The sequence below is a fragment of the Zoogloea sp. genome (assembly GCF_041904905.1).
GTDB lineage: Bacteria > Pseudomonadota > Gammaproteobacteria > Burkholderiales > Rhodocyclaceae > Zoogloea.
In genome coordinates this window covers 1-111,690 of sequence record NZ_JAYRMI010000003.1, presented here as the reverse complement: position 1 = coordinate 111,690, position 111,690 = coordinate 1, and the positions used below count along the sequence as shown (strand labels likewise).

General features: G+C 66.7%; 102 protein-coding genes and 2 tRNA genes (1 of these 104 only partly in view). 68 read left to right on the top strand and 36 right to left on the bottom strand.

Going from position 1 to position 111,690, the window contains the following annotated elements; all coding sequences use genetic code 11:
* Positions 1-708: the 5' portion of an HPP family protein gene (locus tag ACE3N6_RS01905; RefSeq protein ID WP_374243470.1), read on the bottom strand. The gene continues 495 nt to the left of window position 1, outside the view; 708 of the gene's 1,203 nt are visible here — the first part of the coding sequence; its start codon is at positions 706-708; the stop codon falls past the left edge of the window.
* Positions 709-859: 151 nt separating this feature from the next.
* Between ACE3N6_RS01905 and ACE3N6_RS01900 the strand changes: the two genes are divergently transcribed.
* Positions 860-1,978: a hypothetical protein gene (locus ACE3N6_RS01900; protein WP_374243469.1), complete on the top strand. Its 1,119-nt coding sequence runs from the start codon at positions 860-862 to the stop codon at positions 1,976-1,978.
* An 85-nt stretch (positions 1,979-2,063) separates the two neighbouring features.
* The gene (gene thrC / locus ACE3N6_RS01895) at positions 2,064-3,503 is read left to right on the top strand and encodes a threonine synthase (RefSeq protein ID WP_374243468.1); all 1,440 of its coding nucleotides are present in this window, start codon (positions 2,064-2,066) and stop codon (positions 3,501-3,503) included.
* 85 nt (positions 3,504-3,588) lie between these two features.
* Here thrC and ACE3N6_RS01890 read toward each other — a convergent pair whose 3' ends face one another.
* Positions 3,589-3,981 (bottom strand): YkgJ family cysteine cluster protein, encoded by a 393-nt coding sequence (locus ACE3N6_RS01890; RefSeq protein ID WP_374243467.1) that lies wholly within the window; start codon positions 3,979-3,981, stop codon positions 3,589-3,591.
* A gap of 77 nt (positions 3,982-4,058) precedes the next feature.
* Complete coding sequence (locus ACE3N6_RS01885) at positions 4,059-4,754, bottom strand: helix-turn-helix transcriptional regulator (protein ID WP_374243466.1); 696 nt, start codon at positions 4,752-4,754, stop codon at positions 4,059-4,061.
* A gap of 132 nt (positions 4,755-4,886) precedes the next feature.
* Here ACE3N6_RS01885 and ACE3N6_RS01880 point away from each other — a divergent pair, with 132 nt between their 5' ends.
* A complete protein-coding gene (locus ACE3N6_RS01880) occupies positions 4,887-5,270 on the top strand; it encodes a VOC family protein (RefSeq protein ID WP_374243465.1) in 384 nt (127 codons plus the stop codon).
* On the opposite strand, the gene ACE3N6_RS01875 is transcribed toward ACE3N6_RS01880, so the two are convergent.
* Genes ACE3N6_RS01875 through ACE3N6_RS01860 form a run of 4 tightly spaced genes read right to left on the bottom strand, consistent with a single transcriptional unit; the run spans position 5,261 to position 11,079 of the window.
* A complete protein-coding gene (locus ACE3N6_RS01875) occupies positions 5,261-6,532 on the bottom strand; it encodes a TolC family protein (protein ID WP_374243464.1) in 1,272 nt (423 codons plus the stop codon). The genes ACE3N6_RS01880 and ACE3N6_RS01875 overlap by 10 nt on opposite strands.
* On the bottom strand, positions 6,529-6,846 hold the full coding sequence (locus ACE3N6_RS01870; protein WP_374243463.1) for a DUF3240 family protein: 318 nt from the start codon (positions 6,844-6,846) through the stop codon (positions 6,529-6,531). Before ACE3N6_RS01870 ends, ACE3N6_RS01875 begins: the two co-directional genes overlap by 4 nt.
* Positions 6,843-9,920 (bottom strand): efflux RND transporter permease subunit, encoded by a 3,078-nt coding sequence (locus ACE3N6_RS01865; RefSeq protein WP_374243462.1) that lies wholly within the window; start codon positions 9,918-9,920, stop codon positions 6,843-6,845. Before ACE3N6_RS01865 ends, ACE3N6_RS01870 begins: the two co-directional genes overlap by 4 nt.
* A gap of 52 nt (positions 9,921-9,972) precedes the next feature.
* On the bottom strand, positions 9,973-11,079 hold the full coding sequence (locus ACE3N6_RS01860; protein WP_374243461.1) for an efflux RND transporter periplasmic adaptor subunit: 1,107 nt from the start codon (positions 11,077-11,079) through the stop codon (positions 9,973-9,975).
* Between the two features lie 246 nt (positions 11,080-11,325).
* Between ACE3N6_RS01860 and ACE3N6_RS01855 the strand changes: the two genes are divergently transcribed.
* Complete coding sequence (locus ACE3N6_RS01855) at positions 11,326-11,913, top strand: hypothetical protein (protein ID WP_374243460.1); 588 nt, start codon at positions 11,326-11,328, stop codon at positions 11,911-11,913.
* 70 nt (positions 11,914-11,983) lie between these two features.
* On the opposite strand, the gene ACE3N6_RS01850 is transcribed toward ACE3N6_RS01855, so the two are convergent.
* The 3 genes from ACE3N6_RS01850 to ACE3N6_RS01840 form a co-directional block, all read right to left on the bottom strand.
* The gene (locus tag ACE3N6_RS01850) at positions 11,984-12,454 is read right to left on the bottom strand and encodes a cytochrome c (protein WP_374243459.1); all 471 of its coding nucleotides are present in this window, start codon (positions 12,452-12,454) and stop codon (positions 11,984-11,986) included.
* Between the two features lie 5 nt (positions 12,455-12,459).
* Complete coding sequence (locus ACE3N6_RS01845) at positions 12,460-13,035, bottom strand: pentapeptide repeat-containing protein (protein WP_374243457.1); 576 nt, start codon at positions 13,033-13,035, stop codon at positions 12,460-12,462.
* A gap of 89 nt (positions 13,036-13,124) precedes the next feature.
* A complete protein-coding gene (locus ACE3N6_RS01840) occupies positions 13,125-14,996 on the bottom strand; it encodes a methanol/ethanol family PQQ-dependent dehydrogenase (protein ID WP_374243456.1) in 1,872 nt (623 codons plus the stop codon).
* Positions 14,997-15,202: 206 nt separating this feature from the next.
* Here ACE3N6_RS01840 and ACE3N6_RS01835 point away from each other — a divergent pair, with 206 nt between their 5' ends.
* From ACE3N6_RS01835 to ACE3N6_RS01825, 3 genes are read left to right on the top strand one after another with little or no spacing between them, the layout of a single operon-like run.
* Positions 15,203-16,486 (top strand): sensor histidine kinase, encoded by a 1,284-nt coding sequence (locus tag ACE3N6_RS01835; protein WP_374243455.1) that lies wholly within the window; start codon positions 15,203-15,205, stop codon positions 16,484-16,486.
* A gap of 13 nt (positions 16,487-16,499) precedes the next feature.
* Entirely contained in the window at positions 16,500-17,144 is a 645-nt protein-coding gene (locus ACE3N6_RS01830) for a response regulator (protein WP_374243454.1), read from the top strand.
* A gap of 39 nt (positions 17,145-17,183) precedes the next feature.
* Positions 17,184-17,564 (top strand): c-type cytochrome, encoded by a 381-nt coding sequence (locus ACE3N6_RS01825; RefSeq protein WP_374243453.1) that lies wholly within the window; start codon positions 17,184-17,186, stop codon positions 17,562-17,564.
* A gap of 78 nt (positions 17,565-17,642) precedes the next feature.
* Here ACE3N6_RS01825 and ACE3N6_RS01820 read toward each other — a convergent pair whose 3' ends face one another.
* The 4 genes from ACE3N6_RS01820 to ACE3N6_RS01805 form a co-directional block, all read right to left on the bottom strand.
* A complete protein-coding gene (locus ACE3N6_RS01820; RefSeq protein ID WP_374243451.1) occupies positions 17,643-18,581 on the bottom strand; it encodes a DMT family transporter in 939 nt (312 codons plus the stop codon).
* 151 nt (positions 18,582-18,732) lie between these two features.
* Entirely contained in the window at positions 18,733-19,233 is a 501-nt protein-coding gene (locus tag ACE3N6_RS01815; RefSeq protein WP_374243450.1) for a hypothetical protein, read from the bottom strand.
* A gap of 27 nt (positions 19,234-19,260) precedes the next feature.
* Positions 19,261-19,650, bottom strand: a complete 390-nt coding sequence (locus ACE3N6_RS01810; protein ID WP_374243449.1) for a hypothetical protein — start codon at positions 19,648-19,650, stop codon at positions 19,261-19,263.
* A 72-nt stretch (positions 19,651-19,722) separates the two neighbouring features.
* On the bottom strand, positions 19,723-21,555 hold the full coding sequence (locus ACE3N6_RS01805) for a sigma-54-dependent Fis family transcriptional regulator (RefSeq protein WP_374243447.1): 1,833 nt from the start codon (positions 21,553-21,555) through the stop codon (positions 19,723-19,725).
* 297 nt (positions 21,556-21,852) lie between these two features.
* On the opposite strand from ACE3N6_RS01805, the gene ACE3N6_RS01800 reads away from it, so the two are divergent.
* Positions 21,853-22,167, top strand: coding sequence for a c-type cytochrome (locus tag ACE3N6_RS01800; RefSeq protein WP_374243445.1), 315 nt, complete (start codon positions 21,853-21,855; stop codon positions 22,165-22,167).
* A gap of 87 nt (positions 22,168-22,254) precedes the next feature.
* Here the strand turns inward: ACE3N6_RS01800 and ACE3N6_RS01795 are convergent, their stop codons facing one another.
* From ACE3N6_RS01795 to pedF, 3 genes are read right to left on the bottom strand one after another with little or no spacing between them, the layout of a single operon-like run.
* A complete protein-coding gene (locus tag ACE3N6_RS01795) occupies positions 22,255-23,211 on the bottom strand; it encodes a beta-propeller fold lactonase family protein (RefSeq protein WP_374243444.1) in 957 nt (318 codons plus the stop codon).
* On the bottom strand, positions 23,192-24,037 hold the full coding sequence (locus ACE3N6_RS01790) for a substrate-binding periplasmic protein (protein WP_374243443.1): 846 nt from the start codon (positions 24,035-24,037) through the stop codon (positions 23,192-23,194). The genes ACE3N6_RS01795 and ACE3N6_RS01790 overlap by 20 nt, the downstream gene beginning before the upstream one ends.
* The gene (gene pedF / locus ACE3N6_RS01785) at positions 24,027-24,461 is read right to left on the bottom strand and encodes a cytochrome c-550 PedF (protein WP_374243442.1); all 435 of its coding nucleotides are present in this window, start codon (positions 24,459-24,461) and stop codon (positions 24,027-24,029) included. Before pedF ends, ACE3N6_RS01790 begins: the two co-directional genes overlap by 11 nt.
* Before the next feature lie 318 nt (positions 24,462-24,779).
* On the opposite strand from pedF, the gene ACE3N6_RS01780 reads away from it, so the two are divergent.
* Positions 24,780-26,813, top strand: coding sequence for a sigma-54-dependent Fis family transcriptional regulator (locus ACE3N6_RS01780; RefSeq protein ID WP_374243441.1), 2,034 nt, complete (start codon positions 24,780-24,782; stop codon positions 26,811-26,813).
* A gap of 65 nt (positions 26,814-26,878) precedes the next feature.
* Here ACE3N6_RS01780 and ACE3N6_RS01775 read toward each other — a convergent pair whose 3' ends face one another.
* Both ACE3N6_RS01775 and ACE3N6_RS01770 read right to left on the bottom strand, forming a co-directional pair.
* A complete protein-coding gene (locus ACE3N6_RS01775) occupies positions 26,879-28,060 on the bottom strand; it encodes a sorbosone dehydrogenase family protein (protein ID WP_374243440.1) in 1,182 nt (393 codons plus the stop codon).
* Between the two features lie 7 nt (positions 28,061-28,067).
* Positions 28,068-29,570, bottom strand: a complete 1,503-nt coding sequence (locus ACE3N6_RS01770; protein WP_374243439.1) for an aminoacyl-histidine dipeptidase — start codon at positions 29,568-29,570, stop codon at positions 28,068-28,070.
* 105 nt (positions 29,571-29,675) lie between these two features.
* Between ACE3N6_RS01770 and ACE3N6_RS01765 the strand changes: the two genes are divergently transcribed.
* From ACE3N6_RS01765 to ACE3N6_RS01755, 3 genes are all read left to right on the top strand, one after another.
* Positions 29,676-30,254: a transglutaminase family protein gene (locus tag ACE3N6_RS01765; protein WP_374243438.1), complete on the top strand. Its 579-nt coding sequence runs from the start codon at positions 29,676-29,678 to the stop codon at positions 30,252-30,254.
* Positions 30,255-30,327: 73 nt separating this feature from the next.
* Entirely contained in the window at positions 30,328-32,289 is a 1,962-nt protein-coding gene (locus ACE3N6_RS01760; RefSeq protein WP_374243437.1) for a helicase-related protein, read from the top strand.
* A gap of 14 nt (positions 32,290-32,303) precedes the next feature.
* A complete protein-coding gene (locus ACE3N6_RS01755; protein ID WP_374243436.1) occupies positions 32,304-32,516 on the top strand; it encodes a DUF3820 family protein in 213 nt (70 codons plus the stop codon).
* A gap of 15 nt (positions 32,517-32,531) precedes the next feature.
* On the opposite strand, the gene ACE3N6_RS01750 is transcribed toward ACE3N6_RS01755, so the two are convergent.
* Positions 32,532-32,846, bottom strand: a complete 315-nt coding sequence (locus tag ACE3N6_RS01750) for a hypothetical protein (RefSeq protein ID WP_374243435.1) — start codon at positions 32,844-32,846, stop codon at positions 32,532-32,534.
* Between the two features lie 217 nt (positions 32,847-33,063).
* On the opposite strand from ACE3N6_RS01750, the gene ACE3N6_RS01745 reads away from it, so the two are divergent.
* The 13 genes from ACE3N6_RS01745 to ACE3N6_RS01685 all read left to right on the top strand — a co-directional run bounded on the left by ACE3N6_RS01745 (position 33,064) and on the right by ACE3N6_RS01685 (position 53,069).
* Positions 33,064-33,732, top strand: coding sequence for a TetR/AcrR family transcriptional regulator (locus tag ACE3N6_RS01745; RefSeq protein WP_374243434.1), 669 nt, complete (start codon positions 33,064-33,066; stop codon positions 33,730-33,732).
* Positions 33,733-33,783: 51 nt separating this feature from the next.
* The gene (locus tag ACE3N6_RS01740) at positions 33,784-36,261 is read left to right on the top strand and encodes an acyl-CoA dehydrogenase (protein ID WP_374243433.1); all 2,478 of its coding nucleotides are present in this window, start codon (positions 33,784-33,786) and stop codon (positions 36,259-36,261) included.
* Between the two features lie 8 nt (positions 36,262-36,269).
* The gene (locus tag ACE3N6_RS01735) at positions 36,270-37,553 is read left to right on the top strand and encodes an acetyl-CoA C-acetyltransferase (protein WP_374243432.1); all 1,284 of its coding nucleotides are present in this window, start codon (positions 36,270-36,272) and stop codon (positions 37,551-37,553) included.
* Positions 37,550-39,481, top strand: a complete 1,932-nt coding sequence (locus tag ACE3N6_RS01730; RefSeq protein ID WP_374243431.1) for a 3-hydroxyacyl-CoA dehydrogenase NAD-binding domain-containing protein — start codon at positions 37,550-37,552, stop codon at positions 39,479-39,481. Before ACE3N6_RS01735 ends, ACE3N6_RS01730 begins: the two co-directional genes overlap by 4 nt.
* Before the next feature lie 21 nt (positions 39,482-39,502).
* The gene (locus tag ACE3N6_RS01725; RefSeq protein ID WP_374243430.1) at positions 39,503-39,910 is read left to right on the top strand and encodes an acyl-CoA thioesterase; all 408 of its coding nucleotides are present in this window, start codon (positions 39,503-39,505) and stop codon (positions 39,908-39,910) included.
* Positions 39,911-40,026: 116 nt separating this feature from the next.
* Positions 40,027-41,319, top strand: coding sequence for an OmpP1/FadL family transporter (locus tag ACE3N6_RS01720; RefSeq protein ID WP_374243429.1), 1,293 nt, complete (start codon positions 40,027-40,029; stop codon positions 41,317-41,319).
* 55 nt (positions 41,320-41,374) lie between these two features.
* Positions 41,375-42,049 (top strand): TetR family transcriptional regulator, encoded by a 675-nt coding sequence (locus ACE3N6_RS01715; RefSeq protein ID WP_374243428.1) that lies wholly within the window; start codon positions 41,375-41,377, stop codon positions 42,047-42,049.
* 125 nt (positions 42,050-42,174) lie between these two features.
* Positions 42,175-44,556 (top strand): 3-hydroxyacyl-CoA dehydrogenase/enoyl-CoA hydratase family protein, encoded by a 2,382-nt coding sequence (locus ACE3N6_RS01710; protein ID WP_374243427.1) that lies wholly within the window; start codon positions 42,175-42,177, stop codon positions 44,554-44,556.
* A gap of 144 nt (positions 44,557-44,700) precedes the next feature.
* Complete coding sequence (locus ACE3N6_RS01705; RefSeq protein WP_374243426.1) at positions 44,701-45,894, top strand: acetyl-CoA C-acyltransferase; 1,194 nt, start codon at positions 44,701-44,703, stop codon at positions 45,892-45,894.
* A gap of 51 nt (positions 45,895-45,945) precedes the next feature.
* Positions 45,946-48,588 carry a LuxR C-terminal-related transcriptional regulator gene (locus ACE3N6_RS01700; protein ID WP_374243425.1) on the top strand — a complete coding sequence of 881 codons (2,643 nt, stop codon included), beginning with the start codon at positions 45,946-45,948 and terminating at the stop codon, positions 48,586-48,588.
* Between the two features lie 86 nt (positions 48,589-48,674).
* Positions 48,675-50,339: a fatty acid--CoA ligase gene (locus ACE3N6_RS01695; RefSeq protein ID WP_374243424.1), complete on the top strand. Its 1,665-nt coding sequence runs from the start codon at positions 48,675-48,677 to the stop codon at positions 50,337-50,339.
* A gap of 73 nt (positions 50,340-50,412) precedes the next feature.
* A complete protein-coding gene (locus ACE3N6_RS01690; RefSeq protein WP_374243423.1) occupies positions 50,413-52,176 on the top strand; it encodes a DUF1302 domain-containing protein in 1,764 nt (587 codons plus the stop codon).
* Between the two features lie 95 nt (positions 52,177-52,271).
* Positions 52,272-53,069 carry an enoyl-CoA hydratase/isomerase family protein gene (locus ACE3N6_RS01685; protein ID WP_374243422.1) on the top strand — a complete coding sequence of 266 codons (798 nt, stop codon included), beginning with the start codon at positions 52,272-52,274 and terminating at the stop codon, positions 53,067-53,069.
* A gap of 18 nt (positions 53,070-53,087) precedes the next feature.
* On the opposite strand, the gene ACE3N6_RS01680 is transcribed toward ACE3N6_RS01685, so the two are convergent.
* Complete coding sequence (locus tag ACE3N6_RS01680) at positions 53,088-53,291, bottom strand: hypothetical protein (protein WP_374243421.1); 204 nt, start codon at positions 53,289-53,291, stop codon at positions 53,088-53,090.
* Positions 53,292-53,310: 19 nt separating this feature from the next.
* Positions 53,311-54,057 carry a YdcF family protein gene (locus tag ACE3N6_RS01675; RefSeq protein WP_374243420.1) on the bottom strand — a complete coding sequence of 249 codons (747 nt, stop codon included), beginning with the start codon at positions 54,055-54,057 and terminating at the stop codon, positions 53,311-53,313.
* Between the two features lie 167 nt (positions 54,058-54,224).
* Here ACE3N6_RS01675 and ACE3N6_RS01670 point away from each other — a divergent pair, with 167 nt between their 5' ends.
* Both ACE3N6_RS01670 and ACE3N6_RS01665 read left to right on the top strand, forming a co-directional pair.
* Positions 54,225-54,746, top strand: coding sequence for a DUF2802 domain-containing protein (locus ACE3N6_RS01670; RefSeq protein ID WP_374243419.1), 522 nt, complete (start codon positions 54,225-54,227; stop codon positions 54,744-54,746).
* Positions 54,743-55,579 carry an SPOR domain-containing protein gene (locus ACE3N6_RS01665; protein WP_374243418.1) on the top strand — a complete coding sequence of 279 codons (837 nt, stop codon included), beginning with the start codon at positions 54,743-54,745 and terminating at the stop codon, positions 55,577-55,579. The genes ACE3N6_RS01670 and ACE3N6_RS01665 overlap by 4 nt, the downstream gene beginning before the upstream one ends.
* A 51-nt stretch (positions 55,580-55,630) precedes the next feature.
* On the opposite strand, the gene ACE3N6_RS01660 is transcribed toward ACE3N6_RS01665, so the two are convergent.
* From ACE3N6_RS01660 to ACE3N6_RS01640, 5 genes are all read right to left on the bottom strand, one after another.
* Positions 55,631-55,855 carry a hypothetical protein gene (locus ACE3N6_RS01660; RefSeq protein WP_374243417.1) on the bottom strand — a complete coding sequence of 75 codons (225 nt, stop codon included), beginning with the start codon at positions 55,853-55,855 and terminating at the stop codon, positions 55,631-55,633.
* A gap of 82 nt (positions 55,856-55,937) precedes the next feature.
* A complete protein-coding gene (locus tag ACE3N6_RS01655; RefSeq protein WP_374243416.1) occupies positions 55,938-58,151 on the bottom strand; it encodes a putative bifunctional diguanylate cyclase/phosphodiesterase in 2,214 nt (737 codons plus the stop codon).
* A gap of 51 nt (positions 58,152-58,202) precedes the next feature.
* Entirely contained in the window at positions 58,203-60,149 is a 1,947-nt protein-coding gene (locus ACE3N6_RS01650; RefSeq protein WP_374243415.1) for an ATP-binding protein, read from the bottom strand.
* A gap of 328 nt (positions 60,150-60,477) precedes the next feature.
* Positions 60,478-61,617 carry an EAL and HDOD domain-containing protein gene (locus ACE3N6_RS01645; protein ID WP_374243414.1) on the bottom strand — a complete coding sequence of 380 codons (1,140 nt, stop codon included), beginning with the start codon at positions 61,615-61,617 and terminating at the stop codon, positions 60,478-60,480.
* Positions 61,618-61,638: 21 nt separating this feature from the next.
* Positions 61,639-62,667 carry a CDP-6-deoxy-delta-3,4-glucoseen reductase gene (locus tag ACE3N6_RS01640; protein WP_374243413.1) on the bottom strand — a complete coding sequence of 343 codons (1,029 nt, stop codon included), beginning with the start codon at positions 62,665-62,667 and terminating at the stop codon, positions 61,639-61,641.
* A gap of 42 nt (positions 62,668-62,709) precedes the next feature.
* Between ACE3N6_RS01640 and ACE3N6_RS01635 the strand changes: the two genes are divergently transcribed.
* The 3 genes from ACE3N6_RS01635 to ACE3N6_RS01625 are packed head-to-tail and all read left to right on the top strand — an operon-like array spanning position 62,710 to position 65,224.
* Positions 62,710-63,591 (top strand): NAD(P)H-binding protein, encoded by an 882-nt coding sequence (locus tag ACE3N6_RS01635; protein ID WP_374243412.1) that lies wholly within the window; start codon positions 62,710-62,712, stop codon positions 63,589-63,591.
* A 23-nt stretch (positions 63,592-63,614) separates the two neighbouring features.
* On the top strand, positions 63,615-64,031 hold the full coding sequence (locus ACE3N6_RS01630; RefSeq protein ID WP_374243411.1) for a CopD family protein: 417 nt from the start codon (positions 63,615-63,617) through the stop codon (positions 64,029-64,031).
* A gap of 26 nt (positions 64,032-64,057) precedes the next feature.
* On the top strand, positions 64,058-65,224 hold the full coding sequence (locus tag ACE3N6_RS01625) for a class I SAM-dependent RNA methyltransferase (RefSeq protein ID WP_374243487.1): 1,167 nt from the start codon (positions 64,058-64,060) through the stop codon (positions 65,222-65,224).
* Between the two features lie 92 nt (positions 65,225-65,316).
* Here ACE3N6_RS01625 and ACE3N6_RS01620 read toward each other — a convergent pair whose 3' ends face one another.
* Complete coding sequence (locus ACE3N6_RS01620) at positions 65,317-66,450, bottom strand: PilT/PilU family type 4a pilus ATPase (protein WP_374243410.1); 1,134 nt, start codon at positions 66,448-66,450, stop codon at positions 65,317-65,319.
* 57 nt (positions 66,451-66,507) lie between these two features.
* On the bottom strand, positions 66,508-67,551 hold the full coding sequence (locus tag ACE3N6_RS01615) for a type IV pilus twitching motility protein PilT (protein ID WP_374243409.1): 1,044 nt from the start codon (positions 67,549-67,551) through the stop codon (positions 66,508-66,510).
* Positions 67,552-67,683: 132 nt separating this feature from the next.
* Between ACE3N6_RS01615 and ACE3N6_RS01610 the strand changes: the two genes are divergently transcribed.
* The 4 genes from ACE3N6_RS01610 (at position 67,684) to ACE3N6_RS01595 (ending at position 70,133) form a co-directional block, all read left to right on the top strand.
* On the top strand, positions 67,684-68,376 hold the full coding sequence (locus tag ACE3N6_RS01610) for a YggS family pyridoxal phosphate-dependent enzyme (RefSeq protein ID WP_374243408.1): 693 nt from the start codon (positions 67,684-67,686) through the stop codon (positions 68,374-68,376).
* A 64-nt stretch (positions 68,377-68,440) separates the two neighbouring features.
* Positions 68,441-69,253 (top strand): pyrroline-5-carboxylate reductase, encoded by an 813-nt coding sequence (proC, locus tag ACE3N6_RS01605; protein WP_374243407.1) that lies wholly within the window; start codon positions 68,441-68,443, stop codon positions 69,251-69,253.
* Positions 69,254-69,266: 13 nt separating this feature from the next.
* Positions 69,267-69,839, top strand: a complete 573-nt coding sequence (locus tag ACE3N6_RS01600) for a YggT family protein (protein WP_374243406.1) — start codon at positions 69,267-69,269, stop codon at positions 69,837-69,839.
* A gap of 3 nt (positions 69,840-69,842) precedes the next feature.
* Positions 69,843-70,133, top strand: coding sequence for a DUF167 domain-containing protein (locus ACE3N6_RS01595; RefSeq protein ID WP_374243405.1), 291 nt, complete (start codon positions 69,843-69,845; stop codon positions 70,131-70,133).
* Positions 70,134-70,240: 107 nt separating this feature from the next.
* On the opposite strand, the gene ACE3N6_RS01590 is transcribed toward ACE3N6_RS01595, so the two are convergent.
* From ACE3N6_RS01590 to ACE3N6_RS01580, 3 genes are all read right to left on the bottom strand, one after another.
* The gene (locus tag ACE3N6_RS01590; RefSeq protein ID WP_374243404.1) at positions 70,241-71,149 is read right to left on the bottom strand and encodes a PEP-CTERM sorting domain-containing protein; all 909 of its coding nucleotides are present in this window, start codon (positions 71,147-71,149) and stop codon (positions 70,241-70,243) included.
* A 307-nt stretch (positions 71,150-71,456) separates the two neighbouring features.
* Positions 71,457-73,055 carry a malate synthase A gene (gene aceB / locus ACE3N6_RS01585; RefSeq protein WP_374243403.1) on the bottom strand — a complete coding sequence of 533 codons (1,599 nt, stop codon included), beginning with the start codon at positions 73,053-73,055 and terminating at the stop codon, positions 71,457-71,459.
* A gap of 75 nt (positions 73,056-73,130) precedes the next feature.
* Positions 73,131-73,838: a haloacid dehalogenase type II gene (locus ACE3N6_RS01580; protein ID WP_374243402.1), complete on the bottom strand. Its 708-nt coding sequence runs from the start codon at positions 73,836-73,838 to the stop codon at positions 73,131-73,133.
* Between the two features lie 110 nt (positions 73,839-73,948).
* Here ACE3N6_RS01580 and ACE3N6_RS01575 point away from each other — a divergent pair, with 110 nt between their 5' ends.
* Positions 73,949-74,854: a LysR family transcriptional regulator gene (locus ACE3N6_RS01575; RefSeq protein ID WP_374243401.1), complete on the top strand. Its 906-nt coding sequence runs from the start codon at positions 73,949-73,951 to the stop codon at positions 74,852-74,854.
* Here the strand turns inward: ACE3N6_RS01575 and ACE3N6_RS01570 are convergent.
* Positions 74,836-75,474: a hypothetical protein gene (locus ACE3N6_RS01570; protein WP_374243400.1), complete on the bottom strand. Its 639-nt coding sequence runs from the start codon at positions 75,472-75,474 to the stop codon at positions 74,836-74,838. The genes ACE3N6_RS01575 and ACE3N6_RS01570 overlap by 19 nt on opposite strands.
* 169 nt (positions 75,475-75,643) lie before the next feature.
* Between ACE3N6_RS01570 and ACE3N6_RS01565 the strand changes: the two genes are divergently transcribed.
* From ACE3N6_RS01565 to ACE3N6_RS01410, 32 genes are all read left to right on the top strand, one after another.
* A complete protein-coding gene (locus ACE3N6_RS01565; protein WP_374243399.1) occupies positions 75,644-76,072 on the top strand; it encodes a type IV pilin protein in 429 nt (142 codons plus the stop codon).
* Positions 76,063-76,680 carry a Tfp pilus assembly protein FimT/FimU gene (locus ACE3N6_RS01560; protein WP_374243398.1) on the top strand — a complete coding sequence of 206 codons (618 nt, stop codon included), beginning with the start codon at positions 76,063-76,065 and terminating at the stop codon, positions 76,678-76,680. The genes ACE3N6_RS01565 and ACE3N6_RS01560 overlap by 10 nt, the downstream gene beginning before the upstream one ends.
* 14 nt (positions 76,681-76,694) lie before the next feature.
* Positions 76,695-77,129: a prepilin-type N-terminal cleavage/methylation domain-containing protein gene (locus ACE3N6_RS01555; RefSeq protein ID WP_374243397.1), complete on the top strand. Its 435-nt coding sequence runs from the start codon at positions 76,695-76,697 to the stop codon at positions 77,127-77,129.
* Positions 77,130-77,137: 8 nt separating this feature from the next.
* Positions 77,138-78,373, top strand: coding sequence for a PilW family protein (locus ACE3N6_RS01550; RefSeq protein WP_374243396.1), 1,236 nt, complete (start codon positions 77,138-77,140; stop codon positions 78,371-78,373).
* A gap of 65 nt (positions 78,374-78,438) precedes the next feature.
* Entirely contained in the window at positions 78,439-79,038 is a 600-nt protein-coding gene (locus ACE3N6_RS01545) for a hypothetical protein (protein WP_374243395.1), read from the top strand.
* A gap of 28 nt (positions 79,039-79,066) precedes the next feature.
* A complete protein-coding gene (locus ACE3N6_RS01540) occupies positions 79,067-82,879 on the top strand; it encodes a pilus assembly protein (protein ID WP_374243394.1) in 3,813 nt (1,270 codons plus the stop codon).
* Between the two features lie 55 nt (positions 82,880-82,934).
* Positions 82,935-83,010, top strand: a tRNA-Thr gene (locus ACE3N6_RS01535).
* A gap of 188 nt (positions 83,011-83,198) precedes the next feature.
* On the top strand, positions 83,199-83,969 hold the full coding sequence (folP, locus tag ACE3N6_RS01530) for a dihydropteroate synthase (protein WP_374243486.1): 771 nt from the start codon (positions 83,199-83,201) through the stop codon (positions 83,967-83,969).
* Between the two features lie 58 nt (positions 83,970-84,027).
* Positions 84,028-85,380: a phosphoglucosamine mutase gene (glmM, locus tag ACE3N6_RS01525; protein WP_374243393.1), complete on the top strand. Its 1,353-nt coding sequence runs from the start codon at positions 84,028-84,030 to the stop codon at positions 85,378-85,380.
* 138 nt (positions 85,381-85,518) lie between these two features.
* On the top strand, positions 85,519-86,568 hold the full coding sequence (pstS, locus tag ACE3N6_RS01520; protein ID WP_374243485.1) for a phosphate ABC transporter substrate-binding protein PstS: 1,050 nt from the start codon (positions 85,519-85,521) through the stop codon (positions 86,566-86,568).
* Between the two features lie 206 nt (positions 86,569-86,774).
* A complete protein-coding gene (gene pstC / locus ACE3N6_RS01515; RefSeq protein ID WP_374243392.1) occupies positions 86,775-87,710 on the top strand; it encodes a phosphate ABC transporter permease subunit PstC in 936 nt (311 codons plus the stop codon).
* The gene (pstA, locus tag ACE3N6_RS01510) at positions 87,710-88,555 is read left to right on the top strand and encodes a phosphate ABC transporter permease PstA (protein WP_374243391.1); all 846 of its coding nucleotides are present in this window, start codon (positions 87,710-87,712) and stop codon (positions 88,553-88,555) included. The genes pstC and pstA overlap by 1 nt, the downstream gene beginning before the upstream one ends.
* Before the next feature lie 40 nt (positions 88,556-88,595).
* The gene (gene pstB / locus ACE3N6_RS01505; protein ID WP_374243484.1) at positions 88,596-89,402 is read left to right on the top strand and encodes a phosphate ABC transporter ATP-binding protein PstB; all 807 of its coding nucleotides are present in this window, start codon (positions 88,596-88,598) and stop codon (positions 89,400-89,402) included.
* Positions 89,403-89,515: 113 nt separating this feature from the next.
* On the top strand, positions 89,516-90,268 hold the full coding sequence (gene tpiA / locus ACE3N6_RS01500; protein ID WP_374243483.1) for a triose-phosphate isomerase: 753 nt from the start codon (positions 89,516-89,518) through the stop codon (positions 90,266-90,268).
* Positions 90,269-90,287: 19 nt separating this feature from the next.
* Positions 90,288-90,650, top strand: coding sequence for a preprotein translocase subunit SecG (secG, locus tag ACE3N6_RS01495; RefSeq protein WP_374243390.1), 363 nt, complete (start codon positions 90,288-90,290; stop codon positions 90,648-90,650).
* 62 nt (positions 90,651-90,712) lie between these two features.
* Positions 90,713-90,797: transfer RNA gene (locus ACE3N6_RS01490), tRNA-Leu, on the top strand.
* A gap of 82 nt (positions 90,798-90,879) precedes the next feature.
* Positions 90,880-91,254: an NADH-quinone oxidoreductase subunit A gene (locus ACE3N6_RS01485; protein WP_374243389.1), complete on the top strand. Its 375-nt coding sequence runs from the start codon at positions 90,880-90,882 to the stop codon at positions 91,252-91,254.
* Between the two features lie 50 nt (positions 91,255-91,304).
* Positions 91,305-91,781 (top strand): NADH-quinone oxidoreductase subunit B family protein, encoded by a 477-nt coding sequence (locus tag ACE3N6_RS01480; protein WP_153160325.1) that lies wholly within the window; start codon positions 91,305-91,307, stop codon positions 91,779-91,781.
* Between the two features lie 12 nt (positions 91,782-91,793).
* Entirely contained in the window at positions 91,794-92,396 is a 603-nt protein-coding gene (locus ACE3N6_RS01475; protein WP_374243388.1) for an NADH-quinone oxidoreductase subunit C, read from the top strand.
* Complete coding sequence (locus ACE3N6_RS01470; RefSeq protein WP_374243387.1) at positions 92,389-93,642, top strand: NADH-quinone oxidoreductase subunit D; 1,254 nt, start codon at positions 92,389-92,391, stop codon at positions 93,640-93,642. The genes ACE3N6_RS01475 and ACE3N6_RS01470 overlap by 8 nt, the downstream gene beginning before the upstream one ends.
* A gap of 56 nt (positions 93,643-93,698) precedes the next feature.
* The gene (gene nuoE / locus ACE3N6_RS01465) at positions 93,699-94,175 is read left to right on the top strand and encodes an NADH-quinone oxidoreductase subunit NuoE (protein ID WP_374243386.1); all 477 of its coding nucleotides are present in this window, start codon (positions 93,699-93,701) and stop codon (positions 94,173-94,175) included.
* Positions 94,172-95,482: an NADH-quinone oxidoreductase subunit NuoF gene (nuoF, locus tag ACE3N6_RS01460; RefSeq protein WP_374243385.1), complete on the top strand. Its 1,311-nt coding sequence runs from the start codon at positions 94,172-94,174 to the stop codon at positions 95,480-95,482. Before nuoE ends, nuoF begins: the two co-directional genes overlap by 4 nt.
* 7 nt (positions 95,483-95,489) lie before the next feature.
* Positions 95,490-97,844 carry an NADH-quinone oxidoreductase subunit NuoG gene (gene nuoG / locus ACE3N6_RS01455; RefSeq protein WP_374243384.1) on the top strand — a complete coding sequence of 785 codons (2,355 nt, stop codon included), beginning with the start codon at positions 95,490-95,492 and terminating at the stop codon, positions 97,842-97,844.
* Entirely contained in the window at positions 97,844-98,893 is a 1,050-nt protein-coding gene (gene nuoH, locus ACE3N6_RS01450; protein ID WP_374243383.1) for an NADH-quinone oxidoreductase subunit NuoH, read from the top strand. The genes nuoG and nuoH overlap by 1 nt, the downstream gene beginning before the upstream one ends.
* Before the next feature lie 8 nt (positions 98,894-98,901).
* On the top strand, positions 98,902-99,390 hold the full coding sequence (gene nuoI / locus ACE3N6_RS01445) for an NADH-quinone oxidoreductase subunit NuoI (protein WP_374243382.1): 489 nt from the start codon (positions 98,902-98,904) through the stop codon (positions 99,388-99,390).
* A 39-nt stretch (positions 99,391-99,429) separates the two neighbouring features.
* On the top strand, positions 99,430-100,032 hold the full coding sequence (locus ACE3N6_RS01440) for an NADH-quinone oxidoreductase subunit J (RefSeq protein ID WP_374243381.1): 603 nt from the start codon (positions 99,430-99,432) through the stop codon (positions 100,030-100,032).
* A 33-nt stretch (positions 100,033-100,065) separates the two neighbouring features.
* Complete coding sequence (gene nuoK / locus ACE3N6_RS01435) at positions 100,066-100,371, top strand: NADH-quinone oxidoreductase subunit NuoK (protein WP_141349329.1); 306 nt, start codon at positions 100,066-100,068, stop codon at positions 100,369-100,371.
* Between the two features lie 12 nt (positions 100,372-100,383).
* A complete protein-coding gene (gene nuoL / locus ACE3N6_RS01430; protein WP_374243380.1) occupies positions 100,384-102,435 on the top strand; it encodes an NADH-quinone oxidoreductase subunit L in 2,052 nt (683 codons plus the stop codon).
* A gap of 80 nt (positions 102,436-102,515) precedes the next feature.
* Entirely contained in the window at positions 102,516-104,003 is a 1,488-nt protein-coding gene (locus ACE3N6_RS01425; RefSeq protein WP_374243379.1) for an NADH-quinone oxidoreductase subunit M, read from the top strand.
* A 39-nt stretch (positions 104,004-104,042) separates the two neighbouring features.
* The gene (gene nuoN, locus ACE3N6_RS01420; RefSeq protein ID WP_374243377.1) at positions 104,043-105,509 is read left to right on the top strand and encodes an NADH-quinone oxidoreductase subunit NuoN; all 1,467 of its coding nucleotides are present in this window, start codon (positions 104,043-104,045) and stop codon (positions 105,507-105,509) included.
* Positions 105,510-105,578: 69 nt separating this feature from the next.
* On the top strand, positions 105,579-105,824 hold the full coding sequence (locus ACE3N6_RS01415) for a DUF2818 family protein (RefSeq protein ID WP_374243482.1): 246 nt from the start codon (positions 105,579-105,581) through the stop codon (positions 105,822-105,824).
* Between the two features lie 223 nt (positions 105,825-106,047).
* Positions 106,048-106,341 (top strand): DUF3579 domain-containing protein, encoded by a 294-nt coding sequence (locus ACE3N6_RS01410; RefSeq protein WP_374243376.1) that lies wholly within the window; start codon positions 106,048-106,050, stop codon positions 106,339-106,341.
* Positions 106,342-106,412: 71 nt separating this feature from the next.
* Here ACE3N6_RS01410 and ACE3N6_RS01405 read toward each other — a convergent pair whose 3' ends face one another.
* Both ACE3N6_RS01405 and ACE3N6_RS01400 read right to left on the bottom strand, forming a co-directional pair.
* On the bottom strand, positions 106,413-107,657 hold the full coding sequence (locus tag ACE3N6_RS01405) for a pyridoxal-dependent decarboxylase, exosortase A system-associated (RefSeq protein ID WP_374243375.1): 1,245 nt from the start codon (positions 107,655-107,657) through the stop codon (positions 106,413-106,415).
* Entirely contained in the window at positions 107,654-109,252 is a 1,599-nt protein-coding gene (locus ACE3N6_RS01400) for an acyl-CoA ligase (AMP-forming), exosortase A system-associated (protein ID WP_374243374.1), read from the bottom strand. Before ACE3N6_RS01400 ends, ACE3N6_RS01405 begins: the two co-directional genes overlap by 4 nt.
* A gap of 215 nt (positions 109,253-109,467) precedes the next feature.
* Between ACE3N6_RS01400 and ACE3N6_RS01395 the strand changes: the two genes are divergently transcribed.
* A complete protein-coding gene (locus ACE3N6_RS01395; RefSeq protein ID WP_374243373.1) occupies positions 109,468-109,725 on the top strand; it encodes an acyl carrier protein in 258 nt (85 codons plus the stop codon).
* 177 nt (positions 109,726-109,902) lie between these two features.
* Here the strand turns inward: ACE3N6_RS01395 and ACE3N6_RS01390 are convergent.
* Positions 109,903-111,690 (bottom strand): molybdopterin-dependent oxidoreductase (locus ACE3N6_RS01390; RefSeq protein ID WP_374243372.1); only part of this gene is annotated, 1,788 nt, incomplete at its 5' end.

Here is a 111,690-nt window from a genome sequence, read left to right as displayed (position 1 = left end):
CAGCACATGGCGGTGGAAGGCGTGGCGCGCGGCGCGCTGGAAGACCTGGGTCAGGTCGTCCTCGCTCACGTCCAGGTAGGCGTCGATCTCCTCCAGCGCGGCGGCGATGTCGGGCTGGCGGATGCCGGCCGGGCTGGAGCGGGCCGGTCGGGGTGCGGCGGCGGGCGGCGAGCACAGGGGGTAGCGGCGGCCGGGGATCAGGTTGTTCACCGCGGTGGCGGCCATTAGCATGGCGGCCACGTTGCAGGCCGCGGCGCCCAGGCTGGTGGTGGCGTCGAGCCCCTGGGCGGCGGCGCCGGCCATCACCACGGCCATCGCGCCGCCGGGCGGGTGGATGCAGCGCAGGCGGGCCATCAGCCACACCGAGACGGCCACCGCCACGCCCACCGCCAGCCAGGCGTCGGGCAGCCAGCGGCCGCAGGCAAACCCCACCAGCGCCGGCAACAGCAGCCCGCCCGCCACCGACCAGGGCTGGGCGAGGGGGCTGTGAGGCAGCACGAAGAGGATCACCGAGGTGGCGCCCAGGGGCGCCAGCAGCCGCCGTGCCTCCGGGGCTACCGGCAGTACGAACAGCACGCCCTCGAAGATCGTCACCCCCAGCAGTGCGGCCAGGGTGCTGCGGCGGCGTTCGGGGGCCGAGAGGGGGGCGGCGTCGGCGAACAGGTAGCGCCGGGCAAAGTCGTAAAGGGCTTGGCGGATGGGCGGCATGGCATGCTCGGGGCCGGCGAAGCCGGTAGTCTGCCGGCAGCGGCGTCGGGGGGCCTTGATGTGGGTTTGGTCGGATCGGCCGTTTGGGGCGGACAATCCGGGTTGGCGCCGTCGCCCCAGGCGGCGCAGGGACGAAGGACAGGAGCAGGCAGTGCTGATTTATCTCGGCTGTAGCGCGGTGGCGGCCTTCGCGCTGGCGGTGGGCTTGACGGTGGCCGACGCGCCGGCGGCGGCGGTGGCCCACGCGGCCTTCGCGCTGGGGGCGATGCCGCTGATCTTTGCGGCGATGGGGCACTTCGTGCCGGTGCTCACCCGCAGCCCGGGCGTGGAGCCGGCGATCCACCGGCTGCCGCTGGCGCTGCAGGCGGCGGGCGCGCTGGCGGTGGCGGTGCTGGCCGGGGCAATCCCGGGCTGGGGGCTGCATCCGGCCATCCTCGTCGGGCTGGCGGCGACCGGCCCGATGCTGGGCTGGACCTTCCGGCGCGGGCGGGCCTGCCTGGGCAAGCCTCACCCGGGCCTCGCCTGGTACAAGGCCTCGCTGGCCTGTCTGCTCACGGCGCTGGCGGCGATCCTCGTCGGGCTGCTGTGGCCGGCGGCCTATGCCCCACTACGGCTGGCGCATCTGCACCTCAACACCCTCGGCTTCATCGGGCTGGCGGCGGTGGGCACGCTCCATGTGCTGATGCCCACCGCCCTCGGCCTGCCCGACCCCCAGGCCGGGCTGCGGCTGCGCCGGCAGTTGCCGTGGGCGCTGGGGGGTGTGGCGCTGAGCGCGCTGGCGGGGTTCGCCCCGGGGCTGGCGTCGCTGGGGGCGCTGGTGCTGGCCGGCGTGGTCGTCCACACCCTGGCGGGCTGGCTGAAGACCCTCGGCGCCCGGCGCATCCTGGGCGACGGCGCGGCGGTGGCGCTGTTCGGCGCGGGCCTGGGCCTGCTGGCGGTGATCGCGGCGGGCTTGGCCCACGGGCTGGGCTGGCTGCCGGGGCGGCCGGCGGTGACGGGTTTCTTCGCGCTCTTCCTGCTGCCGCTGGTGACGGGTGCGCTGTCGCAGCTGCTGCCGGTGTGGCGCTTTCCCGGGCCGGCAACGCCGCCGCGGGCCCGGCTTCGGGCGGCGCTGGTGCGCTTCGGCGCGCTTCGGACGGCGCTGTTCCTGGCGGGCGGCGGCCTGCTGACGGCGGGCGTGGCGGCCGGTGCGCTGCTGCTGGCGGCAGGTGTGCTGCTGTTTGCCGGCGTGATGGCGACGGGGCTGGCGGGGGCACGGTCCACCGCCTGAACCGCGGGCCGCAGCGCCCGGCACGGTCAAGGCTCGCCGGCTGTGCTATCTTCCAAGGCTTTCGTTTTTCATTTCGGCGAGAACCATGCGCTACATCTCCACCCGCGGCCAGTCTGCCCCTCAATCCTTCTGTGACATCCTGCTTGGCGGCCTGGCGCCGGATGGCGGCCTCTACCTGCCGGAGACCTACCCGCAGGTCACCCGCGCCGATCTGGACGCGTGGCGCTCGCTCTCCTACGCCGAACTGGCCTACGCGATCCTGTCGCGCTTCATCGACGACATCCCCGCCGCCGACCTCAAGGCCATCTGCGACAAGACCTACACCGCCGCGGTGTACGGCTACGTGCGTGACGACGCCAAGGCCGTGGAGATCACCCCGGTGCACTGGCTGGAGCCGGGCCGACTTGGCCTGCTGGAGCTGTCCAACGGCCCGACGCTCGCCTTCAAGGACATGGCCATGCAGCTGCTGGGCAACCTGTTCGAGTACGTGCTGGACAAGCGCGGCGAGCAGATCAACATCCTCGGCGCCACCTCCGGCGACACCGGATCGGCCGCCGAATACGCCATGCGCGGCAAGCACGGCGTGCGGGTGTTCATGCTGTCGCCCCACGGCCGGATGAGCGCCTTCCAGCGCGCCCAGATGTACTCGCTGCAGGATGAAAACATCTTCAACATCGCCGTGCGCGGCATGTTCGACGACGCCCAGGACGTGGTGAAGGCGGTCTCCAACGACCACGCCTACAAGGCCAAGTACAAGATCGGCGCGGTCAACTCGATCAACTGGGCCCGCGTCGCCGCGCAGATCGTCTATTACTTCAAGGGCTACTTTGCGGCCACCGCGAGCAACGACCAGCAGGTTTCGTTCGTGGTGCCGTCGGGCAACTTCGGCAACATCTGCGCCGGCCACATCGCCCGCATGATGGGCCTGCCGGTGGCCAAGCTGATCCTCGCCACCAACGAGAACGACGTGCTCGACGAGTTCTTCCGCACTGGCATCTACCGCCCGCGCGGCACCGCCGAGACCCACGCCACCTCCAGCCCGTCGATGGACATCTCCAAGGCCTCCAACTTCGAGCGTTTCGTGTTCGACCTGATGGGCCGCGATGGCGCCAAGGTGCGTGAGCTGTGGAGCAAGGTGGATGCCGGCGGCGCCTTCGATCTGTCGGCCACGCCGGAATTTGCCAGGATCGCCGACTACGGCTTCATGTCCGGCAGCAGCAACCACGCCGACCGTCTGGCGACGATCCGCCTGGCCGACGAGCAGTACGCCACCGTGATCGACACCCACACCGCCGACGGCCTCAAGGTGGCGCTGGCGCTGCGCGACCCGGCCATGCCCACGCTGGTGCTCGAGACCGCCCAGCCGGCCAAGTTCGAGGACACCATCGTCGAGGCGCTGGGCCGCAAGCCGGCGCGCCCGGCGGGCCTCGAGAACATCGAGGCGCTGCCCCAGCGTGTGGAGGTGATGGACGTGGACGCCGACGCCATCAAGGCGCTGATCGCCCGCACCGTCGACGCGGGCTGAACGCCCCGTTCGGGCGTCGCCCATGGCCCCCGTGCTGCCGCTAGCTATCGGCAGGCGGGGGCTTTTTCATGGGCGCGCGGGGGCGTCAGTCGGCGGGCGGGCCGGGCGTATCGGCGTGGAGCGGATCGGTGAGGCCGGTCGGGATGGGCGACTGCCAGCACCAGGTTTCGATGGTGCCCAGGCCATAGCCGGCGCGGGCCTTGTTGCATTGGTCGTCGCCGGGTTGAACCTCGCGGCAGGGGGCGGGGCGGTGGGCGTAGATGATGCAGCCGACCCGCTGGCCTACCTCGCCAGCCAGGGCGTGGCAGCGGGGCGCCCGCTGGTTGGTGCCGGCCATGCAGCTGAAGCGGGCGTTGATCGGCTCCGTGAGTTCGGCGGGAATGCCCCGGGTTTCCGCTTCGGCCCAGTAAAAGGACACGCGGAAGAAGGCGCAGCAGGCGCCGCAGTCGAGGCAGTGATTGGCGTCGGAGGTGCTCATCGGACGTCGTTCGGATGGAAACAAACCGGGAGCGGATTCTGGCACGCCTTACGACGTTTGGGTAGTGTCGGATCGTGTCAGGGCGGGTCTGCGGTGTCGCTCTGACACTGCGCGGCCTGCAGGTAGCGGGCGAGGAGGCCGTTGCCGTCGAAGTGTGCGTCGAGGGGGGCGAGGGCGGCGATGCGGTCGAGGCGGAAGCTGCGGAAGTCGCCGCGCAGCTCGCACCACGCGCCGAGGGTCCAGGTTTCGCCCCAGAACACCAGCCCCACGGGGTGGACGATGCGCTCGCTGGCGGCGCCGTCGGCGCGGGTGTAGGCCAGGCGCAGCTTGCGGTGGGCGGCGATGGCCTCGCGCAGTTCGGTCATCGGGGTGCGCATGGCGGCGGGCACGTGAAAGCCGGGCACCAGCAGGGCATCCCGGGCGGGGTCGTGGCGCAGGGCCTTGGGCAGCACCGACTCGATGCGCAGCAGGGCGCGCTCGGCGGCGCGGCCGAGGGTCGGGTCGGCCCAGCTTTGCACCATGCGGCTGCCCAGGGCGAGGGCGGCGAGTTCGTCGGGGTCGAACATCAGCGGCGGCAGGCGGTAGCCGGGGCGCATCAGGTAGCCCACGCCGGCTTCGCCGCTGATGGGCACGCCGGAGCGGGAGAGGTCGGCGATGTCGCGGTAGACGGTACGCTCGGAGACCTGCAGGGCGTCGGCCAGCTCGCGGGCGGTGACGGCCCGGCCCCGGTCGAGGAGCAGGACGATCTGGAACAGGCGGTCGGCACGGCGCATGGGGGGCTCCTGACAGGGGGCTGTCAGGATAACGCGGCCATCGGCGGCGGACGTTGGCGCTGCTGACGCCATGCTGTCAGGAGGGGGTGGCCAGAATGACGGCTCCAACAACGCAGCATTCAGGAGCCCATCGTGAAACGACTCATCAACTGGTTCGAGATCCCCGTCGCCGATCTGGAGCGCGCCCGCCGCTTCTACGAGACGACCTTTGCCGTCACCCTGACCGTGGAGGAGACGTGCGGCCTGCGCATGGCGGTCTTTCCGTACGCCGAGCCGGCCACGGGCGGCGCGCTGCTGGCCTGCCCGGACGGCAAGCCGGGCGACCATGGGGTGGTGATCTACCTGGACGGGGGCGACGATCTGGCCGTGCCGCTGGCGCGGGCTGTGGCAGCCGGCGGCACGGTGCTGATGCCCAAGACCGAGCTGAGCCCGGAGATCGGCTTCATCGCGATGTTTGCCGACAGCGAGGGCAACCGGATCGGGCTGCACTCGCCGGGGGCGGGCTGTCAGGGGTGATCGTGGTCGTCGTCGTGGGCGTCCATGTCCAGCGGCCATAGCCGGTGGGCGTCGAGGAGCAGGCGATAGCGGGCTTCGCCGGCGTCGAGCCCGGCCAGCCGGGCGGCGAGGCGGGCCTCGTGGGCCAGGCGGCGGGCGTTGAGGGTGTCGGTGAGGCTGCCTTCGCCCAGCTGCCAGGCCCGTTCGGTGAGGTCGGCGCTCTTGCCCAGGGCGTCGGCGGCGGCTTGCTGACGCTGCCAGCCGGCCCAGGCGGCGCGGGCGCGGCGATGCAGGGCGGCGGCTTCGGCTTCGACCCGGCGCAGCACGCCGGCCTCGCGCCAGGCGGCGGCTTCGGCGTGGGCGGCGGCGGCATCGGCGTCGGCCCGGCGGCCGGCACCGGAGAGCGGGATGCTGAGGCTGAGGCCGACCACCTGCTCTTCGCTGCCCTTGTCGCGGGCGACGTGCACGCCTACCGCGGGGTCGGGCCGGCGTTCGGCGTCGGCGCGGCTGGCGCCGAGGCGAGCGCGGGCGCTCTCGGAGCGGGCCACGCCCAGCTCGTGGTTGTGTTCGAGGATGGCAGCGATCCAGCCGGCGGCGTCGTCGTCCACGGCGGGCGGGGCGGTTTCGGGCATGCCGGACGGCAGGCTGAGGGCGGGGTAGAGGCGGCGCAGGGATTCGGCGGCCACCTGGGCGCGGCCGCCGGCCTGGGCCAGCTGGGCTTCGGCCTGGGCGAGGGCGGCATCGGCCTGCAGGCGTTCCAGGCGCGGGGCGTCGCCCAGCTCGACCCGGCGCTGCACGGCCTGGGCCTGGCGGGCGAGGATGTCGCGCTGGCGGCGCCATTGGTCGGCGGCGGCGTCCTCGCGCAGCCAGTCGAACCAGGCGGCCAGCAGCATGCGGCTGGTTTCGTGGAGGGCGTCGCCCCGGGCGATGCGGGCGCTGGCGATGCCGGCGGTGCCGAGCTGGCGGTCGAGTTCGCCCTTGCCGGGCAGGCGGATGGCGCGCTCGACGCCCACTTCCCACTCGTTGTAGCGGCCGGCCGGCGTGGGGCGCACCCGGCGCTGCTGGTCCATCAGGCGCAGGTTCCATTCGTGGGGGCCGGCTTCGAGGCGCCGGCTGCGGGCTTCCTCCACCGCGATCTGCGATCCGGCCGCCCGCACCTGGGGGCTGGCCAGGACGGCTTCCTGCACCTGGGCGCGGGGCGGCAGATCGGGGGCGTCGGCGGGGTTGCCGGCGTGGGCGCAGAGGGGTAGGGCGAGGAGCAGGGCGAGCAGGCGGCGGGTCATTCGAGTCTCCCGAAGGCCAGCACGGGGGTGATCCAGAAATATACCCGGCTGCCGGTGAAGCGCTCGCGCAGGATGGCGAGGAGGGTGTCGGCGGCGGCCCGGGTGGTGACGTGCTGGACCCGGCAGTAGGCGGCGCGGCCGCGCACTTCCTCGGCGGTGCCCGCGAGGCGGATGCGCTCGCCGTGGCCCTCGACCGCGTCGGTGGTGAAGCCGGGGGCGAGGTCGGGGTGTTCCAGCAGGGTGTCGATGAGGGCGTCCTCGACCTCGGCGGGCATCACCAAGGTCAGGACGACGGGGCTTGAGTCTTGGCTCATGGGGCGATGGGGGTGACGGGGGCGATGCCGAAGCGGCGGTAAAGCAGCGGCAAGAGGAGCAGGGTGAGGGCGGTGGCGCTGACCAGCCCGCCGATCACCACGATGGCGAGGGGGCGCTGGACCTCGGAGCCGGGGCCGCTGGCAAAGAGCAGCGGCACCAGGCCCAGGGCGGCGATGCTGGCGGTCATCAGCACCGGGCGCAGGCGGCGCCGGGCGCCTTCGACCACCACCTCGCCGATGGGCATGCCGCGGGCGTGGAGCTGGTTGAAGTAGCTCACCATCACCACCCCGTTGAGCACCGCGATGCCCAGGAGCGCGATGAAGCCCACCGAGGCCGGCACCGAGAGGTATTCGCCCGACAGCGCCAGGGCGAAGATGCCGCCGACCATGGCGAAGGGCACCATCGCCAGCACCAGCAGGGCCTGACGGGTGGAGCGGAAGGTGGACAACAGGAGCACGAAGATCAGCCCCAGGGCCACCGGCACCACCACGCCCAGCCGGGCGGCGGCGCGCTGCTGGTTCTCGAACTGGCCGCCCCAGGCGAGGCGGTAGCCGGCGGGCAGGGTCACCTGGGCGGCGACGGCGGCTTTGGCCTCGTCCACGAAGCCGACCAGATCGCGGTCGCGCACGTTGGACTGGACCACCGCGTAGCGCTGGGCGTTCTCGCGGTCTACCTTCACCGGGCCGTCGACGCGTTCGATGCGGGCCACGCTGGCCAGCGGCAGGCTGTGGCCGTCGGGCGCGGTGAGGCGGATCGCGGCGAAGGCTTCCGGGTCGTTCTGCAGGCTGCCGGGGCCGCGGACGAGCAGCGGTACGCGGCGGCCGGCCTCGATCACGGTGCCGGCGATGCGCCCTTCGAGCAGGCTGCGCAGGCTGTTCTGGACGTCCTCCACGTTGAGCCCGAAACGGCCGGCGGCCAGCCGGTCCACCTGCACCTTGAGGTACTGCACGCCCTCGTTGCGGATGGTGATGGTGTCCTCGGCGCCGGGCACGGCCTTCACCACCGCCTCGATCTGGGTGGCGAGGCGGTTGAGGGTGGGCAGGTCGGGCCCGTAGAGCTTGATCGCCAGATCGCCGCGCACGCCGGTGAGCATCTCGGAGACGCGCATGTCGATGGGCTGGGTGAAGGTGAGGGCGATGCCCGGGAAGTTCTCCATCGCCGCCCGGAGCTGGTCGGTGAGCCAGTCCTTGTCGGGCTGGCGCCACTCGTCGCGGGGCTTGAGGACAAGGAAGGTGTCGGTCTGATTGAGCCCCATCGGGTCGAGGCCCAGCTCGTCGGAGCCGGAGCGCGCGACGATGGCCTTCACCTCCGGCACCGCCGCCAGCACCGCCCGCTGCACTCGCAGGTCGGTGGCGACGGTCTGGTCGAGGCTGATCGAGGGCAGCTTTTCGAGCTGCATGATGATGTCGCCTTCGTCCATCGTTGGCATGAAGGTCTTGCCGAGCGCGAGATAGGCGAGGCCGGCGGCCACCAGCGAGGCCCCGGCAAATCCGGCCACCAGCCGCCCGCGGGCGAGGGCGAAGCGCAGTAGCGGCGCGTAGCCGGCCTGCAGCTTGCGCACCAGCCAGGGCTCGTGGGCGTCGCCGCGCTTGAGCAGGAAGGAGGCCAGCACCGGCACCACGGTGAGGGACAGCACCAGCGAGGCCGACAGGGCGAACACGATGGTCAGCGCCACCGGGCTGAACAGTTTGCCCTCCAGGCCCTCCAGGGTGAGCAGCGGCAGGAACACGATGACGATGATGAGGATGCCGGAGGCCACCGGGGCGGCCACCTCGCGGGTGGCGCGGAAGACCAGATGGAGCAGGGGCAGCCGGCCGGCGGGGCCGCCTTCGCCGAGCTGGGTTTCGACGTTCTCGACCACCACCACCGCAGCGTCCACCAGCATGCCGATGGCGATGGCGAGCCCGCCCAGGCTCATCAGGTTGGCCGACAGCCCCACCGTGCGCATGGCGATGAAGGTGGCCAGCGCGGCCAGGGGCAGCATGAGCGCCACCACCAGCGCCGCCCGCAGGTTGCCCAGGAAGGCCAGCAGCAGCACCAGCACCAGCACGATGGCCTCGACCAGCGCCTTGGCGACGGTGTGCACCGCCCGGCCGACCAGCTCGCTGCGGTCGTAGAAGGGCACCACGCTGACGCCCGGCGGCAGCTGCGGGGCGATCTCGGCGAGGCGGGCCTTCACCGAATCGACCACCTTGCCGGCGTTGGCGCCGCGCAGGCCGAGCACCAGCCCCTCCACCGCCTCGCTCTCGCCGCTGCGGGTGACCGCCCCGTAGCGGGTGAGGGCGCCGATGCGCACGGCGGCCACGTCGCCCACCTGCACCACGCCGCCGTCGCTGCGCAGCACGATGGCGCGCACGTCGTCCAGGTTGCGGATGGCGCCTTCGGCCCGTACCAGCAGGGTCTCCTCGCCTTCGGAGAGGCGCCCGGCGCCGTCGTTGCGGTTGTTGGCCTCCAGCGCTGCGGTGAGCTGTGCGAGGGTGAGGCCACGGGCGGCGAGGGCCGCCGGGTCGGGCGTCACCTCGAAGCTGCGCACCTGGCCGCCCAGGCTGTTCACGTCGGCCACGCCGGGCACGGTGCGCAGGGCGGGGCGGATCGTCCAGTCGAGGAGGGTGCGCTTCTGCTCCAGCGAGATCGGGCCCTCGATGGTGAACATGAACATCTCGCCCAGCGGCGTGGTGATCGGCGCGAGGCCGCCGGTGGCCCCCGGCGGCAGGTTGCCCGCGGCGCCGGCGAAGCGTTCGCCCACCTGCTGGCGGGCCCAGTAGATGTCGGTGCCGTCTTCGAAATCGAGGGTGATGTCGGCCAGGGCGTACTTGGAGGTGGAGCGCAGGATGCGCTGGTGGGGGATGCCCAGCATCTCCTGCTCGATGGGCACGGTGATGCGCGACTCGACCTCCTCCGGGGTCATCCCGGGCGCCTTGACGATGAGCTTGACCTGGGTGGTGGAGACATCCGGGAAGGCGTCGATGGGCAGGCCGTTCCAGGCCACGGTGCCGGCGCCGATCAGCAGCAGCGTGGCCACCAGCACCAGCAGGCGTTGGGTGAGGGAGAACTCGATGAGGCGGGAGAGCATGGGGGTCGCGGGCGCAGAAGAAGGGGCGGGGGCGTGGCTGGCGGGGTGGCCGTCACTCCTTGCCGATGCCGAGCCAGGTGGCCTTGAGGGCGGCCACGCCGCCGGTGACCACGGTGGCGTCTGGCGCGAGGCCGGTGACCAGGCTGGTGTCGCCGCGGCGGCCGGTCACCTGGATCGGCACGGCCCGGTAGCCCGGGCTCCCGGCGTCGCGGGTGGCCACGAAGACCCACTGGCGGTTGTCGTGGCGGAGCACGGCGGCCGATGGCACCTGCAGCGGCCCGCTGCCGGTGCTGCCCGCCACGCCCAGTTCGAGGTCGACCGCGGTGGCCTGGCCCGGTCGCAGGCTGTCGGCGCCGTGGGTGACCAGTCCGCGCAGCAGCACGCTCTGGGTGGCCGGGTCCACCGCGCGGCCGATGGCGACCAGCTCGCCCCGCGCGCCGGTGGCGGGGATGCGCAGGGGGGTGCCGACCTTCGCCTGACCGGCCACCGCCAGCGGTGCCTGGATCTCGACCGACAGGGGGTCGAGGCGGGCGATGCGGTAGAGCGGCGCGGACTGCTCGACCCGCTGCCCGACGCTTGCGTGCTGCTCCAGCACGCTGCCCGCGATGGGCGCGACGAGGGACAGGGTCTGGCCGCCGCTGTGCTGGGCCAGCGCCAGCTCCTGACGGCGTTCGGCGGCCTGGGCGGCGCTCTGGGCGGCGTTGGCCCGGCTGGCCTGGAGGCGTCCTTCGGCGATCAGCCCCTCGCGGAAGAGCTGCTCGTCCCGGGTCAGGGTCTGGCGGGCGAGGGTGGCCTGGGCGTCGGCCTGGAGCCGGTCGCGCTGCAGCTCTAGCGCCTGGGGGCTGGAGATGCGCACCAGCAGCTGGCCCTTCTTCACGTTCATCCCCGGCGCGGTTTCGAGGCGCTCGACGATGCCGGGCAGCGGGGCGGCGATCACCCGCACCTGGCTGTTGGGCACGCTCACCGTGGCCGGCAGGCCCGCCGCCGCGCCCCCCACGCCGGTCACCACCCGCTGGGTGACCAGCCCGAGGGCCTGGCCCTGGGAGGGGGCGATGGCGACGAAGGCGGGGTCGGCGGCGCCGGCCGTGGCCGCGAGGCCGGCAAGGGCGCAGGCGGCCAGCGTGCGCCTGTAGCGCGGGTGGAGGGGAAACGACGACATGGCAACTCCGGCACGGGGATCGGCGCGGATTATGGGCGCGCTGTCTTAAGCCTCCCTTAAGGATGGCGCCCGTGTTTGGTGCCATCAAAACCCATAATGGGTTGCTAGCGGAGGCGGAGCGTGAAATCTCGTGGCACGGTGCCGATCTTCGCCGCGAAACCGCTGCCAGCCGGAACAATCACGCACTGCCTGCCGCTTGACGAGCGGCGCCCCTGCCCTTTCCTTCGACCACTGGAGAAATCCGCCATGAAGCTTCGATTCATCCCCGCACTTGCCCTTCCGCTGCTGCTCGCCCTCGCCTCGACGGGGGCCGGTGCCGCCTGCGTGCCGGTCGTCGGTGCCGTCAAGCTGCTGCCCGACACCGCCTGCACCATCCGCACCGTTGCCCAGCCGGGTACGCCGGCGACCCTGTTCCCCGGCGACTGCTTCAGCGTCCAGCTGAACCTGGCCGGCTTCCCGACGGCGACGGGCTACGCTGGCAGCACCGTCGAGCCCCTGGTCAGCATGGTGCCGGGGGCGCCGGCCACGATGGCGCCGGTGGCGGTGCCGGCGGCGGGTGCCGCGCTGCCGCGCCAGATCGTCCAGACGGCCCGGACGACGATGTACATCGGTCAGGGCGCCCGTCGCACCACCCTGTACACCACCGACGTGGTGGTGATCCAGCCGCAGCTGTCGGCCACCGGCCAGCTTGCGCCCAAGCTGACCACCGAGCAGATCCTGATCTCCGGCACCGACGGCAAGGGCGCCTACGCCAACGTGAGCGGCCACCTCACGGTGATGGGTTCCACCATCGGCAAGCCGGCCCCGGTGGCTGGCCAGCTCTGCCTGCCTTGATCGCCCGCGTCGCTGCAACGCAAACGCCGCGCCCCGGTTTCGGGACGCGGCGTTTTTTCTTGGGCGGCGCTCAGGGGCGCCGGCTTTCGAGGAAGCTGCGGATCGCCCAGATCAGCGGTGGTGGGAGGTGGCGCTTCCAGGCCGGCATGTGGGTGACGCCGACCCGGACCTTGCCCTCCTGCACCGACTTGAGGAAGAACTGGTCGTTGTCGGCCACGCAGAGCTGGCGGGTGGCGGGGTCGGCGATGCGGCCGCAGGCCCGGTCCATCTTGAGCAGGTCGGGCCCCACCTGGCCTTTGTTCATCGCGTCTGCGCCGTGGCATTGGGCGCACACCCGGTTGAAGACCTCGCGGCCGAGTTCGATGGCGCGGGGGTGCCCGCGGAAAGGGTTGGTGGCCGCCGGTGGGGCGGGCAGCGGGGGGAGCCCGTCGGTGTCGAAGGCGGGCGGCGGGCCGTCCGGTTCGGCGGCGGTGGCGGCAAGGCCGGGCTGGGCGAGCAGCAACAGGCCGGCGGCGAGCAGGGCAGGCAGAAGAGGGCGCATGGTCGTCACCAGTCGGTGGGGCAGCCGGTGCAGCCCTCGAAGGCGGAGTCGGGGAAGATGGTGTAGCGCAGGAAGGCCCCTTCCAGGTTGGCGCCCCGCAGGTTGGTGGCGTTGAACTTGGTCTCCTGGAGGTTGGCGTCGGTGAGGCGGGCACCCTGGAACCAGGCAAAGGGCGCCTTGGCGGCTTCGAGGTTGGCGGCGGTGAGATCGGCGCCGCTGAAGTCGGCGCGCATCAGGCGGGCGAACTCCAGGTCGGCGCCCACCAGCCGGGCGTTGCGGAAGGAGGCGCCGGGGGCGTTGGCCTTGCTGAGCCGGGCGCCGGTGAGATCGGCGCCGTCGAAGATGGCGCCGGCCAGATTGGCGGCCCGCAGGTCGGCCCGGGCGAGCCGGGCGCCGGTGAAGTCGGCCCCGGCCAGATCGAGGCCGGAGAGATCCTTGTGGCGCAGGTCGGCGCCCTGGCAGCGGGCGTGCGGCCACATGCCGCAGGTGCCGAAGACGAGGGGGTCGGCCGGGTTGCCGGCGCCCAGGGCCGGCGTGGCGAGCAAGGCGGCAGCGAGCAGGGTGCCGCGGGTGAGGGGCATGGCGGTCTCCCGGGGGGCCGGGGCGGTGCCCGGCCGGGTTGGACGATGGCCGGGCGTCGGTACGGTGTGCGACGCCCGGGGAAGCTGGGTCAGCGGGCCGGCTTGGGCAGCTTGAAGGCCCAGAACGAGGAGCCCTGGGTGACTTGCTTGGTCAGGTCGGCCATGTCGCCGCCCCACAGGGGCACGGCGCCGCCGTAGCCGGAGGCGAGCCCCACGTACTGCTCGCCGTCCATCTCCCAGGTGATGGGCACCGAGACGACCCCCGAGCCGGTCTGGAATTTCCACAGTTCCTTGCCGGTCCTGGCGTCGAAAGCTTTCACGTAGCCGTCGGAGGTGCCGGTGAACAGCAGCCCGCCGGCGGTGGTGAGGGTGCCCGCCCACAGGGGGAACTTCTCCTTGTGCTCCCAGGCGATCTTGCCGGTCTTGGGGTCGATGGCGCGCAGGGTGCCCACGTGGTCGTCGAACAGGCGCTTGATGCGGAAACCCTGGCCCAGGTAGGCGGAGCCCGGTTTGTAGGTGAGGTGCTCGGTCCAATAGTCCATCGCCCAGTGGTTGGCGGGGATATAGAACAGGCCGGTGTCCGGGCTGTACGACATGGGCATCCAGTTGGTGCCGCCCAGGAAGGGGGGCGAGACGAACACGCTGTCGCCCTTCTCGGCGCCGGCCTTGGGTTCAGGCGGGCGGTTGCCCGTCTCGATGGGCTTGCCGGTGGCGACGTCCCAGCCCTTGGCCCAGGTGATCCCGTCCACGAACGGCCAGGCACCGATGAGCGAGGTGGGCTTGTTGGGGTAGCCGGCGCCGGTGGCGAGCTTCTCCCGGTCGGTGACGAAGAAGAAGCCGTTGCGGTCGGCGTGGGCGGAGGCCTTCACCAGCTTGCCGGTCTTCGGGTCCTTGTACTCGAAGAGCACCACCGAGTTGTTGCCGGAGAAGTCCCAGGCGTCGTTGGGGGTGTGCTGGAAGAAGCCCTTCAGCTCGCCGGTGCTGGCATCCACATAGGCCTGACCGGAGGTGAACAGGCTGGGCCAGTTGCGCGGGTCGTCGCCTTCCTGAGTACGCTTCCAGGTGTTCCACGGGGCCGGGTTGCCGGTGCCGATCACGACCATGTTCTTCTCGATGTCGAAGCTGGCGGTCTGCCAGGGGGCGCCGCCGCCGTGGTGCCAGGCTTCGGTGGGTTTGCCGTCCTTGTCCTTGGGCCAGGTGGGGGCGCTCGGGTCGCCGGTGGGGGTGCTGTCCTTGCCGTTGAGACGGCCCATGTGGCCTTCCACCATCGGGCGGGCCCAGACCTCCTCGCCGGTCTCCGTATCGCGGGCGAACAGCCAGCCCACCACGCCGAACTCGTCGCCGGAGGATCCGTGCACCAGCAGCACCTTGCCGGATTGCTGATCCTGGATCACGAAGGGCGCGCCGGTCATGGTGTAGCCCACCTTGTGGTCGCCCCACTTCTTCTTCCAGACCACCTTGCCGGTGTCCTTGTTGAGGGCCACGATGCCGGCGTCGAGGGTGCCGAAGAACACCTTGTCGCCGTAGATGGCGGCGCCGCGGTTGATGACGTCGCAGCAGGGGCGGATGTCTTCGGGCAGCCGGGCTTCGTATTCCCACAGGCGCTTGCCGGTGCGGGCGTCGATGGCGTAGATGCGCGAGTACGAGGCGGTGACGTAGATCACCCCGTCGTGGACCAGGGCCTGGGCTTCCTGGCCGCGCTGCTTCTCGCCGCCGAAGGAGAAGCTCCAGGCAGGCACCAGGCCGCCGACGTTCTTCGGGGTGAGGGTCTTGAGGGGGCTGTGGCGCTGGGCCTTGAGGCCAAGGCCGTAGGTGAGCACGTCGCCGGGGGTCTTGTCATCGTTGCGGATGTCGTCCCAGGTGACCCGGGTGCCGGCCGCGTGGGCGCCGCCGCCAAAGAGGGCCGACAGGGCGAGGGCCAGGAGGGCGGGTTTGAGGTGGACGTGCCTGGTGAGCTTCATGGTGACTCCTTGTCTCCGAGATCGTTGTCATGGGCCGCGGGCCTGCCGATCGAAGGGCCCGCTGCGCCAGCAGTATCGGAGCGCGGCGGGGAGGCTGTCGTGGGAACGCCTCCCCGGCGCTCGGGGAACTCTTCCCGGTCGGCGGGGCAGGTTGGCACATGCCTTGCTCTGGTTACTCCCAAAGGAATATATGACGGGGGACACCGATGGACTTGCGCTGGCGACTGTTCGGCTATGTGCTCGGGTTTGCGCTTGCGCTGCTGCTGGCGGCGGCGGCGTGGGTCGGGCTGGCGCTGCGTGAGGATGTGGCCGAGGAGATGGCGGCCTCGACACGTCTGGTGAACACCATGCTGGCGGTGAGCGCCGCGCCGGAATCCCGGGTCGGCGAGCTGGAGGCGCTGCTCGCGGGTGGTCAGTTACGGCACGTGTCGCTCCATGTGGAGCGCTCAAATTTGGAGCAGGCGCCGGCGCCGGCCCGCCGCGGCGTGCTGGACGCGCTGGTGGATCATCTGCTGGACGGGCGCGAAATCCATGAGCGGCGCATTCCGCTGGGCGACGGTACGCTGGTGATCCGGGCCGATGCGCGGGCCGAGATCCACGAGGTGCTGCGCGACGGTGCCCGCATCATGGCGACGCTGGTGGTGTTCTCGCTGGCGATGGCGGCGGTGGCCTGGCTGGCCGCCCACCGGGCGCTCAAGCCGGTGCGCGAGCTGGAGGAGGGTCTGGCGAAGGTCGGGCGGGAAGAGGGGCGGGTGAGCCTGCCGGCCTTCCGCCTGAAGGAGTTTGCCAGCATCGCCAGCGCCATCGAGCGCATGTCCGAGGAGCTTGCCGAGACTCGTCAGGCCCGTCGGCAGCTTGCTCGCCGGCTCCTCGACCTGCAGGAGAGCGAGCGTCGCGAGCTGGCCCGGGAGCTTCACGACGAGTTCGGTCAGGCCCTCACCGCGGTGAGCGTCTCCGCCGCCTACATCGAACGTCACGCCGGGCGGGCCTCGCCCGACGATCTGGCCCAGAGCGCCCGCGACATCCGCAGCGAATCCACCCGCATGATCGGTCAGGTGCGCAACCTGCTCTCCCAGCTGCGCCCCCACGGCCTGGAGGGGCTGCAGATGATGGACGCCCTGAACGATCTGGTCTCGGGCTGGCGGGGCCGGGCGCCCCAGATCGGGATCGAGGCGGCGTTTCCCAAGTCGCTGCCGGCCCTGCCGCCGGCGGCCGGGCTGGCCCTCTACCGCACGGTGCAGGAGGCGCTGACCAACGTGCTGCGCCACAGCGTGGCCAGCCGGGTGCGGCTGACCCTGCGGCAGGTGGGCAAGGCGGTGGAGCTGACGGTGTGCGACAACGGCGTGGGCCAGGCCCAGGACATCGTCCGGCGATCCCGCGGCGGGCTGCTGGGCATGCGCGAGCGGGCCGAGATGGCGGGCGGCTCGTGCTGCTTCGACGAAGCCCCCGGCGGCGGCCTGCAGGTGCGCCTGTGCCTGCCCCTGGCCTGAGACGGAGGCCGCCATGATCCGCATCCTGCTGGTGGACGATCACGCGGTGGTCCGCAACGGCTACCGGCGCCTGCTCGACGCCGAGGAGGGCATGCAGGTGGTGGCCGAGGCCGCCTCCGCCGACGAGGCCTATGCCCGGCTGTGCGGCGGCGGCATCGATCTGGCGATGGTGGATATCAGCCTGCGCGGCAGTAGCGGCATCGAGGCGATCCGGCGCATGCTTGCGCGGGAGCCGGCCTTGCGGGTGCTGGTGGTGTCGATGCACGACAACCCGAGTTTCGTCGTCCAGGCGATGCGGGTGGGGGCGCTGGGTTACCTCACCAAGAACAGCGAGCCGGTGGAGGTGCTGGACGCGATCCGCAAGGTGGCCGTGGGGCGGCGGGTGCTGTCGGCCGACGTGGCCCAGGCGCTGGCCGGGTCGGTGCTGGACGGCGACGCCCCGCTGGCGTGCCTCACCCCGCGGGAGTTCGACGTGTTGCGGATGGCGGCCAGCGGCGAGTCGCCCGGCGCCATCGCCAGCCGGATGCACCTGAGCCAGAAGACGATTCACAACCACATGTCCTCGATCCGGCAGAAGCTGGGCGTGGACAACGATTTCAAGCTGATGCACCTGGCGGTGCGCCACGGGCTGACCGACTGGTCGGTCCAGCCCACCTGAGCCAGGCCGTTATCCAATTTTTAGCCAAGGAGAAGAAACATGTTTGCCTTACCCAAGAAGGTCGTTCCGGCGCTGCTGGCGCTGGTCGCCACCGCCGCCGTTGCCGGCCCCGACGATGACATGAAGGCCCTCGCCGTGAAGAGCGGCTGCCTGACCTGCCACTCCATCGAGGCGGGCGCCCCCGGCCCCAACGGCATGGCCCCCATCGGCCCGGCCTGGCAGGACGTGGCCAAGATGTACAAGGGCAAGCCGGGTGCCGACGAGTTCCTGACCCGCGTGGTGCTGGAAGGCTCCAACCCCTACGGCAGCCACTGGAAGGACAAGACCAGCGGCCTCGCGATGCCCCCCAACAAGGTGGCCATCAAGGAGACCGACGCCAAGAAGCTGGTGAAGTGGATCCTGACCCTGGCGCCCAAGTAAGCCGCCGGCAGGCCATCGCAACGGAAAGACCCCGGACGTCCCCCCGCCGGGGTCTTTTCGTTTCCGGGGGGCGGTGGCCTACTTGCCGGCCCGCGCCGCCGTGGACCGGGACGATACCGCGATGCCCGCCACGATCAGCCCGAAGGCGACGCCGTGGAAGGGCTGCGGGCCTTCGCCGATCACCGCGGCCGACAGCAGCGCCGCAAAGAGCGGCGTGAGGTTGTAGAAGATCGACGCCATGGCCGGCCCGGCCTCGGCCACCGCCAGGCCCCACAGGCGGTAGGCGATGATCGACGGGCCGATGGCCACGAACAGGATGATCGCCACCAGCTGCCACGACCACTGAGTGGGTGCCGCGGGGGCGATCATGCCGCCCACCACCGCCGTGGCCACCGCGCCGCTCACCCCGAAGATCGCCTGGGCCACCAGAAACTGTGCCCAGTTCCAGTCGGGCCGCGCCGCGCCCTGCATGTGGGCGGGCGGCCGGGCGAGCATCCAGCTGTAGAGCGACCAGCCGACGATCGCCACCACCATCAGCAGGTCGCCCTGCACGAAGTGGATGTCGGCCAGCGCCGCCGGGTTGCCCCGGGACATGACCAGCGCCACCCCGGCCAGGGACAGCAGGGCCCCGACAAGCTGCAGCCGGGTGGGGCGCACCTTGTAGCCCACCGCGCCCACCACCATCGCCCACACCGGCGAGCTGGAGGCGATCAGGGTGACGTTGAGGGGCGTGCTGGTGCGCAGGGCCACGTATTGCAGGGCGTTGTAGGCGCCCACCCCGATCACCCCCAGCACCAGCAGGTAGCGCCAGCGTTCGACGATCTGCGCCCGCGCCGCGGGGGTGCCGATGGCGGCCCAACCCAGGGGCAGCAGCAGCGCGAACGCCACCACCCAGCGCAGGGCGTTGAGCCACAGGGGGTCGATGCTGCCGATGGCCAGGCGGCCGACCACCGCGTTGATGGCCCACATGGCGGGCGGGGTGGCGAGCATCAGGACGAGGCGTGGCGTGAGTTGCATGGGGCTCCCTGGGGTGGACGACGGGTGGCCCGGCGGAGGCCGGGCACGTGGGGGCAGAGTGTAAGAAGCCCGCGGCAAGGGGGGAAGACGCCGCGGCGGTTTTCAGTGTTCAGCCGGTTGAACAATCGGGCCGGCCTGGGGGGCTGGGGGCTCAGGGTGGCGAGCCGAGCCCCAGCGCCTGACGCAGCCGCTCCGGGCTGGTGGCGTGGTCGACCCCGGCGATGCGTCCGGCGTCGATCCGCAGGAGGGTGGCCGCGCCCTTCCGGCGGGGCAGGTCGGCCAGCTGGGCGGCGTCCCGCCCGAGCCCCACGGCGAAGGGCATGGCGCGCAGGGTGGGCAGGGCGAACATCCGGGTGACCAGGGCCGGCATGCCGCTGATGTCGGCCAGGTAGACCGCGCCCAGGCGCGTGAGCACGCCGTCGGGCTGGGCGGCCAGCACTTCGTTGATGAGGTCGCTGGCGGCCTTGTCGGCGGCGAAGATCACCAGCCGTGTGCCGGCGCCAAGGGTGACCGCCTTGCCGTGCTGGTCTTCGAGGGCGAGGGGCGGCAGCGGGGCGCCGGCCTCCAGCGTTGCGGCCGTGGCGGCCAGGGGGGCAATCAGGGCCAGCAGCGCCGCTGCGAGCCGGGGGCGGAGGGTGCCTCGGGGTGTCATCGTGGGGCCTTTGCGGACGGGGGCGGCTTATAGCCAGCCGAAGGGGACGCGGATCTCTTCGAAGTCGCCGTCCGCCAGCTTGTCGTCGGCGTCGAAGACGAGCTGGAGGATCACGTCGGTGTGGCCGCCGAGCCAGTTCGTCGAGACGGGGATCTTGCCGAACACGCAGGGGCCGCCGGCGGGGCGCAGGCGCGAGTGCATGGTGTTGGCGCGGGAGAGGGTCTCGCATTCGCTGCGGCTGTGCACCGAGAAGCGGGTGTTGCGGGCTTTCAGATCCCGGAGGGCGTCGGCGAGGGGGTGGCCGGGCTGGAACTGCTGGCGCAGCGCCGGCACGAGGGGCGAGGGCGGCTCCTCGCAGCCGGCGAGGAGGAGGGCGGCGGCGAGGGCGGCCGCCGGCAGGGGGCGGAGTCGGGACATGGCGGGATGCGGCTGGGACGACAGCCGCGAGTATCCCACGGCCCGCCGCGGGGCGTCAGCGTTCGCCCGCGCTCAGGTGCGTCGCAGCTTGCGGTAGAGGGTGGTGCGGGTGATGCCCAGCTCCCGGGCGGCGGCGGAGATGTTGCCGGCGTGGCGGACCACGGTCTCTTCCACCAGCCGGGTTTCGGCGGCCCGCAGGCTGTGGGTGGTGGGGCGGGCTTCCCGGCTGTCGGTGAGGTCGTGGGGGAGGTGCGCCGGGGTGATCGTGGCCTCGTCCGGCCCGAGCATGGCGGTGGCCAGGCGCAGCACGTTTTTCAGCTCGCGGATGTTGCCCGGCCAGGGGTGGCGGCGGATGACGTCGAGTGTGGCGGCCGCCAGGCGCAGCGGGCGGTTGGGGGATTCGTCGCGCAGGATGCGGCGGGCCAGGGCCTCGATGTCGGTGCGCTCGCGCAGGGCTGGCAGGGCGAGGCTCATGGCCGACAGGCGGAAGTACAGGTCGGGGCGAAACTCGCCGGTCTCGCACAGGGTTTTGAGGGGGCGGTGGCTGGCGCACACCAGGGCCAGGTCGATGGCCTCCTCCGGGCCGCCGCCCAGGGGGGCGACCCGCCGGGTCTCGAGCACCCGCAGCAGCACGGCCTGCAGGCGCAGGGGCATGTCGCCGATTTCGTCGAGGAACAGGGTGCCGCCATGGGCCTCGCGCAGCTTGCCGCGGGCGCCTTCGCCCCGGGCGCCGGTGTAGGCGCCGGCCCGGTAGCCGAAGAGTTCGGCCTCGATCAGGTTGGCGGGGATGGCCGCGCAGTTGATGGCCACGAAGGGGCCTTCGCGGCGCGGGCTGCTGTGGTGGAAGGCCTGGGCGAAGACTTCCTTGCCGGTGCCGGTTTCGCCCTGGATGAGCAGCGGGATGTCGAGGCCGACGATGCGCCGGGCGCGGCGTACCGCGGAGGTCACGGTGGGGTCGCCCAGATCGAGGTCTTCGAGGGTCTGCGCGGGGCGGGCGGTGGCGGTGGCGGCGGGGGCCGGGCGCAGGGCCTGGAGGCGGCCGGCCTGCACGCGGGCGGCGAACTCGCGGCCGCCGTGGGCGCACAGCAGGGTGGGGCGCAGGCTGCTCGACAGGGCGTGATCCAGCACGGTGCCCCAGCGGGTTTCGAACAGCCGCGCGAAGGCCGGGCGCTCCTTGCGGCTGTCGCCGATGCCCAGCAGGCGCTCGCCGCGACGGTTGCAGGCGAGCATCTGGCCGGCTTCGTCGAACACCGCCAGCCCTTCGAGGGGCGAGGCGAGGGCCTCGGCGTGGGGGTGGAAGCGGATCGTCACCGCGGCTTCGGCGATGCTCTCGATGAGGCGGTTCTCGATGATCTCGGCGGTGGTCTGGAGCAGCGCCTGGGCGTGGATCTGACTGAGCTGGACGGAGGTGGAGATGTCGAGGATGCCCAGCACGCCGCCCGCCGGGGCGTGGATCGGGGTGGCGATGCAGGTGAGGAAGCGGTTGCGTTCGAGGAAGTGGTCGGTGCCCACCACCGCCACCGAGCGTTGCTCGGCCAGCGCGGTGCCGATGGCGTTGGTGCCCATCGCCCCCTCGGCCCACGAGATGCCGGGCTGCAGCGCCACCTGGGCGGCGCGCTCGGCGAAGTCGGCGTCGCCCACCGCGCGCAGGATGGTGCCGGCGTCGTCGGCGAGCAGAATGGTGGAGGACGAGCGGGCGATCTGCTGGTGCAGATGTTCCATGATCGGCTGGGCGTAGGCGATCAGGCGGGCGTTGCCTTCGAGCCGCTCGGTGAGGGCGGCGCGGGTCATGCCGATGTCGGGGAGCGGGGCGTCGTTGCGCAGGCCGCTGGCGGTACAGCGCTCCCAGGAGCGCCGGATGGCGTCCTCGGTCGGCAGGTGCAGAGTGGGGGCGGGGTTTTTCACGCGGGGAGCCGTGCAGGAAACATGCCAGAGGGCTGGCCGGCTCAAACCGACGAAAACGCCCCCGGTGGCCGGGAAAGTGTTCCGTGGTGCGTGTCGGGATGGAGCAGGTGTGCAGCGGCGGAGCAGGCAGGCGGCCCGCCGGGCCCCCGCCCGCGATGGGCAAGTGCTTGTCTCAAAACGGGTTTGTTCGCTCGCGGTGGGCGCTGGCGGGGTGGCGCACGGAATTTGCTCGGGTGGCGGGGCGGGCGGTCTGCGGGCCGCCGCCTAGACCAATCACAATCCGATCCAGGAGGAGCTATGAAATTCGTTCCAATGCTGTGCGCGCTTGCGCTGGGGGCTGCCGCTTCCGCACCGGCGATGGCATCCGAAGAAATCATCAAGAAGGCGCGCTGCACGGCCTGCCACGCGGTGGACCAGAAACGCGTGGGGCCTTCTTACAAGGACGTGGCGGCCAAGTACAAGGGCCAGGGGGATGCGGTGGCCGTGCTGACCGCCAAGGTGCGCCACGGCGGTTCCGGCGTGTGGGGGGCGGTGCCGATGACGCCGAACGGTCCGGACAAGATCAGCGACGCCGATCTGAAGGCCGCCGTCGAGTGGATTCTGAAGCTCTGAGCCACGCTCCGATGGCACAAAGCTACGCCTGCTCCAAGTTGGAGCAGGTGTGGCGTAACGAATCAGTTTGCGCGGATTGACGCTGCCTCAGGGCAGCACGATGACGCCCCACGGCAGCTCGCCGACGGGGATCTCGGTGACGGTGGCGAGGCGTTCGGTGTCGATCACCGAGACGCTGTTGGAGCGGCCGTTGGCCACGTAGAGCTTGCGCCCGTCGGGGGTGAGGGCCATGTTCCAGGGGCGCTTGCCCACCGGGATGGTGGCTTCGATCCGGTGGTCGGCGGTGCGGATCACGCTCACCGTGCCGTCCTTGCCGTTGGAGACATACACGCGGCTGCCGTCCGGCGCCACTGCGACGCCGTTGGCGAAGGTGCCGGCCTTGACCGAGGCGATCACCTTGCGGCTGGCCATGTCGATGGCGTAGACCGTGCTGGCCAGCTCGCAGGCCACGTAGGCGCGGCTGCCGTCCGGGGTGAAGCCGATGCCGCGGGGGCGGGCGCCCACCGGAATCTGCGCCACCTGCCGGCGGGCCTTCAGGTCGATGAGATCTACCTGCTCGGCCTCTTCGGCGCTTACCAGCAGCCAGCGCCCGTCGGGGCTGAACACCGCGTGCTCGGGGTTCTTGCCGCGCACCCGGATGTCGGCCAGCTTGCGTCCGCTGGCCGCATCGAGCACCACCACGCTGTTGGATTCCTCCACCGCCACCGCCACCCGCTTGCGGTCGGCGGAGACATTGACGCCCTCCGGCGATTCGCCCAGGCGGATGTGGCGGGTGGGCTCCTCGGCGCTCAGGTCCACGGTCACCAGGCCGTCCGACGGCGCCTCGCTGATGAACAGGCGCCGGCCGTCGCTGGCGATGCCGCGGGGGCGGGCGCCGCCGGGCAGGGTGCGCACGACGGTGTCGGTGGCGGTGTCGATCACCGACACCGTGCCGGATTTTTCGTTGGGGACGTAGGCGAAGGGCGCGGCGAAGGCGACGGCAGGCAGCAGGCTGCAGGCCGCCAGGAGGGCGCGCAGGGTGCGGCTAGAGCGTGGGCTGGACATGGGTGATTCCGTGGCGGGCGAAGATGGCTGCGACGGTACCATCCTTCTGCAGCGCGCGCAGCGCCTCGCCGACGGCATCGGCCAGGGCGGTCTCTTCGGCCTTCACGGCCATGCCGATGGGCCAGCTGTTGAGCTTGAGTTCGGGCATCTGGACCACCTCGAGGATGAAGCGGTTGTCCTTGCCCAGGGCCTCCTCGATCTCCGAGCGGGGGCCCATCACGGCGGCAAGCTCGCCCGCCTTCAGCTTCGCCACGGCGCCCGCCACGCTGGGGAAGTGCACCACGTTCTCGCGCAGGCGGCCGTTGAGCACGCCCAGCAGGAAGGCGTCGGCGAGGGAGCGGCCTTCGACGCCGATCTTCTCGCGCGTGAAGACTTCCAGCGCGGTGGCGGCAGAGCCGCGGATCGGGCCGATGCGCGGCACCCGCGCCACGGCGATGGTTTCCAGGTGGTAGGGGCCGAAGATCTTGACCTTCTCGTTCTTGCCCTGGAGGTAGGAATCCACCGGCACGTGCATCATCAGGTCGGAGGGCGGCTGGCCCAGGTAATGACCCTTCCAGACCATGTTGCGCAGGTCGTCGTCCATGTCCTCGTCGGCGTTGTAGCCCACCACCTGGGTGGTGAGGCCGAGCTGTTTGCCCAGCGCCTGGGCAAGCTCCACGTCGATGCCGCGGCCCTGGTTGGACCAGGGCACGAAGCCGTTGTAGACGGCGATCCGCAGGCTGCCGCGCTGGCGGATCTCGGCCAGCCCGTCGGCCCGCGCCGGCAGGCTGGCGGCCAGGGCGGCGGCCCCGGCGGCAAGCAGGAAGCGGCGGCGGTCAGTCTTCACGGACGGTCTCCAGCCAGGCGCGGATGGTCCACATCGCTTCCTGGGACAGGATGCCTTCGAACGGGGGCATGTAGACGCGACCGTCGCGGGTGGCGCCGTGGCGGATGCGCTGCAGGAAGATCTCGTCGCCCTCCTGACCGGCGGGCAGGTAGCGCAGATCGGGGGCGATGCCGCCGGAGACGGCGCCCAGGCCGTGGCAGCGGGCGCAGTTCTGGTTGAACGCGGAGTCGCCGATGCGGATCGCTTCCTTGTTGCCCAGATAGGGGTTCTTGGCGAGCCACTCCTTGCCAACCGGCTTGAGGGAGGAGGTATCCACAGCCTGGGGCACCACGTCGCCGTGGGCGATGACGGCACCGGCGGCCAGGGCCAGCACGGCAGCGGAGAGGGCGCGGAGAGGGCGGGAGAAGAAATTGCGAGCAGTCACCTGTGTCACCTTTGGTCTGGATTGGAATGCGTCGAGCGATGGGCGCAGGGTGAAGCCGGCATCGCCGTGGTGGCCATCAATCAGCAAGGGGCGTGCCACTTGTAACGGGTAGCGACGGGCACACTGTCTTTACGGCGCTGGGGGCGGGTTTCTTAGTTTTTCTTATGAATGGATAAACTGGAACGGACTTTGCTCATGCCTACCCGCCGTGGAGCAGTCACGTTGCTGAAATATGATCCGACTGCTACATTTTGGAGCATCCACCAAAAACCGGGCCCGAACCCGGAGGACAATCCGTTTTAACGGAGGAGACGACACATGCAGGCACCTTTCAACACCGAGGCCCGTTCCCTGAGCCTCCAGGAGGCGCGCGCCCTGTATTTCGACCGGGGCGAAGTGCCGGAATCCCTGCTCGACCGCAACGTGCTGCGTTCCTGGGAGCGCTGTCGGCAGGCGGGGCTCGATCCGGCGTTCAAGGGCGCCCGCGACCCGGACATGCGGGCCGTGGCCGAGGCGCGCGAACGCAACCGTATCCTGCTCTCCCATGCCCAGCCGGTGCTCGAACACCTGTTCGAGCAGATCCGCAACTCCCACAGCATGGTGATCCTCGCCGACGCCCAGGGCATGCTGATCCAGAGCTACGGCGATCCGGACTTCCTGAGCCGCGCCGAACAGGTGGCCCTGCGCCCCGGTGCCAGCTGGAACGAATTCGATCGCGGCACCAACGCAGTCGGGACTGCACTTGCCGAACGCAATGCCGTTAATGTTTTCGGCTGCGAACATTTTTTCGAGAGCAACGCCTTTTTAACCTGCAGCGCTGCGCCCATCCAGGACGCGCAAGGGCGTCTGATCGGCGCGCTGGACATTTCCAGCGACTACCGTGCCTACCAACGCCACTCTCTGGGTCTCGTCAAGATGTCGTCCCGCATCATCGAAAAACGTATCTTCGAAGCGGAGTTCGCCCACCAGGGCCTGCTCAGTTTCCATTCCCGTCCGGATCACGTGGGCAGCCTGTGCGAGGCGCTGCTGGCGATCGGCCCGGATGGCGACCTGCTGGGCGCCGACCAGGCCGCCCTCGATCTGCTCGGCCTGCGCCGCGAGGATCTGCCCCGCCGCCACTACACCATGCTCTTCGACGTGCCTTTGGGCACCCTCGTCGATCGCGCCCGGCGCGACCCCTCGTCGCTCATCGCCATCGGCGGTCGCAACGGCGAGCGTTTCTATGGCCGCCTGCGCGGCAACCTCACCGCCCTGGCTACCAGCGGGCCGGTGCTCCTCGATGCCCGCGGCGAGCGGGTCGGCAAGACCGCGCCGAAGGTTGAGGCGGCCCGTCCGACCGCCAGCGCGGGGCTGACCCTCAAGTCGCTGTCCACCGGCGACGAGCGCCTGCAGGCGGCCATCGACAAGGCCAGCCGGGTGCTCGGGCGCGACATCCCGATCTTGATCCAGGGCGAATCCGGCGCCGGCAAGGAGATGTTCGCCAAGGCCTTCCACAACAGCGGCCCGCGCGGCCAGGGCCCCTTCGTGGCGCTCAACTGCGCGGCGATCCCCGAGACGCTCATCGAATCCGAACTCTTCGGCTACTCCGGCGGTGCCTTCACCGGCGCCCGCAAGGAAGGCGCGGTGGGCAAGATCCAGCAGGCCCACGGCGGCACCCTGTTCCTCGACGAGATCGGCGACATGCCCCTGTCGCTCCAGGCTCGCCTGCTGCGCGTGCTGCAGGAACGCTGCGTGACCCCGCTGGGTACCAACAAGAGCATTCCGGTGGACATCACCCTGGTCTGCGCCACCCACCGCCGGCTGAAGGAAGAAGTGGCCCGCGGCGGCTTCCGCGAAGATTTGTACTACCGCCTCAACGGCCTGTGCATCAACCTGCCGTCCCTGCGCGAGCGCAGCGACATCGGCAGCCTGATCGACAAGCTGCTCCGCGAGGAGGCCGGCCCCGACCGCCCGGTCACCGTCTCCGGCAAGGTGATGGACGCCTTTCTGCGCTACCGCTGGCCGGGCAACATCCGCCAGCTCAGCAACGTCATCAAGGTGGGCATCGCGCTGCTCGACGACGACGAGGACGTGATCGAGACCTGGCACCTGCCCGACGACGTGTTCGAGGAGATCGGCGATCTGGCCCCGGCCGGCGCGTCGGCCATCGAGCCCGCCGTCGTCCGCGTGGCCGAAACCATGGCCTGTGCCGAGGCGGTTCCCACCGGCGCGGCGGCCTTTGGCCGGCTGGAGGAGATCGAGCGCGACATGATCCAGCGCACCCTTGAGGCCGAGAGCGGCAACATCTCCGCCGCCGCCCGCCGCCTGGGCATCAGCCGCAACACGCTGTACCGCAAGCTCGGTCGGTTCTGAGCCCAAGCCCCCGGCGGCCAGGCAGAAAGCCCTCCGAGAGAGGGCTTTCTGCCTGCTGGGGCCGGTCAGCGGGAGGCCACCGCGAGCAGGGTGCCGTTGCGGTCTTCGGTCACCCACAGGCGGCCGTGGCGGTCGGCCTTGATGTCGGTGGGTGCGCCCATGGGATGGCTGGTGTCGGCCTGCCAGCCTTCCACCAGCACCTCGAAGTTGCGGGCGGGCTGGCCGGATTTGTCGAAACGGTACGCAACGATCCGGTGGCCCAGCTTGCGGTAGCCGTGGAGGGCAATCACCAGGCTGCCGCGCCATGGGGCGGGGGCGCCGGGGCTGTCGTAGAACGTCATCCCCAGCGGCGCCGCGTGGGCCGGCAGCAGGCGCTCGGGCTTTGCGTAGCGGCGGCAGTCGCCGCTGCCGAAGGCCGGGTCGAAGGCGTCGAGCCCGGTGCAGTAGGGCCAGCCGTAATGCTGACCGGGGCGGATGCGGTTGAGCTCGTCGGGCGGCCGGGTGTCGGAATCCCGATTGCCGGGCAGCCAGTCGCGGCTGTTCTCGGCCTGCCACAGGCTGCCGTCCGGGCCGAAGGCCAGGGCCATCGAGTTGCGCAGGCCGCGGGCGAACACCGTTGCCGTCCAGCGGCCGTCTTCCAGCTTGTAGCGCCAGATCGCCGCACCGGCGTCGGGGCGTTCGGCCTCCGGGCAAGGGTGGCCGGCGGGGCCGTCCTCGCAGTGGTCGGTGGTGCTGCCGATGTTCGCGTAGATCGCGCCATCGGGGCCGAACACGAACTGCTTGAGCGGGTGGCGCCCGGTGGCGGGCAGCTTGACGATGAGCGGCTCCAGCACCGGCGGCGAGCGGTCGAGGCGGACCCGCGAGATGCGCCCGGCCTCGCCGATGTACACCGCGCCGTCGGGCCCCGCCTGCAGCCCGTGGGGGCGGTCGAGCCCGGTGAGGAGCGGCTTCACGTCGAAGCCGCCGGGGCGGGGGGTGAGCTGCAGCAGGCGCCCCCTGGGCGCGTCCCAGCGGCCCAGGTCGGCCACCAGCACGCGGCCGTCGGCCAGCGGCAGCACGCCCCGGGGAAAGCCCAGCTTCGTCGCCGCCAGCCCCACGCAAAAGCCCTTGGCCACCTTGAGCGGCACCGCCGGCAGGCCGCCGCAGTCGCCGCTCGTCGCGTAGCCGTCGCCCTTGCCGGCCGCGTGGGGGGCGGTGACGGCGAGGGCGCAGAGCAGGGCGCCAGTCCGGAATCGCTCGCCGATCATGCCCGGCTCAGGCGGCGATGTCGGCCAGGATGGCGGTGAGCAGCTGCCACACCTTGCCCACGGCCGCGATCTCCACCCGCTCGCCCGGCGCGTGGGCGCCGCGGATGGTGGGGCCGAAGGAGACCGTGTCCATGCCCGGATGCTTGGCGCCGATGATCCCGCACTCCAGCCCGGCGTGCACCACCTTCACCACCGACTCGCCGCCGAACTCCCGCGCATAGACCCGCTGGCAGCGGGCCAGCAGCGGCGAGGCCGGATTGGGCGCCCAGCCCGGGTAGTGGCCGGATTTGCTGGCCGGGGTGCCCGAGAGCGCGAACAGGCTGACGATCTCGTCGGCCAGCGCCTCGCTGCCGCTGTCGACGAGGGAGCGCACCATGAAATTGCAGCTGCCGCCATCCGGCCCGATGCTCGCCATGCCCAGGTTGTTGGAGGTTTCCACCACGCCGGGCACCGCCAGGCTCTGGCGACGCACCCCGTGGGGCGCGGCGTGCAGGCTGGCAAGCCACACTGCCTGCTCGGCGGGGGCGAGCACCGCGTTGGCGCTGGCGGGGGCGTGGGCGAGGCTCAGGCCAGCGTCGACGCCCGCGAGTTCCTGCCGCAGGGTGGCCTGCCAGCCGGCCAGGGCTTCGCCCAGCGCGTCGCCGCGGCCGGCGGGCAGGGCGACGGTGGCGCGGGCCTCGCGGGGCAGGGCGTTGCGGGCGGTGCCGCCATCCAGCGCGGCGAGGCGCAGCGGGAAGCGGGCTTCGAGATCCCGCAGCACCCGCACCAGCAGCTTGATGGCGTTGCCGCGCTCTTCGTGGATGTTGACGCCCGAGTGCCCGCCGCAGAGGCCGGTGAGGGCGATCTGCCATGCCTCGTGGCCGGCGGGCAGGGCGTCGGGCGTGCCGGGGCGGGCGACGTTCACGTCCAGCCCGCCGGCGCAGCCCAGGTAGAACTCGCCCCAGTCTTCGGTATCGATGTTGAGCATCAGCCGGCCCTGCAGCACGCCGGGCGCCAGCCCCTGGGCGCCGCCCATGCCGGCCTCCTCGTCCACCGTCAGCAGGGCTTCGAGGGGGCCGTGGACGAGGCGGCTGTCTTCCAGCACCGCCAGGATTAGCGCCACGCCGATGCCGTTGTCGGCGCCCAGGGTGGTGCCTTCGGCCACCAGCCAGCCGTCCCGCAGCACGGGGCGGATCGGGTCGCGGGTGAAGTCGTGGTCGGTGTCGGCGTTCTTCTGGCAGACCATGTCCAGGTGGGCCTGCAGCACCACGCCGGGGGCGGCCTCGTGGCCGGGGCTGGCGGGTTTGGTGACGATCAGGTTGCCGGCGCCGTCCACCCGGGCGTCCAGCCCCTTTGCAGCGGCCCAGGCGTGGAGGTGGTCGCGCAGGGCGTCCTCGGCCTTGGAGGGGCGGGGGATCGCGCACAGGGTGGCAAAGTGGCGCCACACGGCGGCGGGCTGGAGATCGGCGAAGATGGGTGGCAGGGCGGGCATGGCGGCAGGGGCGAGGGGTGGATCGGGAGCGGTTAGCATCGGAGGGATGCGGCGGTGCGTCAAGGGTGGCGTGATGTTCGACAGCGCGCCGAAGCCCACGTAAGCTCGCGGCCGGATCGTCCGCGCCAACTTCGGGGTTTCATCATGCAGGCCTATCTCGCCGCCAGCCGCTACATCGATTTCGACCACCCGGACGTCGCCGCCCGGGCGCGTCTGCTTGCCGACGGTGCGGCCTCGCCCCGTGAGGTGGTGCGCCGCTGCTTCGAGTTCGTCCGCGACGAGATCCGCCACAGCGTCGATTTCATGCAGAACCCGGTCACCTGCAAGGCGTCCGACGTGCTGCGCCACCGCACCGGCTACTGCTACGCCAAGAGCCACCTGCTGGCCGCGCTGCTGCGGGCCAATGGCGTGCCCACCGGGCTGTGCTACCAGCGCCTGTCGGTGGGCGACACCGGCGCGCCTTACTGTCTGCACGGTCTCAACGCCGTGTGGCTGGATGGCATCGGCTGGTTCCGCATCGACGCCCGGGGCAACAAGCCCGGCGTGGACGCGCAGTTTGCGCCGCCGGTGGAACGCCTGGCCTTTGCCATCCGCGAGCCGGCCGAGCGCGATCTGCCCGAGATCTGGGCCGAGCCGCTGCCCTGCGTGGTGCAGGTGCTGGAGACCGAGCCCGACGTGGCCGCCGTGCTGCGCAAGCTGCCGGACGTGCCGCTGATCGGCTGATCGCGCGCGGCTGGCTCGCACGACTTTTTTCGGGCTGGCCCGCCGTGGCCGGCCCATTGTTTTTTGACTCAAGATGACCGACACCGAACTTCCCCAACCCGCCCCCGCGCCAGACCTGCGCTTTGTCGTTACCGTGAGCAGCAACCGGGTGTGGCTTGCCGCCAGCCGGCGGGTGCGCATCCGCGGCGAGGAATTCCGGCTGGTGGGCTATCTGCCCGAGAGCTGCCTGGGCCAGGCCGGCCACTGGCGGCGGCGGCCCGAGGCGGGGCGCCAGACGCTGGAGCAGGCCATGCTGGCGGCGCAGGGCGCCCACCTGGAGGCCGCGCTCGACGCCGCCGTCGCCCAGATCGACGCCTTCCTCGCCGCCTGCGCCGACGACGGGCTCCGGCCCGATCTGCGCGGGCTGCGGGACGACTGCGCGTCGGGCCGGCTGGATTTTTCCACCTTGGGCAAGACCCTCGCCCAGACCCTCGCCGAGCTGCGCACCCGGCGCCGCCAGCGGGAGCTGGCCGGCCAGATCGGGCGCACCGTGCGCCTGTCGGACTATCCGGACACCTTCGCCGCCCGGCGTCGCCCGCGCAAGCTGATCGCCGTGCTGGGGCCGACCAACTCCGGCAAGACCCACGACGCCTTCGAGCGCCTCGCCACCGCCCGCGCCGGCGTCTACCTGGGCCCGCTGCGCCTGCTGGCGCTGGAGGCCTTCACCCGCCTCAACGAGGAGTTCGGGGTGAGCGCGTCGCTCGTTACCGGCGAGGAGCGCCGGATGGTGGAGGGCAGCCGGGTGACCGCCTCCACCATCGAGATGCTCGACCCCACCGCCGAGCTGGAGGTGGCGGTGATCGACGAGATTCAGATGCTCAGCGACCCCGACCGGGGCTGGGCGTGGACCCAGGCGGTGGTGGGCGCCAACGCCGCCGAGGTGTGGCTGGTGGGCGCGCTGTCGGCCGAGCCGGCCATCGTCGCACTGGCCGAGCGCCTGGGCCTGCCCCTGGAAATCCGCCGCAAGCAGCGCAAGCACCCGCTGGTGGTGGGCGAGGCGCTGGCCCACCACCCGGCCGGCGCGCTGCGGCGGGCGCGGCCGGGGGACGCCTTCATCGTCTTCTCGCGGCGCGACGCGCTCAACCTGCGGGACGACTTCCTGGCCCTGGGCAAGTCGGTGGCGTGCATCTACGGCGCCCTGTCGCCCGAGGTGCGCGAGCGCGAGGCGCACCGCTTCGCCGGCGGCGACGCCGACATCCTGGTGGCCACCGACGCCATCGGGATGGGCCTCAACCTGCCCATCGAGCGGGTGGTGTTCACCGCCATCCAGAAGTACGACGGCACCGCGCGGGATACGCTCTCGCCGTCGCTGCTCCAGCAGATCGGCGGGCGGGCCGGGCGCTTCGGCCATCAGGAAGAGGCGGGCGTGGTGGCCGGCCTCACCCCGGCCGAGCACAAAGTGGTTGCCGCGCTGATGAAGGCACCCCAGCCGCCGCTGGAAGCCCGCGGCTTCCAGATCACCGCCGGCAGCGCGTATCTGGAGCAGATCGCCGGGATGGCCGGCGACACCCGGCTGGAGGCGCTGCTGTCGCTGTTCCAGCTCCACGCAGATTGCGGCGACGGCTTCTTCGTGCCCCACATCCCCGAGGAGCAGCTCGCCCGCGCCGCCCAGCTCGACCGGATGAAGAACCTCACCCTCCACGAGAAGCACGTCTTCTCGATGGCGCCGATGGCGTCCCAGAACGAGACCATCGACGGCGTGTGGCGCGACTGGGCCTACACCGCCAACAAGGGCAAGGCCATCGAGCTGGATTTCCTGCCCCGCGTGCCCCAGCGCGCCTCGCTGGAGGAGGCCGAGACCACCGTGCGCCTGATCGCCGCCTACCGCTGGTTTGCCTACCGCCTGCCCGAGCGCTTCATCGACCAGGAGATGGCCGACACCTGCCTCGCGCCGTGGATCGCGGTGGTGGATGGCCACCTGCGCAGCCGCTACCGGCAAGGCGTGGGCGGCGGCCGCAAGGGCGTGCCCAGCTGGTACTGGCCGGTGCGCCACTGAGCGGGGCGGGCGCGATGAACCCGGAACTCCTCGAACTACTGGTCACCCGCAGCATGCCCTACGGCAAGTTCAAGGGCCGCCTGCTGGCCGACCTGCCGGGGCATTACCTCGCGTGGTTCGCGCGGGAAGGCTTTCCCGCCGGGCAACTGGGCCAGCTGCTGGCGCTGATGCACGAGCTGGATCACAACAACCTGCGGGCGCTGCTCGATCCGCTGCGGCGGGGGTGAGGGGCGGGGGCCTCGTCAGCGCGTCGCGCCGCGACCGCCGCGGACACGGACCACCTCAAAGCCCAGGCCGTCAAGCAGCGCGGCGACGGTCGTCCTGCCGCCGCAGAAGTCCTTCGGCGTGAGCGGACCGCGCTCGGGAAAGGCGTAGCCATGCGCCGCCCCGACGATGGCCTTCGAGTCGTAGAGGCGCCCCGTCGCGCCGTCGCGCAGCAGATATTCCCGCGCCTTGTGGAACCCGTATTTTTCCAGAAAGCCGGCCTGACCAAGCCGGTCGAATTCGGCCATCGCGGCGCGGATGGCCTTGGGGTCGTCGATGTCGCGGAAGCTCATGGCGTTGGCTGCAGGGCGGTGCGCTTGAGTGTGGTCGTGCAGCGCGCGATTTTAGCCGCCTGAGGCTGACGTGTCCTGGGTTGCCTGGGCGATCGCGTTGCGGCGGGGGCGGCCCGCGCTGCGCAACCGGCAAAACAGTTGACTTCGATCAAACTAAACGTATGATTAAAACGTCTGTTTGATTTTGCCCCGTCAGCCCTCTTTCGAGGTCACGCCCATGCGCGACGATTCCGCCAAGACTTCGCCCGATACCCGCAGCCGCATCCTCGATGCGGCCGAGGTGCTGTTCATGGAACATGGCTTCGACGGGACGTCGATGCGCATGATTACCGGCAGCGCCGGGGTCAATCTGGCCGCGGTCAATTACCACTTCGGCTCCAAGGAGCTGCTGATCCAGGAGGTCTTCCGGCGGCGGCTCACGGCCCTCAACAACGCGCGCGTGGCGGTGCTGGACGCGATGGAGGCCGAGGCGGCCGGGGCGCCGCTCAAGCCGAGCCGCATCGTCGATGCCTTCTTCGGCACCGCGCTGCGGATGGCGGCGGATGTGGAGGGCGGCGGGCACACCTTCATGTGCCTGCTCGGGCGCACCTACACCGAGCCCAACGAGTTCGTGCGCAAGTTTCTGGCCGAGGAGTACGCCGAGTGCGTCGAGCGTTTCCTGTCGGCGCTGTACCGGGCGCTGCCCGAGGTGGAGCGCAAGGAGATCCTGTGGCGCTTCCACTTCATGATGGGCGCCATGTCCTACGCCATCGCCGGCACCGACGCGCTGCAACTTGTCACCGGCAAATTTGATGACGAGCACCCGTCGCGTCTGGTGCCGCGGCTGATGAGCTTCCTGCTGGGCGGCCTTCGGGCGCCGCTGGCGGATTTTGGTTCGAACCCATAAAGAAACGGATGCGGGCCGCGATCGACGGCACCGCACGCGAGGAGACATCTCATGGCTTACTGGTTTCTGGTTTCCCTCCCTCCCCTGGTGGTCGCGCTCGCCTACGGGCGAGCGCCTTTTTTTGCCTGGTATGGGGTGGGGCTGGCGTGGATTGCGGCGCTCGGCTGGTTGGCCGCGTGGCCGGTGGCGCTGACCGCCGGCGTGGCGGCCGCGGTGGCGGTGATCGGGGCGGTCTTCCTGCTGCCCGGCGCGCGCCGCGGGCTGGTGACGGCGCAGATCTTCAAGCCCTTCCGCAAGGCGCTGCCTTCCATGTCGCAGACCGAAAAGGACGCGCTGGAGGCCGGCACGGTGTGGTGGGAGGGCGAGCTGTTTGCCGGCAAGCCGGACTGGCGCCGCCTGCTGGCCTTCCCCAGGCCCACGCTGACGCCCGAGGAGCAGCGCTTTCTGGATGTGGAGACCGATGAGCTGTGCCGCCTGACCAAGGATTGGGATTGCACCCAGCAGCAGGACATGCCGGCCGAAGTGTGGCGTTACATCAAGGAGAAGGGCTTCCTGGGGATGATTATCCCCAAGGAGTTTGGCGGCAAGGGCTTTTCGGCCTACGCCCATTCGCAGGTGGTTACCAAGCTGTCCACCCGCTCGTCGGCGCCGGCCGTCACCGTGATGGTGCCCAACTCCCTGGGCCCGGCCGAGCTGCTGCTGCACTACGGCACGCCGGAGCAGAAGCGCTACTACCTGCCGCGCCTTGCCAGCGGGCAGGACATCCCGGCCTTTGCGCTCACCAGCCCGTGGGCGGGTTCGGATGCGGCGTCGATCCCCGATTCGGGCGTGATCTGCCGCGACATTTACCAGGGCCGCGAGGTGCTGGGGATGCGCGTGAGCTTCGACAAGCGCTACATCACCCTGGCGCCGGTGTGCACGGTGTTCGGGCTGGCCTTCCGCCTGTACGACCCGATGCACCTGCTGGGCGACGTGGAAGACCTGGGCATCACCTGCGCGCTGGTGCCTCACGATCACCCGGGCGTGGATATTGGCCGGCGCCACTTCCCGCTCAACGCGGTGTGGATGAACGGCCCGATCCGCGGCAAGGACGTGTTCATGCCCCTGGAGTTCATCATCGGCGGGCCGAAGATGGCGGGGCAGGGCTGGCGGATGCTGATGGAGTGCCTGGCGGCCGGGCGGTCGATCTCGCTGCCCGGCTCCAACACCGGCATGCTCAAGATGACGGCCCGCGCGGTGGGCGCCTATGCCCGCGTGCGCTACCAGTTCAAGACGGCGGTGGGCAAGTTCGAGGGCGTCGAGGAAGCACTCACCCGCATCGGCGCCAACGCCTACCTGTGCGACGCCGCGCGGGTGATGACTGCCGGCGCCATCGACCTGGGCGAGAAGCCGTCCGTCGTGTCGGCCATCGTCAAATACCACGTCACCGAACGCGCCCGGCAATCGGTGAATGACGGCATGGACGTGATCGGCGGCAAGGGCATCTGCCTGGGCCCGCAGAATTTCCTGGGCCGCGCCTACCAGCAGGTGCCGGTGGGCATCACCGTGGAAGGCGCCAACATCCTCACCCGCAGCCTGATCCTCTTCGGCCAGGGCGCGATCCGCTGCCACCCGTATGTGCTGAAGGAAATGGACGCCGCCCGCAGCGGCGATCTCGCCGCCTTCGACGACGCCTTCTGGGGCCACATCGGCTACACCGTCAATAACGCCGCCCGGGCGCTGGCGATGGGCGTTACCGGCTCGCATTTCGTGGCGGTGCCGGACGGCGTGGCGCCGGAGGTGCGCCGCTACTACCAGCAGCTCACCCGCTTCTCGGCCGCGTTTGCCTTCATCGCCGACATCTCGATGGGCACCCTGGGCGGCGCGCTCAAGCGCAAGGAGAAGCTCTCGGCCCGCCTGGGCGACATCCTCTCGCTGATGTATCTGGCGTCGGCCACCCTCAAGCGCTTCGAGGACGAAGGCCGCCAGCAGGCCGATCTGCCGCTGCTCCACTGGGCGATCTGGGACTGCATGTTCAAGATCCAGAGCGCCTTCGAGGGCGTGATCGCCAACTTCCCCAACCGCTTCTTCGCGCTGCTGCTGCGCCGGGTGGTGGTCTTCCCCCTGGGCCGGCCCTACGTGGTGCCGTCCGACAAGCTGGGCCACGAGGTGGCGACCCTGCTCATCAACCCCTCCGAAACCCGCGACCGGCTCACCGCCGACGTGCATCTGCCGAGGGATCTGGAAGAGCCCGTCGGCGCGCTGGAGGCCGCGCTGCTGGCCACCCTCGCCGCCGAACCCGTCGAGGCCAAGGTGCGCCAGGCGATCAAGCGCGGCGAGTTCAAGCCCGGCCTGCTGGTGAATGGCGGCGTGGATGCGCTGTACGACGCGGCCCTTGCCGCCGGCGTCATCGGCGACGACGAGCATCGCCTGATCCACTGCCGCGGCGCGCTGCGCGACAAGGTGATCCGGGTGGACGACTTCCCCTACGACTTCGGCCTGCGCGACGCGCTCGCCAAGCTCACCGACCCCCAGCAGCAGGCCGCCTGAGCCCCGCCATGAACCAGCCGATCTACATCATCGACGGGGCGCGCACGCCCTTCCTCAAGGCCCGCAACGCGCCGGGGCCGTTCGCGGCGTCGGATTTGGCCACCGCCGCCGGCAGCGCGCTGCTCGCCCGCCAGCGCTTTGCGCCGGACCAGCTCGACGAGGTGATCCTGGGCTGCGCCGCGCCCTCGCCCGACGAGGTGAACATCGGCCGCGTGGTGGCCCTGCGCATGGGCTGCGGCATCGAGGTGCCGGGCTGGACGGTGATGCGCAACTGCGCGTCCGGCATGCAGGCCATCGACTCGGCCATCGCCAACATCCAGCGCGGGCGCGCGCAACTGGTGCTGGCCGGTGGCGTGGATGCCCTCTCGCGGGCGCCGCTGCTGTACTCCGACCCCATGGTGCGCTGGTTCGCCGGCTGGATGGGCGCCCGCAGCCTGGGCCAGAAGCTGGCGATGGTAAAGCGATTCAAATTTGGCTATCTGGCGCCGGTAATCGGTATCATGAAGGGCCTCACCGACCCCATCGTCGGCCAGCTCATGGGCCAGACCGCCGAGAACCTGGCCTTCGAGTTCGGCATCGCCCGCGACGACATGGACGCCTTCGCGGTGGAGAGCCACCGCCGCGTGGCCGCCGCCCAGGATGCCGGCCATTTCGCCGAGATCGTGCCGCTCATCGACCAGGACGGCACGGTGTACGGCGCCGACGACGGCCTGCGCCGGGATGCCTCGATGGCCGGCCTCGCCAAGCTCAAGCCCTTCTTCGACAAGCAGTACGGCCGGGTCACGCCCGGCAACAGCTCCCAGATCACCGACGGCGCCGCGTGGCTCATCCTGGCCTCGGAAGAGGCCGTGCAGCGCCACGGGCTCGAACCCATCGGGCGCATCGTGGATGCCGAATGGGCCGGGCTGGAGCCCGAGCGGATGGGCCTGGGCCCGGTGCACGCCGCCTCGCCGATCCTCGTGCGCAACCGCCTCGGGCGCGACGACATCGACCTGTGGGAGATCAACGAAGCCTTCGCCGCCCAGGTCATCGCCTGTCTCAAGGCGTGGCAGAACGACGACTACTGCCGCACGCGCCTGGGCCTGCCTGGCGCGCTGGGCCCCATCGACCCGGCGAAGCTCAACGTGGATGGCGGCGCCGTGGCGCTGGGCCATCCGGTGGGGGCGAGCGGGGCGCGCATCGTGCTGCACCTGCTCCACGCCCTGCGGCGCACGGGCGGCAAGCGGGGGATCGCCAGCATCTGCATCGGCGGCGGTCTGGGTGGCGCAATGCTGGTGGAGGCCCTGGGATGAACATGACACACTGGAAGCTCGAATGCGACGCAGACGGTATCGCTTTTGCCACCCTCGACGTGGCCGGCTCGACCACCAACACCCTTGGCTTTGCGGCGATGGACGAACTGGGCCAGCTCCTCGACGCCCTCGACCGCCAGCCGCCCAAGGGGTTGGTGATCCGCTCGGGCAAGGCGGCCGGCTTCATCGCCGGGGCCAACATCGAGGAGTTCACCGCCATCGACTCCGCCGCCGCGGCGCGGGTGCTGGTGGAGCGGGGCTGGAGGCTCTTCAACCGCCTCGCCGCGGTGGCTTACCCCACGCTGGCGCTGGTGCGCGGGCACTGCATGGGCGGCGGCCTGGAGCTGGCGCTGGCCTGCCGCTACCGCATCGCGGTGGACGAGCCCGGCACCCGCATGGCGCTGCCCGAGGTGATGCTGGGCATCTACCCGGCCTGGGGCGGCATGCTGCGGCTGCCGCAGCTCATCGGCCCGGCGGCGGCGCTGGACCTGATGCTCACCGGCAAGGGCGTGGATGCCCGCAAGGCGAAGCGCCTCGGCCTTGCCGACGAAGCCGTGCCCGCCCGGGTGATGGACAACGCCGCGCGGATGCTGGTGCGCTCCGGCCGCGCGCCGCGCCGGCTGCCCTTCTTGCAGCGCCTCCTGAACGGCCCGCTCGCCGGCATCGTCGCCAGCAAGGCCCGCAAACAGGTGGCCAGCAAGGCGCGGCCGGAGCACTACCCCGCGCCCTACGCGATCGTCGACATCTGGGCCCGCCACGGCGGCAATGCGCTGGCGGTGCCGGCCAGCTCGCCCTCGTCGCTGGAGGCGATCTTCCGCTCGCAAACCGCCAGGAACCTGATCCGCGTCTTCTTCCTGCAGGAGCGCATGAAGGGCTTCGGCAAGGGCGCGGATTTCTCGCCCAGGCGCGTGCACGTGGTGGGCGCCGGCGCGATGGGCGGCGACATCGCCACCGAATGCGCGCTGCGCGGGATGATCGTGACCCTGCAGGATCAATCCGTCGAACGCATCGCCCCGGCCATCGCCCGCGCCGGCAAGCGCATCGAGCGCAAGTTCCGCGGCAAGCCGCGGGAGGCGCGCTTTGCGCTGGATCGGCTGATCCCCGACCCGGCCGGCGCCGGCGTGGCCCAGGCCGACCTCATCGTCGAGGCCATCTTCGAGAACCTCGAGGCCAAGCGCGCCCTCTTCGCCGACATCGAAAAGCGTGCCCGGCCCGACGCCGTGCTGGCTTCCAACACCTCCAGCCTGCGCATCGGCGACATCGCCACCGCGCTGGCCGACCCGAGCCGGCTGGTGGGCATCCACTTCTTCAACCCGGTGGCGGTGCTGCCGCTCGTCGAGGTGGTGAAGAGCGCGGTGTCGGCCGACGAACCCTATCGCCGCGCCGCCGCCTTCGTGCGTCAGCTCGACAAGCTGCCCCTGCCGGTGAAGGACGAGCCGGGCTTCCTGGTCAACGCGGTGCTCGGGCCTTACATGTACGAGGCGCTGCGCTGCGTGGACGAGGGCGTCGCCCCCGAGACCATCGACGCCGCGCTGGTGGCCTACGGCATGCCGATGGGGCCGGTGGAGCTGATGGACACCGTCGGCCTCGACATCGCGGTGGCCGCCGGCAAGACGCTGGCCGGCCCCGACGCGGTGCTGCCCCGGGCGCTGGCCGACCGCGTGGCCGCCGGCCAGCTTGGCAAGAAGAGCGGGCAGGGCTTTTACCCGTGGGTCGATGGCAAGGCGAAGAAGGCCGCCGCCGGTGCCCCGCCGGCCGGGCTCGCCGAGCGGATCGCCGCGCCGCTGCTGGCGGCGGCCCGGGCCTGCGTGGAAAAAGGCGTGGTCGAGGACGCCGATCTGGCCGACGCCGGGGTTATATTCGGCACGGGCTTTCCGCCCTTCACCGGCGGGCCGCTGAACCTGTCCCGCGCCGGCAGCGCCGGCTGAACCCACCCGAGGAGTCACCCCATGTGCAATCAACCCACCCAGCTTCCGCCAGGCCAGATGCCGGTCCTGCGGGTGATGCCGATGCCGGCCGATCTCAACCCGTCCGGCGACGTGTTCGGCGGCTGGATCATGGCCCAGGTGGATATCGCCGGCGCCGTGCCGGCCATCAAGCGGGCCCGTGGCCGGGTGGCCACCATCGCGGTCAACTCCTTCCTGTTCAAGCAGCCGGTGTCGGTGGGCGACATCGTTAGCTTCTACGCCGAGATCATCAAGGTCGGGCGGAGCTCGATCACCGTCGATGTGGCGGTGTACGCCGAGCGCAACCCGGAGCACCCCATCGTCGTGAAGGTGACCGAAGCCGTGCTCACCTACGTGGCAGTGGACAAGAGCGGGCAGAAGCGGGAAATTCCGCCTGAAACGAACGTCTGAACGAAATCGAACGACACCCTTGCCGCGAATCCCCAGCGGATTCGCCCAGCGTAAAGGCCCGGGACCTCGCGCAGCCCGAGGCTTGTACAACGACAGCGCCCACGTGAGGAGACACCATGAAAATGAAAACCATCGCCCGCCTGATCCCCCTGCTGGCCGCCGGTCTGGCCAGCGGCCAGGCATCCGCCGCCGGCTTCCAGCTGCTCGAGCAGAACGCCAGCGGTATCGCCAACGCCTACGCGGGCTCGGCGGCCGTCGCCGAGAACGCCAGCACGATCTTCTTCAACCCGGCCGGCATGACCCAGCTGAAGGATCGCGAGATTTCGGTCGGCATGTCGGCCGTGCGCCCGACCTTCAAGTTCAGTGACAGAGGGTCGTCGAGCCTTGGCGCCTTTGCTTCGGCAGGTGAGGGCAACGATGCCGGCAGCTGGGCCTTCATCCCCAACGCCTACATGTCGTGGGCGCTGACCAAGAACCTCTACGCCGGCCTCGGCATCGGCGCGCCTTTCGGGCAGGTCACCGAGTACAACGATCCCTGGGTGGGGGCGGCTCAGGCGATCAAGTTCGACATCAAGACGATGAACCTCAACCCCAGCCTGGCTTACCGCATCAACGACAAGGTCTCGGTGGGTGGCGGCCTCAACTACCAGAAGATGAAGGTGGAGTACATCCGTCGGGCGGCCATCGGCCCCGTCTCGCCGCTCAACGTCGCGGGAACCTCCGCCACCCTGTCGGCCGACAACGACGCCTGGGGCTGGAACGTGGGCGCGCTGTTCACCCTCAGCCCGACGACCAAGGTGGGCGTGTCCTACCGCTCCTCGATCAAGCACGATCTGAAGGGCGACCTGTCCGTCAGCGGCCCGGCCGCCGGGGCCAACGCCGCCCTCACCACCGGCGCGGCGAAGGCCGACGTCGAGCTGCCCGAAACCTTCATCCTGAGCGTGGCGCAGACCTTGAGCGACAAGTGGGAGATGCTCGGCGACGTCTCCTGGACGGGCTGGAGCAGCATCCCGAAGGTGGACATCGTGCGCACCGCCGGCGCCCTCAACGGCGTCACCGTGCAGACCCTCGACACCAAGTTCCGCGACACCTGGCGCTTCGCCCTGGGCGCGAACTACCGCCTCAACGAGCAGGTCAAGCTGAAGTTCGGCGTGGCCTACGACCAGACCCCGGTGCAGAGCGACCAGCATCGCCTCGTCTCCCTGCCCGACAGCAACCGCACCTGGCTGTCCGGCGGTGCGCAGTTCAAGGTCACCAAGGATTCGCTGCTCGATCTGGGCGCGGCTTACCTGCGCGTGGGCGAATCCCACATCGACAACAACCAGAGCGCCGACGGTCGCGGCTACGTCAAGGGCGTGTACGACGCCCGCGTGTGGATTCTCGGCGCCCAGTACTCGATGGCCTTCTGATCTGCCGTTCCAACCCGGCGTCGGGCTTTCCGGCGCCGGTTCTCGTTTGAAGCCCATGCCGCGCCTCGACTCCACCCCCGACGCCAAGACCCGCATCCTCGACGCCGCCGAGCGGCTGTTCATGGAAAACGGCTACGCCGCCACCTCGATCCGCATGATTACCGGCGCCGCCGGGGTGCCGGTGGCGCTGGTCAACTACCACTTTGGCACCAAGCAGGGGCTGATGGAGGCGGTGTACGAGCGTGCCCTGGGCAGCCGCGGCGGCAGCCGGGTGAGCTACCTCGACAAGCTCGAACTCGACGCCGCCGGCCAGCCCATCGCGGTCGACGTGCTGGTGGATGCCTTCCTGTCGTCGGCCCTGCGCCTCACCCGCAAGGACACCATCTCGGGCGAGGTCTTCAAGCAGCTCATCGGCCGCGCCTTCTACGAGCCCGGCCCGGGCACCGAGGCCTACTTTCCGGCTGAATACCGGGAGGCGGTGGACCGCTACCGCCAGGCCTTCATGCGCACCTTGCCCCACCTCAGTCAGGACGATGTGGTGTGGCGGATGTACTTCTTCGTCGGTATCGTCGCCTACGCGATGGCCGGAAAGGATGTGATGCGGATGACCGAAACCTACGCCCTCGCCGACGCCGGCAACCCGGAAGGCATCATGGCCCGCCTGCGCCCCTTCGTGGTGGCGGGTTTTCTGGCCCCGGCGGGTGCGCTGCCGACGCCCGGCGACGCCTGATTTTTTCTGATTGTTGCATCTAAATTCATGATTGCGCTAAGATTTGAACAGTTGTTCAAATTTGTCGCGGGATTCCTGAACCATAAAGCCGGCCTATCGATGGGCCGCATCTGAAGGAGGAGCAAGTGAGCAGACTCATCATTCGCAAGGTGGCCGTGCTGGGTGCCGGCGTCATGGGGGCGCAGATCGCCGCCCACTGCGCCAACGCCAGCGTGCCGGTCATCCTTTTCGACCTGCCGAAGGACGGCGACCCCAACGCCATCGCCAAGAAGGCCGTGGACGGGCTCAAGAAGCTCGACCCGGCGCCCCTCGCCACCCGCGACCGGGCCCAGTTCATCGACGTGGCCAACTACGGCTCCGATCTGGAAAAGCTGCGCGACTGCGACCTCATCATCGAGGCCATCGCCGAGAAGATGGAATGGAAGCTCGACCTCTACGCCAAGGTCGCCCCGTTCATCCGCCCGGACGCCATCTTCGCCTCCAACACCTCGGGTCTGTCGATCAACGCCCTGGCCGAAGGCATGCCGGAGGCCGCCCGCAGCCGTTTCTGCGGCATCCACTTCTTCAACCCGCCGCGCTACATGGCGCTGGTCGAGCTGATCGCCACCCGCAGCACCGACCCCGCCACCCTCGACGCCCTCGAAGCCTGGCTCACCACCCGCCTGGGCAAGAGCATCGTCCGCGCCAAGGACACCCCCAACTTCGTCGCCAACCGCGTGGGCGTGTTCTCGATCCTGGCGGTGATGCACCACACCGCGCGCATGGGCCTGGGCTTCGACGAAGTGGACGCCCTCACCGGCCCGCTGATCGGCCGCCCCAGGAGCGCCACCTACCGCACCGCCGACGTGGTGGGCCTGGACACCATGGCCCACGTCATCGGCACCATGGACGCCACCCTCGCCGACGACCCGTGGCACGCCTACTTCAAGTCGCCCGAGTGGCTCGCCGGCCTGATCGCCAAGGGCGCCCTGGGCCAGAAGACCAAGGGCGGCATCTTCCGCAAGGAAGGCAAGGTCATCAACGTGATCGACCTGGCCACCGGCGCCTACCGCCCCAGCGCCGGTGAAGTGGCGCCGGAAGTGCTGGCCATCCTCAAGAACCGCAACCCGGCCGAGCGCTTCGCCCAGCTGCGCGCAAGCGCCCACCCGCAGGCCCAGTTCCTGTGGGCGATCTTCCGCGACGTGTTCCACTACTGCGCCTGCCAGCTTGGCGCCATCGCCGACAACGCCCGCGACGTGGATTTCGCCATGCGCTGGGGCTTCGGCTGGCAGCAGGGTCCGTTCGAAACCTGGCAGGCCGCCGGCTGGCAGACCATCGCCAGCGCCATCAAGGCCGACATCGAGGCCGGTGTGGCGATGACCAACGCGCCGCTGCCCGCCTGGGTGTTCGACGGCCGCACCGGCGTGCATGCGCCGGAGGGCTCCTGGAGCGCCACCGACGCCGCCCTCAAGCCCCGCTCGACCCTGCCGGTGTACCAACGCCAGCTCTTCCCCGAGCGCGTGCTGGGCGAAGCCGCGCCGGACGCCGGCGTCACCCTGTGGGAGAACGACGGCGTGCGCCTGTGGAACCTCCCGGCCAAGGACGCCCGCATCGGCATCGTCTCCTTCAAGTCGAAGATGCACGCCGTCGGCGACGAGGTGCTGGACGGTGTGCTCGAAGCCATCGCCCGCGCCGAGCGCGACCTGGACGGTCTGGTGATCTGGCACGAGGCGCCGTTTGCGGTGGGTGCCAACCTGGCGCAGGTGGCCGAGGCCTGCAAGGCCGGCCAGTTCGACCGCCTCGAAAAGACGGTGGCCAAGTTCCAGCAGGCCTCCATGGCCCTCAAGCATTCCATGGTGCCCACCGTGGCGGCGGTGCAGGGCATGGCCCTGGGCGGCGGCTGCGAGTTCGTGATGCACGCCACCCATCGGGTGATGGCGCTGGAGAGCTACGTGGGCCTCGTCGAGGCCGGCGTCGGCCTGATTCCCGCGGGCGGCGGCTGCAAGGAGTTCGCGCTGCGGGCAGCCGGCCTCGCCAGCCGGGCGGCGGGCGGCGACGTGTTCCCCTTCATCCAGAACATGTTCCAGACCATCGCCATGGCCAACGTCTCCAAGAGCGCCCTGCAGGCGGTGGAGCTGGGCTTCGCGAAGGAATCCGACGACATCCTCTTCAACCCCAGCGAGCTGCTCCACGTGGCCCTGGCCCGCGCCCGCGCCCTGGCCGAATCCGGCTACCAGCCGCCGCTCGTCCAGCGCGCCGTGCAGGTGGCCGGCCGGAACGGCATCGCCACCTGCGAGATGATGCTCATCAACATGAAGGAAGGCGGCTTCATCTCCGAGTGGGATTACCGGGTGGCCCGGGCCGCTGCCACCGCCCTGTGCGGCGGCGAGGTGGAGACCAACGCGAAGGTGTCGGAGCAGTGGATTCTCGACGTGGAGCGCGCGCTCTTCGTGGATCTGCTCAAGACCGAAAAGACCCAGCAGCGCATCGCGCACATGCTGGAAACCGGCAAGCCGCTGCGCAACTGATTGTGATGCGGTGAGGAGATAGGAGAAAGGCGGTTCGGAGACCTTGTTTGCGCCCTGTGCGCTGGCGATCGTCAGCGCAACCGGATTGGCATCGGTCTCCTCACTCCTCACGTCTTACTCCTCACTGCCCCAAAGGAGAATTCGATGAAACAGATTCAGGAAGCCTACATCGTTGCCGCCACCCGCACGCCGGTGGCCAAGCGCAACGGGATGTTCCGCAACGTGCGCCCGGACGACATGCTGGCCCACGTGCTGTCGGCGGTCGTCGCCAAGGTGCCGGGGCTCGACGCCACCGAGATCGGCGACGTGGTGGTCGGCTGTGCCATGCCCGAAGCCGAGCAGGGCATGAACGTGGCGCGCATCGGCGTGCTGCTGGCCGGCCTGCCCAACACCGTGCCGGGCATCACCATCAACCGCTTCTGCTCGTCCGGCCTGCAGGCCGTGGCCGACGCCGCCGCGCGCATCCGCCTGGGCGAAGCCGACGTGATGATCGCCGCCGGCACGGAGAGCATGACCGTGATGCCCCAGATCATGGGCAACAAGATCTCGCTCAACCCGGCCGTCTTTGCCAAGGATGAAAACCTTGGCATCGCCTTCGGCATGGGCCTCACCGCCGAGAAGGTGGCCCAGCAGTGGGGCATCGACCGCGCCGCGCAGGATGCCTTTGCGGTGCAGTCCAACCAGCGCGCCGCCGCGGCGATTGCCGCCGGTGCGTTCAAGGACGAGATCACGCCCTACACCGTGCGCACCCACGTGCCGGGTGACGGCGGCACGGTGCGCGTCGTCGAGCGCGTCTGCGACACCGACGAAGGCCCCCGCGCCGACGCCTCGCTGGAAAAGCTCGGCAAGCTCAAGCCGGTGTTCGCCGCGCGCGGCTCGGTGACGGCCGGCAACAGCTCCCAGATGTCCGACGGCGCTGGCGCGGTGCTGCTGATGTCCGAGGCGGCGGTGAAGCGCTACGGCGTCAAGCCCATCGCCCGCTTCTGCAGCTACTCGGTGGCCGGTGTGCCGCCGGAGATCATGGGCATCGGCCCGGTCGAGGCGATCCCCCGCGCCCTCAAGGCGGCCGGCATCGCCCAGTCGGATCTCGACTGGATCGAGCTGAACGAAGCCTTCGCGGCCCAGGCCCTGGCGGTGATGAAGCAGCTCGACATGGACCCGTCCAAGGTCAACCCCCAGGGCGGCGCCATCGCCCTGGGCCACCCGCTGGGCGCTACCGGGGCGATCCGTGCCGCTTCGCTGATGAGCGCGTTCCAGCGCACCTCGGCCCGCTACGGCATGATTTCCATGTGCATCGGCACCGGCATGGGCGCCGCCGGCATCTTCGAGAAGGTGTAACCCCGTCGTTCCCCGGCCGGGCGACTCCGGTCGGGGGCTTGTTACCGTCAGATGAAGCTGCCTGCGGCGGAAGGGGCCGAAGCGCGCCCGTCCCTGCTGATCCAGACCAAGCTACGCCCGCCGGCTCCGTCGGCGGGCGTGCTGCTTCGTCCAAGGCTGGTGGATGCCCTGTGCGCCCCCGGCCAGCCGCCGGTGCTGCGGGTGTGCGCCTCGCCCGGTGCCGGCAAGACGACCCTGCTGGCCCAGCTGCGCGAGCGCCTGGCCGGCCTGGGCTGGCTGGTGGGCTGGCTCAGCCTCGACCGGGAGGACGACGAGCCCGGCCTGTTCTTTCCCTATCTCGTCGCGGCCCTGGGGGGCGAGGACGGCGTGGCCCGGGAGGCCGCCTGCCTGCTCGCCCGGGATGCGCTGGCCTCGCCCCGGGCGGTGCTGGCGGCCCTCATCAACGGGCTGGCCCGCTCGCCGGTGCCGGTGGCGCTGATCCTCGACGACGCCGACGCCCTCACCGCGCCGCCGCTCCTCGACGCCCTGCAGACCCTCGTCCGCTACGCCCCGCCGGCCTTCCGGCTGATCCTCGCCGGGCGCGGCTCGCCGGCCCTGCCCTTCGCCACCCTGGCGGCGCGGGGGCAGCTCGCCAGCATCGGGGAGCCCGAGCTGCGCTTCGCCGCCGACGAGGCGCGGCATTACTTCGAAGGCTTTGGCGGGCCGCTGGCCGAATCTGCGGTGGCCGACGCCGTGTGGCGCACCACCGAGGGCTGGGCCGCCGGCATGTATCTGGTCGCCCTGTCGGTGCGCGATGCAGACGACGCCGACGCGCTGATGGCCGGCATCCGTCGCCGGGCAGGGGAGGGCGTGGGGGCCTATCTCGCCGAGAACGTCCTCGCCGGGCTGGCCCCGGCCCAGGTCGATCTCCTCCTTGCCGCCGGCCCGCTCGACCGCTTCTGCCCCGAGCTGTGCGCGGCGGTCGGCGGCGAGCCCGACGCCCGTCGGCGGCTGGACGAGCTGGCCGGCCAGAACCTCTTCGTGAAACGCCTGGACGACGGCTGGTTCCGGTTTCACGCGCTGTTCGCCGATTACCTGAAAGCCCGCCTCGCCCGCGACGACCCGGCGCGCCTGCGCCACATCCAGCTCGCCGCCGCCCGCTGGTGCGCCGACGCCGGGCTGTGGCAGGAGGCCGTGCGCTACGCCCTGGCCGGCGGCGACGCACCCCGCGCCGCCGCCTGGGCCGAAGCCTGCGCGATGGGCTTGGTGCAGGCCGGCGAGATCCGCACCGTCACCGGCTGGCTGGCCCTGCTGCCGCCGGCCCTGGTGGCCGGCAGCCTGCGCCTGCGCCTGGCCCACGCTTGGGCGCTGGCCTTCGGGCTGCACCTGGGCGAAGCCCGCGACGGGGTGAGCGGCATCGAGGCCGATCTGGCCAGCGGCCGCCTGATCGCCCAGGCCGAGCCCGGCGAGCTGGCCGCGGTGAAGGGGCTGATCGCCGGCCTCTCCGACGAGAGCGAGGCCGCGATGGCCTTCGGCCGGCAGGCGCTCGACGCCGCCGCGCGGGCCGACTCATGGGTGGCCCAGATCGCCCGCAGCGTGATCCTGTTCGGGCTGCACACCGCGTCGCGCTTCGACGAGGCCACCGATCTGGCGGCCCGCTCGGCCCCCTTCGAGGCTGGCGGCTGCCCGCTCTTTGGCATGGTGTACCGGCTCAGCATGTCCGGGCTCGGGCACGGCATCGCCGGCCGGCTGGGCGAGGCGGCCGCCCTGCTGCGCGAGGCCCTGGCCCGGGCAGTGGCCGAATCCGGCCCCCGTTCGGCGGTGGCGGCGCTGCCCGTCGGCTATCTGGCGGAGATCCTCTACGAGCGGGGCGATCTGCAGGCCCTGGGCGAGGCGATGGCCGGCCGGGCCGAGGTGGTGGCCGAAACCAGCCCGCTGGGCGCCTGCGCGCGCTTCACGGTGATCGCCGCGCGGCTGGCCGTGCTGCGGGGCGACCGGGGCGATGCGCTGGCCCGCCTCGACGCCGCCGACCGGCTGGGGCAGCAGCGCCGCTGGCTGCGCATGCGCGCGCTGACGCTGGCCGAGGCGGCGCGCATCCTGTGGCAGGGCGGCGACGCGGCGGCCCTGCGGGCGCGGGTGGCGGCGCTGCAGCCCGCCATGCCAGCCCAGCCCCCGCGGCAGGTGAGCAGCCTGATGGAGACCTGGCTCGCCTGGCGTGAGGCGCTGGCGCTGCTGGCCCTCGCCGAAGGCCGGGCCGACGCGGCGGTGGCCGAGCTGGAAGCCCTGGTGGCGGCCTCCCGGGAGGCCGGCTTCCACTACCGGGCGCTCCAGCGGCGAATCCTGCTCGCCCAGGCCCTCGATCTGGCCGGCCGTCGCCCCCGTGCGGTGGCCGAGCTGGCAGCGGTGCTCCCCCTCGCCGAGCAGGCCGGGATGGTCCGCAGCCTCGCCGATGCCGGCGTCGATGCGCTGCTGGCGCTGGCCCGCGCCGCGCCGGCAGCCGGGCTGCCCGAGCCGCTCTCGGTGCGGGAGCGCAGCCTGCTGCAGCTGGTGATGCAGGGGCTCTCCAACAAGGCCATCGCCCGCGCCGCCGGGGTCACCCCCGAGACGGTGAAGTGGCACCTCAGCAACATCTACGCCAAGCTCGGCGTGCGCAGCCGGACGGAGGCCATCCTCCGCGCCCGGCAGGCCGGCCTGCTGCACCTGCCGCCCGGCTGACCCCCCTTTCGGGGGGGCGATTTCGCGTTTTTCTCCGGCTAAGCTGGCTCGCTTCCGTCAGACCAGAACAGCCCGAGGAGACCATCGTGCAAACCGACATCCGAGCTTCCGGAGACGCCGCCGCGTCCGCCGATCAGCCCTACGCCTACCCGCTGCTCATCAAGCAGCTGCTCCATACCCCGCTGGCCCACGCGCCCGAGCAGGAGATCGTCTACCGCGATCTGCGCCGCCACACCTACCGCGACCTCGCCGACCGCATCGGCCGCTTGGGCAGCGCCCTCAGCCGGCTCGGGGTGGGCTTTGGCGACACCGTGGCGGTGGCCGACTGGGATTCCCACCGCTACCTGGAGAGCTACTTCGCCATCCCCATGCTGGGCGCGGTGCTGATGACGGTGAATGTGCGCCTGTCGCCCGAGCAGATCGCCTACACCATCGACCACTGCGGCGCCGAGACGCTGCTCATCAACACCGAATTCCTACCCATCCTCGACGGCATCCGCGACCGCCTGCCCAGGCTCAAGCGCATCGTGCTGCTCTCCGACGAGCCCTGCGACCCCGCCGCGGCCGGCGCCGTGGGCGAATACGAAGCCCTGCTGGCGGCCGCCGATCCGCGCCACGCGTTTCCCGATTTCGACGAGAACACCCGCGCCACCACCTTCTACACCACCGGCACCACCGGCCTGCCCAAAGGCGTGTTCTTCAGCCACCGTCAGCTGGTGCTGCACGCCCTGGGGGCGCTGGCCGGGGCTGCGTCGGCGCCGTCCGGGCAGCGCTTCCACCGGGGCGACGTGTACATGCCGATCACCCCGATGTTCCACGTCCATGCCTGGGGTCTGCCCTACGTGGCCACCATGCTGGGCGTGAAGCAGGTCTACCCCGGCCGCTACGTGCCGGACATGCTCCTGCAGCTGCGTCGCACCGAAGGCGTGACCTTCTCCCACTGCGTGCCCACCATCCTGCAGATGCTCCTGGTGGCACCGGCTGCCAAGGACATGGACCTCTCCGGCTGGAAGATGGTGATCGGCGGTTCGGCCTTCACGGTGGGTCTCGCCACCCAGGCGGTGGCCCGGGGCATGGACGTGTTCACCGGCTACGGCATGTCCGAGACCTGCCCGATCCTCACCCTCGCCCAGCTCAAGCCCGAAGACCTGGAACTGCCGCCCGAGCAGACGGTGACCGCCCGCTGCCGCACCGGCCTGCCGATTCCGCTGGTGAACCTGCGCATCGTGGACGGCAACCTGGACGACGTGGCCCACGACGACCAGGCCCAGGGCGAGGTTGTCGTGCGTGCCCCGTGGCTCACCCAGGGCTACCTGAAGGACGCCGAGGCCACCGCCCACCTGTGGCGCGGCGGCTGGCTGCACACCCAGGACATCGGCCGCATCGCGCCCAACGGCTCGCTGCAGATCACCGACCGCATCAAGGACGTCATCAAGTCGGGCGGCGAGTGGATCTCGTCGCTGGAGATCGAGACCCTGATCTCCCAGCACCCGGCGGTGGCCGAGGTGGCGGTGCTGGGCGTGCCCGACGCCCGCTGGGGCGAGCGCCCGCTGCCGGTGGTGGTGCCCAAGGCCGGCGCCGAAGGCGTGACGGCGGACGACATCATCGCCCACCTGCGCGCTTTTGCCGACGCAGGGCGGATCTCCCGCTTCGCCGTGCCCGACCAGGTGCGCTTTGCCGAGAGCCTGGAGAAGACCAGCGTCGGCAAGATCAACAAGCGCCAGATGCGCGAACGCTACGCCGCCGGCTGACGCGCGCGCAGAACCCCACCGGATCGACGCCCCCGCCAGAGAGGGGCGCGGTCCCCCAAAGGAGGAACTCCGGATGTTTCAACACCATGCCCGCCGGGCAGGCCTCGCCCTGCTCGTCGCCCCGTCCCTCGTGCTTGCCGCCGAGGCCGACGCCCCCTTCACGATCCGCGGCGCGGCCTCGTTCGGCACCGCCTGGCGAACCGCCGAGCGCGACCCCAACCTCATCCAGCGCACCAACGGCGCCGCCGCCGGGGTGCCCGCCAACGCGCCCCACGGCCGCAATCAGGACGACGGCAACCTCAACTTCGACAAGGGCGACGCCATCGCCCGGGTGCTCAAGGGCCACGTCGCCGCCGACTTCCGGCGCGACGCCGTGAGCGCCACCCTCGCCGTCAAGGGCTGGTACGACGACGCGCTGCTCAACGACAACCGCCCGTGGGGCAACGGGCCGGCCGGCTACCGCACCGGCGGCCCCATCGACGACGCCGGCTTCAGCCAGCGGGGCCGCTTCTCGGGTGCCGCGCTGATGGAAGCCTTCGTGGCCGGGCGCTTTACGGTTGGCGAGCGGGCTCTCCAGCTCAAGCTGGGCAACCAATACCTGGATTGGGGTAGCCGGATGAGCATCGGCGGCGGCCTGTCGGCGCTGCAGCCGGTGGACATCCCCGCCATGCGCCGCCCCGGGGCCACCGCGGACGAAACCCGGGTGCCGATCCCGGCCCTCACCGCGCGGCTCGAAACCAGCGACACCACCCGCGTCGAGGCCTTCTACCAGTTCCTGTGGCGGCGCACCGAGCTGGACGGCTGCGGCACCTTCTTCGCCACCGCCGACTACGTGGCGCCCGGCTGCAACCGGGTGATGGTGGGCGATACCGTCAGCGATCCGGCTTCGCTGGACGCCCAGCGCTACCTCAAGCGCAGCGCCAGCCCCGGCGTGGCGGATGCCGGCCAGTTCGGCCTCGCCACCACCTTCCGGCTGCCGTCGCTGGCCAGCGAGGTGGGCCTTTACGCCGCCCAGTACCACAGCCGCACCCCCATCGCGAGCCCGATCCGCTCTGGCCGGGTGGGCGGCGCGCCCTTCCTGCCGGGCGACGCCGACGGGCTCAACGCCCGCTACCTCACCGAGTTTCCGGAGGACATCCGGGTCTTCGGTGCGACCTGGGCCGCGAAGCTCGCCCGCGTGAGCCTGCTGGCCGAGCTGACCCATCGGCCCAACCTGCCGGTTCAGCTCAACTCGGTGGACCTGCTCAACGCGGCCGCCTCCAACACCGCGCCAACCCTGCTGCGGGCCGACATGAACGCCACGCCCTACGGCGGCGTGCTCCACGGCTACGACCGCCTGAGTGTGTCCCAGGCGCAGGTGGCCGGGGTGTGGAGCCTCGACCGCTTCCTGGGCGGCGAAGGGCTCAGCCTCGCCGGCGAGGCGGGCGTCAAGTTCGTCCACGACCTGCCCGACGCCAGCGTGCGCCGCTACGGCCGGTCGGACCTGTACGGTGTCGGAACGGTGGCCGGGGCGTGCTCCAGCGTCGCCACCAGCTGCGCCAACGCCGGCTACGTCACCCGCAGCGCCTGGGGCTACCGCCTGCGCGCCGCCTGGCGCTACACCGGCGTGGCCGACGGCGTGGTGCTGAGCCCGGTGGTGAGCTGGGCCCACGACGTGAAAGGCTGGTCGGCCGACGGGCTCTTCAACGAAGGCCGGCGCTTCGCGGTGCTCGCCCTGAAGGCCGACTTCGCCAAACGCTACGGGGCCGAGCTGGGGTGGACCAACACCTTCGGCGGCACCTACAACAACGCCCGTGACCGGGACTTCGTGAGCCTGTCGGTGGGCATGCGCTTCTGACCGGCGGCCACCCGGGCGGCGGGGCCTTTCCGCCACCCGGGCATCGAGGTCAAAATGGCGGTCACGAACCTCCTGAAACTCCGGAACCGCCTCCCATGACCTCTCCCATCCTGCTCGACGTGGCCAACGGCGTCGCCACGCTGACCCTCAACCGGCCGAAGGCGCTCAACGCGCTGTCCTTCGAGATGATGCACGCCCTTTCCGACGCCACCGCCCAGCTCGCCCACCGGCGCGATCTGCGGGCGGTGGTGATCCAGGGCGCCGGCGAGCACTTCATGGCCGGCGGCGACCTGAAGGATTTTGCCGGCCAGCTGCACCTCTCGCCCGAAAGCCGCATTGCCAGCTTCCGGGCCACCATCGAGCAGCACATCAACCGCAGCGTCGAGGCCCTGGCCGAGCTGCGGGTGCCGGTGATCGGCCGCGTGCACGGCGCGTGCGCCGGCTTCGGCCTGTCGCTGGCGCTGGGCTGCGACATGGTGGTGGCGGCCGACAACGCCTACTTCACCACCGCCTACGCCAGCATCGCCCTGTCGGGCGACGGGGGCGTGTCGTGGTTCCTGCCGCGCATCGTTGGCCGTCACAAGGCCTTCGAGCTGCTGCTGCTGGCCGACCGTTTCGACGCCGCCGAAGCCCAGCGCCTGGGCGTGGTGAACCGGGTCGTGCCGCTGGCCGGGCTGGACGACGCAGTGGCGGCGCTGGTGGGCCGCATCCTGGCCGGCCCGCGGGAAACCTACGCCGAGATGAAGCGCCTGCTCAACCAGTCCGCCGACCAGAGCCTCGACACCCAGCTCCTGCTGGAGGCCGAAGCCTTCGCCCGCTGCGCCGCGCGGCCGGATTTCGACGAGGGCATCGACGCCTTCCTGGGCAAGCGCAAGGCCCGCTTCCAGGGCTGAGGCGGCGCCGGCCGCCGGTCAGTCGTGGGGCCTGAACTCGCCGCACCAGGCCCGCCCGCCGACGATGGGAAAGCGCCATCGGTGATCTTCCCGGGGCGACTGGGCGCCGGCGAAGGTGGGCGGGTAGCGGTGGCAGGTTCCGCCGGTGCTGTCGGTGGCCAGAAAGTAGCGGCAGTGGCGGCAGCTGGGGTCGGAGGGGTCGGTGGGCTGGGAATCGGTCATGGCGTCGGGGCGTGTCGGTTCAATGGCTGAGGCGGAAGGCCAGCAGGCCCAGCCACTCGTGAATGGCGTAGCTGCCGGCGAAGGCTGAGTTCATGCTTGGAAAGCGGGGCTGCGGTTCGTCGGACGGCCCCCGGCGCAAGAAGCCGGTGGGGGCCGCCACCGGCTCCAGCCCGGCCGCCTGGAAGGCTTCCAGCGAGCGGTGCATGTGCGCGGCGTGGGTGACCAGCACCACCCGCCGCACGCCGGCCGCCTGCAGCATCGCAGCACTCAGGCGGCCGTTGTCGACGGTGTCCAGCGACGCCGCCTCGACCCACCGCACCGGCACCCCGAAATCCTCCTCCAGGGCGCGCTTCATCAACTCCGCTTCGGGCTGACTGCCGCTCGGGGCGCCCCCGCTCACCAGCACCGGCAGGCCCGACGACCGGGCCAGCCGGGCGCCGTAGCGGAGCCGCTCGAGAGTGATCCGATTGACCGTCTGGCCGCCGAACTCGGGCGCATTGGTCCGCGCACCGCCGCCCAGGATCGCGATGGCGCCGGCGCCTTCGAGCTGCGCCGGCTGCACCGCGGGCAGGTCTTCCAGGTTGTCGAGGAGGGCGTCCACCACCGGCGGCGCAACCAGCGCCACGGCAAGGGCGAGGCCGCCCCAGGCCAGCACCCGGCCCGCCCGCGGCCGCCAGCGCTGCAGCAGCAGACCGGCGCCGATGGCGACGAGGGGCAGGAGCGGGGGCTGCAGGAGCAGGCCGACGAGCTTTTTGAGGAAGAACATGATGAAAAGACGCACCTGAAGCGAGAAGTCGCATTGTCGCTGAAGAGGCGCACGGCTATTATCGCAGCGTCAAATTCAGTCCTAAATGCGCCAGTTTCCGGGGGAACGATCATCGTCAGCACAAGGTTTAAGTCGAAGGGCAGCGCCGCAGCCGGGGAGCCGGCGCGATGATCGATGTAGGCTTGCGGGAGGGCGTCTGGGCGCTGGTCGCCGTGCTCTCCATCTATCTGGCGGTGATCCTCTTCCGCTTGGCCCTCCCGGGCCGGGCGGGCAGGGCCGCCGAGGGCGAAGCCCGGTCGCCCCAGACGGTGGTGGCCGATGCGCCGGCCGATCCGGCCCCCGCCCAGGTGGCGCCGCCCGACCCGCTGGCGGTCCCCCAGGAAACCCTCAACGAGATCGAGATCCAGCAGCTGCGTCGGGATGTGGCCCAGCTGCGCACCGAGCAGGATTTCCTGCGCAGCGAGCTGGTGGCCCTGCGCCTCGACATGAACGAGCTGCAGGCGGCCCACGATCGGGCGCTGGCCCAGCCGCAGCCCCAGTATGTGCGTCCGGAATCGCCGCAGCACTCCGAGGCGATGCTGCTGGCCGGACGAGGGATTCCCGCGGCGCAGATCGCGGAGCACTGCGGAATTTCAGTGGCGGAGGCCGAGCTGGTGTGCGCGCTGGCGCGGGCGGAGGGGGGAGCATGACGGACAGGCCGGATGTGCCGGAGCTGGACGGGGACGACGATCCCCGCCGGCAGTTGTGGGTGCGTGCGGGCGTGGCGGGGGGCTTGATCGCCGTCCTGCTGGGGGGGCTCGCCGTTTTCGATCATCTGTCCCGCCCGCCTCAGCCGGAGGCGGTGGTGGTGCCGACCAAACCCATCGCGCCGGCCCAGGTGACCGCGCCCGAGCCAGCCCGCGATGCGGCGCCGGACGTGGTGCGCGCGGCGGTGCCGGCTGAGCCTGCGCCCCCGCCGCCGGTCGAGGGGAGCGCGACGCCGCCGCCTTTGCCCTCCGGCGATAAGGGCGACAGGGGCGACAGGGGCGACCGGCTCGAACGCGCCCGCAAGCCGGTCGAGGAGACGCGTCCGGTGCTGCGCGCGGGCGGTCAGGCCGCCGTTGCGACGGCGCCCGCCGAGCCGGCCCGCAGGCATGAGGCCGCGACGTCGGCGCCTGCTGCCGGCGCTGTGCCTCAGGCCGTACCGCCCCGCGCGGTGGCCACACCGACGGTCTCTGCGCCGGCCGCGACGGTGGCGCCTGCGCCTGCGCCCGCTCCGGCGGTGGCGACGGTGCCCGCCGCGCCCAGGGCGCCGGCTGCGGGTGAAGGCCAGAGCGCTTACGCGGTTCAGGTGGGGGTGTTCGGCACCCCGGCCCAGGCCGAGGCGCTGCGCGCCCGGCTGTCGGCCGAGGGCATCCCGGCGCAGCTGGAAACCCGGGTGGTGGTGGGGCCGTTCAATGACCGCCGGGACGCGGTGGCGGCCCAGGCCCGGTTGAAGGACAAGGGCTTTTCGGCCGGCGAGCTGATCCCTTTCCGGCGCTGAGACCGGCGCCCTGTTTTTTTCGCGGCGGCCCCTGTGGCCGCCGCGTTGCGTTTACTGCGGCGGCTGGCCGCTGACGATGGCCAGCGCGTGGCCGGTGCGGCAGTGCAGGGCGAGCTGGCGCTCGGTGCCGGGGCGGGCGGCCCAGAGCGCGGCGGCGTCGCCCAGGGTGCGGGCGATCTCGTAGCCGCGCTGCTTGAGCCAGGCGGGGTCGAGATGTTCGGCGACGAGGCGGGGGGCTTCGGGCTGGCGGGGTGAGGCCAGGAGGAGACGGTACATTCCCATGACGAGATCCTCAGTGGGTTCGACGATGGGGCAAATCTAGCGGGGAAGTGTGACGGTTTGAGGTGCCCGGCGTGGCTCAGGCGAGGGGCGGGGTGGCCACCTGGCCCGGGTTGAGGCGGGAGGGGCGGAAATCCCGCAGCAGGCGGGTGGCGGCTTCGGCGTCCACCGGCCGGGAGAAGTAGAAGCCCTGCATCTCGTCGCAGCCCATGCTGTCGAGGGTGGTCATCTGTTCGCCGCGCTCGACGCCTTCGGCGGCCAGCCGGATGTCGAAGCCCTGGGCGATGCCGGCGATGGCGCTGATGATGGGGTGGTTGCCGTGGCCGTTCATGTCCCGCACGAAGCTGCGGTCGATCTTGAGGCGGGTGACGCCGTAGCGCTGCAGGCTGACCAGGGACGAGTAGCCGGTGCCGAAGTCGTGGATCGAGACGCCGACGCCCAGCTCCCGGAGGTTCTGCAGGCGCGGGGCGACCCGCTCGGTGTTCTCGAGGAGCAGGCTCTCGGCGATCTCGAGTTCCAGGCTGCCGGCGGCCAGCCCGTTGCGCGACAGGGTGCGGGAGATGGTGTCGGAGAGGTCGGACTGGTCGAAATCCCGCGACGAGAGGTTGGCGGTGAGGCGTAGATCCGGGAACTGGCGGCGCCACACGGCGAGCTGGGCGCAGCCGGTCTCGAGCACCCAGCGGCTGATCTCGTGGATGATCCCGGCTTCTTCGGCGAAGTGGATGAAGCGCGATGGCGAGACGATGCCGTGGGACGGGTGGCGCCAGCGCACCAGCGCCTCCATGCCGGTGATGCGGTCCTGGGAGAGGCTGACCAGCGGCTGGTAGTGCAGCTCGAACTCGTTGCGGCTGATGGCCTGGCGCAATTCCTTTTCGAGGGACACCCGCGTGCGGTAGCTGGCGTGCATGTCCGGCGAAAAGAAACTGTAGGCGTTGCGGCCGTCGCCCTTGACCTGATGCATCGCCACGCTGGCGTGCTGGACCAGATCCTCGGCGGTGTCGCCGTCTTCGGGGTGCAGGGCGATGCCCATGCTGAGGGTGATGGTGACCTCGCCCTCGCTGAGGGGGAAGGGCTTGCGGAAGGCGAGCAGCACCTTCTCGGCGATGGCGCGGGCGTCTTCCTGGTCGTTGATGTCGGGCAGCAGCACCACGAACTCGTCGCTGCGGTGGCGGGTGAGGGTGTCGCCCCGGCGAAGGCACTGCTTGAGGCGCAGGGCCACCGAGCGGAGCAGGGCGTCGCCTTCGCCCTGGCCGTGGCTCTCGTTGACCTGCTTGAAGCGGTCCATGTCGATGAACATGACCGCGATGAGCCCCTTGCGCCGCTTGGCCTGGGTGATGGCCAGGTTGAGGCGGTCCTGGAACAGCTCGTTGTTGGGGAGCTGGGTGAGGGGGTCGTGGTAGGTCTGGTAGCGCGGGGTGGCCTCGATGGTGCGCAGCGCGGGCAGGCTGCGGGCCGCGCCGTAGGTGCCGGCGTAGTGGGACGGCGAGCGCGATTCGACGCTGTTGTAGATGCCCATCGCGTTGAGCACGACGGCCACCGGGCCGGTGTCGTCGCCGTCGGCCCCGTAGGGATTGCGGGCCAGACGCAGCTCGATGTTGATCGTGGCGCGGGGGCCGGTCCGCCGCTCGTTGAAGGTGAAGCGCGCCCTTTCCAGATCCTCGGGGTGGACGATCTCGGAGAAGTGCTTGCCGATCAGCGCGTTCCGGGAGTGGCCGAGCAGCGATTCGATGCGCAGGTTGAGGTAGTTGAAGCGGCCTTCGGCGTCGAGGGTGTAGATCAGGTCGAGGGAGTTTTCGACCAGATAGCGGTGCATCTGCTCGGATGACTGGAGCCGCTGCTGGTTGAGCCGCTGGGTGCGCTCGGACTGCCGCTTGAGGAGGGCGCCCGCCACCGCACGGCGGATCTGGTCGGCGCCGTAGGGCTTGATGAGGAAGTCGTCGGCGCCGCGGCGCAGGGCGCCGATGGCGGCTTCCATGGATTGCTCGCCGCTGATCATGATGACCGACTCGCGGCGGTCGTTGCTGAGCAGCCAGTCCATCACCGCCAGACCGGAGGCATCGGGCAGGCGGAAGTCGAGGATCAGCAGGTCGTAGGAGCGGGTGTTGAGACGTGCGAGGGTCTCGGCGACGGAGCCGCAGTCTTCGATCAGCCGGTCGTTGCCCTGGAGGAGGGCGCCCACCGACCGCCGAAGGGACGGTTCATCGTCGACGACAAGGATTCGGGTGAGAGACTCGGCCGGCGTCCGCCGGTTTGCCTCTGTCGGGAAGGAAGTTCCTTCCCAGGGGATGACCATTGTGACTCCCGGGCATGGCTCTTCTAATTGGCGCGGCAATGATGCATCAAGTCAGTGGGTTGCCGCCAGTGGCATGAAGATCTGGAACACTGTGCCGGAGCCCGGCTGGCTGCGGCACAGGATGGTGCCGCCGACCGCCGCGACCAGCTCGCGGACCAGCGGCAGGCCGACGCCGCCGCCCGGCTTGTCGCTGTTGCGGGCGCCGGGGTTGAACAGGGTCTCGATGCGCTCGGGGGCGAGGCCCGGGCCGTTGTCGACGATCCGGATCTCCATGCACTGGCTGCCGTTGGCGTTGATGCCGGCGACGGCCGACACGGTGAGCTTGCCCCCTTCGGGGATGGCCTCGGCGGCGTTCTTGAAGAGGTTGAGGAACACCTGCTTGAGGGCGTCCGGCGGAATGGCGGCGGCGGGCAGGTTGGGGGAGGTGCGCAGCTCGAAGCTGATCCCCTTGCGGGCAAACAGGGCCTCGCCGTAGAGGGCCCGCAGATCGTGCAGGATCTCGGCAACGCCGCTGTGGGCCGGGCCGGATGGGGTCATCGAGGTGAAATCGCTGGCCTTGCGCACCAGCGAGCCGACCCGGTCAAGCTCCTCGCTGAGGAGACCGAGTTGCTCTTTGAGGGTGGGGTCTTCGACCCGCTCGTCAATCAGGCCCAGGTAGGTCTTGATGACGGTGAGGGGGTTGCTGGCCTCGTGGGCGATGCGGCGGGCGTGCTCCACGTAGCGGCGGGCGATGCTGTCTTCCAGGTCGAGGCGCATCTGCTCTTCGGCGCGACGTTCGGAGATGCGGCTGGTGGCGGCCTCGGTGACCGAGCGGCGCAGGGCGGGCTCGATGCCGGTGCCCGGCACTTCGGCGCCGGCGCAGGGGAAGACGGCGACGCCGGCCTCGTGGGCGTTCTGCCAGGGCACGCAGAGCAGGCCGTCGCTGTCGAGCCAGCGGGCCAGCTGCCAGTCGGCGGCGCACCGGCCGGGCGGGCGCGGGCCGCTCTGGTAGCGGGATTCGGCGCCGTTGCGGAAGGCCTCGGCGACGGCGCTGTGGGGGTCGCGGGCGGAGATGCGGATCTGGTCGAGGCCCGGGTGGGTGATCGTCGGTGCGCCCACCAGATCGTTGTCGGTTTCGGCCTTGACGAAGAGCACCGGGGCGTCCAGGCCCAGGAGCAGGCGGGTGGCCACGTCGAAGCTCTGACGCGCCGTGGCGGCGTCGATGAAGGCGCTGCGGGCGAAGGCGGTGAGCGCGGTGCGGGCGATGCCGCCATCGACGCTCTCGCGCTCGGCGTCGGCGCTGGGGGCCGCCCAGGGGAGGGTGAGCATGGTGGGCTCGACGACGATGTCGAGGGGACGCACCATCTCCTGCATGCCACGGGTGGTGTCGGCGAGCAGGCTGACCAGCACGTTGCCGTCGATCTTGGTGAGGCGGCTGGCGCCTTCCAGGCTGGCGGCCGACTGGCTGCCCCGGTAGCTGGCCAGCTCTTCGGCGGCGGCGATCACCCGGACCAGCGGGTGGGCGGTGTCGACGGCCTCCGGCTCGGCCTGGTGCAGGGCGATGGCATCCACGATGCCCAGCGGAAAGCCGCAGCGGGCCGCCAGATCGGCCGAAATCTCGGCGTGGTCGAGGCCGTAGCGCTCCCACTCGGCGGCGGACAGGCTGCGCTCGTCGATGGCGTCGGCGAGCACGCGGCCGTAGTGCTCGCCGTACTCGTTGAGCCACAGCAGGCCGATGTCGTGCAGCAGGCCGGCGGAGCGGGCTTCGTCGGGGTGGGGGTAGCCCATCTCGCGGGCCAGATTGACCGCCAGCTCGGCAACGAACAGGCTGTGCAGCGTGTGGTGCCGGTGGGCGCGGGGCGAGATCCGGTGCTGCGGCTGCTGGATCATGTGGCGCAGCGACCACGCCTGGAGCAGGCCCGCGTCAATCCGCTCGAGGCGCTCGATGAGCACATCGAGCAGGGCAATAGAAAGATCGCTCTTGCTCAGCGGTGCTGTCAAAAGCAACTCGAAAACCATCACCGGATCGAGGATAATGACGCGAGCAATATCGTGCCGGGATGCATCGCCAGCCGAAAGTATCCGCAGCAGCGCAGACGCGGTTTCCCGGAGCGCAGGCAGACGCGATGTCGGTGCTGCTAGGGGACGTCGCATTTTGGATATTCGGGTGGTTGGCATGAATGAAGCACGTATTTCACAGATTTAGTGCTTTGGATTCTAACCGTACCCTCCCGGCTCTCGCCTGTGACTTATGCTCGCCCACACCGGGGCACGCGCAACCGAGCGTGACCCAGTTCGCGCCGTTATGAAGAGTTTGCGCACCGCCCCGCCTTTGGCCGCGCGGGATTCAGCCGAACTGCAGGCTGTCTGCGAAGGAGAGCGCTTCAAGGTGTGCCCGGTTGATGTGCTCCGGCGTGATGTGAAGGTCATCGGCGAGGGCGGCCAGATGCTTGTCGTCGAAGCTCTCCAGCGCCCGCGCAAGTTTGAGGAAAGGTGCATAAACGCCATCTCCGCCCAGCAGGGCGTCGCAGATCGGCGCGGGAAGATTCATCTCCTCGAGCGCCGATTGAAGGCTGGCACCCAGCAGCAGGTGAAGCATCGAGAAGGCGCCGGTGATGAACAGGTTGTCCAGCTCGGACTTCTCGAAAAAGGCTGCGCCGATCTGCTCCATGAAGCGTCCACGGGCGATCGCGGTCTGCATCAGGGCCGGGGCGGAGGGGTCGCGGCTGGCGGAAATCAGCAGCACCGAGAGCCACTTGTGGAGCTTGTCGTAGCCCAGGATCGACACCGCGTGGCGGAAGGATTGAATCTCGCACATCAACCCGAAACCGGCAGAATTGATGTAACGCAACAATTTGTATGACAGCGCCACGTCCTGCTTCAGGACATTTTCGATTTCCTTGACTTCGGCATTTTTTCGCACCAGATTGAGCAGCCGGACGATCTGGGCGTGGGAGGGCGCGAGCTTGCCGTCGGTCTTCACGCCGTGCAGGAAGAACCAGCCCGAGGCGCCGTCGAAGCCACCCACGATGGCGTTACGGAACTCCGGCACGTCCTGCAGGCCCCAGGCGATTGCCAGGCCCGGCGGGGCGAGCGGCACGGGCTGCCGTTTGGCGTCGATGATGACGAAGCGCCACGGGACGTCCGGCGGGACGACGGTGTCGGGCTGATACCAGGTGAGGTTGAGGCTGATGCCGGCGGCCTTGAGCCGAGGGATCAGCGCCAGCGTGAGGGGGTGGGCGATCGCCTGGGTGGGGATCTCCACCATCGCGTTGGGCGGCGCGCGCCAGACGAGCAGGTCGGGGGTGGGGACCAGCCGGTAGAGGCTCACGAAGACCGGGTGGGTGGCGGGCCACACGTCGGCCAGATTCGACAGGGTTTCCACTGCCTGCCCGACGGAGGACGCATGGACGATCAGCCGGTTGGCGGTGATCTTGTACTGCTTGTTGATTACGGGTTCTCGGGTAATCAGTACGGCGTTGCTCATGGGCGGGGTTCCGGTGCCGGCTCAGCCAGCCTTGGCGTCGTTCGAGAAGCTGAAGGCGTCGGCGTGGAAGGCGTCGGCGGGCAGGCCGCACTGGCGGACGAGATCGGCGCGGGCCGAGTCGATCATCGCCGGCGAGCCGCAGGCATAGACTTCGTGGCCCGAGAGGTCGGGCAGATCGGCCATGAGGGCGGCGTGGGCCAGGCCGGTGCGGCCGGTCCAGCCTTCGTCGGTCGGGCTGTCGGACAGCACCGGCACGAACCGGAAGCCCGGGAGCCGCGCTTCCCAGCCCTTCGCCACGTCGTACTGATACAGCCCGGCGCGGTTGCGGCTGCCCCAGTAGAGCGTCATCGGGCGCTGGATGCCGGCGGCGATGGCGTGTTCGACGATGCTCTTGATCGGTGCGAAGCCGGTTCCGCCGGCCAGCAGCACCACCGGGCGCTTGGAGCTTTCGTCGAGCCGGAAGCCGCCCAGCGGGCCCTCGAAGCGCAGGATGTCCTTCTCCTTGAGCTTGTCGAAGACGTGGGTGGTGAACAGGCCGCCGGGCACGTGGCGGATGTGCAGTTCGAGGAAGTCGGCGCCGGTGGGGGCGTTGGCGATGGAGAAGCTGCGGCGCTTGCCGTCGGCGAGCAGGAAGTCGATGTACTGGCCGGCGACGAACTGGAATTTCTCGGTCGCCGGCAGGCGGATCTCGAGGACGATCACGTCGTCGGCGGCGCGCACGAGCTTCTGCACCCGGCAGGGCAGCTTCTTGACCTGGATTTCGCCGGCCCGGCTTACCTGACGCACTTCGACGACGAGGTCGGAGCGGGGGCTGGCGCAGCACAGCAGGGCCATGCCGGCATCGCGCTCGGCCTGGGTAAGGGTGCTGTCGCCGAAGCGGCCCAGATCCACCTCGCCGGAGAGCACCTTGCTCTTGCACACGCCGCAGGCGCCGTCACGACAGCTGTAGGGGAGCAGCAGGCCGGCGGACAGGGCTGCCTCGAGAACGGTTTCGTCGGCAGACGCTGGGAAGTCGAGTCCGCTGGGCTGGAGGGTGACCTGGAACGACATGATGAGTGGCCGTGAGATAATCGTTAAATGAAACGTCGAAAAATGAAGCAAGTCCTGATCGTCGGCAGCGGCGACGTGGCGCGCCGGATCATCCCCTGGTTGTGCCGCCGCTTCCGTGTCTGCGCGGTGGTCCGCCGCCCGGAAGAGCGTGCGGCCCTGAGGGCGCTCGGTGCCAGCACCGTGCTCGCCGACCTCGACAGGCCGGAAAGCCTGGGCCGTCTGGCGGGTATTGCCGACTACATCCTGCACTGTGCGCCGCCGCCCAATTTGGGTTGCGATGATCTGCGTACACGCCGTCTTCTCGCCGCGCTGGCGCATCGCGCGAGTCTACCACGACGGCTCATCTACATAAGTACAACGGGGGTGTACGGCGACTGCGCCGGCGATTGGCTGGACGAAACCCGGGCGCCGCGTCCGGCCTCGGGCCGGGCGGTGCGGCGCGTTGCAGCCGAACGCCACCTGAGGCGCTTCGGCCAGCGCAGCGGGTGCCGGGTCAGCCTGCTCCGGGCGCCCGGTATTTACGACGGGGGCGACCGCCTGCCGGTGGCGCGTCTCGAAAAGGGCGACCCGGTGCTGACGCCCGCGGACGACGTGTTCACCAACCATATCCACGCCGACGACCTGGCCCGCCTGCTGGGGTTGGCGCTGTTCCGCGGGCGGCCCGGCCGGGCCTACAACGCGTCGGACGACAGCTGCCTGCAGATGGGCGAGTACTTCGATCTGGTGGCCGACGCGCTTGGCCTGCCGCGCCCGCCGCGGCTGCCCCGGGCCGAGCTGGTCGGGCGGCTGTCGCCGCTCACCCTGTCGTTCATGTCCGAATCGCGGCGCCTCAAGAACGACCGCATCAAGCGGGAACTGCGCGCCCGCCTGATGTATCCCACCGTGGCCGACGCGTTGCGTGCGCGTCGTCTGGCGGTTTCCTGATTTCCTACCTTCGAGCCTGAATCATGCTTTTTCTGAGTATCAAAGCCCTGCACATCATCTTCGTCACCAGCTGGTTTGCCGGCCTGTTCTACCTGCCGCGGCTGTTCGTGAATCACGCCATGGCCACCGACAAGGCCACGCTGGATCGCCTCGCGCTGATGGAGAACAAGCTCTACCGCTTCATGACGCCGTTGGGCATCCTCGCCGTGGCGCTGGGCATGTGGCTGTGGTTTGGCTTCGGCTTTACCGGCGGCTGGCTGCACGTCAAGACGACGCTGGTCACCTTCCTGATCGTCTATCACCTGTATTGCGGCCGGCTGATGCGGGCCTTTGCCGAAGGGCGCAACACCCGCAGCCACGTGTGGTACCGCTTCTTCAACGAGGTGCCGGTGCTGGTGCTGTTCGCCTGCGTCTTCCTCGTCGTGCTGAAGCCCTTCTGATCGACCGAACCTGATTTCCGAACCGGATTGCTGCCTTGAACTTCTTTGCCCCTTGCCCCCGCGGCCTCGAGCCGCTTCTTGCCGATGAACTCCGTGCCATCGGCGCCACCGATCCGAAGGCCGTGCCCGGCGGCGTGCAGTTTTCCGGCGACTGGGCGCTGTGCTATCGCGCCAACCTGGAAAGCCGGATCGCCACCCGCGTGCTGTGGCAGGTCTCGATGGGCCGCTACCGCAACGAGGACGACATTTACCGCATCGCCTACGCGCCCACCTGGGCCAAGTGGTTCACGCCGGACGAGACGATCCGGGTGTTCGTCACCGCCCACAAGTCGCCGCTGCGCAGCCTGGAGTTTGCGACGCTGAAGATCAAGGACGCGGTGTGCGACCACTTCCGCACCATTGTCGGCCGTCGGCCGGATGTGAACACCCAGGCGCCGGACATCCGCGTGCATGCCTTCCTGTCGGCCGATACGGTGACGCTGTATCTCGATACCTCGGGCGAGCCGCTCTACAAGCGCGGCTTCAAGTCGGCGGCGGTCGAGGCGCCGCTGAAGGAAAACCTCGCCGCCGGCATCCTGCGCCTCACCGGCTGGCAGCCCGGCGAGGAGGCGTTGTGCGACCCGATGTGCGGCAGCGGCACCTTCCTCATCGAGGCGGCCCAGATGGCCCTCGACGTGGCGCCGGGCCTGGGCCGGCATTTCGCGTTCGAGCGCTTCAAGCATTTCGAGCGGGACACCTGGCTGCCGATCCGCAAGGCGGCCGACGCCCGCCGGCAGGCGCCGCGTCCGCTGCCCATCTACGGCTCGGACATCGTCGAGGATCAGGTGCGCAAGAGCTTCGTCAATCTGCGCAGCGCCGGGCTGGAGGGCTGCGTGGAGCTGGAGCGGATGGATCTGCTCGACCGCAAGGCGCCGGCGGCGAGCGGCGTGCTGGTGGCCAACCCGCCCTACGGCGTGCGGTTGTCGGATACGTCGGAACTCGAAGCCTTCTACCCGAAGTTGGGCGACGCCCTGAAAGCCAACTGGAGCGGCTGGCGGGCGTACTTCTTCACCGGCGACCCGCTGCTGCCCAAGGGCGTGCGCCTCAAGGCCAGCAAGCGCACGCCGCTCTTCAACGGCGCCATCGAGTGCCGGCTGTTCGAATACCTGATGGTGACGGGTTCGGCTCGCAAGCCCAAGGGCGGTGAGGAGTGAGGAGTCAGGAGTGAGGTGGCCGTTATCTGCGCGTGTGCGCTGACGATCGTCAGCGCTGGCGCCTCACTCCTCTCTCATCACTCCTCACGGCATTAAACGATGTCCAGGTTCTGGATGCCGGAGAGCACGTCGCGGTCGCCGCGCTTGCTCTTGAGCTTGATCTGCAGGCGCAGGTCGTTCATCGAGTCGGCGTTGCGCAGGGCGTCCTCGTAGGTGATGAGGTTGCGCTCGTAGAGGTCGAACAGGCTCTGGTCGAAGGTCTGCATGCCCAGGTCGCTGGAGCGCTTCATCACCTCCTTGATGCCCGGGATCTCGCCCTTGAAGATCAGGTCGGAGATGAGCGGCGAGTTGAGCATGACCTCCACCGCCGGCACCCGGCCCTTGCGGTCGCACATGGGCAGGAGGCGCTGGGAGATCAGCGCCCGCAGGTTGAGCGACAGATCCATCAGCAGCTGGTGACGGCGCTCTTCGGGGAAGAAGTTGATGATCCGGTCGATGGCCTGGTTGGCGCTGTTGGCGTGCAGGGTGGCCAGGCACAGGTGACCGGTTTCGGCGAAGGCGATGGCGTAGTCCATCGTCTCCCGGTCGCGGATTTCGCCCATCAGGATCACGTCGGGCGCCTGCCGGAGGGTGTTCTTGAGGGCCGGTTCCCACGAGTCTGTGTCGATGCCCACCTCGCGTTGGGTGACGATGCAGTTCTTGTGGGCGTGCACGAACTCGATCGGGTCTTCGATCGTGATGATGTGGCCGAAGCTCTTCTCGTTGCGGTAATCCACCATCGCCGCCAGCGAGGTGGTCTTGCCGGTGCCGGTGCCGCCGACGAAGATCACCAGCCCGCGCTTGGACATGGCGATATCCTTGAGCACCGGCGGCAGGCCGAGTTCGTCGAAGTTGGGGATCTTTTGCGGGATGGTCCGCAGGATCAGGCCCACCTGGCCCTGCTGGATGAAGGCGTTGGCCCGGAAGCGGCCGATGCCCGGCGGGGAGATCGCGAAGTTGCATTCCTTGGTGGCTTCGAACTCGGCCGCCTGACGGTCGTTCATCACCACCCGCGCCAGTTCGGCGGTGTGGGTGTGGGTGAGCTGCTGGTTGGACTGCGGCACGATCTTGCCGTCGATCTTGATGGCGGGCGGAAAGTTGGCGGTGATGAAGAGGTCGGAGCCGTTCTTCTGAAGCATGAGCTTCAGCAGGTCATGCATGAACTTGAGGGCCTGATCGCGTTCCATGGTGGATTCCTGTGGCTGCCGGCAGGGGCCGGCGGGGTCGAATTCGGTAAGGCGGGGTCAGACCGGGAAGCTGTCCTTGTTAGCGGCGCGCAGGCGGGCTTCGGCGCCGGAGACGATGTTGCGGCGGACGAGATCGGCCAGGCACTGGTCGAGGGTCTGCATGCCGACGCTCTGGCCGGTCTGGATCGCCGAATACATCTGGGCGACCTTGTTCTCGCGGATCAGGTTGCGGATGGCGGGGGTGCCGATCATGATCTCGTGGGCGGCCACCCGGCCGGTGCCGTCCTTGGTCTTGAGGAGCGTCTGGGAGATTACCGCGCGCAGGGATTCGGACATCATCGCGCGCACCATGTCTTTTTCGGCGGCCGGGAAGACGTCGACGATACGGTCGATGGTCTTGGCGGCGGACGAGGTGTGCAGGGTGCCGAACACCAGGTGGCCGGTTTCGGCGGCGGTGAGGGCGAGGCGGATGGTTTCCAGATCGCGCATTTCGCCCACCAGGATCACGTCCGGGTCTTCCCGCAGCGCAGAGCGCAGGGCGGCGTTGAACGACTGGGTGTCGCGGGACACTTCCCGCTGGTTGATGAGGCAGCGCTTGGATTCGTGGACGAATTCGATCGGGTCTTCCACCGTGAGGATGTGACCGTATTCGTTCTCGTTTACGTAGTCGACCATCGCCGCGAGGGTCGTGGACTTGCCCGAGCCGGTGGGGCCGGTGACCAGCACGATGCCCCGGGGCTGGTTGGAGATGTCCTTGAAGATCTTGGGGCAGTTCAGCTCGTCGAGGGTCAGCACCTTGGAGGGAATGACCCGGAACACCGCCGCCGCGCCGCGGTTCTGGTTGAAGGCGTTGACCCGGAAGCGGGCGAGGTTGGGGATCTCGAACGAGAAGTCGGTCTCGAAGAACTCTTCGTACTGCTTGCGCTGCTGGTCGTTCATGATGTCGTACACCATGCCGTGCACGTCTTTGTGGGCCAGGGCGGGCAGGTTGATGCGCCGCACGTCGCCGTGGACCCGGATCATCGGCGGCAGACCGGCGGAGATGTGCAGGTCGGACGCCTTGTTCTTGACGGTGAATGCGAGCAGTTCGGTGATGTCCATCTTTGGAGACTCTGGGCTGGGGGAGAATGTCGGGTAGTGCCTGCGGGCAGGCCCCGGGGCCGGATTCCGGCTCAAGGGCCAATGCTATACTCAACGGCCCTTCCAGCCTGAAATTAAGCGTTGAGCAATTATATGCCAGGCCTCTCCGGCCGCCTCCAAAACCTTGTCGCGCGCATCGCCCGGGCGGCTGCCGATGCCGGTCGCAACCCCGCGGAGGTCCGTCTGCTGGCGGTCAGCAAGACCTGGCCGGCCGACGCCGTGCGCGAAGCCGCCGCCGCCGGTCAGCACGCCTTTGGCGAGAACTACGTGCAGGAAGGCGTGGCCAAGGTCGAGGCGTTGGCCGATCTGGGCCTGGAGTGGCATTTCATCGGCCCCCTGCAGAGCAACAAGACCCGGCCGGTGGCCAACAGTTTCGCCTGGGTGCATTCCATCGACCGGCTGAAGATCGCCCAGCGGCTGTCGGAGCAGCGGGACGTTTTCCTGCCGCCGCTGCAGGTGTGCATCCAGGTCAATGTGAGCGGCGAGGCCAGCAAGAGCGGTGTCTCGCTGGCCGAGCTGCCCGGGCTGGCGCGGGCGGTGGCGAGCCTGCCGCGCCTCAGGTTGCGCGGGCTGATGACGATTCCCGAACCCACGGCCGACGTGGCCCTGCAGCGTTCGCGCTTCGCGGCCTTGCGCCAGTCGATGGCGCAGCTCCGGGCCGATGGGCTCGATCTCGACACCCTGTCGATGGGCATGTCGGACGATCTCGAAGCCGCCATCGCCGAAGGTTCGACGATGGTCCGCGTTGGCACCGCGATCTTCGGGTCGCGCAATTACACAAGCTGATTCACCCGGCCCGGCCGGCACCGCCGCCGGGCATTCCTCAACCAAATCTGGTGGAACCGAGACGATGAAAATCACCTTCCTGGGCGGCGGCAACATGGCGGCGGCCCTGATCGGCGGACTGGTCAAGCAGGGCTTCGACCCCGCAGGCGTGCAGGCGGTCGAACTGACCGCAGAGGGGCGGGAGAAGCTCTCCGGCCTGTTCGGCGTGCGGGCGGTGGCGGCGCTGGATGAGCAGGCGCTGGCCTGCGACGTGCTGGTGCTGGCCGTGAAGCCGCAGCAGTTGAAGGCGGCCGTGGCGCCCATCGCCGGTCGGCTCGCCGGGCAGGTGGTGGTGAGCATCGCCGCGGGGCTGCGGCTGGCCGACATCGGCCGCTGGCTGGGCGACTACCGCAAGCTGGTGCGCGCCATGCCCAACACCCCGGCGCTGATCGGCGCGGGGATCGCCGGCCTGTACGCCGATGCGTCGGTGGATGCGGCGGGGCGTGCCGCGGCAGAGCAGGTGCTCTCCGCGGTGGGCAGCACGGTGTGGGTGCCGGACGAGGCGCAGATCGACGGGGTGACGGCGATCTCGGGCAGCGGCCCGGCCTACGTCTTCCATTTCATCGAATGCCTGCAGGCATCGGGCGAGGCCATCGGTTTCGATGCCGCCACCGCCCGCAAGCTGGCCATCGACACTGTGCTCGGCGCCGCGAAGCTGGCCGCCGGCAGCGAGGAATCCCCGGGCGTGCTGCGCGAGCGGGTCACCTCCAAGGGCGGCACCACCGAGGCGGCGCTCAAGTCCTTTGCGGCGGACGGTCTCCCGGCCATCGTCGAGCGTGCGGTGAAGGCCGCCGAAGCGCGCGGGCGTGAGCTGGGCGACCAGCTCGGTCGCGACTGACGGGAGGATGGCCATGTTCGGCAGCCTGCTCTTCACGCTCATCGACACCCTGGGGGGGCTGCTCTCCGGTGTGCTCCTGGCGCGCTTTGTGATGCAGTGGCAGCGCATCTCCTTCCGCAACCCGATCGGTCAGTTCGTGGTGGCCACCACCGACTGGCTGGTGATTCCCCTGCGCCGCTTCATTCCGGGCCTGAAGGGGCTAGATCTGGCGAGCCTGCTGCCGGCCTGGGTGGTTCAGGTGCTGGTGGTGTTCGTGGCGCTGGCGGTGCGCGGCGCCATCGAGGGGGCCGACCCCATCGGCCTGCTGGTGGCCATGTGGGGCGTCGGGCTGCTCGAGACGGTCAAGGTGGCGCTCTACCTGCTGATGGGGGTGGTGCTGATGTCGGCGATCTTCTCGTGGGTCAATCCCCACGCGCCTTTGGCGGGGGTGATCTACGCGCTGGCCGAACCCTTCCTGCGCCCCTTCCGCCGCCTCATCCCACCCATCGGCGGGGTGGATCTGAGCCCGATCGTGCTTCTGCTGCTGCTGCAGCTGGGGCAGAACGCCCTGGCGATGGGCAAGTACATGCTGCTCGGGCTGGCCTGAGGCATGGCGTGGTTCAACCGGGCGGCGGATGGCAGTCTCGTGGTGAGCCTGCACATCCAGCCCGGCGCAAAGAAGACCGAGATCGCCGGCCTTCACGGTGAAGCGCTGAAGATCCGGCTGGCGGCGCCGCCGGTCGACGGCAAGGCCAACGCGGCGCTCGTTGCCTTTCTGGCAAAGACCTGCGGCGTGCCGCGGTCGGCGGTGGCGCTGGTGAGCGGCGAGACCTCCCGCAGCAAGCGGGTGCGTCTCCAGGGCATCGATGCCGCGACGCTGGAGGCGCTGGCTGGCGATTGAGCGGAGCTGGTTTGGCGCGGGCTGGGCGACACTGCCAGCCAACAAAAACGGCACCTTGCGCGGGTGCCGTTTTTGCGTGCATGCCCGGCGATCCGGGCGACGGGCGGTCAGCCGCGACGGCGACCGAAGCGCCGCATGCCGGCCAGGCCCAGTACGCCGGTGGCGATCAGGAGGGTGGAGGCGGGTTCGGGAACGGCGCCGCCAGTGCTGCCGCCGGAGGCGATGTCGAGGGTCTCGCCGAGGGCGTAGGCGTAGGTGAAGCTCAGGCTGTTGCCGGCGCCCAGGCTGCCCAGGTCGAAGCCGATCCCGAGGACGAAATCGCCGTTGCCGCTGTTGGTGCCCGCCAGGAAGGTGGCGGGGTTCTTGGCCCAGCTGGCGCTGACGCCGGCGTTGTGGGTGCGGGTGTCGGCGGTGAAGATGCACAGGGTCTGACCCGTCTTGGCGCCGGTGGCGCAGGCCTGATCGGACGACAGCGTGGTGTTGATGGTGTCGTAGATGGTGTAGGCGTTGACGTCGGGATCCGGATCGAGGGTGCGCAGGAAGTTCAGGCGGTCGAGGGCGCCGGTGCCGTTGTTGGTCAGGGTGGTGGTGATCTCGATCACCGAGCGGCTGCCGATGGTGGTGAGGGAGTACAGGTTGCTGATGCCCAGCAGGCCGTCGTTGGAGTTGGCGGTGGCGTTGACCACCGTGGCGGAGATCTGGTCGAGCGCGAAGCTCAGGAAGTTGTTGGACGAGTGCCCGGTGTTGTTGCTCTGGTAGTTGCCGGCCGACGAGGTGATGTAGAACCCTTCGTAGGGCGTGCCCGGCGCCAGGAAGTCGTTGATGCCGTAGATGCTGAGGCCGGTGGGGTCGAACAGGATGCCCGGGGACGTCGTCTTGTTGGAGCCGAGCGTGCCGTAGTCGCTGACGCCGGCGAGGATGTAGTTGTTCTCAAGGGTGGCCGCGGCCTGGGCCGTGAGCGGCAGCGCAAGGCTGAGGAGTGCAGCGCCGATGAGCTTGGTGCGGGCGGATTGCATGGCGTCGGGTCCGGTTGGGTTGGAAAACGCCAGACGGATAGCAAGTCTTGTGCCTTATTTGTAAGTTTTTGCAAACAAACGAAAAATCCGGGGGCTTTGGCCCACGTTGCAGGCAACTGTAAAAAATTTCGACGGTATTCGTGGTGTTTGTCACGCCGGGCTGCGGAATGCCGGGCGAGGGGTGATGTCCTTCCTGGTGGTTTGGGGCGGGTTGTGGCAGGGCGGCCGGGTGGGGCGTCGGGCAAGAAAAAACGGCGCCGGGTTGCCCCGACGCCGCGCGCTGCGTGGCGGAACTGCTGCCCGGCGCTTATTCCATCGCTTCGTACAGCGGCAGGGTCAGGAACTCCGGGTACTCCGGGGTCAGGGACATCTTGTCGAAGATCGCCGCGGCCTGATCGTAGCTGGCGGTGTCTTCGCCCTGGGCGGTCACGGTGGCCTTCACCTTGGCGAGTTCCTCGGCGATCATCGGGCGGACCATCTCGACGGTGACCTTGCGGCCGTCGTCCAGGACGCCCTTGGGCGACACCACCCACTGCCAGACTTGCGAGCGGGAGATCTCGGCGGTGGCCGCGTCTTCCATCAGGTTGTGGATGGGCACGCAGCCGTTACCGGCCAGCCAGCTGCCCAGGTAGTGGATGCCGACGTTGATGTTGTTGCGCAGGCCGGCTTCGGTGATCGGGGTGGTGGGGCGGAAGTCCAGCCACTGCTCGGGGCCGAACTTGCCTTCGACCTGCTTTTCCCACTGGTTCGGCTTGTCGCCCAGGACCTTGACGAACTCTTCCATGGCGATGGAGACGAGGCCCGGGTGAGCCACCCAGCCGCCGTCGAAGCCGTCGTTGGCGTCGCGGGTCTTGTCGTGGCGGATGCCGGCGAGGGCCTTTTCGTTGGCTTCCGGGTCGCCCTTGATGGGGATCAGGGCCGACATGCCGCCCATCGCCGGGGCGCCGCGCTTGTGGCAGGCCTGCACCAGGGCCAGGGCGTAGCCGCGCATGAAGGGCACTTCCATGGTGATGGCGCCGCGCTGGGCCAGGCAGAAATCCTTGTTCTTCTTGAACTTCTTGATGCACGAGAAGATGTAGTCCCAGCGGCCGGCGTTGAGGCCGGCGGAGTGGTTGCGCAGCTCGTACAGGATTTCTTCCATCTCGAAGGTGGCGAGGATGGTCTCGACCAGCACGGTGGCCTTGATGGTGCCCTGGGGCACGCCGCAGTGATCCTGGGCCATCACGAAGATGTCGTTCCACAGGCGGGCTTCCAGGTGGCTTTCCATCTTCGGCAGGTAGTAGAACGGGCCAGCGCCGCGGGCGATCTGCTCCTTGGCGTTGTGGAAGAAGACCAGGGCGAAGTCGAAGATGCCGCCGGAGACGCGCTGACCGTCAACCAGCACGTGCTTCTCGTCCAGGTGCCAGCCGCGGGGGCGGATCTGCAGGGTGGCGACCTTGTCGTTGAGCTTGTATTCCTTGCCGGCTTCGTTCTTGAACGACAGCTCGCGGCGGATGGCCTTGTAGAGGTTGATCTGGCCCTGGATCTGGTTTTCCCACTTCGGGCTGTTGGAGTCCTCGAAGTCGGTCATGTAGGAGTCGGCGCCGGAGTTGAAGGCGTTGATGATCATCTTGGCCTCGACCGGGCCGGTGATCTCCACGCGGCGGCATTCGAGGGCCTTGGGCAGCGGGGCAACCTTCCAGTCGCCTTCGCGGATGTGCTTGGTTTCCGGCAGGAAGTCGGGCATCTCGCCGGCGTCGATGCGGGCCTGGCGTTCGACGCGGGCCTTCAGGAGTTCCTGGCGACGGGGCTCGAAGGCGCGGTGCAGCTTGGCGACGAATTCGAGGGCTTCCGGGGTGAGGATGGATTCGTAGCCCGGGAGGATCGGGGCGTTGATCTGCATGCCGGCGGGGAGGGTGAGGCTCATGGTGGCTCCTGATGGTGAAGGTTGAAGTGCGTTAAGAATAGGTCTCGATACGGGGCATGGCGCGTCGGTCGGCGCTCATCGGCGGGGCCGCCCTTCGACGAAGGCCAGCATGTCGTCCATGCTGCGGCCGCTGGCGGTGGGGGCGACGTCGAGGGCTTCGAGGGGCTGGCCGCTCCGGTTGATCCAGAAGGTGGTGTAGCCGTACCAGGTGGCGCCCGCGGCGTCCCAGCCGTTGGCGCTGACGAACAGGACGCGCTCTGCGGGGCAGCCGAAGGCGGCCGGGCCGAGGGCGTAGGCGTCGGCGTGGGGCTTGTAGCGCTGCACGGTGTCCACCGACAGCACGTGATCGAACAGGCCGTGCATGCCCGCGCTCTTGATGGCGACGGCGAGCATCTCGGGCGTGCCGTTGGAGAGAATCGCGGTGGGGATGCCGGCCTTCTTGAGCGCGCGCAGCACGCCGAGGTTCTCGGGGAAGGGCGACAGGCAGGCGTACTGGTTCATGAGCTGGGTGCGCCGGGGGGCGTCCAGTTCGAGGCCCAGCCGGGCCGCGGCGCAGGTGAGGCCGTCCTGGGTGATCTCCCAGAAGGGCTTGTAGCGGCCCGAGAGGGTGCGGATGAAGCTGTACTCGATCTGCTTCTGGCGCCACAGGTCGGCAAGCTGGCTGCCCCGTCCGGGGTAGAGCTGCTCCGCCAGCAGGCCCACCGAGTAGACGTCGAACAGCGTGCCGAAGGCATCGAAGGCGACGGCCTGGATTCGGGAGGCGGATTGGGCGGGCTGGGCCATGACGGGGGCGGACGCGGATCGATTTTGTTGCAATGCCGCGAAGTTTATTCAATGATTAAAGAAAAAAGAAGCCATAATAAAATCAAATGATTTTTTACTTATAGTATGAAATGAACAGCTTCAAGGAAATCACCGCCTTTGTCGGCGTGGCCACCCGCGGCAGCTTGTCGGCCGCGGCGAGGGCCGAGGGCGTGACCCCGGCAATGATGGGCCGGCGCATCGACGCCCTGGAGGAGCGGCTGGGGGTGAAGCTGCTGGTGCGCTCGACCCGGCGCCTCAGTCTCACCTTTGAAGGCAGCGCGTTTCTGGAGGATTGCCAGCGCATCCTGAACGACCTCGCCAATGCCGAGGCGTCGGTGAGCCTGGGCGGGGTGAAGGCCAGCGGGCACATCAAGGTGTCGGCGCCGGCGGGCTTCGGGCGGCGGCATGTGGCGCCGCTGGTGCGGGATTTCCTGTCGGCCAACCCGGAAGTGACCTGCAGCCTCGACCTATCCGATCGCCTCGTCGATCTGGTGAATGAAGGCGTGGATTGCTCGATCCGCATCGGCGAGCTGACCGATTCGAGCCTGGTGTCGGTGCGCCTGGCCGACAACCGTCGGGTGGTGGTGGCGAGCCCGGCCTACCTGGCTCGCTGCGGTGCGCCGGCCCGCCCGGAGGAGCTGGTGCAGCACGACTGCCTGTCCCTCGACCCCCAGCGGGGCTGGGTGTTCGCCGATCTGGAGGCGCCCGGGCAGGTGCGCACCATCAAGGTGTCCGGGCGCTTCGAGTGCAACGACGGCACCGTGCTGCACGACTGGGCGTTGGGCGGCATCGGGCTGGCTTGGCGGTCGATGTGGGAGGTGGAGCGGGATCTGGCCGAGGGGCGGCTGGTGTCGGTGCTCGACAACTACGCCGCGCCGCCCACCGGGATCTACGCGGTGTTCCCCCAGAACCGCCGGCTGCCGCTGCGGGTGCGGCTGCTGATCGACCACCTGCGCGGCTACTTCGCCCGGCCGGATTACTGGCGCGGGGCCTGAGCGTCGGCGCGGGCCGGGTCGCCCAGCTCGAACTCGAGCTTGAGCTTGCTGCGCACCGGGCGGCCGAGGAGTTCGGCCGGCTGGAAGCGCCACTGCCGCACGATCTCGGCGTAGGCGTTGGCGGCCGGGCAGAGGGCTGGCTCGCAGCGTGGCACCACCAGATCGACGACGCCATCCGCGCCGATCGCCAGTTCGAGCCGGAACACGCCGTCGGGGGCGCCGGGCAGGGGCGGCCAGACGTCCGGCGGGACTTCGGTGACCAGCTCGGGCTCCCGGGCGAGGCCGGCGAGAGGGAGGTAGTCGGCGGGGATTTCGGGGGGCGCGTCGGCCGGGGAAGGGGCGGGCGAAGCGTCGGGGCTGGGCGGCGTGGCCGGTTCGGCTGGCGCCGGGCTGGGGAGGGCGGGAGCGGGCGTCGGCGCTGCCGGGGTGGCCCGGGGAGGCGCGGTGGGCTGGCTCGCCGCCCGGGGTGGGTTGGCGAGCCGGGCGGTGAGGGGTGCGGGGGCTCTGGCGCCACCGCCGTCGGGGCGAGTGAGGAGGCCCACCAGGGCCGCGTGGGCGAGCGCCGAGAGGAGCAGGGCGAGGCCCAGGCGCCGACGCGGCGAGAGGGCCGGCGGAGGCATGGAGGTGGGCACCGGCGGACGGAAACGGAGACTTCGGAAGGCGACGGGTGCACGATAGCCCATCGTTTCCGGGGGCCGCTGCCGCCTGTCGGGCTTGGCTTCCCGCTGGTCGAACCGCGCTCGCCTTACGCGAAAGCCGATGGCATCGTAGGCTGAAAGGAGATGTGGAATGAAAAAGCAGCGTGGCTTGACACTCATCGAACTGATGATTGTGGCGGTGGTGGCGGGCATCCTCGCCATGATCGCCGTGCCCTCGTATACCGGCCACATCGCCCAGAGCAGGATCGCCGAGGTGACCGGGGCGCTGGCGGAGGGCAAGGTCCGGATGGAGCAGACCTTCAACTCCATGCGCAGCTATTACATCGACGGCTCGAGCTGCCCGGATCTGTCCGGGCTGTTCAAGGACACCGCCTTCGGCATTACCGTGGAGTGCTCGGACAGCAGCTTCACCCTGACCGCCAAGGGCACCAGCGGCAAGACGATGGACGGTTATACCTACACCATCAACCAGTCCGGCGAGAAGACTTCCAAGACGCCCTCCGTCGGCGCCGCCCAGCCGTGCTGGCTGAAATCCAAGAGCCAGACCTCATGCTCATGATGCAACGTGGCGGCCAGCGGGGCACCACGCTCCTCGAACTCATCATCACCGTCGCCATCGTCGGAATCCTGATGGCGGTCGGTGTGCCCCAGCTGGGCGACTGGGTGCGGCGCAATTCGGTCGCGTCCGCTGCGGAGATCGTCCAGAACGGCCTGCGCCAGGCGGAAGCCGAGGCGATCCGCCGCAACCAGCGGGTCGAGTTCCTGCTGACCAACGATGATCCGAGCAAGGAGAAGATCAAGGCCCTGAGCGCGGCGATCAACGGCAGCAACTGGGCGTCGCGGGTGCTGGGGGCGGATTTCACGCCGCTCTCCGACGTCTCGATGGCCTACGTGAACGCCTTCCGGATGAAGGACGTGTCGTCCGACGTGGCCCTTGAGGGGCCGGCCAATCTGGTGTTCACCGGCACCGGTCGGGTGCTCGACATCAAGGGTGCGGCGGTTTCCGAGTACATGGTGTTCCGGGTGACCCGGCCGGGCGCCGATCGGGTGATGTGCGTCTTCGTCACCCCGGGCGGCGGCGTGCGGACATGCGACCCGGCGATCAGCGCCGGCAAGCCCTTCGCGTGCATGCCGCTGGTGTCGACCGACAAGTGTCCGAAGCTGTGACGGAGCGATCGATCATGAAGAAGAACAGGGGTCAGGCGGGCTACGTGCTGCTGGAGGTGCTGGTGGCGCTGCTGATCTTCTCCCTCGGCCTGCTCGGGCTGATCGGCTTTCAGGCCGCCTCCGCGAAGATCGCGGCGGACAGCCGCTTTCGCACCGAGGCTGCGATGCTGGCCGACGAGTTGATCGCCAAGATGGCGGCCACCGACATCACCAAGGTCAAATCCGGCTACGCGGTGGGCGGCAGCGAACTCAAGACCTGGGTCGCCAACCGGGTGGTGGGCGGCAGTCGTCTGCCCAGCCCGGTCGTCACCCCGACCTTCTCCACCTCATCCACGTCCCAGACCATGCTGGTCAATGTCCGCATCGAGTGGACCCTGCCCGGCACCACGCTGGACAAAGGCGGGCGGGAGGTGAAGGGCATCTACGAAACCAGGGCGCTGCTTTTCTAGGATTCCTCATGCGCATCAGATTCGTCCCGGGACTGCCGCAACGGCGGCGCCAACTTGGCGTGAGCCTGATCGAGGTGGTGGTCGGTATGGCCATCGGCCTGCTGGCGTCCCTCGTCATCATGCGCTCGTTCTCGAGCAGCGAGACCTTCCGGCGCAACGTCAGCGGTGCGGCGGATACCGTCCAGACCGCGTCCCTGATCGGCGCCCGGCTGGGCATGCTGTTCGAGGAGGCGGGCGCGTCGCTGGTCCAGGGGCGGAACGTGTGGGGCTGCAAGCTGGTGGCCACCCGTGGCAAGACCGCGCTGCTGCCGGCACCGGCTTATCCCGACCCCTTCGGCGGCTTCACCAAGAACGTGCGGGTGATGCCGGTGGGGGTGCTCGACGGGGGCGAGGGGTCGGACATCGCCCTGGTGATCGCCGGCAGTTCGGCGTCGAGCAACCGGGACATGCCCTTCGACAGCGACGGCAGGTCGCTCAATGTGACCAACCCCAACGGGATCGGCATCGCCAACACCGGCGTCGCGGTGGACGATCTCTTCCTGGCGGTGCCCCAGGACGTGGCGGCTGGCCCCGGCGATTGCCAGATCGTCCAGGCAGCATCGGATTTCTCGGGTGGCAAGGCGGTCGCAGATCCGTCCTATGGCCTCAAGGTCATGCCCGCCGAGAGCGCAGTGCTGGCGCCGGCTTCCTACACCAACATCAAGCTCAATATCTCCGCCACCTCCTACGGCTCCCTGGCCTCCATCGCCGACAGCCCGTCGGCTTTTCACCTGGGGCGCGAGGCTGGCCCGACCATGGCGCTCATCACCGTGAATGAGGGCGGCGAGCTGGTCGAGTACGACCTGCTCCAGCGCTCGGGGATGATGCCCTTCGGGGAGAACGTGGTGCTGTTCAAGGTGCGCTACGGGGTGGATAACGGCGTGGGCGGCACGGCCAACGACAACGTGGTCGATGAGTGGATCTCGCCGGGCGAGGCCGGCTGGACCCTGGCCGACCTGATGGACGGCAAGACGGCTACCGAGCAGAAGATCGACCAGATCAAGGCAGTGCGGATCGGCCTGGTGGTGCGCTCGCCCCAGCTCGTGCTGACCGACGCGAAGCTCACCGAGGTGGTGCTCTTCGGCGACCTGAGCAGCAAGCGCAAGGTGACGCGCAAGCTCGAAACGGAAGAGCAGCGTTACGGCTATCAGGTTTACGACTGGGTCATCCCGCTGCGCAACATGAAGTCCACCCCGAAATCCTAGGTACCGTCATGGCTTCCAGTGTTCGCCCCCGCTTTTCGTCACGCCCGAGCCGGTCGCGGGGGACCGTGCTCGCGGTGGTGCTCGTCGTGCTCGTCGTGATGATGCTCGGCGGCGTCTCCACGCTCCGCTCGATCGACACCTCGTCGATCCTGTCGGGCAACCTCGCCTTCAAGCGCGATTCGGTCAACCGCACCAGCGTTGGCATGAACGCGGCGTTCAAGGCCATGCAACTACCCGATTTCGTCAGCGACAAGTACGCCAACTGCGTGCCCACCACGCCCGACTGCGCCGACGCGGTGGGCAAGTGGGTGGCGATGAACTACTCCCCCCGCCTGCTCGAGACCGACGGCAACGGCATCCCGCTCATCCTGAAGGACAAGACCACCTTCGACGCCAAGTTCTCGACGATCAAGCCCAACAAGACCGACGGCACGCTGGAGGGCGGTAACGAGACCCGTTTCATCATCGAGCGGATGTGCTCCGACTACGGCCCCTCCGACGAGAAGAAGTGCTCGGTCTCCGACCGGTACGAACGGGGTGGCTCCTACCGTCAGGACAAGCGCGGCTCCATTTCCCTTCCGCTTTATCGGATCACCATTCGTAGCGACGGTGTGCGCAATACGCAGACCTACATCCAGGCTACGGTCACCACTCGCGTCAAGTAACCCGGAAACGTCGAGAAGGATGTTGCAAATGAGTATTTTTTCGACTTTCGTCAGGCGCAGCGGCCTGTCCCGAGTGCTGGCTGCCGCGGCGCTGGTGTTTGGCGTCACGGGGCCGGCAGGGGCCGCAACCACGCCCCTGGCCGATCAACCCATTCTGGTGTCGGACGTGCCCGCCAACGTGCTGCTCACCATGTCGGTGGAGTTCCCCACCGCCATGAGCCGGGCGTTCAAGGACGGTTTCAACGGCTCGGCCTCGGTGCCTTATCTGGGCTACTTCGACCCGTACAAGTGTTACGAGTACACCGGCGGGAGTGACGGTTATTTCAGGCCGCTCGGCAAGGCCGGGACCAACTACACCTGTTCGGGGGCGTGGAGCGGCCACTTCCTCAACTGGGCCACGATGCAGGGCGCCGACATCTTCCGGTGGGCGCTCACCGGCGGCAACCGCAGTACCGACACGCCCCGCTCCTTCACGGACGGCGGTTCGGCCCAGACCATCCTCGAGCGGGCGTTCGCTGCGGCTCAGGGCTACTTCTTCTACCAGTTTCCGGACAAATACATCCTCGCCCGGGACATCGCCAGCTACACCAACCCGTCCGACTACGGCGTGACGGGGGCGATCGGCTCGGACACCCTGCTGTTCATCCGCAACGGCGGCCTGGGTTTCCAGTTCGGCTTGAAGCTGGGCGGGCTGGACGATAGTTGCACCGGCTGCAAGTTCCTCAACGTGCGGGTCGAGGTCTGCCGGGATCCGGACGGTACCGGCACCCTGCTCGAAGGAAACTGCAAGAAGTACCAGAACGCGGCGGGCACCAAGACCTTCTACAAGCCGGTCGGCCTGATCCAGCAGTACAAGGACAAGATGTACTTCGGGGCCTTCGGCTATCTGCTCCTGAACGACAACAACAACTACGACGCCGACGGCACGCCCAACATCTACAAGGACGGGGGCGTGCTGCGGGCGATGGTGCAGAGCGTGGAGCCGGAGATCACCGAAACCGGCGCCTTCGTCACCGACCCCTACAACATGCTCGCGGAGCAGGGCGTGACCTACAGCGGGACGATCAACTACCTCAACAAGTTCGGCCAGAAATCCAGGTCGTACAAGCTGTGGGATCCGGTGAGCGAGCTCTACGCCGAGGCGATCAAGTACTTCAAGAACCTCAAGCCGACCAAGTCGTATGTCTCCGGCGTGAACGCGGCGAATCGCGACGACTTTCCGGTGTTCACAACCTGGAACGATCCGGCTACCGACGCCAAGTACCCGAAGAAGGGCCCGCTGTCGTGCAAGAAGAACTACATCGTCGGCATCGGTGACACCAACAGCAACTTCGACTTCAACCTCTCGGGTTCGCCCTATGGCTACCCGGCGGATGCCGATTCCAACATGGGCTCCCTCAAGACGGCGAAAGCCTGGACGGACGAGGTCGGCGCCCTGGAAGGCATGCCCGGCCTGAGCGGCAGGACCATCTACAACGGCAGCTACTACATCGCCGGCCTGGCCTACTACGCTCATTCGAGCGATCTGCGCACCGACATCGACGGCATCCAGACCGTGGACACCTACTGGATGGACGTGATGGAGGTGGGCTACATCTCCAAGAATCAATACTGGCTGGCCACCAAGTACGGCGGTTACAAGAAGCCGACCAAGACCACGCCGCCCGGCCCCTTCGACGCCTCGAAGGACACCTGGGTGGACAGGACCACTGCCGGCACCCCCATCCGCAGCCGCGACGGCGACCCCCTGCCCAACAACTACTTCACCGCCGATAGCCCGGACGCCATGGTGGCGGGCCTGCGCAGCGCGTTTCAGAGTATCGCCTCGGGTTCGGGCTCCGGGGCGGGGGCGGCCTTGTCGAGTTCGCAGGTGAGTGCGACGAGCGGCGGGGCCAACACTTTCCAGGGCTCGTACGACGCCGCGTCCTGGTCGGGGGACATCGTGGCCTCCAAGGTCAACAAGATCTCGACCGACGACTCCCTCGACGTGACCACCCTTTGGCGCGCCGCGGCCAAGGTGGACGCCCAGGGCAGTGCCGGGCGCAAGATCGTGACGATGGTGCCATCCGACTCCGCCATGAAGGCCCCGACACCTGCCGACCTGAAGGCCAAGCCCTTCCTGTGGCGGAACCTGTCGGATGTCCAGAAGCTCAACCTCAGCAAGACCTCCGCCGCGCCGGCCGGCGACCCCGCCGACGGCGAGCGCATCCTGAACTACCTGCGCGGCGACCGCACCTATGAATCCACCACCGCGGTAAGCAACCTGTACCGTCAGCGCGCCTCGCTGCTGGGTGACATCGTCGATTCCAAGGTGGTCTACCTGGGCAAACCCAGCGCCAGTTACGCCGAGTCCTACAACCCCGGCTACACCCGCTTCAAGTCCGACCAGGCATCCCGCAAGCCCCTGATCTTCGTGGGTGCAAACGACGGCATGCTGCACGCCTTCGACGCCTCGGAAGGGGCGAGCGGGGGGCAGGAGGTCTTCGCGGTGGTGCCGTATTCGGTCTACGAAGGCCCGGATCTGAACCCCGAAGTGAGCGGTCTGCAGGCCCTTGCGCGCAAGAACTATTCGCACCGCTACTACATGAACGCCACCCCGGAGATCCGCGACGTGGATTTCGCCCGCACGGGCGCCCGTCTCGACTCCTTCGGCCCTGCCGCGGAGGCCGACTGGCGCACCATTCTCGTTGCCGGTCAGGGCAAGGGCGGGCGTAGCTTCATTGCCATGGATGTGACGAACATCACCGATACGCTCACCGAAGAAGAGATCGCCGGCCGGGTGCTGTGGGAGTTCACCCACCCCGACATGGGCTTCAGCTTCGGTCGCCCGCTCATTGCCAAGACCCTCCGCTGGGGCTGGGTGGTCATCCTCACCGGCGGCTACAACAACATCGGCGGAACCAAGCCGGGGCAGGGCGTGCTGTTCATCCTCAACGCCAAGACCGGCGAGCTGCTCGGGTCATCGCCGGTCTATACCGGGCCCGAATCCGGCAGTGCATCCTCGCCGTCCGGCTTCGCGCAGATCGAGGGCTACACGCCCAGCTACCAGGAGTACATCCTCGACTACGTTTATGGCGGCGACCTCCACGGTAACCTCTGGCGTTTCGACTTCAGCAACGCGTCGGACGATCTCCCGCCGGTCACCAAGATTGCATCCTTCAGCACCGGCGGTTCCGGCCAGCCCATCACCACTGCGCCGAAGATCGAATACTCTGCCGACGACCTGAAGCGTTACGTGTTTGTGGGTACCGGGCGCTTGCTGGCTCCCGAGGACCAGGGCAGCACCCAGCAGCAGACCATGTACGCGGTGCGCGACGGCACCAAGACCCGCGCCTTCGGTAACAAGTCTTATCAGGTTCCGTTCCCGAGCGGTGGGTTCTTCCCGGTCACGCGGAGCAATCTCGTCGCAGTCTCGAACCTCATCGAGGGGGCCAAGCTCGACAGCGCCAAGCCGATGGGCTGGTACTACGACCTCACCGGTTCCAATGGCGGTGTCTCCGAGCGCATCATCCTGAGCCTGCAGGCCAACGACGGCGTGGTGACGTGGGTGGGCTCGATCATGAACGACGACCCCTGCAATGCCACAGGTAACGCAATCGTCTATGCGGTGAGCTATGGCACCGGCCAGAGCGTGCTGTACAAGCTGGAAAGCGGCCTTTACAAGCAGGTGGAGATGACCGACCCCATTCTGGGCGGCCTGGCCGATACCTCGCTGGTCCGGGTCGGATCGAGCATCCGCGTGCTCGGCACCGACGTGAAGGGCAAGTCCAGCATCTACGGCAACACGGTGTCGGAGGCGGGCGAGCCCCGTGTGGTGAACTGGCGCATCATCCGCGAATAACAGCCGCCGCGGGCTTGAAGCAGGGAGGGCGCTCCCGTATAATCCGCGGCTCGCTGCTGCTGTAGCTCAGTCGGTAGAGCAACTGATTCGTAATCAGTAGGTCACCAGTTCGATTCCGGTCAGCAGCACCAAAGAAGTCGTAAAAAGGCCAACCCTTCGGGGTTGGCCTTTTTGTTTTTGGGGTATCGCGGGTAGTGCAGCCTGGATCGGTGAGGTAATCTGTCTGGCTATCAACCCGGAACCTGTGTCGCCCGTGAACTCCTCTGCCTCCGTGCTGCAGTGCGGCCGCTTTCAGATCGATCTGGCGCAGCCGAAGATCATGGCCATCGTCAATGTCACCACCGATTCGTTTTCGGGCGATGGTAATCCGGCGCTCGACGCTGCCCTGCGTGCGGCCGAGCGCGCCATCGACGAAGGCGCCGACATTCTCGATATCGGTGGCGAGTCGTCGCGTCCGGGGGCCGCGCCGGTATCGCCGCAGGAGGAACTGGATCGGGTCATCCCGGTGCTTGAGGCGCTGGCGGGGCTGGGGGTTGCGCTGTCCGTCGATACGGTCAAGCCGGTTGTGATGCGTGAAGCCATCCGCGCTGGCGCCGATCTTATCAACGATATTGCCGGCTTTCGCGTGCCGGGCGCCATCGACGCGGTGTGCGACGCGCCGGTCGCCCTGTGCGTCATGCACATGCAAGGCGACCCGGTTACGATGCAGCGCGCCCCGAGTTACGGAGATGTGGTCGGCGAGGTCGGCGCGTTTCTCGAATCCCGGGTCCAGGCGCTGCGGGCGCGCGGCGTCGACCGGGCGCGCATCCTGCTCGACCCCGGATTCGGTTTTGGCAAGACCGTGGCGCACAACCTGCAGCTCTTGCGCCATCTCGAGCGCTTTGGCGAAGACGGCTACCCTGTGCTGGTGGGCATGTCGCGCAAGAGCATGCTGGGCGCCATCACCGGACGCGACGTGAGTGAGCGGGTCGTCGCTGGCGCAGCGGCGGCGTTGGTGGCGGTTCAGCGGGGCGCGAGGGTCGTCCGCACCCATGACGTCGGGGCGACGCGTGATGTTTTGCGCTTGTGGAACGCACTTGAGGCAGACTGAAGCCGCCGCTTGCGGCAAAATGCCATTTTGATGAAAGCAGTGACTGTGAGAGGGGAAGATGTCTAGACGGTATTTCGGAACGGATGGTGTGCGCGGTCTCGTCGGCGAATCGCCGATCACGCCCGATTTTGCAATGCGCCTTGGCTACGCGGCCGGCAAGACCCTGGTGGCCCGCGAGCACCTGCGGCCCGGCGAGCACCCGGCCGTTATCATCGGCAAGGACACGCGGATCTCGGGTTACATGCTTGAATCCGCCCTCGAAGCCGGTTTCTCCGCTGCCGGTGTGGATGTGTACCTCGCGGGCCCGCTGCCCACGCCGGCCATCGCCTACCTCACCCGCGCCTTGCGCCTGCAGGTCGGCGTGGTGATCTCCGCTTCCCACAATCCGTTCGAGGATAACGGGATCAAGTTCTTCTCCGCCGCCGGCACCAAGCTGCCGGATTCGGTCGAACTCGAGATCGAGGCACGACTCGACGAGCCGATGGGCTGCGAGCCCTCGGCCCGGCTGGGCAAGGCCCAGCGCATCGACGATGCGCGCGGTCGCTACGTGGAGTTCTGCAAGAACACCTTCCCGAACGAACTCGACCTGCGTGGCTTGAAGATCGCGCTCGATTGCGCCCACGGTGCGGCCTACATGGTGGCGCCCAAGGTGTTCCACGAACTCGGCGCGGAGCTCGTGCTCGTCGGCGCCGAACCTAACGGAATGAACATCAACGACAAGGTCGGGGCCACCGCGCCTCAGGCCCTCCGCGAAGCCGTGCTGCGCAGCGGTGCCGATCTGGGCATTGCGCTCGATGGCGACGGCGACCGGATCGTGATGGTGGACGGCAAGGGCAACATCTACGACGGCGACAAGCTGCTCTACGTGATCGCCAAGGCCGGCAAGGCCGAAGGGCTGGCGAATGGGGTGGTCGGCACCCTGATGAGCAACCTGGGCTTCGAGCACGCGGTGGGCCGGCTGGGCCTGCCGTTCGCCCGCGCCAAGGTGGGCGACCGCTACGTGCTCGAGATGATGCACGAGAACGGCTGGAAGCTGGGCGGCGAGAACTCCGGCCACATCATCTGCCTGGATCGTCACTCCACCGGCGACGGCATCATCGCCGGCCTGCAGGTGCTGGCGGCGCTGCGCAAGCTCAATGTCACCCTCGACGAGATGTGCGCCGATCTGGTGTTCTATCCGCAGAAGCTCGTCAACGTGCCGATCCGCGCCGGGTTTGCCTGGGCCGCCAGCGCAGCGATCGGCGAGGCGGTGAAGGCCGCGACCGCCGAGCTGGCCGACCGGGGGCGGGTGCTGTTGCGTCCGTCCGGCACCGAGCCGCTGCTGCGGGTGATGGTCGAAGGGGAGGATGCGGAGCAGGTCGACCGGATTGCCCATGGCTTGGCCGAGGTCGTGAGGGCTGCCGCGGCCTGATGTTGCTGCAGTGCGATATGTAACAAATCTGAAATTTTCAGTTCGTAGAATGGAACCCGATGCCAAGCTGTCCCCGACAGCAGGCGTCGGGTTTGTTTTTGGGCTGTACTGCCGGATATCCCTGCAGTGCCCGCAACGATGGAGAATTTCATGCAAGGTTTCATTCGCGCCTGTTCGTTTGTTGTTGCCCTTGGCGGCGCCGCTGTCGTGCAGGCCGCTGATATCACCGGTGCAGGGGCTACTTTCCCGTACCCGATCTACTCCAAGTGGGCCGAGGTTTACAAGGCGAAGACCAGCGTCGGTCTGAACTATCAGTCCATCGGTTCTGGCGGTGGCATCAAGCAGATCAAGGCCAAGACGGTCGATTTCGGCGCCTCCGACATGCCACTGAAGGCCGAAGACCTGGAGAAGGACGGCTTGGTGCAGTTCCCGGCAATCATCGGCGGTGTGGTGCCGGTGGTGAATCTGGACGGCGTTGCGCCGGGCCAGATGAAGATGACCGGCCAGATGCTCGGTGACATCTTCCTGGGCAAGATCAAGAAGTGGAACGACCCGGCCATCGCCGCCCTGAATGCCGGCGTGAAGCTGCCGGACGAGAACATCACCGTGGTGCGCCGTGCCGACGGGTCGGGCACCACCTTCCTGTTCACCAACTATCTTTCGAAGGTGAACGTCGAGTGGAAGGACAAGGTTGGCGCCGGCTCCGCGGTGCAGTGGCCGGAAGGCGTGGGCGGCAAGGGTAACGAAGGCGTTGCTTCCTACGTCCAGCGTATCAAGGGCGGCATCGGCTACGTCGAGTACGCCTACGCCAAGAAGAACAAGATGGTTCACGTGGCGCTCAAGAACAAGGCCGGTGAGTTCGTCCAGCCCGACGACACCACCTTCCAGGCGGCCGCTTCCTTTGCCGAATGGAACAAGGTGCCGGGCTTCGGTGAGATCCTCACCGAGCAGCCGGGCAAGACCAGCTGGCCGATCACCGGTGCCAGCTTCGTGCTGATGCACAAGGTGCAGGCCGATCCGGCCAAGGGGCTGGAGGTGCTGAAGTTCTTCGACTGGGCGTTCAAGAACGGTCAGAAGATCGCCGAGGAGCTCGACTACGTGGCCCTGCCGCCGGCCCTCGTCAAGCAGATCGACACGGCTTGGCGCACCTCCCTCAAGGATGGCGCGGGTAACCCGGTCCTGAAGTAAGTCGGTCCGATCCATCGAACGGATGGGTGGGCGGCACGCGCTGCGCCCAGCCATCCGTCTTCGCGCTTTTTCGGTTTAATGAACGGTGAGCCGTCATGTCATCCAATAGCTCTGTACTTGGAAATGCCGCCACGCCGGGCGGAGGCACCCTCGGGTTGCCGGACGTCGGTGTCGGCGAGAAGCTTCCGCCTCCTCCCCGCGATCGCATGCGGGCCCAGCGATTCCAGGACGCGCTGTTCCATCAGGTCACCCGCTTCTTCGCCTTCTCGGTGCTGGCGATCCTCGTCGCCATTCTCGCCTCGCTGCTGTATGGCGCCTGGCCAGCCCTGCGTGAGTTCGGTCCGGGCTTTGTGACCAGCGCGGACTGGAACCCGGTTGCCGACAAGTTCGGTGGGTTGATCTCGGTCTACGGCACGCTCTCGACTTCGTTCATCGCGCTGCTGGTGGCGATTCCGGTGAGTTTCGGCATTGCGGTCTTCCTCACCGAGCTGTGCCCGCCAGCCCTGCGCGGCCCGCTCGGTGTGGCGGTGGAACTGCTCGCCGCGGTGCCGAGCATCATCTACGGCATGTGGGGCCTGTTCGTGTTTGCCCCGCTGTTTGCCGATTACATCCAGCCGCTGCTCACGGCCACGCTCGGGCATCTGCCCCTGATCGGCGGGCTCTTCCAGGGGCCGCAGAACGGCATCGGCATCCTTTCGGCCGGGCTGATCCTGTCGGTAATGGTCATCCCGTTCATCGCGTCGGTGATGCGCGATGTGTTCGAGGTGGTGCCCGGTATCCTCAAGGAGTCGGCCTACGGCCTTGGCGCGACGACCTGGGAAGTGGTCTGGAACATCGTGCTGCCCTACACCCGGGTTGGCGTCATCGGCGGTGTGATGCTCGGTCTCGGTCGCGCCCTCGGCGAGACGATGGCCGTCACTTTCGTGATCGGCAACGCCCACCGGATCAGCCCCTCGCTGTACGAGGCCGGCAACAGCATTGCCTCCACCCTGGCCAACGAGTTCGCCGAGGCGGCCAGCGACCTGCATGTATCGTCGCTCATCGCCCTTGGCCTGATCCTGTTTTTTGTGACCTTCGTCGTGCTGGCGTGCTCCAAGGTACTGCTGATGCGCCTGGGCCGTAGCGAAGGGGAGAAGACCTGATGAGCGCTTCGACTGCCCTCTACCGCAAGCGCGTTCGCACCAACCGGATCGCGCTGGTGCTCTCCACCGGCGCCATGCTGGTCGGGATGAGCTTTCTGGCCTGGATCCTCGCCGTGCTGCTTTACAAAGGCATCGGCGCCCTGAGCCTCTCCTTGTTCACCCAGCCCACCCCGGCGCCGGGGTCGGAAGGTGGCTTGTTCAACGCGATCGTCGGCAGCCTGATGATGGTGGGGGTGTCCACCTTCATCGCCACGCCGGTAGGCATCCTCGCGGGGGTGTATCTGTCGGAGTTCGGCCGCAAGGGCTGGCTCGCGCCGACGACGCGATTCATCAACGACATCCTGCTGTCGGCGCCGTCGATCGTGATCGGCGTGTTCATCTACGCGGTGTACGTTGCGCAAGTGCAGCACTTCTCTGGCTGGGCGGGTTCGCTGGCGCTGGCGCTGATCGCGATCCCGGTCGTCGTCCGGACCACCGAGAACATGCTCAACCTGGTTCCGGCGAGTCTCCGCGAGGCCGCCTCGGCCCTCGGTGCGCCGCGCTGGAAGGTGGTGCTGCATGTGGTGCTTCGCGCCGCGCGCGCCGGGGTGCTCACCGGTGTCCTGCTGGCGGTTGCCCGGGTGAGCGGCGAAACCGCGCCACTACTCTTCACCGCCCTGAACAACCAGTTCACCAACTTCGATCTGAACGGGCCGATGGCCAACCTGCCCGTGGTGATCTTCCAGTTCGCCATGAGCCCCTACGAGAACTGGAACTCCCTGGCGTGGGGTGGGGCGATCCTCATCACCTTTGGCGTGCTGTGCCTGAACATCGTGGTTCGCACCCTGTTCCGCAAGAAGATCTAGGAATACCATCATGCAAACACCTGTAGCGACCAAGCGCGATATGTCCATGTCGGCCCTGCGGAGCGAGCTATCCTCCACCACCGTTCCCACCGCCAACCCCAAGATCCGTATCCGGAACCTCGACTTCTTCTATGGCTCCTTCCAGGGCCTGAAGCACATCGATCTGGACATCCACGAAGGGATGGTGACGGCCTTCATCGGCCCCTCCGGCTGCGGCAAGTCGACGCTGCTGCGCACCCTCAACCGCATGTACGACCTCTATCCGGGGCAACGCGCCACCGGCGAGATCCTGCTCAACGGCACCAACGTCCTCGATGAGAATCAGGACGTGAACGCCCTCCGGGCCAAGGTCGGCATGGTTTTCCAGAAGCCGACCCCGTTCCCCATGTCGATCTACGAGAACATCGCGTTCGGCGTTCGGCTCTACGAGAGCCTGTCTCGCGCCGATATGGACAACCGGGTGGAGTGGGCGCTGCGCAAGGCCGCGCTGTGGGATGAGGTCAAGGACAAGCTCAACCAGAACGGCCTCTCCCTCTCGGGCGGCCAGCAGCAGCGTCTCTGCATCGCCCGTGGCGTCGCCGTGAAGCCCGAGGTGCTGCTGCTCGACGAGCCGACCTCGGCACTTGACCCGATCTCGACCGCGAAGGTCGAGGAACTCGTGCATGAACTCAAGGCCGATTACACGATCGCCATCGTCACCCACAACATGCAGCAGGCCGCACGGGTGTCCGACTACACGGCGTACATGTATCTGGGCGAACTCGTCGAGTTTGGCCTGACGGACGAGATCTTCATCAAGCCCAAGCGCAAGGAGACCGAGGACTACATCACCGGACGCTTCGGCTGAGACGACACGCTCATTCATCTTGTGCGCAGCGGGGCTGGTCATCACCAGCCCCGTTCTTTTGACCCGAAGGCTCCGGCGGGATACAATTAGCCGATTTGGCTTTGGTGTTCAAAGTGCGGAAAAAACTGGTAGTTGGAAACTGGAAGATGAACGGCAGCCTTGCGCGCAACGCCGCTCTTCTTGATGGTCTGGCGACTCGCGGTGCGGTCGAGGGTGTCGATGTGGTCGTTTGCCCGCCGTTCCCTTATCTTCAGCAGGCCTCCGAGGTGTGCAGAGGTTCCTCGCTTGGGGTTGGTGGGCAGAATCTGAGCGTGTTCAAAGAAGGGGCTTACACCGGCGAAGTGAGCGCGTCGATGCTCCTGGATGTCGGATGTGCCTGGGTCATCGTGGGGCACTCCGAGCGGCGCAGTCTGTTCGGAGAGACTGACGATCTGGTGGCAGCCAAGGTTGTGGCTGCGCTCGATGCCGGGTTGTCGCCGATCCTCTGTGTTGGGGAAACCCTCGCACAGCGGGATGCCGGGCAGGCCGAAGCGGTGGTGTGCGAGCAGTTGCGTTGCGTGCTCCAGGCGGTCGGCGTTGATCGGTTTGTCGATGTGGTGGTTGCCTATGAGCCTGTGTGGGCGATTGGTACCGGCAGGACGGCGACGCCCGAGCAGGCTCAGGCAATGCACCGGGAAGTGCGTACCTATCTTGAGCGAAGCGGTGTGGCGGGCGGCAAAGTAAGAATTCTGTACGGCGGAAGCGTTACCGCGTCAGGGGCGCCGCAGTTGTTTTCCGCTCCGGATATCGATGGTGCGCTCGTTGGGGGGGCTTCCCTCGTGGCGGAGAGCTTTTTGTCAATTTGCGCGGCAGCTGCTGCGCATTGAGTGGTTTCTGGAGAAATTTATGGGTGGTGTTGTCTTTTCGATCGTGCTGACCGTTCATGTGCTGGCGGGTCTTGGTGTCATCGGTCTTGTTCTCATGCAGCACGGCAAGGGTGCTGACATGGGTGCAGCCTTCGGGAGTGGCGCTTCCGGAAGTCTGTTTGGTTCCTCGGGTTCGGCGAACTTCTTGAGTCGTACTACTGGTGCGCTTGCTGCCGTCTTCTTTGTCACCAGTCTGGGCTTGAGTTATCTGGCTGGGGCGAAGGCGCCCGCTGCCAAGAGCGTGATGGAAGGTGCGCCGATCTCTGCTCCGGCTACTCCGTCTCAGCAAGCCCCGGAAGTGCCGGCTGGTGATGGTTCCAAAGCTCGAGATATTCCTCGATAAAAATAAGTAATGCTTGGCGGTGCAGGGCGATTGGCTTATAATGCCTGGCAACAAACAGGCTTGCCGACGTGGTGAAATTGGTAGACACGCTATCTTGAGGGGGTAGTGGCGAAAGCCGTATGAGTTCGAGTCTCATCGTCGGCACCATAAATTAAGTGATTCGCCCGCAGTACGCGGGCGTTTGCTTGCAGGCAGCGCTAAACTGCTATTCGGTTGCGGGAGCTAAAACATGTTGGAATCCTATTTTCCAGTCCTTGTCTTCATCCTGTTTGCAGCTGCGTTCGGCTTTATTCCTATTGTGGCAGGCTGGGTTCTCGGTCCTAAAAAGCCCGACGCAGAGAAGCTTTCTCCCTTTGAGTGCGGTTTCGAGCCCTTCGAAGATGCTCGCATCAAGTTCGATGTCCGCTACTACCTCCTGGCTATTCTCTTCATTCTTTTTGACCTGGAAATCGCCTTTTTGTTTCCTTGGGCGACGATTCTTCGGGAAATCGCAGCGAATGAATCAATCCGCCTTTTCGGTTTCTTCGAGATGCTTGTTTTTCTCGGCATTCTCCTGATCGGGTACATCTACGTGTGGAAGAAGGGCGCTCTCGACTGGGAGTGATCGGGGTTGTCTGTCACGCTGCTGCATATATTGTTGGTTAAAGGGCGTCTATGAGCATCGAGGGTGTCTTCAAGGAGGGGTTTGTAACCACCTCGCTTGATACGGTAATCAACTGGACTCGCACAGGTTCGCTGTGGCCTATGACCTTCGGTCTTGCGTGTTGTGCGGTTGAAATGATTCACGCGGGTTGCTCGCGCTACGACTTGGATCGGTTTGGGGTTGTGTTTCGCCCCAGCCCGCGTCAGTCGGATCTGATGATTGTTGCCGGTACGCTGTGCAACAAGATGGCCCCGGCACTGCGCAAAGTTTACGACCAAATGTCTGAGCCACGTTGGGTCATTTCGATGGGCTCTTGCGCCAATGGGGGGGGGTATTATCACTACTCATACTCTGTGGTTCGCGGTTGTGACCGAATTGTACCGGTCGATGTTTATGTGCCTGGGTGTCCCCCTACTGCCGAAGCTTTGTTGTACGGGATTGTTCAGCTTCAGAACAAGATCAAGCGTGAATACACGATCGCATGTTGAGTGCAGACCATCATGACTGAAAAGCTCGAGCTTCTGGCTCAACTGGTGACAGAGAAACTTGGTGAGCGAGCCGTCAGGGTTGTTAATTCCTGTGGCGAGATTACTGTTGTGGTCGCCGCTGCGGATTATCTTTCCGTGGCTCAACTGCTTCGGGATGATTCGGAATTGGGTTTCGAGCAGCTCGTCGATCTTACCGGTGTGGACTACTCCAGTTATGTGGGTAATCTTGACTCCGGGCGTTTCGCGGTAGCAGTACATCTGCTCTCGGTAAAGAACAATAGCCGTCTCAGGTTGCGAACGTTTGCCGAGGACGACTCATTTCCTGTTCTTCCCTCTCTTTGCGATGTTTGGCCTGGTGTCAATTGGTTTGAACGAGAGGCGTTCGATCTTTTCGGAATCCTCTTTTCTGGTCATCCAGATCTGCGGCGCATTCTCACGGATTACGGTTTTGTTGGGTATCCCTTCAGAAAAGATTTTCCGGTCTCTGGTTACGCCGAAATGCGGTACGACCAGGAGTTGGGCCGAGTAGTGTATCAGCCTGTCAGCATCGAACCGCGCGAGAATACGCCGCGCATCGTGCGCGATGATAATTATGGGAATGTCGGTCATGGCTGAGATTCGTAACTACACCATTAACTTTGGACCTCAGCACCCGTCTGCACATGGGGTGCTGCGTTTGGTGCTCGAACTCGATGGTGAGGTTGTTGAGCGCGCGGATCCGCATATCGGTCTCCTTCATCGCGGCACCGAGAAGCTTGCCGAAACCAGAACTTGGATCCAGTCCGTTCCATACATGGATCGTCTCGACTACGTGTCGATGATGTGTAATGAGCACGCCTATTGCATGGCAATCGAGAGGTTGCTTGGTGTCGAAGTTCCTATCAGGGCGCAGTACATTCGTGTGCTCTATGATGAAATCACTCGGATACTGAATCACCTGCTTGCCGTTGGGACGCATGCTCTTGATATCGGCGCGATGACGATGGTGCTGTACACCTTCCGTGAGCGAGAAGATCTCATGGATGCGTACGAAGCGGTTTCTGGTGCTCGAATGCACGCAGCCTACTACAGGCCGGGTGGTGTTTATCGAGATCTTCCGGATCGTATGCCTCAATACGAGGTTTCCAAATGGAAGAGTGCCAAGACCGTCGCAGAACTCAATGAGAATCGACAGGGGTCGCTCCTTGATTTTCTGGAGGATTTCACCAATCGTTTCCCTAGATATGTGGATGAGTACGAAACACTGCTTACCGACAACCGCATCTGGAAGCAGCGGACTGTAGGTATTGGGGTTGTTTCTCCTGAAAAGGCGCTGGCTCTCGGCTTCTCTGGAGTGATGTTGCGTGGCTCCGGTATTGAATGGGATATCCGCAAGAAGCAGCCTTACGAAGTGTACGATAACTTGGAATTTGATATTCCTGTAGGTGTCGAGGGTGACTGCTATGATCGCTATCTCTGTCGGATTGAGGAGATGCGTCAGTCGAACCGAATTGTCAAGCAGTGCATCGACTGGCTTCGCAAGAATCCGGGGCCTGTGATCTCTACAAATCATAAGGTTGCTCCCCCTTCTCGTGAAAAGATGAAGAGCAGCATGGAGGAGTTGATTCACCATTTCAAGCTCTTTACCGAAGGGATGCATGTCCCCGCGGGTGAGGTGTATGCGCCGGTTGAGCATCCGAAGGGTGAGTTTGGTGTATACGCAATTTCAGACGGCGCGAACAAACCTTATCGTTTGAAGTTGCGCTCGCCTGGGTTTGCACATCTTTCTGCGATGGATGAGATGTCTCGCGGGCACATGATTGCTGACGTCGTGGCCATTATCGGAACAATGGATATCGTATTTGGAGACGTGGATCGCTGATAGGTATTGATCAGCATCCGGAGTTCCGATCGACATTCTGATGACAGTAGACAAAAATGCTGAGTCCAGAATCCCTGAAGAAAATTGATCGAGAGATCGCCAAGTATCCTGCAGATCAAAAACAGTCTGCTTCGATGGCTGCGTTACGTATCGCGCAAGTTGAGAAAGGCTGGCTTTCCAACGAGACGATCGAATTTGTTGCTGCCTACCTGGAGATGCCAGCGATCGCCGTTTTTGAGGTGGCGAGCTTCTACAATATGTACGATCTCGCTCCGGTTGGCGCAAAAAAAATTACCGTTTGCACGAATCTTCCTTGCGCGCTTTCTGGTGGCGTCCATGCTGCAGAGTACGTTAAGAGAAAGCTAGGTATAGATTTCAACGAGACAACGACTGATGGCAAGTTTACGTTGAAGGAGGGTGAGTGCATGGGGGCGTGTGGTGACGCCCCGGTGCTGCTGGTGAATAACCACCAGATGTGTAGCTGGATGACTGAAGAGAAAATCGATCAACTGCTTGCTGATCTCGCAAAATGACCTCTCAAGGAATTATTCTTTCTGGGCTTGATGGTGATCGCACCTGGCGCTTGGCGGATTACGTGAAGCGCGGCGGCTATGATGCTCTCAAGAAAATTGTTACGGAAAAGATTCCGGCTGACCAGATCATCGGAGAGGTTAAGAAGTCGGCTCTCCGTGGGCGAGGCGGTGCAGGTTTCCCGACCGGGCTGAAGTGGAGCTTCATGCCTCGCGCTTTCCCCGGTGCAAAGTATCTTGCATGTAATTCCGACGAGGGGGAGCCGGGTACTTTTAAGGATCGGGACATTCTTCGGTACAACCCCCATTCGGTCATTGAAGGCATGATTATCGCCGGCTATGCGATGGGTTGCGAGCGTGGTTACAACTACATCCACGGTGAAATCTTCGAGGTTTATGAACGTTTCGAAGAAGCCCTTCAGGAAGCTCGGGAAGCAGGCCTTCTTGGCGCAAACATATTAGGTTCAGATTTTTGTTTCGAACTGTTTGCTCATCATGGCTACGGAGCATACATCTGTGGTGAGGAAACCGCTCTCCTGGAGTCGATTGAAGGCAAGAAGGGGCAGCCCAGGTTCAAGCCGCCGTTCCCGGCTAGTTTCGGTCTCTATGGCAAGCCGACTACCATCAACAACACCGAGACGTTTGCTTCCATTCCGTACATCATCCGCGAAGGTGGCGATGCTTTCCTTGCGCTTGGGAAGCCGAACAACGGTGGTACCAAGTTGTTTTCTGTTTCCGGCCACGTGAATCGTCCTGGTAACTACGAGATACCCTTGGGTACGCCATTTGCTGATCTGCTTGAAATGGCCGGGGGGGTTCGTGGTGGGCGGAGACTGAAAGCGGTGATTCCGGGGGGGTCGTCTGCGCCCGTCTTGCCTGGTTCAGTGATGATGGACTGCACAATGGACTACGATTCCATCTCAAAGGCGGGCTCAATGCTCGGTTCCGGCGCGGTGATCGTAATGGACGAGACGACTTGCATGGTGAAGGCCTTGGAGCGTCTGTCTTATTTCTACTTCGAGGAATCTTGCGGGCAGTGTACGCCGTGCCGTGAGGGTACAGGATGGCTCTACCGCGTCGTTCATCGGATCGAGAATGGTCTTGGCCGCCCTGATGACCTTGATCTGCTCAATAGCGTGACAGCCAATATCATGGGTCGCACGATCTGCGCCCTTGGCGATGCTGCATCCATGCCAGTACAGAGTTTTGTTAAGCATTTCGGCGACGAATTTGCTTATCACATCGAACATAAAAAATGCTTCGTGCCGCCGGAAGTGCAGCGCGAGGGCAGCAAGATTTTTGTAGCGTAGGCTCGACATGCTAGAAATCGAAATTGACGGAAAGCAGTTGCAAGTTCCTGACGGTAGCACCGTCATGGAGGCCGCAAACAAAGTTGGGGCCTATGTACCGCATTTCTGCTACCACAAGAAGCTATCCATCGCTGCGAACTGCCGGATGTGTCTAGTGCAGGTCGAGAAGGCTCCGAAGCCACTGCCTGCGTGTGCCACGCCGGTCACTAACGGCATGAAGGTTTGGACGCACTCCGAGCAGGCTATTAAGGCGCAGAAGGGGGTGATGGAGTTCCTTCTCATTAACCACCCGCTGGATTGTCCCATTTGTGACCAAGGCGGTGAATGTCAGCTGCAGGATCTCTCGGTCGGCTATGGTGGCAGTGAATCGCGCTACCAGGAGGAGAAGCGGGTCGTATCCAACAAGGATCTTGGACCGCTCGTCTCTACGGACATGACTCGTTGCATCAATTGCACGCGTTGCGTGCGTTTCACTTCGGAGATCGCCGGCCTTATGGAACTGGGTCAGGCTTTCCGTGGTGAGCACGCCGAGATCATGCCGTTCGTTGAAAAGACGATTGAGACCGAACTCTCCGGAAATATCATTGATCTGTGTCCTGTGGGGGCCTTGACTTCAAAGCCATTCCGCTTCGGCGCTCGCGCGTGGGAGCTTTCCCGACGCAAGTCCGTGAGTCCGCATGATTCACTGGGTAGTAATCTGATTGTTCAAGTCAAGAACGACACGGTCAAGCGTGTTCTGCCTCTCGAGAACGAAGCCATCAACGAATGCTGGCTCTCCGATAAGGATCGTTTCTCGTATGCGGCATTGAATTCCGAAGATCGCCTGACGCTGCCTATGCTTAAGCAGGGAGGCAACTGGATCGAGACCGATTGGCAGACGGCGATCGAGTACGTCGCTAACGGTCTCAAGTCCATCAAAGCAGATCACGGGGCTGAGTCAATCGGTGCGTTGGCATCGCCGCACAGTACAGTGGAGGAGCTTTATCTTCTCCAGAGCCTGATGCGGGCTCTCGGTTCCGGTAACGTTGATTTCCGCTTGCGCCAGTCTGATTTCTCACTGGATGAAACCTGTTCCGGTGCACCGTGGCTCGGTATGCCTGTCGCCGAGATCGCTGCGCTTGATCGCCTGTTCGTCGTGGGCAGTTTCCTTCGTAAGGATCACCCGCTGATTGCTCAGCGCGTTCGGCAGGGTGTCAAGCGTGGGTTGAAGGTCTCTGCGGTTAATGGGGCATTCGACGATTGGCAGCTTACTCTTGCCAATAGAGCAACGGTGGCGCCCAGCGGTATTCCTGTGTTCCTCGCAGGTGTGGTTAAGGCAGTTGCGGCGGAGAAAGGGGTCAGCATATCTGATCGGGTCGCTGCGGCGTGCGCTGACGTGGAAGTGACCGAGACCGCTGCGGCTGTTGCCCATAGCCTTCTGTCTGGTCGTAAGTCTGCTGTCTGGCTTGGCAATTCCGCGGTCCAGCATGCTAGCGCGGGTGTGATTCACGCCTTGTCAGCTGAGATCGCCCGGTTGTGTGGTGCGAAGTTCGGCATTATCGGTGAAGCAGCCAATAGCGTTGGTGGTTATCTTGCAGGCGCCGTTCCGTTTGGCAACGAGATCAAGGGCAAGAACGTTTCTTCGATGCTTTCTTCGAAGATGAAGGCGTATTTGCTGCTCGCTCTTGAGCCTAGTTTGGATATGGCCTCTGGGATCAGTGCGCTCGGAGCACTTCGTGACGCCGAGATGGTTGCGGCCTTCAGTGCATATAAGTCGGCCGAGTTGATGGATGTTGCAGACGTTCTTCTTCCTATCGCGCCCTTCACCGAGACCGCAGGCACGTTTGTGAACTGTGAGGGGCGAGCTCAAAGCTTCTTCCCTGTCGTGAAGGGACTGGGCGAATCCCGTCCGGGTTGGAAGGCGTTGCGTGTTCTTGGCTCGACGCTAGGATTCGCAACCTTCAATTTTGAGACGATCGATCAGATTCGCAGCCGGCTTACTTCCTCGCTATCGGGCGAGGGGGTCGGCCTAGGTAATGACTCCGTTCTCGTCGTGGATAGGCTTCCGGTCAAGTTGGCGTCGATTGAGCGTGTCGTGGATGTGCCGATTTATTTTGCAGATCCCATCGTGCGTCGTTCGGCCCCTTTGCAAAGTACAGTTGATGCGCGCTCGCCACTCGCGAGAATGAATCCAAAAACCGTAGCAGACCTTAAGTTGTCTGGCGTTGGTAAGGTTAAGATCAGTACCGCTGCAGGTTGGGTAGTCGTGGATCTAGCGGAAGATGCTGGTGTCGCTGAAGGTTGCGTACGCCTTGCTGCCGCGCATTCAAGCACGGCTCAGCTCGGTAGCTGGCATGGTGAAATCAGCGTGGAGCAGGTGTGATGGAAGCCTATTTTGACCCGGTGGTCCAGTTCTTCGGCCCAGCTTGGCCATTGGTCTGGTCTTTGTTAAAGATCATTGGCATCATCGCTCCGTTGTTCCTGTGTGTTGCTTATCTCACGCTCGCTGAGCGAAAGGTGATCGGCTACATGCAGGTCCGCATTGGCCCTAACCGAGTTGGGCCGAGAGGCTTGTTGCAGCCTATCGCTGACGGTGTAAAGCTCCTGCTCAAGGAGATCATTGTTCCTGCAGGCTCGAACAAAAGCCTTTTCATCATTGGCCCTGTCCTTGCGCTGGGTCCGGCACTGGCTGCCTGGGCTGTCGTGCCGTTCAGCGAAGGGTGGGTTGTTGGTAACGTAGATGCAGGATTGCTGTTCCTTCTGGCGATTACTTCTATCGAAGTTTATGGCGTAATCATTGCCGCTTGGGCGTCCAATTCTAAGTATGCGTTCCTTGGCGGCATGCGTGCTGCAGCGCAGATGGTGTCCTACGAGATCGCAATGGGTTTCGCACTTGTTTGTGTGCTGATGATCTCTTCCAGCCTCAACCTGACGGACATTGTTAACAGCCAAGGTAAAGGTCAGTGGGCTGACTGGGGTTTCGGCTTCTTGAGTTGGAACTGGCTTCCGCTTTTCCCCATGTTTTTGGTGTATTTGATTTCCGGTATCGCCGAGACTAACCGGGCGCCGTTTGACGTTGTTGAAGGTGAGTCTGAGATCGTAGCCGGTCACATGGTTGAGTATTCCGGGATGGCTTTCGCGCTGTTCTTCCTCGGCGAATACGCGAACATGATCCTGATCTCCGCACTGACATCGCTCCTGTTTCTCGGCGGTTGGCTGTCTCCAGTGGGTTTTCTGCCTGACGGTTTCATTTGGCTGGCCATCAAGACCTCGTTTATTTTGTTCTTGTTCCTTTGGTTCCGCGCCACGTTCCCGCGTTTCCGGTACGACCACATTATGCGTTTGGGCTGGAAGGTCTTTATCCCTCTAACGTTGTTCTGGGTTGTGGTTGTTGCGGTCTGGATCATGTCACCGCTGTCGATTTGGAAGTGAGGCTCTAAATGGGTGCTTTGAAAGATTACGTAGGAAGCCTCTTCCTCAAGGAACTGCTTAAAGGCATGGCGCTGACGGGGCGTCATCTCTTCGCACGAAAGATCACTGTTCAATATCCCGACGAGAAGACGCCGCAAAGCTCTCGGTTTCGCGGTCTCCACGCTCTTCGCCGTTATCCGAATGGAGAAGAGCGCTGCATTGCCTGCAAGCTCTGCGAGGCGATCTGCCCAGCGATGGCCATTACGATCGAGTCCGACGCTCGAGACGATGGTTCGCGGCGGACCACCCGTTACGATATTGACCTGACCAAATGCATCTTCTGCGGTTTCTGTGAGGAGGCTTGTCCCGTCGACGCAATCGTAGAAACCCGGGTCTTTGAGTATCACGGTGAGAAGCGTGGTGATCTCTACTACACGAAGCAGATGCTTCTTGCTGTTGGGGATAAGTACGAGTCGCAGATAGCAAAAGATCGAGAGATCGAATCTCGATATCGTTGAGAGAAGCTCGAGCTGTCTTACATCGAAACGGACTCAGTCATGGATTTTCAGACGGTTGTATTTTATTTTTTCTCCGCAGTGATGGTTCTGGCATCGCTCAGGGTCATAACTGCCAGGAACCCAGTGCACGCTGCTCTATTTTTGGTGCTCGCGTTCTTTAGTGCAGGTGGGATCTGGATGCTCCTCCATGCGGAATTCCTTGCTATTGCTCTTGTAATGGTTTATGTGGGCGCGGTGATGGTTCTTTTCCTTTTCGTGGTGATGATGCTCGACATCAACCTTGAACGGATTCGTCAGGGATTCTGGAGCTATCTGCCGGTTGGGGCGCTAGTGGGTGTGCTGATGGTAGTCGAGATGATCATGGTGCTCGGCGGCCGTTACTTCGGCTTGGAAGGGATGCCTGCACCTGGTCCGGTGCCCGATGGCTACAGCAACACCAAGGAACTCGGGCGGCTGATTTATACGGATTATGTCTATCCTTTCGAACTTGCGTCGCTTGTCCTGCTGGTAGCAATGGTTGCAGCTGTGGCTCTGACACTTCGTAAGAGAAAGAATGTCAAGAAGATCGATCCTGCGCAGCAGATTTCCGTCAAGCGTGATGATCGGGTTCGCATTGTGTCCATGGGTGCGGAAAAGCGGTAAGTTGGCTAGCGATCGTCCAGGAAGGGAAATCAGATGCTTTCGTTGTCTCATTATTTGATATTGGGCGCCATTTTATTCGCCATTAGTGTCGTTGGTATCTTTCTGAATCGGAAGAACTTAATTGTCCTGCTGATGGCTATCGAATTGATGTTGCTGGCAGTGAATTTGAATTTCGTAGCGTTCTCCTATTACTTGGGTGATGCCGCAGGACAGATTTTCGTATTTTTCATCTTGACGGTCGCAGCTGCAGAGTCGGCTATCGGCTTGGCGATTCTGGTTGCATTGTTCCGGAACCTGCGCACGATTCACGTCGATGATCTGGACAGTCTCAAGGGATAAGGAAGCTTTTCGATGACAGGGATTCAGAAGCTCTATCTGCTCGTGCCTCTGGCGCCGTTGTTCGGTGCGATTGTGGCGGGCCTGTTCGGCAAAGCCATTGGTCGTGCCGGCGCTCATACCGTGACGATTCTTGGTGTGGCGGTCGCTTTTGTCGCGTCTCTTTACATCTATCAGGATGTATCGGCCGGGAACGTCTTCAACGGGACCATCTACACTTGGGCAACTTCGGGTTCCCTTAAACTTGAGGTCGGGTTCCTCATTGATTCGCTCACTGTGATGATGATGCTTGTTGTGACCTTCGTGTCATTGATGGTGCACATCTACACTATTGGCTATATGTCTGAAGATCCGGGTTATCAGCGCTTCTTCAGCTACATCTCACTGTTCACGTTCTCGATGTTGATGCTGGTGATGTCGAACAACTTCTTGCAGTTGTTCTTTGGTTGGGAGGCTGTTGGTCTCGTCTCCTACCTGCTCATCGGTTTCTGGTACACCCGGCCCACCGCGATTTTCGCGAACATGAAAGCTTTTCTGGTCAATCGCGTTGGCGACTTCGGTTTCCTTCTCGGCATCGGTCTTATCGCAGCTTTCGCCGGTACGCTGAACTATGCGGAGGTCTTTGCCAAGAGCCCAGAGCTCGTCTCGATGGTCATGCCGGAGACCGGTTGGCCTGTGGTGACAGCCATTTGTATCGGTCTTTTCATCGGTGCGATGGGGAAGTCTGCCCAGGTTCCGCTGCACGTTTGGCTGCCAGACTCAATGGAAGGTCCTACACCGATCTCGGCACTGATTCATGCTGCGACCATGGTTACTGCTGGCATCTTCATGGTTGCGCGTATGTCGCCGTTGTTCGAGCTTTCTGAAGCAGCGCTGTCGTTTGTGCTGGTTATCGGTTCGACGACCGCACTATTCATGGGCTTCTTGGGCATCGTTCAGAACGACATCAAGCGAGTTGTGGCTTATTCGACCTTGTCTCAGCTTGGTTACATGACCGTTGCGCTTGGTGTTTCGGCGTACTCCGCTGCGGTGTTCCATCTGATGACTCACGCGTTTTACAAGGCGCTTCTGATCCTTGGCGCGGGATCCGTGATTATCGGTATGCATCACGATCAGGATATGCGGAATATGGGTGGGTTGTGGAAGTACATGCCTATCACCTGGTTTACTTCCTTGGTCGGTTCTCTGGCTCTGATCGGCTTCCCGTTCCTTTCGGGTTTCTACTCCAAAGACACAATCATCGAGGCTGTCGCGCTGTCGCATATTCCTGGCTCCGGTTACGCTTACTTCTGCGTGATTGCGGGTGTCTTTGTTACTGCGTTCTACTCCTTCCGAATGTACTTCCTGGTTTTTCATGGAGAAGAGCGTTTTGGTAAGGGGCATGTTGGGGATGGTCATCATCAGCACGAAGATGGCCACCATGCAGATGCTCACGACGATCAGCAGGCTGATGGACATGACGACCATCATCATGGTCTCGCTCCAGGTCAGAAGCCGCATGAATCTCCGTGGGTTGTTACGTTGCCTTTGGTGTTGCTGGCAGTTCCGTCTATGTTGATTGGTTTCTTCACCATCGAGCCGATGCTTTTTGGCGGTTTCTTTAAGGGCGTGATCCATTTCGGGGAGCATCACCATGCGATGGCCGAACTGGGTGAGGAGTTCCATGGTGCAGTCGGTATGGCGCTGCACGGCTTTACAACTTTGCCGTTTTTTCTGGCTATGGGTGGGGTTGTGGTTGCTTGGTTCTTCTATATGGTGGCGCCCTCGATCCCGGCTGCAATCATGAAGACCTTCAAGCCGATTCACACGCTGCTTGAGAACAAGTACTACTTCGACAAATTTAATGAAGCTGTGTTTGCTGGCGGGGCTCGTCTGCTCGGTAAGTGGCTTTGGAAAATTGGTGATCAGACCCTCATTGACGGTATGGTGGTTAACGGATCTGCCAAGACGGTTGGCTTTATCGCCCAGCTTACTAGGTTGTTCCAGAGCGGGCACATCTACCAGTACGCGTTCTCAATGATCATCGGCGTGTTTGTGTTGCTAACCGTCTGGTTTAGCCGCGGATGATCAGGTTTGGTTTGGCGATGCGTAAGTAATAGATTTAGGACTTTTGCGCTGCAATTGAGTGCTTAGAACGGACAGTTGAGATGACGGGTAATCCTATTCCATTCCTTAGCCTTGCGATCTGGGTTCCGATCGTGGGTGGGTTGCTTACACTTGCGACGGGTTCTGATCGTAACGCCTCGGCCGCAAGGTTCCTGGCTTTGCTGTCTGCCTTGGCGGGGCTGGCGGTCAGTATTCCGCTATACACGTCTTTCGATGTCACGACGAGTGCGATGCAGTTCGTGGAGTCTTATGCATGGATTCCTCGTTTCAACATCAACTATGTCCTTGGCGTAGACGGAATCTCTGTGTTGTTTGTTCTGCTGAATAGCTTCATCACCGTTATTGTTGTCGTTGCGGGGTGGGAGGTGATTCAGGAGAAGGTCGCACAGTACATGGCGGGCTTTCTGATTATGTCTGGTCTCATTAATGGCATATTCAGTGCGCTTGATGGTGTGCTGTTCTACGTTTTCTTCGAAGCGTCGTTGATTCCCTTGTTCATCATCATCGGTGTTTGGGGTGGTCCGAATCGGGTTTACGCAGCGATCAAATTCTTTCTTTACACGCTCGCTGGCTCCCTGCTTATGCTGGTCGCCCTCCTGTACCTCTTTATGGAGTCCGGTGGCAGTTTCAGTATCCTCGACTGGCACCAACTCAAGCTGGGTATGGATGTTCAGTCACTCGTCTTCTGGGCGTTCCTGGTCTCCTTTGCGGTCAAGGTGCCGATGTTCCCTGTTCATACCTGGCTTCCTGATGCGCACGTCGAGGCTCCAACTGGTGGCTCGATCGTACTTGCCGCAATTGGCCTGAAGCTCGGTGCGTACGGTTTTCTTCGCTTCTCCTTGCCGATTGCTCCGGATGCAAGTCACGCTTTTGCGCCGATGATCATTACCTTGTCCCTCATTGCGGTGATCTATATCGGGTTCGTAGCGCTGGTGCAGACCGATATGAAGAAGCTGGTTGCGTACTCCTCTATTTCGCATATGGGCTTCGTCACACTGGGCTTCTTCATCTTCAATCCGCTGGGTGTTGAAGGGGCGCTTGTTCAGATGATCTCTCACGGGTTTGTGTCTGGCGCGATGTTTGCGTGCATTGGCGTGCTTTACGATCGTATGCACTCTAGGCAGATCGCTGACTACGGCGGTGTTGTGAATGTGATGCCGAAGTTTGCAGCGTTCTTCATGCTTTTTGCGATGGCAAATTCTGGCCTTCCTGCGACCTCTGGCTTCGTGGGTGAGTTCATGGTTGCGCTGGGTGCTGTTCAGTACAACTTCTGGGTCGGTTTTGCTGCTGCAACCACGCTGATTGTCGGTGCTGCCTACACTCTCTGGATGTATAAGCGTGTAGTTTTCGGTGCTGTCGGCAATAAGCACGTTGCTGAGCTTACCGATATCAATAATCGGGAGTTTGTGTTTCTTCTGGTCTTAGCTGTTTGCGTCCTCGTGATGGGTATCTATCCTTTTCCTGTTACGGAAGTTATGCATGCGTCGGTCAATGATCTGCTGAAGCATGTTGCTGTCAGCAAGCTTTGATCCAAATCGCAAGAGAATCCTTCGGACTGTGGCGTTGATATGAACTTTGTGATTCCCGATTTTTACCCAGCAGCAGCGGAGCTGTTTGTTGTTGCGATGTCGTTAGTTGTTCTGCTGGCAGGTACCTTTGCCAAGAACTCCAAGGGCTTGGCGTACTATTTGACGCAGCTGACGCTTATCGGGGCGGGCGCAATTACTCTGTTCTCGATGGATAGCCAGGTAGGGTTTACGTTCAGCAACATGTACGTCGACGACCTGATGGGTGATTTCCTGAAGCTCATGCTCTACTTCGCGGTAGCGATTGTGCTGCTTTACTCCCGTGGGTACATGGCAGATCGGCGGATGGAGACGACGGAGTATTACGTTCTCGCCATCTATGCGACGCTAGGGATGATGGTGATGATCGCAGCTAACCATTTCCTAACCCTCTATCTCGGCCTGGAGTTGCTCTCCCTGTCGCTCTATGCAATGGTTGCGTTGCAACGCGATTCGGCGCGTGCTACGGAAGCTGCGATGAAGTATTTCGTGCTCGGCGCTCTCGCATCTGGTCTGTTGCTATACGGTATCTCCATGCTTTACGGTGCGACCGGCACGCTTGAGATATCCGGTGTTGCACAGGCGGTGTACCATCAGGCTGCGAACAAGAACGTCTTGATGTTTGGTCTTGTTTTTGTGGTGGCGGGCTTGGCGTTCAAACTTGGCGTGGTGCCGTTCCACATGTGGATTCCCGACGTCTATCATGGCGCTCCGACTTCTGTGACGCTGATGATCGCGTCGGCCCCGAAGCTCGCCGCGTTCGGTATGGCCATGCGACTGCTGGTGAATGGTCTGTTCGAACTTGCCGATCAGTGGCAGTCCATGTTGATGTTCGTCGGTGTGCTTTCCATCGTTCTGGGGAACCTCGCAGCGATAGCGCAAACGAACATCAAGCGCATGCTGGGCTACTCGGGTATTTCGCACATGGGCTTCATGCTTTTGGGGTTGATGTCCGGTGTTGTCGGCGGTGATCGGCATTTCGCGCTGAATGCTTATAGTTCATCGATGTTTTATGTCGTGTCGTATGTGCTGATGACGCTCGGTGCGTTCGGCGTGCTGATCCTGCTCTCCCGTGCGGGCTTCGAAGCCGAGACTATTGATGACTTCAAGGGGCTCAACAAGCGGAGTTCCTGGTTCGCTGGCGTGATGGCCATGGTGATGTTCTCGATGGCTGGCATTCCGTTCTTCATCGGCTTCTTTGCGAAGTTCTCTGTGCTCCAGGCTGTCGTGGCCGCCCGTTATTACTGGGTTGCTGTGCTTGCGGTGGTGATGTCTCTGATTGGTGCGTTCTACTACCTCCGCGTTGTGAAGGTTATGTTCTTTGATGAGCCCACGGAAAATGTTGCCATCAGCGCGCCAATGGAAATGAAGGTTCTTCTGTCGATGAACGGCGTTGCGGTTGGGCTTCTCGGGCTGATTCCTCAGTCTCTGATGTCGTTGTGCGCGTTTTCGTTGCTCGGTTCCCTTTAACAGTTGCCTGGGGCTCAGTTGTATTACCTCACTGTTCTTGGCGTTGTTGGCTTAATCAACCTGATCTTCGTGAGTGATCGCCTTCTTGGCGTGTTTCGGCTCGGTCATCGGGGAAAAAGGCTTGGCCTGCGGTTTTTGGAGTTGCTTGTTGTTACGGCGGCGCTGTTGTTCGCTTCCGTTCAATTGGAGGCGAAGCTTCATGGTTCTCCGTATAACCAAGGATGGGAGTTTTTCGCGATCATTGGGGCTCTGGTGCTCGTGGCCGTTTTTCCTGGGTTTGTATTCAAGTACCTTTGGCGAAGCCGCGCCGTCTAGTTCGCCTTTAATGAAGACCCGGGTATCCCGGGTTTTCTTTTCGGGCGAGGGGCTTGTCGGTTTCTGATAAATTTTTCGCGGGGGCCCCGCCCGCAGGTTGTTCCGTTGGGGTCAAGGCGGGAGAGGAGTTCTTCCTGCTAGAATTACGGCTCACTTGCGGAGCTAGTCGGTGTACGAGTCCCGAGTGGTCTTTGGTCTCATTCAACAATGTCCGTCATAGCTCATGATTCATAAAGCTGAAAATTTTGTGATTGTTGGGAGAACGAGCGATGGCAGGACTTTTCGTCCTAGCGACTGGGCTGATCGGTTGTGCGGGATCATGTCGGTGTTCGGTTCAGATAACCGAATGACCTACTCCCCCTACGTCAGGCCTGCCTGTAATCTCAAGGGCGACAAGACGGTGCTGGTGGATGCCCGGATCCACGATATCGAACCGCTTGCGTACAATTTTCTACGTAACTTTGCGAAGGATAACGACCTGCAGGTCGAGGCCCTTCCGGGCGACTATTTCGATTAGGCCGCGCTATCCGCTTTTGTGATTTTCGGCGTTTTGAAGATGAAGGTAGTGCGTCGCCGCACTACCTTTTTTCATATCAGGACTTCGATCAGATCGGGCTGGGAGAGGAAGCCGCGTGGGCTGGCGGTCGCGCCGTAAGCACCCGACTGGAAGATCACGACCAGGTTGCCTGGGCCGCAATCGGGCAGTGCCATCTTCTCGGCGAGGATGTCGAGTGGCGTGCAGAGGGGGCCGACGACCGATACGGGATCGGAAGAGGGGCGGTCGAGCCGGTCGCCGATGGTTACCGGATAGTTCTTTCGGATGACCTGGCCGAAGTTTCCGGAGGCTGAAAGGTGGTGGTTGAGGCCGCCATCGGTGACCAGAAAGCAGTGGTCTCGGGACACCTTCTTGTCGAGGATCTGGCAGACGTAGATGCCGGCTTCTCCGACAAGGTAGCGCCCCAGTTCGATGACGATTTCGGCGGCCGGCAGTTTCGTGCGGGCGTCTTCCTGGATCGCGGCAAGGTTCTCTGCGATGGTGGCGAGTTCGAGGCGCCGTTCGCCAGGAAAGTAGGGGATGCCGAAGCCGCCGCCCAGATTGAGGAAGCGGACGGGCGCAGGGGCGTGCGCGGCGAGCTTCAGGGCGAGTTCATAGCTTTTTCGTTGGGCTTCGACGATGGCTTCGGGGCGCAGATTCTGGGAGCCGGCGAAGAGGTGGAAGCCTTCGAAGGCGAGCCCCGAATCTTGAATGGCCGCTAGCGCCTGGGGGACTTGCTCGGCGTCGATGCCGAACGGCTTGGGCCCGCCACCCATCTTCATGCCTGAGCTTTTCAGCTCGAAATCCGGATTCACCCTCACAGCGACGCGTACCGGCCAGCCGGTTTCCTTCTGGATGGCGGCCAGCTCGGCGATCTCGCGGAAGGACTCGATGTTGATGAGGATGTCGGCGGCGACGGCCTGGAGGAGTTCTTCGCGCCGTTTGCCTGGGCCGGCGAAGCTGATCTCCCGGGGGTTGGCGCCGCTGTCCAGGGCCACCCTTAATTCGTTGCCGGAGGCGACGTCGATGCCGTCCACGAGCCTGGCCATGTGATCGACGACCGCAGGCATCGGGTTGGCTTTCATGGCGTAGTGGATCTTGATGCCGGGGGGGAGCTGGGCGCGCAGCGCTTCGACCCGGCCGGTGAGCAGGGCCCGATCATAGGCGTAGAAGGGGGTTTGACCGACACGGGCGACGAGCCGACGAAGGGGGATGTTGCCGATGACGAGTTCGCCGTTCTCGGTGCGGAACTGATCCATCGGGGCGTGGGTGGGTTTTTCGCGGAGGGTGTCGCTCATGGCGTTGTGGGGTGGCGTTGCAGGAAGTCGGTGGAGAGGGACTTGCGGTCGATCTTGCCGTTCGGGTTGCGGGGCAAGGGGCCCGTGGCGGCTTCGATGGTGCTTGGCACCATGTAAGTGGGCATGCGCTGGCGGCACTCGGCCTGCAGCGCGTCGACGGCGAGCGGGCCGTCCTTGCCGGTGGCGATGACGCAGATGGCTTCGCCGAGGCTGGGGTGCGGTACGCCGAAGGCGATGCACTCGCCGATGAGGCCGGTGGCGTAGAGGATCTCTTCAACCTCGGTGGGGCTGACGCGGTAGCCCGAGGTTTTCATCATCTCGTCCCGGCGCCCGATGAAGTAGATGTAGCCCTCTTCGTCGCGACGCACGGTGTCGCCGGAGAACACGGCGATCTCGGGCAGCACGAAGCCCGACTGGCGCCCGGGGGCGGTGGTCGGCAGGGGCTTGAAGCGTTCGGCGGTTTTTGCGGGGTCGTTCCAGTAGCCCATGGCGACGTGGGCGCCCCGCTGCACGAGTTCGCCGGGTTCGTTGGGGCCGCACTCGCTGCCGTCTTCGCGCAGCACCATGACCTCGGCGCCGGGGATCGCCTTGCCGATGGAGTCGGGGCGAATGTCGGCCTGCTCGGGCGGCAGGTAGGTGGCGCGGAAGGCTTCGGTGAGGCCGTACATCAGGAAGGGTTTGGTGTTCGGCAGATGGGCGCGCAGGGCCTTGAGGGTTTCGAGCGGCATCCGCCCGCCGGTGTTGGCGAAGTAGCGCAGATGGTCGGTGATGCCCTCGGGCCACTGGAGCTGGGCCAGCTGGATGTAGAGGGGCGGTACGGCAGTGAGGCCGGTGACCCGCTCGCGCACGATGGCCTTCAGCACGTCCTGGGGGAAGAGGTAGTTGAGCAGCACCACCCGGGCGCCAGCGTGGAAGGCGGTGGTGAGCTGCGAGAAGCCGGCGTCGAAGGAGAGGGGCAGGGCGGCGAGGAGCGTGTCGCCGGGGGCGTTGCCCAGGTAGCTGGCGACGCTCTTGGCGCCGGCCACCATGTTGCGGTGGGATAGCACGACGCCCTTGGGTTTGCCGGTGCTGCCCGAGGTGTAGAGGATGGACAGCAGGTCGGTGTCGATCACCCGATGGCCGGCCGGGCTGGCGGCAGCGAGCGCGGCCCAGTCGACGATCTGCACGCCGGGCAGGGCAAGGGGCTTGGCCAGCGGCTTGGTGAGGACGACATGGCGCAGGTCATGGCAGTGGGTCAGGGCGTCGGCGATGAAGGGCAGGCGCTCCGGCGAGGTGACCAGGATGCGGGCGTTGCAGTCGCGCAGGATGTGGGCGATCTGCTCGGGCTTCAGGATCGGGTTGACCGGGACAAAGGCGCCGCCTGCCCGGGCTGCGCCGAAGCAGGTGACGACGGTCTCAAAGCGTTTGTCGAGGAAGACGCCGACGCGCTCGCCGCGTTCGAGCCCCAGCTGCAGGAGCCCGCCGGCAAAGCGCGCGACCTGCTCGTCCAGCGCGGCGTAGCTGAGGGTCGATGTGCCGGCCGTGAGCGCGGGGCCGTCGGGGGCGCGGTCGGCGGAGGCGGTGATGAGTTCGTGCAGGAGGGAAGTGTTGGACATCGATTTTGTGACTTTGGTTGGGCCTGACCGGTCATGATTCGCATACCATGATGCCGGTTGTGTCGCACATCCGCCCCAAGCCAGTGGGTTGGCGCACGACTTAGATCACGGTTCAGAATGCGACCTTGTCGCTTATAATGATAAAGGCTTTTACTTGCAAGGTCGCAAGGCGCGGTGTCAGGTTTTGCGGCAGGATTTTCGGACTGGAGTGACTTTTGGATACGAAGAAGGAAGTGCTGTCGATTCTCGACGAGGTTCTGAGCCTTGGTGGTGCGGCGGCTCAGTTTGATCTCGACACGCCCCTGCTCGGCGCGTTGCCGGATCTGGATTCGATGGCAGTGGTCGGGCTCATCAACATCATCGAGGAGCACTTCGGTTTTGTGATCGAGGATGACGAGATCGACGGCTCCACCTTTGCTTCGGTCGGTTCTCTGGTCGAGTTCGTGGACGGCAAGCTGGCAGCCCGGGGCTGACCGGTCGACACGGCCCGATGGTCACACGATCCCCGTCGGCGGGTAACGCCGGGCGGGGATTCGTTTTATTGGGCGCTCGAATGGATGCCCGCTCCCGGGTGGGGGCGGGCCGGTGGCACGGTGCGCCCGCGCAGCGGCCCGGCGCGAGGGCCGGGCGAGGCTGAGCGGGGGCTGCGGTCAGCCGGCGATGCGCTGGCGGAGCCGTTTGAGTTCCGGCACGCAGGAGCCGCAGTTGGTACCGCAGCGGGTGCGGGCCTGCAGGCTGTCGAGGGATTCGCCGGCCCGGAAGGCGGCGAGGATGTCGTCTTCGGCCACGTCGAAGCAGTTGCAGATGACCTTGCCGCGCGCTGCCTGGCCAGCCGGTGGCTCGGTAAGCGGGGCGAGCAGCCAGGGCCGTACGGCAGCGGCGGAGTGCTCCCGCACCATCATGTCGGCGAGCCAGTCGGCCGCCTTGCTTTCACCGGCGAGACGCACCGCGGTCAGTGAGTCGCCTTCGACGAGGGCACGCTTGGCCACATCCTTGCGGCTGTCCTGGTAGGAGAGCACGCGGGTCGGGTCGTCCAGTGCCATCTCCCGGTCGAGGGCTTCGATCAGCGCCGGGGCCAGCGCCTTGGCCCGGGCCTTGAGCACGACCACCGGCGAATTGCGGCCGGCGAGGGTGAGGCTGGCGTAGGGGAAGTGCGGCAGCCACTGGCGCAGGCGCTCCATGACCTCCAGCGGGTTGGGCTGCAGCTTGCCGTCGGCGTCCGCCTCGCTGCGGCGCATCACCACCAGCGACTTGCCGGCGGTGTATTTTTCGACCTGCACGGCGGCGTGCTTGAGTTCCGGCTGCTTGGACGTGGGGTCGAAGGCGGACGGCATGAGCACGTTCACCCCCTGGCCGCCCATCGTGTTGCCACCCCAGTGCATCGGCACGAAGCACTGTCCGCTTCGCACGGTGGCGGATTGCACCACCTTCAGCACCACCTCGCCCCGCCGGCTCTTGACCTTGACCAGATCGCCATCGGCCAGCCGGCGGCGTGCCATGTCGTCCCGGTGCATGTGCAGCAGCGGTTCGGCCTCGTGGCTGTAGAGGCGGGCCACCAGCCCGGTGCGGCTCATGCCGTGCCACTGGTCGCGCAGGCGGCCGGTGTTGAGGTGGAGCGGGTAGTGGGCCGACGGCGATTCGGCGGTGATGCGGTGTTCGGTGGCCACGAAGCGGGCGCGGCCGGAAGGCGTGGGGTAGATCCCGTCTTCGTAGAGCCTCACCTTGCCGGCACTGGCGCCTTCCGGGAAGGGCCACTGTTGGGGGCCGGCGGTTTCCAGCAGCGCGTAGCTGAGGCCGGTGATGTCCAGGTCGCGGCCGCGGGTGGATTCCCGGTGTTCGTTCCAGATTTCTTCGGGGTTGGCGTAGGGGAACATGCGCTCGGCGAGTTCGCCCTTGCCCAGGCGAGTGCCCAGACGCCGGGCGAAATCCACCACGATCGCCCAATCGTGGCGGGCTTCACCCGGCGCGGACACGGCGCCCCGGACGCGCGTGATGGCGCGTTCCGAGTTGGTGACGGTGCCTTCCTTCTCGCCCCAGGTGGTGGCGGGCAGCAGCAGGTCGGCGTAGGCGCAGGTTTCGGTGTGGCCGAAGGCTTCCTGAACGATGACGAACTCGGCGTGCTTGAGGGCGTCGTGGATCAGGGCCTGGTCCGGCATCGACTGGGCCGGGTTGGTGCAGGCGATCCAGACGGCCTTCACTTCGCCCGATTTGAGGGCCTTGAAGAGTTCGACGGCGCTCTTGCCCGGCGTGGCGGGCACGCTGTCCACGCCCCACAGGGCGGCGACCTCGGCACGATGGGCCGGGTTGGCCATGTCCCGGTGGGCCGACAGCAGGTTGGCGAGGCCGCCCACCTCGCGCCCGCCCATCGCGTTGGGCTGGCCGGTGAGGGAGAAGGGGCCGGCGCCCGGCCGCCCGATCTGGCCGGTGGCCAGGTGCAG

Excerpts from the sequence above, each read along its gene's own strand:
- thrC (WP_374243468.1), top strand. The coding sequence starts at position 2,064 with ATGCGCTACATCTCCACCCGCGGCCAGTCTGCCCCTCAATCCTTCTGT.
- ACE3N6_RS01890 (WP_374243467.1), bottom strand. The coding sequence starts at position 3,981 with ATGAGCACCTCCGACGCCAATCACTGCCTCGACTGCGGCGCCTGCTGC.
- ACE3N6_RS01885 (WP_374243466.1), bottom strand. The coding sequence starts at position 4,754 with ATGCGCCGTGCCGACCGCCTGTTCCAGATCGTCCTGCTCCTCGACCGG.
- ACE3N6_RS01875 (WP_374243464.1), bottom strand. The coding sequence starts at position 6,532 with ATGACCCGCCGCCTGCTCGCCCTGCTCCTCGCCCTACCCCTCTGCGCC.
- ACE3N6_RS01870 (WP_374243463.1), bottom strand. The coding sequence starts at position 6,846 with ATGAGCCAAGACTCAAGCCCCGTCGTCCTGACCTTGGTGATGCCCGCC.
- ACE3N6_RS01865 (WP_374243462.1), bottom strand. The coding sequence starts at position 9,920 with ATGCTCTCCCGCCTCATCGAGTTCTCCCTCACCCAACGCCTGCTGGTG.
- ACE3N6_RS01860 (WP_374243461.1), bottom strand. The coding sequence starts at position 11,079 with ATGTCGTCGTTTCCCCTCCACCCGCGCTACAGGCGCACGCTGGCCGCC.
- ACE3N6_RS01855 (WP_374243460.1), top strand. The coding sequence starts at position 11,326 with ATGAAGCTTCGATTCATCCCCGCACTTGCCCTTCCGCTGCTGCTCGCC.
- ACE3N6_RS01850 (WP_374243459.1), bottom strand. The coding sequence starts at position 12,454 with ATGCGCCCTCTTCTGCCTGCCCTGCTCGCCGCCGGCCTGTTGCTGCTC.
- ACE3N6_RS01845 (WP_374243457.1), bottom strand. The coding sequence starts at position 13,035 with ATGCCCCTCACCCGCGGCACCCTGCTCGCTGCCGCCTTGCTCGCCACG.
- ACE3N6_RS01840 (WP_374243456.1), bottom strand. The coding sequence starts at position 14,996 with ATGAAGCTCACCAGGCACGTCCACCTCAAACCCGCCCTCCTGGCCCTC.
- ACE3N6_RS01835 (WP_374243455.1), top strand. The coding sequence starts at position 15,203 with ATGGACTTGCGCTGGCGACTGTTCGGCTATGTGCTCGGGTTTGCGCTT.
- ACE3N6_RS01830 (WP_374243454.1), top strand. The coding sequence starts at position 16,500 with ATGATCCGCATCCTGCTGGTGGACGATCACGCGGTGGTCCGCAACGGC.
- ACE3N6_RS01825 (WP_374243453.1), top strand. The coding sequence starts at position 17,184 with ATGTTTGCCTTACCCAAGAAGGTCGTTCCGGCGCTGCTGGCGCTGGTC.
- ACE3N6_RS01820 (WP_374243451.1), bottom strand. The coding sequence starts at position 18,581 with ATGCAACTCACGCCACGCCTCGTCCTGATGCTCGCCACCCCGCCCGCC.
- ACE3N6_RS01815 (WP_374243450.1), bottom strand. The coding sequence starts at position 19,233 with ATGACACCCCGAGGCACCCTCCGCCCCCGGCTCGCAGCGGCGCTGCTG.
- ACE3N6_RS01810 (WP_374243449.1), bottom strand. The coding sequence starts at position 19,650 with ATGTCCCGACTCCGCCCCCTGCCGGCGGCCGCCCTCGCCGCCGCCCTC.
- ACE3N6_RS01800 (WP_374243445.1), top strand. The coding sequence starts at position 21,853 with ATGAAATTCGTTCCAATGCTGTGCGCGCTTGCGCTGGGGGCTGCCGCT.
- ACE3N6_RS01795 (WP_374243444.1), bottom strand. The coding sequence starts at position 23,211 with ATGTCCAGCCCACGCTCTAGCCGCACCCTGCGCGCCCTCCTGGCGGCC.
- ACE3N6_RS01780 (WP_374243441.1), top strand. The coding sequence starts at position 24,780 with ATGCAGGCACCTTTCAACACCGAGGCCCGTTCCCTGAGCCTCCAGGAG.
- ACE3N6_RS01775 (WP_374243440.1), bottom strand. The coding sequence starts at position 28,060 with ATGATCGGCGAGCGATTCCGGACTGGCGCCCTGCTCTGCGCCCTCGCC.
- ACE3N6_RS01770 (WP_374243439.1), bottom strand. The coding sequence starts at position 29,570 with ATGCTAACCGCTCCCGATCCACCCCTCGCCCCTGCCGCCATGCCCGCC.
- ACE3N6_RS01765 (WP_374243438.1), top strand. The coding sequence starts at position 29,676 with ATGCAGGCCTATCTCGCCGCCAGCCGCTACATCGATTTCGACCACCCG.
- ACE3N6_RS01760 (WP_374243437.1), top strand. The coding sequence starts at position 30,328 with ATGACCGACACCGAACTTCCCCAACCCGCCCCCGCGCCAGACCTGCGC.
- ACE3N6_RS01755 (WP_374243436.1), top strand. The coding sequence starts at position 32,304 with ATGAACCCGGAACTCCTCGAACTACTGGTCACCCGCAGCATGCCCTAC.
- ACE3N6_RS01750 (WP_374243435.1), bottom strand. The coding sequence starts at position 32,846 with ATGAGCTTCCGCGACATCGACGACCCCAAGGCCATCCGCGCCGCGATG.
- ACE3N6_RS01745 (WP_374243434.1), top strand. The coding sequence starts at position 33,064 with ATGCGCGACGATTCCGCCAAGACTTCGCCCGATACCCGCAGCCGCATC.
- ACE3N6_RS01740 (WP_374243433.1), top strand. The coding sequence starts at position 33,784 with ATGGCTTACTGGTTTCTGGTTTCCCTCCCTCCCCTGGTGGTCGCGCTC.
- ACE3N6_RS01735 (WP_374243432.1), top strand. The coding sequence starts at position 36,270 with ATGAACCAGCCGATCTACATCATCGACGGGGCGCGCACGCCCTTCCTC.
- ACE3N6_RS01730 (WP_374243431.1), top strand. The coding sequence starts at position 37,550 with ATGAACATGACACACTGGAAGCTCGAATGCGACGCAGACGGTATCGCT.
- ACE3N6_RS01725 (WP_374243430.1), top strand. The coding sequence starts at position 39,503 with ATGTGCAATCAACCCACCCAGCTTCCGCCAGGCCAGATGCCGGTCCTG.
- ACE3N6_RS01720 (WP_374243429.1), top strand. The coding sequence starts at position 40,027 with ATGAAAATGAAAACCATCGCCCGCCTGATCCCCCTGCTGGCCGCCGGT.
- ACE3N6_RS01715 (WP_374243428.1), top strand. The coding sequence starts at position 41,375 with ATGCCGCGCCTCGACTCCACCCCCGACGCCAAGACCCGCATCCTCGAC.
- ACE3N6_RS01705 (WP_374243426.1), top strand. The coding sequence starts at position 44,701 with ATGAAACAGATTCAGGAAGCCTACATCGTTGCCGCCACCCGCACGCCG.
- ACE3N6_RS01700 (WP_374243425.1), top strand. The coding sequence starts at position 45,946 with ATGAAGCTGCCTGCGGCGGAAGGGGCCGAAGCGCGCCCGTCCCTGCTG.
- ACE3N6_RS01690 (WP_374243423.1), top strand. The coding sequence starts at position 50,413 with ATGTTTCAACACCATGCCCGCCGGGCAGGCCTCGCCCTGCTCGTCGCC.
- ACE3N6_RS01685 (WP_374243422.1), top strand. The coding sequence starts at position 52,272 with ATGACCTCTCCCATCCTGCTCGACGTGGCCAACGGCGTCGCCACGCTG.
- ACE3N6_RS01680 (WP_374243421.1), bottom strand. The coding sequence starts at position 53,291 with ATGACCGATTCCCAGCCCACCGACCCCTCCGACCCCAGCTGCCGCCAC.
- ACE3N6_RS01675 (WP_374243420.1), bottom strand. The coding sequence starts at position 54,057 with ATGTTCTTCCTCAAAAAGCTCGTCGGCCTGCTCCTGCAGCCCCCGCTC.
- ACE3N6_RS01670 (WP_374243419.1), top strand. The coding sequence starts at position 54,225 with ATGATCGATGTAGGCTTGCGGGAGGGCGTCTGGGCGCTGGTCGCCGTG.
- ACE3N6_RS01665 (WP_374243418.1), top strand. The coding sequence starts at position 54,743 with ATGACGGACAGGCCGGATGTGCCGGAGCTGGACGGGGACGACGATCCC.
- ACE3N6_RS01660 (WP_374243417.1), bottom strand. The coding sequence starts at position 55,855 with ATGTACCGTCTCCTCCTGGCCTCACCCCGCCAGCCCGAAGCCCCCCGC.
- ACE3N6_RS01655 (WP_374243416.1), bottom strand. The coding sequence starts at position 58,151 with ATGGTCATCCCCTGGGAAGGAACTTCCTTCCCGACAGAGGCAAACCGG.
- ACE3N6_RS01650 (WP_374243415.1), bottom strand. The coding sequence starts at position 60,149 with ATGGTTTTCGAGTTGCTTTTGACAGCACCGCTGAGCAAGAGCGATCTT.
- ACE3N6_RS01645 (WP_374243414.1), bottom strand. The coding sequence starts at position 61,617 with ATGAGCAACGCCGTACTGATTACCCGAGAACCCGTAATCAACAAGCAG.
- ACE3N6_RS01640 (WP_374243413.1), bottom strand. The coding sequence starts at position 62,667 with ATGTCGTTCCAGGTCACCCTCCAGCCCAGCGGACTCGACTTCCCAGCG.
- ACE3N6_RS01635 (WP_374243412.1), top strand. The coding sequence starts at position 62,710 with ATGAAGCAAGTCCTGATCGTCGGCAGCGGCGACGTGGCGCGCCGGATC.
- ACE3N6_RS01630 (WP_374243411.1), top strand. The coding sequence starts at position 63,615 with ATGCTTTTTCTGAGTATCAAAGCCCTGCACATCATCTTCGTCACCAGC.
- ACE3N6_RS01620 (WP_374243410.1), bottom strand. The coding sequence starts at position 66,450 with ATGGAACGCGATCAGGCCCTCAAGTTCATGCATGACCTGCTGAAGCTC.
- ACE3N6_RS01615 (WP_374243409.1), bottom strand. The coding sequence starts at position 67,551 with ATGGACATCACCGAACTGCTCGCATTCACCGTCAAGAACAAGGCGTCC.
- ACE3N6_RS01610 (WP_374243408.1), top strand. The coding sequence starts at position 67,684 with ATGCCAGGCCTCTCCGGCCGCCTCCAAAACCTTGTCGCGCGCATCGCC.
- proC (WP_374243407.1), top strand. The coding sequence starts at position 68,441 with ATGAAAATCACCTTCCTGGGCGGCGGCAACATGGCGGCGGCCCTGATC.
- ACE3N6_RS01600 (WP_374243406.1), top strand. The coding sequence starts at position 69,267 with ATGTTCGGCAGCCTGCTCTTCACGCTCATCGACACCCTGGGGGGGCTG.
- ACE3N6_RS01595 (WP_374243405.1), top strand. The coding sequence starts at position 69,843 with ATGGCGTGGTTCAACCGGGCGGCGGATGGCAGTCTCGTGGTGAGCCTG.
- ACE3N6_RS01590 (WP_374243404.1), bottom strand. The coding sequence starts at position 71,149 with ATGCAATCCGCCCGCACCAAGCTCATCGGCGCTGCACTCCTCAGCCTT.
- aceB (WP_374243403.1), bottom strand. The coding sequence starts at position 73,055 with ATGAGCCTCACCCTCCCCGCCGGCATGCAGATCAACGCCCCGATCCTC.
- ACE3N6_RS01580 (WP_374243402.1), bottom strand. The coding sequence starts at position 73,838 with ATGGCCCAGCCCGCCCAATCCGCCTCCCGAATCCAGGCCGTCGCCTTC.
- ACE3N6_RS01575 (WP_374243401.1), top strand. The coding sequence starts at position 73,949 with ATGAACAGCTTCAAGGAAATCACCGCCTTTGTCGGCGTGGCCACCCGC.
- ACE3N6_RS01570 (WP_374243400.1), bottom strand. The coding sequence starts at position 75,474 with ATGCCTCCGCCGGCCCTCTCGCCGCGTCGGCGCCTGGGCCTCGCCCTG.
- ACE3N6_RS01565 (WP_374243399.1), top strand. The coding sequence starts at position 75,644 with ATGAAAAAGCAGCGTGGCTTGACACTCATCGAACTGATGATTGTGGCG.
- ACE3N6_RS01560 (WP_374243398.1), top strand. The coding sequence starts at position 76,063 with ATGCTCATGATGCAACGTGGCGGCCAGCGGGGCACCACGCTCCTCGAA.
- ACE3N6_RS01555 (WP_374243397.1), top strand. The coding sequence starts at position 76,695 with ATGAAGAAGAACAGGGGTCAGGCGGGCTACGTGCTGCTGGAGGTGCTG.
- ACE3N6_RS01550 (WP_374243396.1), top strand. The coding sequence starts at position 77,138 with ATGCGCATCAGATTCGTCCCGGGACTGCCGCAACGGCGGCGCCAACTT.
- ACE3N6_RS01540 (WP_374243394.1), top strand. The coding sequence starts at position 79,067 with ATGAGTATTTTTTCGACTTTCGTCAGGCGCAGCGGCCTGTCCCGAGTG.
- folP (WP_374243486.1), top strand. The coding sequence starts at position 83,199 with ATGGCCATCGTCAATGTCACCACCGATTCGTTTTCGGGCGATGGTAAT.
- glmM (WP_374243393.1), top strand. The coding sequence starts at position 84,028 with ATGTCTAGACGGTATTTCGGAACGGATGGTGTGCGCGGTCTCGTCGGC.
- pstS (WP_374243485.1), top strand. The coding sequence starts at position 85,519 with ATGGAGAATTTCATGCAAGGTTTCATTCGCGCCTGTTCGTTTGTTGTT.
- pstC (WP_374243392.1), top strand. The coding sequence starts at position 86,775 with ATGCGGGCCCAGCGATTCCAGGACGCGCTGTTCCATCAGGTCACCCGC.
- pstA (WP_374243391.1), top strand. The coding sequence starts at position 87,710 with ATGAGCGCTTCGACTGCCCTCTACCGCAAGCGCGTTCGCACCAACCGG.
- pstB (WP_374243484.1), top strand. The coding sequence starts at position 88,596 with ATGTCCATGTCGGCCCTGCGGAGCGAGCTATCCTCCACCACCGTTCCC.
- secG (WP_374243390.1), top strand. The coding sequence starts at position 90,288 with ATGGGTGGTGTTGTCTTTTCGATCGTGCTGACCGTTCATGTGCTGGCG.
- ACE3N6_RS01485 (WP_374243389.1), top strand. The coding sequence starts at position 90,880 with ATGTTGGAATCCTATTTTCCAGTCCTTGTCTTCATCCTGTTTGCAGCT.
- ACE3N6_RS01480 (WP_153160325.1), top strand. The coding sequence starts at position 91,305 with ATGAGCATCGAGGGTGTCTTCAAGGAGGGGTTTGTAACCACCTCGCTT.
- ACE3N6_RS01475 (WP_374243388.1), top strand. The coding sequence starts at position 91,794 with ATGACTGAAAAGCTCGAGCTTCTGGCTCAACTGGTGACAGAGAAACTT.
- ACE3N6_RS01470 (WP_374243387.1), top strand. The coding sequence starts at position 92,389 with ATGGCTGAGATTCGTAACTACACCATTAACTTTGGACCTCAGCACCCG.
- nuoE (WP_374243386.1), top strand. The coding sequence starts at position 93,699 with ATGCTGAGTCCAGAATCCCTGAAGAAAATTGATCGAGAGATCGCCAAG.
- nuoF (WP_374243385.1), top strand. The coding sequence starts at position 94,172 with ATGACCTCTCAAGGAATTATTCTTTCTGGGCTTGATGGTGATCGCACC.
- nuoG (WP_374243384.1), top strand. The coding sequence starts at position 95,490 with ATGCTAGAAATCGAAATTGACGGAAAGCAGTTGCAAGTTCCTGACGGT.
- nuoH (WP_374243383.1), top strand. The coding sequence starts at position 97,844 with ATGGAAGCCTATTTTGACCCGGTGGTCCAGTTCTTCGGCCCAGCTTGG.
- nuoI (WP_374243382.1), top strand. The coding sequence starts at position 98,902 with ATGGGTGCTTTGAAAGATTACGTAGGAAGCCTCTTCCTCAAGGAACTG.
- ACE3N6_RS01440 (WP_374243381.1), top strand. The coding sequence starts at position 99,430 with ATGGATTTTCAGACGGTTGTATTTTATTTTTTCTCCGCAGTGATGGTT.
- nuoK (WP_141349329.1), top strand. The coding sequence starts at position 100,066 with ATGCTTTCGTTGTCTCATTATTTGATATTGGGCGCCATTTTATTCGCC.
- nuoL (WP_374243380.1), top strand. The coding sequence starts at position 100,384 with ATGACAGGGATTCAGAAGCTCTATCTGCTCGTGCCTCTGGCGCCGTTG.
- ACE3N6_RS01425 (WP_374243379.1), top strand. The coding sequence starts at position 102,516 with ATGACGGGTAATCCTATTCCATTCCTTAGCCTTGCGATCTGGGTTCCG.
- nuoN (WP_374243377.1), top strand. The coding sequence starts at position 104,043 with ATGAACTTTGTGATTCCCGATTTTTACCCAGCAGCAGCGGAGCTGTTT.
- ACE3N6_RS01410 (WP_374243376.1), top strand. The coding sequence starts at position 106,048 with ATGATTCATAAAGCTGAAAATTTTGTGATTGTTGGGAGAACGAGCGAT.
- ACE3N6_RS01405 (WP_374243375.1), bottom strand. The coding sequence starts at position 107,657 with ATGAGCGACACCCTCCGCGAAAAACCCACCCACGCCCCGATGGATCAG.
- ACE3N6_RS01400 (WP_374243374.1), bottom strand. The coding sequence starts at position 109,252 with ATGTCCAACACTTCCCTCCTGCACGAACTCATCACCGCCTCCGCCGAC.